A 113,804-nucleotide genomic window follows, 5' to 3' on the forward strand; every position below is an offset into this window, starting at 1 on the left:
TCGAACTCGACCTCGGCCGCAATCACCCGCCGGTCGAGATCGAACTCTCGCCCGAACGCGCCGCCGCCGGCGACCACAGCCGCATCGCCTTCCGCCCGACCAAATGGAAACTCTTCAGGGACGGAGAGCGACAGGCTGTAGCCGCGGCGGCGAAAAGCGAAAGCAGCCCTATCGAGATGCAGGAGCCAACATTGGTTGCCCAGGCTTCCTGAAGAACGACACTTGGCCGTCGGGCTCAAGGAATCTCCAATGGCCAGACCTCGACCACGCCATGTGCAACGGCACAGGGCGTGAGCGATACGATTTCGACCGCTTCTGCCAAGTCAGCCGCCTCGATCACCGCAAAGCCGGCCACAGGAAGCGACGACGACATGAACGGACCGTCTCGCTTCTCGAGATGTGCAGCATTGGCGTTGCGCACCTGGACAGGCGCTCCGGCGATCCCCATCAATACCCCTCTTGCGCGAAGTTCCGCATCATGCACGTGCGCCGCGTCGCGGACCGCCGCCGCCGTGCGGTCGTAGCCTGCACGGTCTCCATATCCAATCGTGACGAATTTCGGCATGAACCTCATCCTCCTGGCACTCTACTTCCGACGGGCTAATTGACAGTCTGGCCGACGAGGCCTCCCGTAAGGCAACGCGGATGCACAGGGAAAGTTGCGACGAAACCAACGCCCGTGCCACCACAGGGAGGATGCAATGCCGACCATCATCGCCCACCACAAGATCACGAAAAGTGCGGAACATTGGCTGAAATCGCCGAAGCGTAAAGAGTTCTTCGGCCCGCTGGGGGTGACGAGCATTCGAACCTTCGTCGATCCCCGGGACCAGACCCAAGTGGCAATTCTCATGGACGTCCCTGATCTGGACGCCCTGTCGAAAGCCATGCAAAGCCAAGCCGCGGCCGATGCCATGGCCTTTGATGGCGTGGTGCCGGAGTCAATCGTGATCCTGGTCGAGGCGTAGGCACAGTCGGCGACGTCAAAACGTAGTGGAGAGCCGTCCCAACGACGATCCCGACCGGATCACCGGCGACCGCGAAAAGCTCGAAGGCCGAATTCGGGAGCTTTACGGGATCGACCAAGGCCCGCGCCCCGCGCAAGGTCGCTGATTGGTATGGCTGCCAGGCCCTACCGAACACGTCCACCCGTCGTCACTGGCTTAATTCCATGAAGAGGTATAGATTGTCCGGCCGGTCGTCGACCCAGAGCTGACGGCCGCGAATGACTGCATGGGAGATCGAGCGGCGAGTGCCGGTCTCGATCAGGAAGGCCGCGGGTCGAAGCCAATTCAGCGACACTCCGCGCGAGACTGAGAGCGTCAACTGGAGGATGGGTCGGAATCGCGGCCGCCAGGGAGGTTTCAATGCAGTGGGCAGTCAATGATCTCAATGGCCAATGGAATGCAGCCGAGCTTGAAATGCTCCAGCGGACATTCGACCGGGTCTGCCTGTGGCAGAACATCCCGCCGAACAGTCTGCGTGCCGGGCGCCTGGTTCGCTACCTGACAGATCAGCTTCGCGGCGGCATTAGCGACGAGGGTACCTTGTTTGAAAACGCCATGTTGCTGGAACGCTCGCGTTCGGACGCGACGTCCTTTCCGCGACGCGGCTCTCCGATGCGGGTGCTCAACTAGTCTGCGTTGATGGATAGGTGCGCCTAGCCGGCAGGGATCATCCCAGACGAGGGCAAAGCGGTCCGCGCCCTGGCCACCAGGTCGGTGCGTAAGATGACTGTTGCCTCGATCAATGCCGCGTCGGCTCTCCGGGGTCTGAGCCCGCCGTCGTCGCAACACGCCGATGCGAGGCGGGAACAAATCAAGCGCGCAGACGATTTCGCGGTCATGAAGACCGTGACACTGTCCACTGTGCTGTTGTTGCTCTTGCCCGCCGGTTTGGCCACGGCCCAGACGCTTCAGCCAGATTTGATCAACAGCGCGTCGATCACGCCCAGTTTATTGAAGCGGATAGCCGCCATCTCGGACAGGCCGGACCCGGCTATCGTTCGGCTTCAAGTTCTTCTCGACCGCGCGGGCGCATCGCCCGGGGTGATCGATGGCTACGGCGGCGAGAACGTTGCCAAAGCGGTCGCTGCCTTCCAGACCATGCAGGATCTGCCCGCAGAGGGCAGATTGGATCCCGACCTCCTCGAACGGCTTTCAAAGCAGACGCTGGTGGTGCACCCCTATGTCGTATCCGAGGACGACTCCAAAGGGCTGGTCGCCAAGATACCCAACGACTATTCCGAACAGGCGAAAATGGATCATCTCGGATACACAAGCGTCGAGGAGAGGCTGGCCGAGCGCTTTCACATGGATATCGATCTTCTCAAGGCGCTCAATGCGACTTCGACGTTCTCCGTCGGCGAGACCGTTTCCGTTGTGATCCCTGGCGCGCCAAGGCAGGGGATGGTCAAACGCATCGAAGCGCACCGACGCACCGGCCAACTGATGGCCTTCGGCGCCGACGGAACGCTGATCGCCGCCTACCCAGCCACGATCGGGAGCCAGGAGACGCCGTCCCCTTCGGGGACCCATAAAGTAAAAGGAGTGGCGCGAATGCCGCCCTATATCTACAATCCCAAGATCAACTTCCAGCAGGGCGACAACAGAGAGGTGTTGACCTTGCCTGGCGGTCCGAACAGCCCGGCCGGTAGCGTCTGGATCGACCTCTCGAAGCCCACCTACGGAATCCACGGCACGCCGGAACCATCACTGATTGACAAGGTCGGATCACACGGCTGCGTTCGTTTGACCAATTGGGATGCGGAGGAACTGGCGGCGATGATTGAACCTGGCGTGATCGTCGAGTTCGTCGACTAAACCTCTTTGACGCTAAGAAACGCGAAAAGGGCGACTGAAGTCAAAACGCGCCGCCTGCCGCGCGAATGGGTCGGTCCCGTCGCGATGGACCGTAATACCTCGATGTCGGGTGTTCAGCGGATGCGCGTATGGGCGCGCACGATATTCATCTGAAGTTCGTGGCTGGTTGCGTATCTGCCGAGCACCTTGATCAAACGCCGCTCCTCGGCCTTGTGGATACCGGTGCGCCGGCAATAATCCGCTACATCCCAGATATGTTTGGCCTGGGAATTGTCGACTGTTCGAACATCCGTGTGTTTCATTCTGTGCCTCCCCTTGCGAGCGCATAACGCTGGGAGGCTGGTTTGGTTCCGTGAGGGTCCTGAAATCAAAAAGCACCGGCGACAATTGTTCCTCAATGGAACGTAGCTTCCGTCTGCGGGTTTGGAGCGCGAAATGCCACTGAAACCAGGAGACGATGCAATGTCCAATAGACTTCTGATTGCGGCCATCATGGCCGTCTCTTTCACCGGCGGCGCCATGGCCCAGGCCGATATGACGTGCGATGAGGCGGGCATGACAAAACTGGAAACGGACGTGAACTCCATCACGGACGCAACCAAGAAGGAGGCGGCGACCAAGGAACTGGCCATGGCCAAGGAAGCGATGGCGGCGAAAGATACGGCGAAATGCAAGACGCACATGGAGAATGCCATGAAGGGCAAGGATGCCATGTGATTTCGCGAATACTGCCGGCCAGGGTGCCTTGCCGCTTCCCGCGTCGAATGCAGCCAGGCCGGCGGCCTGTCTTTTCCTGTGGCATTGTGGCATCCACCTTGATGCCCCATTCCCGGGTTCGCCGGTAGCACCGCATCGGCGGAACTTTGGGGCGACAGTCGACGGGCGCGCCTCAGAGATTTCGGCTAATCGATCTTCTGTAAGATGCGGCGGGCACGCTCGATGATCGGCGCGTCCACCATCCTGTCGCCGACCAAAAAGGCGCCTCTGCCTTCCGCCGCGGCACCTGTCGCAGCGTCCAGCACGGAGCGCGCCCAGGCGATTTTTTCTTCGCTGGGCGAGAATGCGGTATTCATGATCGGCACTACCGAGGGATGAACACAGGTCGCGCCATCGAAGCCATGGCGGCTTGCTTCTCGGGCAGCGGCCACAAGGGCATCGCGCTGCTGATAGTCTGCAACGGTCGCCAGAGTTCCGAACGACAACTTGCCCTCCGCCTTGGCGGCGAGATGCACGAGCAACTTGGGCAGACGTAACACCTCAGGAACCGGTTCGGCCCCTATGCTGGTGGCGATATCTTCCCCGCCGGCTACGAGGCCCAACACGCGCTGACAGGCCGCAATCGGCCTTGCGTCCAGCACGGCGCTGGCGTCTTCCAACAGCGCGACGAAGCAGAGCGGTTCACGCCCGAGTTCTCGCTCCGTCACTGCCAGGCGTTCGGCAAGGCTGCGCAACTGCTCCGGCGAGTTTGCCTTTGCGATGAAGAGACCGAAGGCCCCGGCGCGGCAAGCAGCCTCCGCATCCGCCTGCTGCATCTCCGGCTCGGCATTGACGCGCACGAAGACCTTTGCGCCACTTCGGCCCGCCATGGGGACTGCTTGCACAAGTCCGGCGCGTGCCGCTTGCTTTTCACCGTAGGCAACGGAATCCTCGAGATCGAGGATGATTGCATCGGCGCCTCGCTCGTGCGCCTTGGCGATAAAGCGCTCGGACGAGGCGGGGACATAGAGAAGGGACCGCAGCCTCATGGTGCATCGCCCTCCAAAATGAGGTTGATGGCTTCCATATCCAACCCGACCTCGGTCAGGACTTCAGCCGTGTGCTCTCCAAGCGCTGGCGCAGGTCTGCGCCACACACCCGGCGTTTTTGAAAGCCGCGGCACGATGTTGTGCATCGGCAGGCTGCCGAACTCCGCATCCTCCACGTCGACGATAATTTCGCGTTCGGCGAAATGCGGGTCGGCGATGGCATCGGCGATGTTATAGATCGGTCCGACCGTCGCGCCGGCGTCGCGCATGATCTTCAGCGCTTCGTCGTGGTCGTGCCGGGCGAACCAGCCGCCAACCGCTTCGTCGACTAGGTCACGATTCTTGACGCGCTCTGAATTGGTGGCAAAGCGCGGATCCTCGTTCATGTCGGCGCGACCGATGATCTCGAAAATTCGCCTTGCGACCTGCGGCGTGGAACCGGAAAGCGCCACGTATTTGCCGTCACGACATCTGTAGACGTTGCGCGGCGCGGCCGTGTTGGAAGCGCTGCCCACACGCTCCTTGATCTTGCCGGTCGTCTGGTAGATCGCGGCTTCCGGTCCGAGCACGGAAAACATCGGCTCGAGCAGCGACAGGTCGATCACCTGTCCTTTCGCGTAACCGCGATCGCGCGCAAGCAGCGCCGTCACGGTAGCCGAACTGCCATAGACACCCGCGATCATATCGGCGAGCGCCAGCGGCGGCAGCACCGGTTCACGGTCCGAAAAGCCCGTTCGGTAGGCAAAGCCGCTCATGCCTTCGACGATCGTGCCGAAGCCGGGAAATTGGGCATAGGGGCCGGTCTGGCCGAACCCTGAGATGCGCACGATGATCAGGTTGGGATTGCGCGCGTGCAGCGCTTCCGGCGAAAGCCCCATGCGCTCCAGCGTTCCCGGCCGAAAATTCTCGATGAAGACGTCGGCCGTATCGATCAGCGCCCAGAGCGCCGCCTTGGCCGCCTCCTGCCTGAGATTTAACACGACGGAGCGCTTGTTGCGACTATAGGTCTTCCAGTAGAGCGAGTGGCCGTCGTCCTTCCAGTCCCGAAGCGGATCGCCGGCCGGCGGCTCTATCTTGATCACGTCTGCGCCGGCATCGGCAAGCTGCAGCGACAACATGTTGCCGGCGACGAGACGTGAGAGATCAAGGACCCGGGTGCCGGCAAGCGGTCCCTTGGCAGTTGGATCGAACTGGCGCTTGGCAAATCCGCTCATCGAATTCGCTCCCCGGTTTCCTTGTCGAAGAGCAGCACCTTGTCGGCATCGATCGTGAGCCTCACGTCCTGGCCCGCCGAAAGTGGCCGACCGCCGTGGACGACCACCGAGATATCCTGGCCGCCCATATCGACGACGATCTCCTGATCCTCCCCGGTCGGCTCGACCAGGCTGATGCGGCCCGGCACGCCCATCGTTCCAAGCGTGATGTGCTGCGGGCGAATACCGCAAACGATACGCGTGCCGGGTTGCACCTTCCCTCCGAGGGGCAGCGAAACGCCGTCGCGGGTCGATGCCGTCTCGCCGTCTGCGATCGCCTCGATGAGGTTGATCTCCGGTGAACCTATGAAGCCGGCAACGAAGAGATTGGCGGGATCGTTGTAGAGTTCGAGCGGCGCGCCCGCCTGCTCGATCTTCCCGCCGTTCATGACCACGATCTTGTCGGCCATGGTCATGGCCTCTGTCTGGTCATGCGTGACATAGACCATCGTCCGGCGCAATCGCTGGTGCAGCTTCTTGATCTCGCTGCGCATCTTCACGCGCAGCTTGGCGTCGAGATTCGACAGCGGCTCGTCGAAGAGGAAGGCGCGCGGGTCGCGCACGATCGCGCGCCCCATGGCGACACGCTGGCGCTGGCCGCCAGAGAGTTCTCGCGGCAGGCGGTCGAGCAACTTTTCCAGGCCGAGGATTTCGGCTGCCTCCGTGACGCGCTTCTGGATCTCAGCCTTCGGCGCGCCGGCAAGCTTCAGCGCGAAGCTCATGTTCTCCGCGACCTTCATGTGTGGATAGAGCGCGTAGGACTGGAAGACCATGGCGATGTCGCGCTCCTTCGCCGGCATGTCGTTGACGACCTTGCCGCCGATGGTGATTTCGCCCGCTGAAATATCCTCCAGCCCGGCGATCATGCGCAACAATGTGGACTTGCCGCAGCCGGAAGGGCCGACGAGCACGACGAATTCGCCATCGGCCATTTCCAGCGAGATGTTGTTGAGCACGGCGACGCTGCCGTAGCTCTTGCCGACGCTTCTGAACTCTATCTCGGACATGTTTCCTCCCTTCTTTTCCTCTACGCGCAATCAGCGATCGGCAACCTCGAGCCGGCCGATCGACATGCGTCCGGCCGACGCCATGCGCAGGCCTGCCATGCCGTAGCGGAGCGTCGTATCGTCCGCCTGAAGCACCCGCTCGCCATCAACGGAAAGCGTCAGCTTGCCGCCTTCGACCGTGAGGTCGACCGCGTAGCTTCGGCCGTGTTCGATCCGGAAGGGCTTACGGGCAAGGATCGTGGTGCCGTGGTTTTCCAGCAGAATCACGGCCTCGCCATTCTCGAAGCCCGCCGCATAGAAGCGGCTGGTCCCTTGAGCACGCGCCATCACCAGATGCGAAGCGCCGGAGAGCGGCTGAAGCTCTGCAGTGACGCTGACGTCGCGCAGATACGCGTTACCGGTCCAGGCATCCGCATCGGTGGCCGTATGGGCATGGATGCGGCCCTGCTGCAGGCTCCAGTGGCCGCGGTTCCAGGTAAACCGGGTGATGCCGCCCCATTCCTGCGCCTCCTTTGCCGGGTCGATCACGACGCGGCCCTTGCCGGACACGGAGAAGTCCGCAAGGAACAATCGGCCGAGGAACTTCAGGCGGCCGAAATATTCGACCAGAATGCCGATCTCGTCGATCGCCTCGCCATTGCCATCGGGGATGGTGAACTCGTAGTCCTGCCAGCCGCTCGCCGAGGGTACGTGCCAGGCGCTCGTTTCCTGAATGGTACCGCTCATGGCGCGACGAACGTAGGACGCCACGCGCAGGTTGCCGTCGCCGTTCCACGGGTCGAGCCAGAGTTTGAACTTCACCCGCTGGCCGTCATCGGCAAGCGGCGTGAACATCGGGCGGTAGCGCTCGTCGTCGAAATCGGAGCGGCGGTAGAAGGGCTTCCAGAAGACGCGACCGCCCTGCCCGCGCTCCAGCCGGTCGAGGAGAATTTCCAGCGATCCCTTGGCATTCTCGGTGTGACGTTCCGCCGATGCCTTGACGGCAATCTGGTTGAACGGCTCGGTGCGGAAGCCATGGGTCGCGCCGGGAGCATCGAAATCGAAGCGCACGCCGCGACGCTCGAAGTCCTCGACCCAGAGCGCCGGTGCTTCCCGCCCCTCAAGCCGGAGCGCCAGCACGGTCAGCTCGCGGGCGAAGGAGGGAAGGTCGACGACGTTGATCGTTCCGGTAACGCCCGAAGCGACGACGAAATCGTTGATCGGCTTGCGGTATTTATCCCAGCCCGGCTGCACCTGCTGCAAGGTGCCGACGATCGCACCGGCATTGCCAGCGTTGCAGTCCGTGTCCCAGCCAGCCATCGTCGCGATTTCGACCGTACGTGGCAGGTCGCCCTGGCCATAAATCAGCGCCATGACGAGCACGCCGGCATTTGGAATGATGTGGCAGACGCCCGGATAGCGGTCGTAACCCCATTCCGCGGCCAGCATGTCGCGGCAGGCGCGCCAGTCGTTCCGGTTTCCATCGTGGAAATGGAGCACCGCGCGAGAGACCTTGGCGTAGAGGGAGTCGGCCGGGATGGTTGCAAGCCCCGTCTCAATGACCTCCTCGACATTCTTGGCAACAAAGGCCTGGGCGATCGCCGCCGCGCAGAAGCGCGCACCGTTCAGCCCCTCGCCGTCATGCGCGACGCTTGCCGCGCGCGCCGACGCTTCGGCCGCCTTCTTGGGATCGGCCGGATGCACCCAGCCCCAACTGTCGATGAAGATCTGGCCGCCGATCTGTTCGGCAACTGTGGTGCCGTTCTGGGCGATCGAGCCGGATTGCGGCGCCGGGATGCCGGCGCGAAGGTTCTGATAGGCGGTATGCTCGGTCGAATTGCCGAAGCCGCCCCACCAATACATGCCGTGTTCCTCGGCCGCATAGTTCAGCCAGGTCTTGCCGACCTCCTCGGCGGTCGCACCGAGACCGTAATCGCGCAGCGCCCGGATGAAATAGACCGGACCGTTGGTGTCGTCATCCGCCGCGAAATTCTTGAAATCGCGCAGATATTCCGTCACCTCGCCATAGGTGTCCCGGATGCGTTCGTAGCTCCAGATCGTCGGTTCGACGGGCGCGCCAAGACGGACGCCGATCGCCTTGCCGATGAAGCCGGAATAGATACGCTCGAAGATTTCTGTGGTGCTGAGCATCGGATACTTTCAAGGTCTAGAGACTGAAAACCTGGGTGAGTTCGAGGGCGGCAAAGAGCCCCGCGCGCGCCTGCATGCGCGCCGTTTCTCGCTTGCGGTCCGCCATCTGGATGACGGTCACCGTTTCGGCGAAAGCATCGGCGGATCGGAAGAGATCGAGCTTGTTGACGCGGTCGAGCTGGGAGGCCATCGCCCGGTCAATGATGCTTTCGCCATGCATGGCGCCGAGGATCGCCCCGGCCATGACGCCGATCGAATCCGTGTCGCGGCCTGAATTGATGCCGTCGACGATCGTCCTGTAGAAGTCCCCGTCATTGACGACGGCGAAGCCGAGCGCCAGCGGCAACTCCTCGATCGCGTGGAGGCGCGACGGCTGGTAGGCGTCCGTGGCAAGGCCCGCCTTCTGCGGCGTGTGCTGGACGTTGTCGCCCATCGGCGAATAGCGGGCGATGATGCGGTGAAACTCGGTGACGACCGTCTGATGGTCCTCGCCCATCAACGAGCGTGCGGCACCCACAATATCGGCGATCGCATCGTGCGTACCGTCCTTGGCAACGGCAAGCGCTTCGTCGATGACGGTGTCGAGCGTGGTCCCCGGCACGAAGGCGGCCGCAACGGCTGCGGCAAGCACGCCGGCGGCCTCGAGGCCGAAACTCTGCTGATGGCCGCAGGCAAAGGCGATCGCCTCGTCATAGGCTGCCTTCGGATCGCAGGCATTGGCGACGCCGACAGGCGCGATGTACATGGCTGCGCCGCAATTCACCATGTTGCCGACGCCGCCCTGACGCGGGTCGCAGCCGGAGAGCTGGTGGCGCTGGAAGATCCACTTTTCCGGATAGAACAGGCGCTCGATCAGCATCGTTTCGCGCTGCAATTCCGGCACCCAGCGCGGCGTCCAGGCGATCTCGCGCACCATGCCGGAGGCCATGTCCCAGGCATCGAGGTGACGCTTGACGTCGTTGTAGATCGACATGACGCAGAGTGTCATCAGCGTATCGTCGGTGACGATGCCGCCACCGCGCACGCGGCCGTTGCGGGCTGCTTCGCTCTGCTTCATGCGGTGCCACTCGGTATCGAGTGACGTCACCCGGCCATAGCGCTCGCGAATTTCCGCGGCGGAGAGTTTTTCGACCGGCGCCCCGATGGCGTCGCCGTAGGCGACGCCAAAGAGAAGCGCCCGAACTCGTCCCTTGAAGGAGAGCCCAGCAGCATCATTTGTCATTGAGAACCGTCCTTGCATATTCGGTCATTTTCTCGCCGCCGGCAGCGTTCCATTCGGAAACGAACTGGTCCCACTGGTCCATCTTGGCTTCGCCGGAGACGAACTTGTACACCCAGGCCCGGTAGACATTTTCCGTGGCATCGATGTCGGTGGCGTATTCGGCAGGCCAGACGAAGGCGTTGTCCGGCTTGAAGTCGGCTGAGATCGTCTTCAGCGATTGCTGCGCGGCCTCGCTCAGCCATTGCACCGGCGGCTGCCAGTTTGCGGCCACGAGGAAGCGGGCATACCAGGTGGCGAGCTTGTCGGTCGGCTTGATGGTCTCGCCGTCCTTGGTGTACTGCTCGCCCTCGAAGCCGAGCCGTTCGATCGCCTGGCCCTCGGGGCTGGCGATGAAATCGAGCAGCTTGACCACCTCTTCCTTGTGTTCCGAGGTTGTCGCGATCGCGAGGCCGCGGGATTCCTTGGAGACGTCGAGCGCCATCAGGCCCTGGCCGGCCGGCCCCGTGGGCGGCGAAAGCAGGCTCAGCGTCACGTCGGGATGAGCCTGGCGCATCTTGCCGCCATAGATGTCGATAACCTCTGCGGAGGAACCGAAGATCACGCCGGCGCGGCCGGAATAGAACTTGTCTTCCTTCACGTCCCACTTGGTGGTGATGAACTCCGGATCATAGAGCCCCTGCTCCCGAAGCAAGGCATAGAAGGCGATCTTCGCCTTTTCCGCTGCCGAAACGCGCGCGTGGATCCATTCGCCGGCCTCGTTCTTCATCCAGGTGCCGGTCACGCCGAAGGCCTGGTTGAAGATCGCGTCGAGCTCCTGGGTGTTGTCGGCGGTGGTGACGCCGTAGGTGTCGGCCTTGCCGTTGCCGTCGAGGTCACCATCCTTGATCGCCTTGAAGAGGGCGACGTAGTCGTCGGTCGTCTTGGGCGCCGCAACGCCCGATTTCTCGAGCCAATCCGTGCGGATGACCGGCTGTGGCATGCGCGGCGGGTAGACATAGAGCAGATAGGGATAGTTCTTCAGCCGCTCGACATTGTGCGGGAAGAGCGCTTCCTTGAGATAGGTCGTCTTTGGCAGCCAGTTGTTCCAGTCTTCGAGAACACCCTGTTCGGCCATCTTGGCGTCGCCGCCCTGGAAATAGATGAGATCCGGGATGTCGCCGGAGAGCAGCATGGCGCTGAGCTTGTCGGCATAGCCCGAAGACGGTAGGTCGATGATCTGAATGTGGATGTCGGTTCCCTTGGCCTTCAGCGCCTCCTCATAGGCCTTCATCAGCTTCACATCGTCAGGATTGCTGGTCACCAGGTCTTTCGAGACGACACGGATCGTCACCGGGTCGGCGAAAGCAGGCATCGCCACGCTCGCCATCAGCGCCACGGCGGTCGTTGCGCCCAGGATCAGTTTTCCAAGCATGTTTGTTCCTCCCAATATGCTTTGGCTTTCATGTTTCGGTTCTGCATCGTCAGCCCTTCAGCGCACCGCTCATGGTGCCCTTGGTGAAGAACTTCAGGATCAGCGGATAGATCGCGAGGATCGGCGCGATGGTGAGCAGGATCATGCCGGCCTTCAGCGCTCGAATATTGATCTGGCTCGCGCCCGTGTAGTTGTTGCTATCGACCACACCGACCATGGCGAGTTTGTCGCCCTCGACCACGAACTGGCGCAGCACGACCTGCAGCGGCCATTTCGACTGGTCGTTGAGGTAGATCATCGCCCGGAAAAACTCGTTCCAGTGGAAGACGAAATAGAAGAGCGCGATGGTTGCGAGCGCCGATTTGGCGAGCGGCAGCGCCACGTACCAGAAGATCTGGAAAGGATTGGCCCCATCGAGTTCGGAAGCCTCGATCAGTTCCTTCGGCACTTCCTCGAAGAAGCGCACCAGGATGATCAGGTACCAGGCGTTGACGACCTTGAAGAGGATCAGCGACCAATAGCTGTCGAGCAGGCCGAGGCGCTTGTTGATGAAATAGTCCGGGATGATGCCGGGTTCGAAGACGATGGTGACCAGTACGAAGACGAAGATGATGCGTCGGCCGGGCAGACCGGGACGCGAAAGCGCCCAGGCCATCAGCGCCGTGAGAACCACGCCAAGAGCGGTGCTGACCAGCGTAATGAAGATCGAGTTGAAGAGACCACGCTGAACGGCGGAATTGTTGACCAGCAGGTTCCAGACCTCGGTCGAAAACCCGTTGGGGATGACCGTCAGGCCGCTCATGCCCGCGACCTTGCCCGGGTCGGAGAACGATATTGCGAGCAGGTTGAGGAGCGGCTGGACCGTCAGCACGACGAGGAAGAGCAGCGTCGAGACGATGATCGCATATTCGAGCCGCTCGAGCGGTGTTCTGCGGACGTTGTGGGCGGCCATCACCATACCCCCTTGCCGGTAAGACGTTTGGAGAGAAGGTGCGCGGCGACGATCATCAGCATGCCGAGCACAGCCTTGAACAGGCCGGCAGCCGTTGCCAGCGAGTATTCGCCGGTCTGCAGGCCGATGCGGTAGACATAGGTGTCGATAATATCGATCTTGCTGCGCACGACGTCGTTGGAGAAGTTGATCACCTGATTGAGGTCGGCATTCAGGAACATGCCGGCGTTCAGGATGAAGAGCGTCGCGATCGTCGGCACGATGCCGGGGATGGTGACATAGCGGATCTTCTGCCAGCGGTTCGCGCCATCTATCTCGGCCGCGTCATAGAGTTCCTGGTCGATGGCGATGATGGCGGCGAGATAAAGCAGGCTGTCCCAGCCGGCGGAGCGCCAGATCTCCGAGAAAACCAGCACCCAGCGGATCGAGCCGTTGTCGGTCATGAAGGACACCGGCTGCACGCCGAAGAAACCAAGCACATCGTTGACTGCGCCGTCGCTCGGCGAAAGCACCGCGATGAAGACGCCGGCGATGACCACCCAGGAAAGGAAGTGGGGCAGATAGATCGCCGACTGGATGAATTTGCGGAATGCCCCTCCCCGGATTTCGTTGAGCAGGAGCGCGACGATGATCGGGACCGGGAAGAAGAAGACGATCTTCATCGTCGAGATGATCAGCGTGTTCGCCAGCACCTGCCAGAAGATCGGCGACGAGAACAGCGTCTGGAAATGCTTGACGCCGACCCAGATGTTCGGCGGGATGATGCGCAGCTGCTCGAAGGCGATCTTGGCTTCCCAGATCGGAAAATAGTGAAAGATCACGAAGAAGATCAGCCCTGGCGCCATCATTAGGTAATAGGGCCACCATTGCCGCACGCTTTTCGAGAAGCTTTGGCGTCGAACTCTGGGAACGTTCCCATTTTCTGACAAAGTTGCGTTCGCCACAAACTCGTTGCTGACCGCCATTCCCTACCTCCCTGCCGCCACGCGCACGGTGGCCGCCTCCGAAACATCGGCAAGCGAGCCGCGTTCCACCAGCCGGCACGGCAGATATATCCGTTCGCGCTGGTGACGGCCGGCGATCTGGTCGAGCAGACATTCGACCGCGCGAACGCCGATCTGCCGGCCGGGTTTTTCGATGGTCGTAAGCCCCGGCCAGGAAAAGGCCCCTGCCGGGATGCCGTCGAAGCCCAGGATCGAGATATCCTCCGGGCATCTCAACCCAGCTTCACGAACGGCCATCATGGCCCCAAGCGCCATGAGGTCGTTCGCCACGAACACGGCGCGACTGCCCCTCCATTGCCTCGTAAGCAACCGGGCCATCGCACTGCGGCCGCCCTCGACGGTGTAATCGGACTCTTCGACGAGCAGGACTTCGGGATCGACATCGCGGGCGATGCAGTGCTCATGGACGGCGCGCAAGAACCGGGCGCGCGCGAGACGCGACCGCGGCCCGAGCATCAGCGCCGGCGCCGGGTGTCCGCGCTCGACGAGAATGTCCATGCCGAGCCGAACCGCCTGCGCAATATCGGAACCGACGCTCAACGTATCGGGGAAACGCTCGGCGCTGGAACCGATGAAAACGAAGGGCATGCCGAAACGGTCGAGGTCGTCGAAATTGTCGGCAACCGGATTGATGATCGCGCCGTCGACACGGGCCCGGCGAAGCGCACGCAGGTGGGTCGCCTCCTTGTGCGCATCCCAATCGGACGAGAAAATCAGAAGCGAAATGTCATCCTTCGCCGCACGATCCTGTGCGCCACGGGCAACCTCGGCCCAGAACGGGTTGGTGATATCAGGAATGACGATGCCGAGCAGGCCGCTTCGGCCGGAGCGCATACCGACAGCAAGCTGATTGGGCTCATAGCCCGTGGCGGCGACAGCCTTCAGCACGCGATCGCGCGCTTCCTCGGAAATATTGGCGGAGCCGCCGAGAACACGCGCGACGGTGCTCTTCGAAACGCCTGCGCGTTTGGCAACGTCGATAATGGTCGCCCTTCGGCCCGTCGGGTTGTTCATAAGGCTTCCTCCCAAAGTTCCGGCAATGCCTCTCCATGCACCGCCACGAACTTCATGGGAACGTTACCACGACGAAAAATACTTTGGCAATATGCAGGAGAAAATATCCTGAACTTTGCTGCCAGCCCGCCGACGACGCGGCGGCTTTTCCACCAGGCATATACGGGCGGCAAGCGCCCTTTGCCGCCGAACGCCAGGCTCGGCGGCAAAATAGTGGTAGCGGCAATCTACGCGGCCAGATGCTCGAACAGTCGGGCGACAGCCTCGGCGCCGGGGTCGACATGACCCTCAAGCTGCTTCGCATTGATATAGGCCGCGCGTCCGGCCTTGGCGCGCGTCAGGGTGGAGGTGAAGTTCGCCCCCGTTCGTGCGGCAGCCGCCGCCGCAACGACGCTGTCCTCTAGGGCATCGAGCGCCGGAGCCAGAGCATCGATCATCGTTCTGTCGCCGATCTTCGCGCCGCCGATCTCCTGCATGCGTGCAAGCCCGGCTCGAAGCGCCTCGCGCATCGGCAGCCCGCTCGATGCCCCATCGCCGGCGGCTGCAAAGAAGATGGCAAGCAGCACGCCGGAGGAACCGCCCATGGTCTGACTCAGTTCCTGGCCGATCGCCCGCAAAAGCTGGGTGTGATCGGAAAGTGGCAGTCGATCGATGGCATTGATCAGCGCCCGGGCAGCACTTGCCAGTGTCGAGCCCGTGTCACCATCGCCGGATTTTGCATCAAGTGCATTGAGATCCTGCTCGGCAGCGATCAAAACCTTGCAGCAATCGATCAGGAACGCGCGCGTCGCCCGATGGTCGGATGCCATCGGCGTGATCGGCGTCAGCCCATCTGGCAAGGCTTTGACGGCGATCGGCCGGACCTCGGATACGCCCGGCCAGGCGGCGATCGATACCGGCGTCTTCAAGAGTTCAAGTTCGGCCTGGTCGGCGGCAAAGACCGAGACCGAGAAGCCTTGCATATCGAGCGATGTCATCAGCGGCGCCGGACCGATCGTGTGGGTGATCCTTCTGCCGACGGGCAAATGGACGAGGTCGTGAGCGAGCACCGACATTTCGAGCACAGAGGTGCCGCCCAAATTGTTGATCAGCGCGACGTGGGGACCTTCACCCATGACGGACGCCAGCCGTTCCGCCATGGTCGCCACCGACGAGCGGGCGCCTGCAAAGTCGATCTGCTCGACACCGGCTTCGCCATGAATGCCGAGACCGAGCTCCGCCTTGCCCTCCGGTATCCGCTCTTCCTTTGGGGAACCCGGAACCCTGCAGGTGTCCAGCGACATGCCGATGCTGCGCGTGCCGGCAATGACCTTCTTGGCGGCGGCGGTTACCGTGTCGAGATCCGCGCCGCGTTCGGCGAGTGCGCCGGCGATCTTGTGCACGAACAGCGTACCGGCAACGCCGCGCGCCTGCGGCAGGTCGGGCAGCGCTATGTCGTCGCCAACGATCACCATGCTCACCTTCAGCCCGAAGGCGCGGGCACGCTCGGCGGCGAGGCCGAAATTGAGCCGGTCGCCGGTATAGTTCTTGACCACGAGCAGGCATCCGGCCGGACCGGTCACGGCGAGAATGCCGGCGAGCACGGCGTCCACGCTCGGCGAGGCGAAGACATCGCCGCAGACGGCGGCCGTCAGCATGCCGCGACCGACGAAACCCACATGGGCGGGTTCATGACCGGAACCGCCGCCTGAGACGATCGCGACCTTCGATTTATCCCAGTCGCTGCGCAACACGACCCGGATATGCGGATAGCCGTCAAGACGGGCAAGCGCGCCGCCGGACAGGGCCAGAACGCCGTCGATCGCTTCGGTGACGACATCTTCCCGCTTGTTGATGAATTGCGCCATTTCGAGCTCCTTAAGCCAAACGCATGCCTGCCGCATCGAAGTAGAGCGGCTTCGAAGGTTGAATCTTGATTGTTTCACCGCCCCGGAGCGGCGTATGGGCGTCCGTGACGGTAATGAGGTCGTGTTTCCTGAAGGTCAGGTGCAGACGCGTCTGGTCGCCGAGGTGCTCGACGCGCTTGACCAGCGCGTCCTCCCCCTCACCCTGTTGGATATGCTCCGGCCTGAGGCCAATGCTTGCAGCGCCCAAGGGAGCGCCGGCAAAAATATTGGCCGGAAGCACATTGATCCGTGGTTGTCCCAGGCGCGTCGCCGCGTAGACACTGACCGGCTGCTCATACACCTCGCGCGGCGAGCCGAACTGAACGAGCTTGCCCTCGTTCAGCACGCCGACATGGGTGGCCATCGTCATCGCCTCGATCTGGTCGTGGGTAACGTAGAGCAGGGTTGCGCCGGACCTTGCCTGAATGCGCTTGAGCTCGATACGAAGATCGGCCCTCAGCTTGGCGTCGAGCGAGCTCAACGGCTCGTCCATGAGGAAAATCTGCGGGTCTCGGACAAGGGCGCGACCGATGGAAACGCGCTGCATCTCCCCACCCGACAGCGCCGTCGCCTTGTTGTCGAGCTTGTGCGCGATCTGCAGAACCTCGGCAACCTCGCTCACTTTCCGGTCGATCTCCTCCCTCGGGGTCTTCAACAAGGGTGATTTCAGCGGAAACTCAAGATTCTGACGAACGGTGAGATGCGGATAGAGCGAATATTGCTGGAAGACCATGGCAACGTTGCGTTCGGCAGGCGCCAACCCTCTCATCGGTCGTCCATCGATAAAGACCTCGCCGCGATCGGGCGTGTCGAGGCCGGAAACCATTCTGAGCGTCGTCGTCTTTCCAGCACCAGTCGGCCCGAGCAGCACAACGAAAGAACCATCCGGAACCGTCAACGAGACATTATCGAGAGCGATGGTGCCGGCAAATGTCTTCGAAACGTTTTCCAAGACGACTTCAGCCATGTCCCAGCACTCCTTCATTGCCCTCGGATAACAGCACCTTGCCGGTTTCGGCGTCGAAAATCGAAAGCGTCCTCGCGTCGAATTCGAGGCCGACCTGCTCGCCCTCATGAACCCGGTGGCTAGACGGGATGCGCGCCTTCAGTTCGCCGTGGCCTGTTACGAGCGTCACGATCTGGGTGGTCCCGAGATATTCGACGGCGCTTACGCGCCCCCGGTAGGCGCCGTCACTCACGAACGTCACGTGTTCCGGCCGGACGCCGAGCGTCAGCCTACCGGCACGACCTTCCCGCGACGTCGGCACCTTGACCATTATGCCGCCGAGATCGATCAAGCCGCCGCCGACGCCGATCATGCCCTCAAACTCCAGGAAGTTCATTGGCGGTGAACCGATAAACTGAGCCACGAACTTCGTCGCGGGCCAGTCGTAGATCTGCTGCGGCTTGCCGAACTGTTCGACCACCCCATGATTCATCACCACGATCTTGTCGCCCATCTGCATCGCTTCGAGCTGGTCATGGGTCACATAGACGGTGGTTGCGCCCATCCGGTCGTGCAGCGCCCGCAATTCCTCGGCCATGTGCTCACGAAACTCGGCATCGAGTGCGCCGAGCGGCTCATCCATGAGGAAGGCCTTGGGGCGACGCACGATCGCACGGCCGAGCGCGACGCGCTGGCGGTCTCCGCCCGAAAGGCCGCCGACGGGCTTGTCGAGAATGTTCTCGATCTTGAGAATACGGGCGACTTCCGCGACGCGTGATTTCACCTCCTCGCCGCGCAGGCCCTGGCTGAGCAGCGGATAGGAGATGTTCTTGCGCACGTTCATATGCGGATAGAGCGCGAACATCTGGAAGACGAAGGCGATGTCGCGCTTGCTCGCGGGCTTCATCCCGACTTCTTCGCCGTCGATGAAGATCTCGCCACTCGTCGGCAGTTCGAGGCCCGCCATCATGCGCAATGTCGTCGTCTTGCCGCAGCCGGACGGGCCGAGCAGCATGAAGAACTCGCCATCCTCGATCGTGAAGCTCGAAGAGCGCACCGCGGTAAAGGCGCCGAACTCCTTGCGCACATTCTGGATTCTGATCTGCGCCATCGGCTTACTCCGGAAAATGGCTGACGATGATGAACATCACCGTGCCCAGCAAGGTTATGACGAAGGACCAGGAATAGAGCACGAGAACGAAGGGCTGCATCAGCATGAAGACGCCCGCCGCGATCAGCGCCGATGCCAGCATTTCCCAGGCACCGCGACGCAAATGCAGCAATCCGTTGAAAAATCTTGTCATTTGCGTACGGCTCCGAAGGTGATGCCGCGCAGCAGGTGTTTGCGCAGGAGAATGGTGAAGACCATAACCGGCACGAGGAACAGGGTCGCGCCCGCAGCAACCGCCGGCCAGTCCTGGCCGCTGACGCCGATGATGGTTGGAATGAAGGGTGGCGCCGTCTGAGCGTTGCCCGAGGTCAGAAGCACGGCGAACGCGTATTCGTTCCAGGCAAAGATCAGGCAGAAGATGGCGGTGGAGGCGATGCCCGTCGCCGCCTGCGGCAGCACCACCTTATAGAAGGCCTGGAACCGGGTGTAGCCGTCGATGAGAGCCGCTTCCTCATACTCGACCGGAATTTCGTCGATGAAACCCTTGAGCAGCCAGACCGACAGCGACAGGTTGACGGCCGTATAGAGCAGGATCATGCCCGCATGGGTGTCGTTCAGGCCCAACGAGCGGAACATCAGAAAGATCGGGATGGCGACGGCGATCGGCGGCATCATCCGCGTCGAAAGAATGAAGAACAGCAGATCGTCCCTCAGCGGAACCTTGAAGCGCGAGAAGGCGTAGGCGGCGGCCGTGCCGAGCACGATGCAGAGCACCGTCGAACCGAAGCCGATGATCACCGAATTGGTGAAGCGTTCGGCAAAACGCGACGGGCCGGAGATGACGAGACCATCCTTGCGAACCAGCTTGTCATACCAGGTCTGCGGCTCGCCGACCGCCTGCAACTGCTCCTCGGAAAGCCGGGTACGCGTCGTGAAGACGTTGACATAGCCTTCCACAGTCGGTTCGAAGAAGGTCTTCGGCGGATAGGCGATCGCGTCGGATGGCGACTTGAAGCTCGTCGCGATGATCCAGACAAGCGGAAGGATCGTGATCAGCGCGTAGCCAACGACCAGGATCCCGGCGAACCACTTTTGCCGTTGGGACGGCTCGGTTACGGAATAGCTGCTCATCGCTGTTTGACCTTGTTCAGGGCTTTGACGTAGATCGACGCAAGGCCGAAGACGGTGACGAAGAGAATGACGGCATAGGCAGAGGCGTAGCCCGTGCGCCACTTCTCAAAAGCCTCGCGCTTCAGGTTGATCGAGGTGAGTTCGGTGATCGATCCCGGTCCGCCGCCGGTCAACTGCACAACCAGGTCGAACATCTTGAAATTCTCGATGCCGCGAAAGAGCACGGCGAGCATCAGGAAGGGCAGCACCAGCGGGATGGTAATCGTCCAGAACTGCCGCCATTTGCTGGCGCGATCGCATTCGGCCGCCTCGTAGATGCTGCTGGGAATGGAGCGCAGGCCGGCAAGGCAGATCAGCATCACAAAGGGCGTCCACATCCAGGTGTCGACGATGATAATTGCCCAGGGTGCCAGCGACACATCGCCGATCATCGAGAAACTCGACGGATCAGCCCCGGTCAGAAACCCGACCGCGTAGTTGAAGAGACCGATCTGCGGCTGGTAGAGGAAGGTCCAAAAATTGCCGACCACCGCCGGGCTCAGCATCATCGGCAGCACGATGATCGTCGTCCACAAATCATTGCCGCGGAACTTCTTGTTGATCAGGTAGGCAAGCGAGAAGCCGATCAGCACTTGAAGGACGATCGTCCAGATCAGAAAATGCGCCGTCGCTTGCATCGTCAACCAGATGTCCTTGTCGGACAGAATGCTCAGGTAGTTCTTGAGCCCGATGAACTGGACCTCGGCATTGGGGCGGTTGACACGAAAGTTCGTAAAGCTCAGCCGGACCGTCCAGATCAGCGGAAAGATATTGACGGCAAGCAGCAGGACGATCGACGGGGCGACGAACAACCAGGCAAGCGCGCGATCCGACAATCTTCGAACCCGCTTGGCAATGGCATGCGGCGTCGCTCCGGCGACCCGGTCCACTGTTGATTTCAGCATGGGTAGTCCCTCATGTGATTAGGCGGCGACAGAGCCGGGGAATGCCTCCGGCTCCATGTCGCGCCATGGCGCGCTGGGAGGTGCGCCGCCACGGTCATGATGGCGATCAGTATTTGCCTTCGTCGTCGAAGATCTGCGTCCAGTCCTTGACGAGACCATCGAACGCATCCTGGGCAGAGCCCTGGCCGGCGACCACATAGTCGTGGAAGCGCTTCTGTGCGGCCTGGAGCAGGGAGGCATAGGAGGGCTCGGCCCAGAAGTCCTTCACGATAGCCATGGAATCGAGGAAGGTCTGGGCATAGGGCTGACTGGTCGCAAAGCCGGGATCTTCGACCACTTTGCGCAGCGCCGAATAGCCGCCCATCTGCCACCATTTCTGCTGGATATCGGGCTGGGCGAACCACTTGATATAGGCGAGCGCATCGTCCTGCTTCTCGGACGCCGCGACGACCGAGATCCCCTGGCCGCCAAGTTGTGCGAATGCGACGCCATCAGGTCCGGCCGGATTTGGGAAATAGCCCGATTTTTCGCCGCCCACATTGGCATCGGCATTGATACCAGGCCAGGTGAAGGCGAAGTTCATGTGCAGCGCGACCTGACCCGATTTGTAAGCGTCGATATCCTCGGACATGTAGGCGTCGGAATGGCCGGGCGGCGTGCAGCAGTCGTAGAGCGCCTTGTAGAATTCCAGCCCCTGCACGGCTTTGGCGGAGTTCACGTATCCTTCGAGCTCGTATGGCTTGTCCGGGTTTTGATATTCGAAGCCAAAGCTGTAGAGCACGTCCATCGCACCCATGGTGATGCCTTCGGATCCGCGCTCAGTGTAGATCGCAGCACCGTAGACGGTCTTTCCATCGATCTCCCGCTTCTGGAAGAATTCGGCGATGTCCTTCAATTCGGCAAAGGTCTTCGGCACGGCGAGGTCACGACCGTACTTGCTCTTGAATTCGGCCTGCAGTTCCGGGCGGGCGAACCAGTCCTTGCGGTAGCTCCAGCCGACGACGTCGCCGAATGCCGGCAGAGCCCAGTAGTTCGGCGAGTTCTTCGGCCATTCGGCATACCCGACGACGGTCGCCGGGATGAAATCGCTCATCTTGATGCCTTCCTTGTCGAAGAAATCATTGAGCTTGACGTACTGGCCGTTTTCAGCGGCGCCGCCGATCCATTGGCTGTCGCCGATCATCAGGTCGCACAGCTTGCCGCCGGAGTTCAGCTCGTTCAGCATGCGGTCGGCGAAATTCGGCCACGGCACGAACTCATACTTCATCTTGATGCCGCTCTTGGCTTCGAAATCCTTACTGAGCTCGACAAGAGCGTTCGCCGGATCCCAGGCCGCCCAGCAAAGTGTCAGCTCGGTCGCGCTTGCTTGACCGGTATTTGCGACGCCGGCCGCCAGCAGGGCACCCGATGCGGCCAATGATTTGAAATGACGAAGTTCCATAGCTGGGGGCCTCCTCCCCTCTCCTTCCGACCTCCATCGGAAGCTGAAAACGCCTACGGCGAATTTTGGACGCAAAGCGACGTCCCTGCGTAGGCCCGACTTCTTCGCATCGCTTCGTGACCCCACGCACTCCTCTGAACGGCCACAGATAGAATGATATTGAGGTGCGCACCTCAATGCAAGCAAATTTTGAGGTGCGCACATCAATTCTTGCTTTTCGATTGCTTTTGTTGGAGGAATCACCCTGAAGGATCGAGAGCAAAGAGAAGCGATAGAATGCGTCCTACCGCGAAAGACCTGGCAGAAGCGGCCGGCGTAAGCCTGGCTACCGTCGACCGCGTACTGAACGACCGGCCGAATGTCAGCAAGAAGGCTTTCCGCAAGGTCAACGACGCCATCGAGCGTATCGGTTTCGTCCGGAACCCGGCGGCGGTCGCGCTCGCGCGCAACAAGACCTACCGGTTTCGCTTCGTCCTTCCCCTCTCGGGCGACCAGTATCTGAGCGAGCTGATCGGGTGCGTCACCGAAGCCCGGAACGCGCTGCGCGCCGATTCCACCGAGGTGGAGGCCGTGCAAATCCCGATGGCAGATCCGCACCACGTCGCCAAATATCTGAGCCTCATCGATCACGAGACCGTCGATGGCGTCGCGGTGATGGCACCGGAGTCCCCACAGGTGCGCGATGCGCTGGTACGGCTCGTGGAACGGGGGGTAAGAGTGGTGCAGTTCCTGTCGGGCCAGGAACGACTGGAAAGCGCTGACTATGTCGGTATCGACAACGTCGCGGCCGGCGCCACGGCCGGCAAGATCGCAGGCCGTTTCATCGGCAACCGGGCCGGCAAAATCATGGTCGTGGCAGAAACCATGATGGCACTCGACAGCATCGAGCGCCGCCTCGGCTTCGACGGCATCATCAACGCGCAGTTTCCACAACTCCAATGTCTGCCGTCGCTCGAGACCTATGCCGACGAGAAACGCGCCGAACTGATCATTCACCGGACGCTGCAACACAACCCGGACACGCTGGCCGTCTACGTGTTGAGTTCCGAGGCGCGAGCGCCGTTGACGGCGGTCTGGAATGCGCAGGGCTCGCGCCAGCTCACGGTTATCGCCCACGAGCGCACGCCCTTCAGCGAGCGGGCGCTGATGGAGGAACGCATCGATGCCCTGATCGCCCAGGACCCGGGCCATGCGGTTCGAAGCGCACTACGCATATTGCGCGCCCGCGCCGACCATCGCGAACCCCTGGCCTCGCAGGAGAGGATCCGCATCGAGATCCTGCTCAAGGAGAACCTTCAGCTGCAAAGCGGTTGAGATGACAGTCGAATAGTGGGCAGCGATAGACGGTCCACGGGGGGGGGCCACACGGATCAGCGCCTTGGAAAGACGGACCTATGCAAGGCGCGCACCCGCCGCGCTGCCCGCCACCCGGTGGCGATGAGCCGGTCTACGGGCGGAGCAACCGGCACCTGCTGTTTCTCGATGAGATCCACGAGCGCCTCGGCCGTCATATCGCTGGTGACGACGATGCGCGAAAGCGCGAAGAGGTTTTCCGTCTCGTCGCTCAGCGCGTGACGCACCCGGCAGGCGGCGAGATACCCGGCCTCCTCTGCGATGCGGCGGGTGGCGCGCGAAGCGTAGCCGTGGGGATAGGCAAAAGTCGTCACGGCGCGCCCCAGGCCGTCTTCCAGCGCCTTCTTGCTGTCACGAAGCTCACGCGTCGCCTTCGCCCATGACAGCGTGTCGAGCTCCGGATGGCTGACCGAATGCGCGCCGATCTCCACGCCCGCCTTCTGTAGATTGTGCAAGGCAGCCCAGTCGAGCATTGGTCGGCTGCCTTCGCCAAGATCGGCAAGCCATCGAGCCGTGGCGCCGACCAGGCCGGAGACGACATAGAGCGTTGCGGAAAAGCGGCGGGCCATCAAGACCGGCATCGCCCCCTCGGCGAAGTCGCTCAGCCCATCGTCGAAGGTGATCAGGCAGGTCAGAGGTGGCACCGGCTGAGCGCTACGCCGCAGGAGGGCGAGATCGCCCACCGTGATCGCGCGGTAGCCCCGGTCCGACAAAGCGTGGAGGTGGGAGTCGAGCTCCCGTTGCGTCACCAACCAGCGCCGATAGGCCGAGGCGCAACTCGAACCAACGCTATGGTAGACCAGAATGGGGATGGATTGCATGCTCAGACCTCCCCTTTTGCCGGCTGCCTCGCGGCAAGGCCGTCATGCGGGCGATCATCGTGTCGGCGCTTCGCCAGGCTGCGTAGGTAGCCCGGCACGCCTGCAAGGATACCGAGACGCTCCATCCATACGAGTCGGCGCAGATAGTCGGACGGCAGCCGCGCGGTCTTCTCCGAAGTTGGTCCGGCCATATGCAGAATGCCCGCGGGAAATGCCACCGCAAGGCGCAGAGCCCGGCGCGGATCGTCGATCACGAGCTTCGTCAGGTAGGCGCCAAGGCCCATCCCGTAACAATAGGCCTGCCGACGCATCCCCTCCTCGCTCCGGCGATGGTAGTGCCAGATGATACCCTGCGGCTGATAGACGAGCTGGAAACCGGCGTTGACGATGGCGAAGAATGCAGCAAGGTCGTCACCCCCGCGCGCCAGCGTTCCTGCCCCAAGCGCGGCATCGAAACCGCCCACCCGGCGCAAGGCGCTGGCGCGAAAGGCCATGTTTGCCCCGGACCCGAACTGGCCGGCGGTGAACGGAAAGAGCACGCCTTTCGGCCGGTTCGCCTTGAGATCGTAGGCCCGGCGCTGCAGGCCCTTGCCGAAACCGCCGTGCCGTTCCGTCCAAACCTGGGCCCGCGTTTCCAGTTCGGCAGGGAGGATCAGGCCGGTTACGCAGCCAACCGTCCCATCCTCCTCCATCGGCGCCGCCATCGCCTCCACCCAGTGCCGGTCGAGCACAACGTCGTCATCCGTGAAGAGGACAATATCGCTCGATACATGGCGCAAGCCCGCGTTGTGGGCCCGTCCGAGTCCAGGCGTTGGCTCGAGCACATAGTGCACGCGACCGCGATAACGGGCAGAAAGCAGATCCGCGGTTGCAGTCGAGGCCGGCGCATTGTCGACGACGACCACCTCGTCCGGCGCACGCGTCTGGTCGAAGAGCGAAGTGAGGCAGCGGTCAAGGCTGTCTGCCCGATCGCGCGTCGCAATCACGACCGCGACCCGCTCTTTCGGACGCATCCGGTGCGCCGCGGTTGATGCCACCGACCTCAGAGACCCGATTTTTGCGACCAGATCGGCCGGCTGCACGAGCAGACCTTCATGTTCGAGTTCAACGATCGCGAGCGGCTGGGGTCCGGAACGGACAAGACAGAATATGCCGCCATAGGGAACGCCGTCCGGCCGCGAGAGATCGATCGCAGGAAGCGGTTTTTCCTGGTCGATGCAGACGACCTTGATCGGGCGGAAGGTGGTTGCAGCCCTAGAGGACTTTGCCATGAGATAACCCGCCGTTGTTAAGGCAAGGCCCGCGACAATGGCACCGGCGCGCATCAGCCCTCCGGCATCCAGCCGCGTCACCGCGTCGGCCACGCCGCGAACGACGCCTGCCGGTAGCGTTCGGGTCACATAGGCACGTTCAGCGCCAAGGGTTTCACCAGCTCCGACGGCCCTGACCACAGCGCTCTTCGATCGTCCCTCAGCCAGGCAGCGCCTGCGGAAGTAAGCCCAACGTGATCGTTCTGCCGTAACGTGATGATGAACCACGGCACCCGGGTCGTAGAGGATCACCGAATTGGGATATTGCCTATGCACGCGAATACATAGCTCCGTTTCCTCGCACCCAGCCGCGTCCTGGCCACTTCGGCCCATACCTTCGCGAAAGCCACCGACGACTTCGAATACCGATCGACGGAAAGACATGTTGCAACCGATGGGATTGCGAACGGGCCGCAATCCCACGGGGAGACCCCGGTAACTGCAACCGACGACCCATTGGAATTCTTCGGGAAACCACGACGGTCGGTCGCTTTGCCAGATCGGCAGGACCCCACCGCCAACGCCGACCACCGCCGGGTCGGCGTAGTGACTTGCCAGCCGCTCGAGCCAATCAGGTTCGGCAACCGCATCGTCGTCGAGAAAGGCAACGACATCCGTGGAGGCGCACGCCCGCACGCCGGTATTGCGCGCCCCGGATAAGCCTTGCGTCCCTTCGTTCGCCACCGCCTCGACTTCTGGAAAGGAGGCTCGGATCGCGCGCAGCAGCCGTTCGTTGTGATCGATAACGACGACCACCCGTTCGGGCCGCAGCCTCTGGTTCAGGACGGAACCGATGGCAGCACCAAGCTGCTCGCGGCGCTCGTCGGAATAAGCGCAGATGACAACCTCAATGGGGCACATGGTGGGCCTCAACCGGTTCGCTGGGTGCGGTTCCTGACAGCGGTGGCCGCCCCGCAAGCTGACACCAAGCCGCGTGATTGTCTTGAGCACGCGCCAGCCATCGGGAATCGTCCGAAGATTGCTGACACCATGAATGCGGGCATATTCTCGGCTCGGCAGTTCGGCGATGGTGAGGCCGGCCTGGAGGGCGCGGATGTTCATCTGTGTCTCGATTTCGAATCCAGTGGCGGACTCGACGCGCAGATGCGGCAACACATCACGCCAGAAGGCATTGTAGCCGTAGCAAAGGTCGCTGTAGCGTCCGCCGAAACGCAGACGGACCAACTGAAGCAATCCCCAGTTTCCGAGCCGCCGATACCACTCCATGTCATGCGTATCGCCACCCTGCAGGAAGCGCGACCCCTTGACGAAATCCGCACCGGCAAGCAGCGCGCCCACGAAACCGGCCATCTCCGCCGGATCGGCGGAGCCGTCAGCGTCGAGCGTGACGAGAATGTCGCCGCGTGCTGCGGCAAAGCCGACGGCAAGAGCAGCCCCTTTTCCGAGGCGGGGCTGCTCGATGACGACAATGTCCGGCATCAGGTCTCGCGCCGTGGCCACGGTGCCGTCGGAGGAATTTCCATCAACGAGGATCACCTCGTCGATCCATGCGGGGATGCGCGGCAGGACATGCGGGAGGTTCTTCGCCTCGTTCACCGTCGGCACGATAACACTGACACGCGGAACGGAAATGGCGCGGCCTATAGCCGCCGAGCGAAGCGCCGCTCTTAATGGTTTCTGAAATGGCTCACCCATTTGTTCAAATTCCTCGACCTAATGCTCAAATTCCTCAACCCAAAATATTGAAAGCAATAAACCCTTTCCCCCTGGCCAAATTTTTGACCATGGATGAACGGAAGCCTGTATTACTTGTGCGCATTCGCTTTTATTACAATATTCTAACTTTGTAAAATACCAACACTCCCCTCATAGATCAACATATTAGAGAATAGGACTCCAGTTGTTTTGAATTAATTCAATGGATAGGATCGCGCGTGACTTTATGACAGAAAAATGACAATGTATAGACCGTGATATTTGGACGACCCTAAGGGATTTGTCGAAATAGCTTCTTGGATATGTGCGATTTTATGGCGGAACTCTGGATATCGAGACAGTATCCAATCTTTGAGACGCGAGCTAAAGACTCTGCACATAAGCATCGCCTTACTGCTTGCCGAGGCAGAGGACGAGAAGTGCCACTCTCGCTCCAGTCGAGCCAAGAATCTGCACTTCGACCCAAGCCCAGTCGGCACAGACGACCAGCATCTCATCGGTCAACGAACCCGAAGAACCGCGCTCAAGTCGTGCTTACGCCATGACTTCCTCACCGAAAGAGCAGATCACAGCAAGAGTTAAACAAGTAAATAAGCGGACTTAACTGGCTGAATTTCTCGATTTCGAAATGAATGGCAGTTTATATTATTCGCAGACGAGACGAGATGCGATGGCATGAAGGTCCGGAATCGCGTATCATACATTATCCGAACGGATTATATTGTAGTTCAAACGTTAGCGAGACCGATGCAGCCGAAAGAACAGATCGCGAAGGCGCCGTCCGCAGACCCGGTGAAGCGGTGGATGGAGTTGATGGCTGAGTGGGAGGTTCTCTCGGCCGAACTTAGCGACGCTCGACGTGCCGTTGAACAATCACCTGCCGCAGAGAACGCCGCATTGGTAGAAGCCGAGGCGGCGTTGCTCGCCAAAGCCGCTGCGCTCAAGGAACAGATCGATCAGGTTCTGGCCGAGGCGGCCAGTCGGCGACAACCGATAAACGGCCCGCTCGTGGTCGGCACGCTGATTACACCGAACAAAGGCAAGTGACTCGGCCGGCGCTGGATCGTTCCAGCCAAGAGCAGCCTGCATTCCGGATACCGGCTTCGCGTTGCTGACGCGACGAAGTGGCGGGTACGCCGGCGGGGCTACCGCAGCAGCTGCGCCAGCCCGGTGCGCAGATCCGTCCCGCATTGATAGCCGAGGATCGCCTGAAGCGATTGTACGCATCCTTTGGAGCGCCGGACTTCCCCGAGTAGGCCGTCAACATGCTCGATCCGGCACCGAGAGTTCGTTTCCTCGATCATGATCCGCGCCAGATCATTGATCGCCGTCTCGACACCGCTGCAAACATTGATGACCGTCGCCCCCGGCCTGTCGCTGCCGATCGCGCGGATCAATGCCTCCACCACGTCGTCGACATACACGAAATCGCGGGTCTGCATGCCGTCGCCGTAGATAATGATGTTTTCGTTGTTCTTCAGTCGCTGTGCGAACTTGGTGATCACTCCGGAATAGGGTGACGATGGATCCTGGCCCGGACCAAACACGTTGAAGAATCGCAAGCCGGTCGTGGAAAGACCATAGACTTCGTATGCGGCGCGAGCGTGCAGTTCGCAGGAGAGCTTATCCGCTCCATAGGGCGAGAGAGGGACGCATTTGCCGTTTTCGGAAAGCGGCAGGTCCTGGCTTGCTCCATAAACGGCGGCGGAAGACGCGTAAACCAGCGGAAGCTTGGTGCCCGCGCGGGCGAGTTCCTCCACGATTGTCAGCAAGCCGGTAATGTTGATGGCGTGCGACGAGGTTAGTTGCCGATTGCAGCGCTCGACCGAAGCGACTGCCGCCAGATGGACGCAGGCGTCGACGCCGGCAAGTGCGCGGTGAACGGCTTCCCGGTCCAGAATAGAGCCCTCGACGAAAGTGACCCCGCTCGGGATGTTCTCAGGTTTCCCCGAACTCAAGTCGTCAAGAACCACGATATCGTGGCCGGTTTGCAGCAAGCGCCGCGCGAGATTTGCGCCTATGAAGCCGGCTCCACCAGTCACCAGGATCGTTTTCAAGTCGCTGCCCTCGCGCTGCTCTATGCCTCCTTAAACCGACCTCGACTTAAGGAAAAAGACATGCAGAAAATCAAAGTGCTAAAGCGATCTTTGCGCGTCTCATGAGGTGCGCTGCGCTGTAGCCCGTCCCGGATATTCGAACCCATTGCCTGGCCGGCGCAGGCACCGATCATCCAGACCATCCGGCGCGATGACCTTGCCCCGCAACTGACGCTCGCTTTTCTCGCAATATCAATCCTCCATTGTCACTAAGGCGCCGTCAAGGCTCTAGAACCAGCCCATTCGGCGTGGAGCGCTCGGTTAATATTATTGATTGCTTGCAAAGCTCCTCATGATACAAATGCAGCGTTTTAAGAAGCTGACCGAATGAAGATTGCAAGGGTTCGGACTGGTTCGACAGCCAGCTGACATCCATCACGTTTACTAGATATTTCCGCGCCAAGTCATTGTTATTGCGAAATTGCCGAGGCTTCTCCTGATGCCTGAGATTCGCCCCTTGCAGGCCCATGATCTCCCAGTTGTCGCCGACATGTTCCAGCGCGAACTGCGCAGGCAACGCACCCCGGCGCCGCCATCTCTTGCCGGCTACCTCAAACGCCTCTATTTGGACGCCACCAATAGTGACGTTGGGTCACCATCGCTCGTACACATCGGAGACAACGGCAATGTCTCTGGCTTTGTCGGCGTGACATCCATGCCTATGCGCTTCGCGGACATCAGGCTAAGCGCCTCGATCTGCGGGTCACTGATGGTCAACGCCGATCAGCGCAACGATCTCGCCGGCGCAAGGCTTCTCAAGGCCTTCCTGGCCGGCCCCCAGGACATCTCGTTCAGCGAGACGGCAAGCGATGTCACGGCACACATGTGGATGACGTTGCGCGGCTCGATCCTGATGAAATACAGCCTCGACTGGGTTAAGATCATCCGGCCAGCGAGCTTTGTCGTTGCGGCGGCCAAAGCGAAAGTTCCGCTCGCTGGCCTGGCAACTCCACTTGCGCGCCTCGCCGATGCGGGCCTCGGGCTCTATCGCAACGGAGATTTCTCGCGCTGGTTCGGCGCCAATGCGGCTACGTCGCAAACGGGTCGCTACACGCTGGCAGACATTGATGAGGAGGGTTTCTCGAGCCTCATCGGCCAGTTTACGTCGAAGTTCCCGGTGCATCCGGCATGGGACGATGCCTTGCTTCGGCGCATCATGTCGGATGCATCGACCAAGCAGGATTTCGGCGGAACGGTACGATGCACTGTATCCGCCCGGACGGGCACGATTATCGGAGCCTTCATGTATTTCGGGGGCGCTGGCGACATTGGTCACGTCCTCCAAGTGCTGGCCCTGCCCGGCGAAGCGGGAGCCGTGATCGACTGCCTGATCGCGCATGCGGCCGCAGCCGGCCTCGCCGGCATCAGGGGGCGAACTCAACCTGCGCTGCTGGAGGCGATGCTTGGCCGGCGGATATTCTTCTTCAACGTCAATTCGACGGTGGTGCACGCCCGAGATCCGGAACTCGTCCGGCAGTTTCAGGCCGGCAATGGTTTCTTCAACGGGCTCGTCGGCGAGCATTGGAGCCGCATATTCGGCGACCGGTTCGATTAGCGGCTCAAGGCAACGACGAGCGACACCAAACGCTGCGCACTCCGCATAGCCAGATCACATTCGCCCCGTCAGCGCGGTAGTGGCGGGATTTAGAACGCATAGGCGAGCATATCCCCAACCTGGCTGCTCATCGGTCCGAAACGACAGGCGTTTCGCATTGATTTCGACGCGCAATAGCGGTTGACGGCGCGCGTCGTGCGGCCCGTGAGCGTTCCGTTCAGCGGGCCGCTGTAGAAGCCGACCTCCTTGAGCCGGTATTGTGCGAGATAGATGTAAGCGTTCGGATGCGTGGTCCGCATCATGCGAATGAGAGATTGTCGCTGCTCCGCCGACAGTTCCTGCATACGGACCGCGACCGACTTAAGGTCACGCTGCGAAGTCGCTGCCGAAAACAGCATTTCCTCCACAATCCGGTCGCCTCGCGACAGCCGCGAGGAAACCTCGGCGAACAATTGCCGGGCTCGTTCCATATCGGCCTTGAAGAAGGTTGCGCGTCCATAGCGGCGGCCATCGCGGTAGTAGCTGATTAGGTGGCGTGCGGCGGCAATGTTGCCGTCGCTGGCGGCGCGCTCGAGGAGTGCCGCCGCACCCTTGGCGTCGCGCTTCGTGCCCATGCCGTAGATCATGGCGTCAGCGAGAGGAATGACCGCGTCCTTCAGGCCCATGGTTTCGGCCTCGCGTAGGGCGACAATGCCTTCGGGCGCTCTGCCGGCATTGCGCAAAAGACTTTGCGACAGCGCGGTCCCCAATATGAGAAGCCCGTAGGGATCACCGGCCCTTGCCGCCTGCCGATAATAGTCCGCCGCACGCCGACCATTGCTGGGCTGCAGCTTCTCTTCGCGGTAGAGATCGCCGAGCCTTATCAGGCCTTGCGTCCAGCCGAGCGACGCGGCCTCGGCATATTCCTGCATCGCCGCGTGCAAATCGGGTGATCCGGCATCGCCTCGCGCCAACAGGTCCCCCATCACGACATGGGCTTCGCCTTCGCCGCTCTCCGTGGCCTCCTTGACGATCGCGCGACCAGCAACGACATCCTGCGCGGTGCCCTGCCCACGCGCGATCATGGCTCCCGCTCGGACCGCACCGATAATGCTGCCGCGCGCGGCCGCCTGGCGATAATAGTCGAGCGCCTTCGGCAGGTTCACGGCGACCGTTTTTCCGTCACTGTAGAAATCGCCGAGACGCACCAGCGCGTCCGCTTCGTCGAGATCGGCAGCGCGCTCGTATGCTGCCACCGCGCCAGCCCCATCGACATCACCGGATTCCGGTTCGCGCAGGAGATCGCCGAGGCTGATCAGCGCCGCTGCGTTGCCGGCGTCCGCGATCCGTCGAACCATATTGCGCCCCGTTTCGACGTCGCGGGGCGTGCCAGAACCGTGCGCCGTCATCTCGCCCAGCCGCAGCAGCGCGTGGGTATTGCCGGCGTCTGCGGCGCGCTTGTAGTAACCGAATGCCAACCCCACATCGGGCGGAAAGGGGGGGGCCGGGTTCGTTCCGCTGTAGATGTCACCGAGCAAAGTGAGCGCCTCTACATCTCCCGTGTCGGCCATCGACCTGATCGTGGTCAGTGCATGTTCGACATCCTGCTCAGTCCCAAGCCCGCGTAAGGTCAATTCGGCGACACGCAGCTGTCCGAGCGGAAGCCCCACCTCGGCGGCCCTTTCGTAGAACTCGAAAGCCTTGTCGAAGTCAGGTTTGCCGCCACGACCGCCCCCGACCAGATCTCCCAGGCTCAGCAGCGCGTCCGAGCGTCCAAGCGCCGCCGCCCTGGCATAGGCCGCCTTGGCACCCTCGATATCGACAGGCCCCGCATCATCCCCGCTCAGCAGATCGCCAAGCGAAGCGAGCGCATAAACATTGCCCTTGTCGGCGAGGGAGCGCACCAGTGCGCGTCCAGCCGCCACGTCCTTCGCAGTTCCTTCGCCACGCGCCAGCATTTCGCCACTGCGCAAGATGCCGGTTGCGTTGCCCACCGCCGCGGCGCGCCGGTAATATGCGTAGGCGCGCGGCAGATCGATCGGCACGGCCGTTGCGTTCGCATGGCTGTAGAACCCTCCCAGCAGAGCAAGCGCCGTGCCGTCGCCTCCGGCAGCAACTTCCTCGATGAGCGAGAGCCCCTCCGTGACATCGGGCTGCGTACCTTGACCAAGAATGCGCATCTCGCCCACACGGAGCTTGGCCGCCACGCTGCCGGCATTGGCCGCCCGCTGGTAATATTCCAAAGCCTTGGCAGGGTCGCGGTCGGCATTGTCCTCATCGCTGTAAAGATCGCCTAGCCTCAACAGCGCTTCGGCATTGCCGGCGCGTTCGGCGATGCCGGGATTACCGGACGCTGGAGTACTATCCCCATCAGCGGCCGTTTCCGCCGACCAGGCAGCACCCGCCAGGTTCAGAACGACCACCGACAACACGAGATGAGATATCCGCCACAACGCCAAACTCCCTTACGAGTTACTCAATGCTGAGCGCCGTCATCCAGCGCCACAGCTGAAAGGCCCCCAGCCTCAACCGCCCTCAGATAATATTCAGCCGCCTTCTTACCGTCCGCGGGAACGCCCCTGCCGTCGCGATAGAGATCTCCAAGCCGGAGCAAGGCGTCGACCCTTCCCAGCTTGGCCGCACTCTCATAAGCCGCAACCGCGGCCCGACCATCAACCGGCCCAACGGCGCCCGACAGATGAAGATCGCCGAGCACCACATAGGCATAGGGGTCCCCCCCAACGCCAACTTGCGTGAGCATGGCAAGGCCTGCCGCAATGTCTTGTGCCGTGCCTTCGCCGCGGGCGGTCATCTCGCCCTGCCGCAACCTGCCGGTCGCGTCACCGGCAAGCCCGGCCCTGCGGTAATAATCGAATGCCTTGCCGGGATCGGCAGGAACCGGTCCACCCTGGCGATAGATGTCGCCAATACGCACCAAGGCGTCGTAACGCCCATGCTCGGCCGCTTTCTCATAGGCACGCACGGCTTCCGGCACATTGGCGGCCCCCACGGAACCATCGGCCATCAGATCTCCCAGCGAGACGAGTGCATTGCTGTCGCTGGCATCGGCCGCCGCACGCACCAGCGCCAAGCCGGCGGCGACATCCCTGGCGGTGCCCTGGCCACGCACCATCATCATGCCAGCCATCACCTTGCCATCCAGGCTTCCGGCGTCAGCCGCCTTCCTAAAATAGCCGTAGGCCCGGGTGGGATCGGCCAGCAATATCCCGTCGATGCCACGCTGATAGGTCGCGCCCAGCAGGTTGAGCGCATTGGTGTCCCCGAGATCGGCAAGCGCGTTCATCTGTGCGAGACCCCTGGCGACATCGCGATCGGTACCCTGCCCGAGCAAGGTCATTTCACCGACACGGAGTTTGCCTGCCGAATTTCCCGCCGTCGAAGCCCTGCCGTAGTAGGCGAACGCCTTGGGCAGATCCTGCTTCACCGCACCGCTGCGGCTGTAGAGATCACCGAGCCGGATCAGCGCATCGGAATGGCCGAAGGTCGCGGCCTTTTCGTATGCGGCGACTGCGCCCGGCACGTCCACCGAAGCCACGGTCGCATCGCTCAAGAGGTCACCCAGCGCAATCAGCGCGAAGGCGTCGCCATGATCGGCGAGACCCGCCAGCATTGCGCGCCCGGCCTCATAGGATTGGTCCACACCGCGGCCGCGCGCCAGCATCTCGCCGGCGCGCAAGATGCCGGTCTCATCCCCGCTGTCGGCTGCTCGGCGGAAATAGCCGTAGGCTCTGGCAAAATCGACCGAGATAACGCCACCGTCCGAGCGACTGTAGAGAGAGCCGAGCAAGACGAGCCCAGCGGGATTTCGCGTGCGCGAAACCACGTCTTCGATCATCGCCAGCCCGCCATCGACATCCTGTGTGACGCCTTGGCCCAAGGCGGTCATTTCGCCAATGCGCAGTTTCGCCGGCTCATAGTCCAAGCTCGCGGCCTTTCGGTAAAGGGCCATCGCACGCGCCGGATCCAGGGCCACCATACCTTGGCCGGCCGGACGATAAAGGTCGCCCAACAGCACCAGCGCTTCGGGATTGCCGGCGTTGGCAAGTGCCTCAATCATTGCGAGCCCCCTGCCGACGTCACGGGCAACACCTTGACCGCGCACCAGCATTTCGCCCACGCGCAGCTTGCCATCGTCACTTCCGGCCTTGGCCGCCTGATCATAGAAGCGAAACGCCCGGCGCGGATCGGCTGCAACCACCCTGCCCTGGCTGTAGAGATCCCCCAGCCGCAACAGCGCATCAGCGCTCCCCATCACCGCCGCTTCCATGTAGAGTTTGGTGGCGGCGAAGGGGTCGGCCGTGGCGTCTTTGACAGGGCCGACCAGATCAGAGGGTGGAATGATTGCGTAGAGAGCACCCGGCCGATCCGGGTTGCCGAGCCTGCGATAAAAGGCGAGGGCCGCATCCGCTGCTGCAGCGGTTGTCTTGCCGTCACGGTAGAGATCGCCGAGCGCCACGTAGGATCCGGCCAAGGCCCTGACGAAGCCATCCGGCTGTTTCGGTTGCCCGGTATTCTCGCTCTCAAAGACCAGTGGCGGTACCGTCGGGAGGTTCTCCCCGATGCTGGCTTGCGCCGACATTGCCGACAACACGGCGCTGGCCAACCAAAACCATCCGATACGCATGCGCCCAAGCTCCCGACACGCGCGCTGCATCAAAAACGCAGCACAGCCAAAAACGGCAACATAAAAAACAAGCACTGCATTTCCCGGCAGGAACAACTTGATGTGCTCCGCACTTCAGCCGCTTTAGCCTGTCGCCGGGCCTCTGAACTGCCGATCTATTTGACCCATTCTCCCATTTTGATCCCCGCGCCATCCGGCGCGAAGACCTTGGCGTCCGACGTCGCCTTCACCAGCCGGAACCGCGCCGAAGTGAGCAACGCACTCTCGATCGAATCGAGCGAACCTTTCGGCATGACACGAAGATCGTCGACGTAGGCCTTCTGGCTTCGCGTGATGTAAATGAACGCCGTCCCCGGCGGTCGGCCTTGCAACCAGCGTGACAGTTCTCCGGCCGGATCAGCAAGCACGGCGGCAATGGACTGCTTGCTCTCCATCGAAATAGGCACATAGGCGAAGTGCTCATAGTTCATGAACTGCTCGGGGTAGTTGGGAGCCCCTTCGATCAGCATCGACCCCGCCGGCGCATTTGCGTAGAGCCATTGCGAAACCTCTACTTCATCATGCGTGAAGGTGTACTGCCGGTCCTTGCCGTTGTTGGCGAGCACGAACGCCACCGAAAGCAGCGTGCCCAGCGTGCCCAAAAGATAGCGGGCAACAGCGTCCCGCTCCGTGCTTGGCGAAGGAAAGAACAGGGCGGCGGCGAAGAAGGCCAGAAATGGGAGGGCGAAGAGATAGACGCGGAAGGCGATCTCGCCCCCATAAGAGGTCGCAATCAGGAGGAACGCCGGGGCGAGCGTCAACATCACCGCGGGACCGTCACGGTAACCTGCCGCAAGCCGCCGCAAGCCACCAAGCAGCGCCGCCAACGCGATGACGCCCGTGAGCGCACGCGATGCCCAGGACACGACCACCTGCCCAGGACTGACGATCGACGTATCGACCAAGCGGTCGCCGATCTCGGCCGAAGTGTCACCAAATCGGTGAACCAGTTCCGGCAGGACCGACGCCAGATAGCCGTCCGCGTAATACAGGAGCCAACCGGCCTCGACCAGCAATGCGAAGGCGAAGTAACCGAGGCTGATCTGCCCCAGAAGCCACAGGCCGCAGAGGGCGGCAAGCATGATCATCGGCGTGAGCGGGTGCGTGGTCACGATGGCGACGATCAGCACCATGGCCAGGATTGATGCTGCCAGCCTTGCACGCGGCGTGAGCCCCGGCATCGACGGCGGCTGCCCGCGCGAGGCGAAGGCAAGGTAACGACCGAGGACGCCTGCCCAACCGCGACGGCCGGGATCGGCCCAGATATGCTCGACCCGAAGTGGTCCTACGCAAAGCGCGATGAGCATCAGGTAGAAGAGCAAGGCTATTCCCTGCGGCGAGTAATAGTCCTGGCCGATCCAGTTTCCGACCGCGAAGAACCAGACGCCCCCCCATATCAGTCTCAGATCCGTGGTGAAGCGGCGAAAGATGAGGGGGAGCACCAGCACGTAAAACAGGTTGAGAGCCGGTGGCGAAAACCGAACGATGTTGGCAAGCTCGATCGGCTTGATGTCGAACAACGCGGCGAGCTCGGCGCTGGCGACAAAGAAGCCAGGCCAGTTTCTGTAAGCCGCCAGGAACGGCGCGGTCGCGTCTATCTGACCGTGCCGCTGCACATAGTCTACGATGCCGACGTGTTTCCAGGCCCAGGCATAGCGCAGTTCATCGTAAACGATCGCGGGCGTGCCATGCAGCAGCAACACCAGCATGACAATTTGCAACATCGGAATGCGGGTCTCGCGCACGTCGAGCTTCAGGCTGAACGCAAAACCAAGCCCCACCACCGCATAGGCCATCCAAATCGTGGGAGGCAGGACGGAGAACAGGCCGTAGTCGTCCACCTTCGCCGGATCGATGCGGTAGAGGCTCACGATCCAGAGCGCGAACGCAAGCCCCAGGCAGCCAAGTGACAACGTGGCCGAACGAGTCGACGCATCGGCGACCTTCTTCGGCGCCGGCTGTTCAGCGGTCGGCACAATGGTAAGGGCGTCGGTCGCTGCCACATTCACAGCGCACCTCCTTCCCAAGGCACGGCGCGCAGCACGCGATCGACATTGGCCGCGATCCACAGCCGACCGACCCCCTCTGGGCGCCGTATCTGCTCGCTGACTTGGTGCAGCCACACCAGGCCGACCAATGCCCGTGTCGCGCCGGCGTCGTCGCTCCAGCCTCGGCCGTCGCTCGTGCTGGCGGCGAGCCAGGCCTTTTCATCGGGCCTCCACTCCGGCAACCAAAACAGATCGGCAACCACAGCGCCGAGAGGCTCCCCCGATGAAATTGCGCGCAGAGCGATCGCCAGCCCGCAGGCGTCATAACCGTCAGGCGCATTTGACCGTGCCCTGCCCCATTCCAGGATGCCGGCAAGCTTGACCGGATCACTCCCGGTTCCGGCAAAACGGAGGTTGCGAGGCTGGAGGTCGCCGTGGCACCAGCCCAAGCCAAGTTCGCGGCCGGACCAATAGCCGCGCTGCCTCTCGACGAACAGATCGAGCACCTGCTCCCGCCGGGCCCGCGACATCAATGAACCGTCCAGGTTCCGCAACTGAGCGGCCGGCCATTCGACCCACTCCCGCAACCAATCCTCATCGATCTTGTGCGGCAACGATGTTCGGCCGTGCAGCAGCGCAATCGCGCCGGCAGTCGCCGCCAGGCCCGACTGCAATTGCGCGGGATGTCGCGTAAAGTCGTCCCAGCCCTCGCCCACAATTGCCGTCTCGATGCAATCGAGGGTACCCTTCGTGCGCCGAACCGCCAACCGGGACGGCAGCAGCGGCAGGAATGCCATCAGCCGCGGCTCCGCCTGCATCAGATCGAGTTTGTCGATCTGCCGCTCGATATAGGTAATGGCATTCAGATCGCGCGCACGGCGAAGAATGGCGCGAGCTTCGCCCCGATGTCCGCAGACATCGGCTACGTGCTCTCCGAGCTGCACAGTGACGGTTCCATCAGGGCCTGGCTCCGCCTCGAACGGTCGCCAGCCGAGCGCATCGGGCCTGGCGATCAAAAGCAGCAACGGCGCCAGATCGGCTTCGGCAGGTAGTTGCGTTCGAGCACGCGGCCCCCAAGGAAAAAGCTGTGACGAGAGCCTCTTCGATGCGGCCGCCAGAGCCAGAGCCCAGTCGTAAGCACTGCCGCGACGGCCGGTGGCAAGAGCCAACACACCGACGCCGAAGGTCACGGTCAGCATCGCCAGAAGCCAGGCCTCGGCCATGCCGATCGGCCCCTCACGGCGCACCAGGAAGGCGCCTAAGACGAGGGCCAGGGCCATCACCGAAAACTCGGCCGCAGCGACCGACCGAATCCACCCCTTGGTGCGGGCAATCGACAGATATATCGACAGCACTGCGGAAACGAGGCTGGCGAGCGCGAGTATCCGCAGAATGGACGCGCCTGCATCCGCGTAGGCCGCACCGAAGACGGACATGATCGGGTGCGCGAACATGACCATGAGCGTAACGAGACCGAGCAGCGGAACCACCGACAATACCGCCGCATCTGCAGCGAGCGAACGGAGGCGGCCGCCGTTGCTCGCCCCCTCGGCAAGCAGCGAAAGCCCCATCGAACTGCCGACGTAATAGAGTGACGTGAAGATCGTCCAGGCAACGAAGAAACTGGCGCTCTCGGCGGCACCGACCAGATTGAGCACCACCAAAGGCGCCGCGGTCCACGCCGCCATCATCGACACGGCTCCGATATAGTCCCAACCGAAATACCGGGCCATGCTCTGCCAATGGATCCGTTGCTCATAACCCGGCGTATCCTCTGTTGCCGGCACAAGACGCTTGAAGATCAACAGATTGACGGCAAGCACGAAGAGAGCGACCGGCGCCGTCCAGGACAGCGCGATCGCCTCCCAGCCGAGGCCGAAAAGCGTGAGCGGAACGAGCAGCAAGATCTTGACGAACTGGTAAGTGGTCTTGGAGAGCGGAACCCAAATGGACTGACGCAGCCCCGATAGGGCGCTGTCCTGAAGCGCGAACACCGACCATATGGCGACGGTCACGACGAACCATGCCATGACGCCGGCGCTCTCGGTCAAAACGTCGAGTTTCGGCATGAATGCGCCGACCACAAGAAGGAAGATGCCGGCCACCAGGATGGAGGCAGCCACGGAAACCGAGTAGGCAAACAGGATCAGGCGACCGGCACGCTTGCCGATGGTCGGAACAAAACGAACGAGGAAATTGCCGAAATTGAGCTGGGCGGCATTGGAGAGGTTGACGATGGTCGCAGTGATCGCGCCGCCGAGCCCGATCGCCTCCGGGGTGCTGTAACGAGCTGCCAGAAACCAGAACGCCAGGCCAAGCATGGCGGTGAGCCCACTGTTGGCGATAAGGGCGTAGCCGTTGCGCAAGAGTGACGAAGCCATCAGGCCCGATGGCAGCAGCAGTTTCCACCCTCTCCCACGCCCGCGGGCCTGCATCTCTACCGACCCCGAATGCTGCAGGATTGGTGGGTTCGCGTTCATGAGCCCACGCGCCGCCAGACACGCACATAGTCAACCAGGAAATCGGCTGGGAACTTGGTCTTGGCATTCGGCGAGCCTGGCCAGTTGCCACCCACCGCAAGATTGATCAGCAGATACATGGGCTCCTGGGAAATGCCTTCAACCTTTGCGTAGCGCCACATCTCCTTGCCATCGAGATACCAGACGACGACATCCTTGCGCCATTCTAGGCCATAGACACGCCAGCCGTCGGCGAGATCGGCCGTCTTTGCGCTCTTCCCATCGCTCTGCCAGCTCTTCTGCTGGTCGAGGTAATGCAAATGCATCTCATAGGTGTCGGTTGCGTGACCGAGCACCTCGAGGATGTCGATCTCCGGACGCGGCTCCTGCGTCGACGGCAATAGCCAGATGGCCGGCCACAACCCTTTGCCGCGCGGTACCCTCGCCCGGATCTCGAAGTAGCCGTACTTGGTGGCAAACCGATCGGGCTTCGCCCGCTCCGCATAGTTGCGGCCGGTCGTCACCATGCCGGACGTATAATTGAAGGTACGGCCCTCATGGCCGACGACCTGTTCAGGCTTCGCGGTCAGGTGCAGATGACCGTTGGCGACACTGACATTGTCGGGCACGTACCACTGCAGTTCATTGTTTGCGAGGTTCGTGCAGCCGTTCTTGTCCCACCAGTAGCATCGGGTCCACTTTCCGCGGTCAAGCCGGCTCCCGTTGAATTCCTCGGTGAATATACGTTCCCACTGCCCGTTTCCCGGCGGTCCGAAGTCTCGAGCCAGAGCGCTGGAGTTTGCGACCCACAATGCGCAGGCCAGTCCCGACAGCGCCGCTATCCAATACCCCATAACCATGCAACAACCCGTCCGGTTCAACCACATTGGCCTGCCGCAAGACGTACCAGCCTGCAGTTACCTGCGAGCTTTGGCAAAAGGCGGTTTCGCGCATCTGCCCTGATATCCGGCGGCCTGTCGCTTACGAATAATTCGACGTCATGATCGAGCTTCGCGTCGTCAAGGACGATTTCCTGCCCGGGTACAGCAGCCTACTGTTTCGAAAAAGAATTCTCCGGGAAAGAAAGCAATCATTTCAGTTTGAACTAGAACATTATTCTATGTTCTTGAAATATATTTGACACTTCAGCACCATCTCAAATATAGATAGCATATTACTTTTTGCAGTAGAAGATAACGATATGTAGCTACGAATTACCGGCCGGATAGGCCAAAAGCGTTAAGAGAACTTGCATTGCGAATTCCCATAAGTCGATTGCACGTCTCGCAGAAAGGCAACGGGATCATCCGCAAGGTTCAAAGCATGACCCCGCCGGTAACCATTCGCACGTGATGGCACGGCTTTTCGCGAAGCGCGGCGCCCAACGTCGAATTCTTCGCTGATGTTTTGCGTGAATGGGATGGTCACGCCGAGCGCGACGAAAGCCGTCAGACGGAGGCAGCCATGAGCAACAATCGCTGGGCGCCGAATAAGAGCGAGGTGCCGAGCACAACCATCGTCATGGCATCGAGCCACCAGGGCCAACGCGACCGCAATGGTGGCATGGTGGCAAGCGACATCTGGCGGATCGCGAGCACCGCGATGGCGGACAACATGGCAATCAGGCCATATCGATAGCCATTGCCGGTATCGACGATGCCGAGCTGTTTCTCCTCGACCTCCGCCTTGAGCTGGACCTCGCCTTTGCTGTCGACCTGATCGGAGACGACGACGCGAACGTTTCGTACCAAAGGGTGAGTAGCCAGTACCTGGCGAAAACGATCGAGATCCGACGGATCATAGGCATCGCCCTGCTTGAACGGCTGCAGTCGCGCCAATTCCTCCGCCTTCAGGCGGACGAGCCCATTGTAGGTAACCGTACCGAAATTCGCCGTAACGCCGGGATTGATGACCACGCGAACCTTTGCAAGCGCCGTGCCCGGCATTCGCGACAGATCACGCCCGGTCACGGTCGCCTGTGGATACGAGGCGCTCCGAACGCGCCAGAGCACCTCGTCTTCCAAGCTCGCCAGAGCTTCGCCGCTGACAGGTTTGCCGGCGGCGACGGCCATCTGCCGCGTGATGTCGTCGCGAGACGCTTGAGGGAGACCGCCAAGGCCGTCAACTTCAACCAGACCCACGCGATAAAGCGCTTCAGGTCGGGGCGTAAACACGATTTCCGCCGGCGTGGCAATTTCGGCATAGTCCGGAACGTCGATATGCGCGTCGAGATACCCCATCCCGCGCATCATTTCTTCCAGACGACGCCGCTGAGCTTCGACAACAGACTTTGCTGATACTCCAGTTTCGGCGCCAGCGTGCGAACGTTTCAGCTCTGTCGCATTCAGGGCCGCACGCAAGGTACTGTCGAGAACGGCATCCGAGGTCGGCTCAAGCATGATGATCGGAACGTCTGCGGCAAAGCCTGTTCCGATAAGACAGGACAATATCGCAGCGGATGCCATTGTCAGAACAACAGCGGTCAGGACCTTGCGCATGGTGCCTCTCGCGTTACGACGCATGACCAAGGAACCGCGTCCTTGCGGTTCGCGAACGCATAGAAATGATTACCGCCGCCAATGCCAATCCGGCCAATAAATTAGCATGCTGTTAAATCGTCGTCATGCAACTTTTACACGACGTCCATACCTCTGAGCATCCGGCCTTCGTCTCAGGTCCCGATCTGAAGGGGCAAATCTCCCGCTCCAAAGCCGGGAGTAAGCCGCAGTGCTCATTCATCGAACGAAACAGTAGAGTATCCGTTGTTGAACGGAGTTGCCTCGAGCCTTTATGCCAGCAAGCCCTGAGCGCAAGGCGAGACCGGGCGCGCTTCAGGGGGCGGCAGATCGATGCTTCCATGCAGCAACCCGGCACCGGAATCAGAATGCGCAATGCCAATGTCCGCAAGTGGCATGCGGCGCTGCGCTCCGGATCTGCGCATCGGATTTCGCTCTTCACATTCGAGGCAATCGACCCTTGTCGCTGCAACGCAGCGAAAGTCGACTCCTCAACCTCTTGAGCAGATTCGAACCAGGGTTTCGTGTTCAGCGGTTTCGTTGGTGAACAATGGAACCAGCTATTGCCTCGATACCTTGAGAAGGCCGGTCTCCCACTTATATGATGCGTGATGATTGATGCAGAATGAGATAGATATGAGAACGACGTTGGCAATCGACGACGATGTGCTGATCGCCGCGAAGGCTGTAGCGGCTCAACAGCACCGAAGCATCGGCGAGGTGATTTCTGAACTGGCGAGACGGTCTCTGCGCCGGCCGCGCAGTGGCGGTGAACGCAACGGTATCCCTCTCCTGCCACCCCAGCCGGACGCACCGCCAATGACGCTCGAAATCGTTAATGCATTGCGTGACGAACTGCCGTGACTTTCCTGCCCGACGTCAATGTTTTGATCGCCTTGATCCGGGCCATGTAGCCCATGGCGATGCGAATGGTTTGCGACGATTGGTCAATTCGCCTGGGCGACCTGCCCCATTACTGAAAATGGTGTCATCCGGATTGTCGGCAACTCCAAATATCCCAATTCTCCCGGTTCTCCGTCCCTCGTAATGGAGATTGTGGGAAAACTGCGGTCACTCCCCCGCCATAATTTTTGGCCCGACGTCGTAAGCCTTGTTGTGGCGGGTGATATCAACCCCAGAAAAACTCTGACTGCTGGCCAAATCACTGATACCTACCTCCCTACGCTGGCCAAAGCGCAGGGGGGCCAATTGGCAACATTCGATCGCAAGCTATCAACTGCGGCGGTCAATGGTGGCAATTCGGCCTTGCACCTAATCACTTCAAAGAAGACGTGAACACGGGTTCCCATTGATACATCCGGTCATTCAGGGCACCGAGCGAGAACGCGTCGGCTTGCCTCTCTACTGTCACAGCGAACGCGGTCCGGGTTGCGAGCACATTACGGATCGCAAAGCTTGAATGTATTCGTGAGACTCCAGGAAGAGCCGAAAGGATTTCCTTGTGAATACGTTCGAACTCGCTGGCATTGGCGACCTCGACGCGCAAAAGATAGTCCGATCCGCCGGTCATCAGGAAGCACTCCTTTATTTCGGGGTGCTGGTGCTTACGTATCGCGGCCTCGAAACGTAAGCGCGGAATTCCCCGCACCTGTTCATAGACGTGGCAGTGAGGGAGTCTGTGTCCACAACGGAGACTGTGGACACAATGACATTGGATGGCGCGGGAGGATCAGGGCCGCTTCGAGCTCGAAACGGTCGAGATAGTCCTCAGTCTGACGATCGAGGGTGATGTTGATGATCACCGCAATGGTGGCTTCGACGTTGGATGTATCTACCAGCGCGGTGTAGCCCCGGATGACGCCGGCCTGCTCCATCAGCTTTATGCGCCTGAGACAGGCCGATGGCGACAAGCCAACTTCGGCAGCGAGGCTCGCATCGTGATAGACCCAGTCCGCGACCATGCCCTTCGACGTAAGTTTGTCGTTTGTCGCGGACAAATTCGCGCACCAACGAGATGATCGAAATGTTCTCCGCCCGGGTCCGTTCTTCTGTTCTTCTGGCAGCGCGATGGTCAGTTCGCGTGCAAGCTGCGTGTTGGCCCGACCGCAGAAGCTCTGTGAATTTCCTAGACGAACGAGACGTTGCGCGACACCCGCAATCAGCATTGTAGCTTTTCAGCGCTCATTGCCGCTTATGGCCCATCTTCCGAACCGACCGCGCGTTTTTACCGATTGACCATCAGGGCCTTCGGTCAAACCACACAAGCAGCCTGCCATTCTGCGGTAGGTGCAGAGACTTCACTACGCGCGCTCTTGCTTTCACCGCTGTGAGGAACTCCGCCTCGGTGTAGTCGAGAAAAATGTCCTCGCGGAGCGCAAGCATCCGCTGGACCATCGCGTCACTCTTCGACGGGAATTCAATGACGCCAACCGGAGCCAGGCCGATCAACCAATCAGCTACGTGCGCCAATGGTACATTGCGGCCGACTGCGAGATGGTGGACAAAAGCCAGCGCAACCAGAGCATCGGCACGAGCGCGCTCGCCGAAACCCTTTCGTTCTGCTTGCGCCCATCCTTGTGAAGGGCTCGGATTGGCAGCGTCCATCCAGAGCGGCAGAAATGGACGGTCGCCGCGGTTGAAGCGATCATAAGCACGATCCAGCGTTGCGTGGTCGAAATCGAATCCGACAACATAGGCGGCCCCCGCATCGAGGGCAGCTTCTGAATAATCCCCCGTGTTGCATCCGAGGTCGAACAGCACGCTCGGCTTCGTCGATCGGACCATGTCTTCCACGAATCCGCGCTTTGTCGCCCTCTCAGACTCACTGTAGCTTGTTGCCCCTGCGTACTCTGCCCATACGGTCTCCTGGCTAGCCGGACGCATGGCTGCGATGAACCTGCGTAGCCCCAACAACATGCCAACGAGCGCGTGTTTCGGAAGCCGGACTGCCTTCAGGCGAGCGTTCGCGTAGCCGTCCTTTCCGACATGACGCCGCTGTAAATTTGCCTGTGCGATTACGTGAGCTATGACTGTCCACGACAGCTTGTCACGGAACGAAAGCAGCGGGGCAAGTTCCTCCGGGGCTATCCCCTCCAGGCTGCCGCGGAACCAATGGTTCGGTGTCAACCGCAGTCGACTCCAGAACAGGAGTGGATTGAGAAACTGCGAGCAGAACTGACGGTGGCCCGCCCAAATCTCGCCCTCGCGATACCATCGCAGCGACATGTGATCAATGAAAACAGGTCTGGTGCCTCGAAACTGAACGTTGTAGGCAGTTGCGTCTGCGAGCGTAAACCCCTTCTTCAGGGCCTCTATGTGTAGGTCCAGGTGAAGCAGCGCTGCAGCTCTGTGCGTCGCAAAACTCCACTCATACGGGTAAGAAACGAAAGGGATGGCTGGGTGTTCAAGTGTGAATACAGCCCCATCGATATTCGCTGCGACTTCGCGTGCGGGCAACAGTAAGCCCTTCTCAGCCAAGCTTTCATACAGCCCCGCGTCCTTGGCGGCGAGATAGGCAGACGCACCTTGTTTCGTGATTGCCCGGTAAATCGCCCCGTCGCGCATATAGACGCGGGCGCCGGGATCGCGGAACGATCCAGGATCAGGAGTAGCAGTCATTTGGACGGTGGCTCGTTATTTTCCGACCTTTGCCCCAGGCCCAGCCAGACCTTGACACGTTGGACATAGCCTCGGCCAACAAATAGCGCTGCTGCGGCGCCGCCTACGATCGCCTGTAGGATGATACTTCCTGTCCCCGGGTCGAGATAAGCATAAGCAGGTGCGGTCATTGTGAACATGATGAAAGGTATTAGCGCCGCGAAGCGCACTATATTAGCCATCCGCACGTTTCCCCCTTACAAAAGCAATTTACGAACTATAGGTTGTTTAAGGAATTTTGCAAATATGCTTTTCAAGAAGCAGTAGGGGGCAAAATGGCAATAAGGAAGAGACTCGCCGAAGCCGCAACTCCGACTTTGGCCGGATTGTCCGTGCTGTTTGCCTCATTCAGCAATTTCCTCAGTCACAATAACTATTCGTCACTCACACTCGAAGCAGGTCTCATTGCGGTCACAATCATTGGCGTCGCTGCCTTGATGGGGCTGTTGTACGCCGGTGCGGAGAAGGTTTCCCGGGGGATACTCCAGGTTCTCTTGGTTTGGCTGGCCATCGACCTCAATTTTGATGGCTTCGTCGTGCCGGTCGCGACTGCGGCAATCGCCATTGTTTTCAATCGAAAGATGGTGCAGTTCGTCGGCGTAGCCTCATTAGTAGCACTGTTGACCGGGCTAGTGGGTGCAGCCATTCCGTCGCAAAGAACCATAAATAAGGAGAGCAAGCCTGTGGCTCAGGCGGGTCTAGCGCCGCCCATTCTCGTCCATATCATTCTGGACGAGCATATTGGAATAGAGGGCATTCTGGGCGACGCGCCTGCTGCGGCCACGATGAGAAGCGATCTAAAGGCTTTCTATCTCGGCAATGGATTCCGCCTCTATGGCCGGGCGTACAGTCAGTACCTGCACACGGTCAATGCCATCCCGCAAGTTCTGAATTTCGGTGAAAAGCAAGTGCGAGCGCCCCACGAGCGCAAGGGATCTTCCGTGAAGAGGAATGCCTACTTCCAGACGCTCAGAGCTTTGGGCTACAGCATTCACGTCTTCCAGACCGATTACCTTGATTATTGTGCGTATGACACTGTGACGTCCTGCCGGACCAGGCCTGCTTCGAAGCTGGGCATCGTCGCAAGGGCCTTACCATTCGAGGATAGGGTTCGCCTTTTGGTCAAGGAGTTTGCGAAGCTCGCGCATGTTCCACGTGTCGGCGCCGCTGTTTACGATCGCGGCGCACGTCAAGCTAGAAGATACGGAGTTCCAGTACCGTTGATCAATCTGGAAACCAGTTTTGCTCCTGTCGCGATGGGCGCCATAGATACTTTCGACCGCCTTTCGAAAGAGTTGACCAAGGCCAGCGCCGGTGAAGCCTACTTCGTACATGAACTCCTTCCTCATTACCCGTACCTTTTGGATGATGACTGTCGCCCCAAGGGAATAACTGAGTGGCGAAATCGGCAGCTCGACTACAGTTCGAAGGAGGAGCGCTACCGCGCCTATTTCGCGCAAGTCCACTGCGCCATGACCCAAATCGGATCGGTCCTTCAGTCTTTGGCGGACAAGGATGCCATCGTTGTCATTCATGGCGATCACGGCTCCCGCATTACTGACGTCGACGCAACATCCGACGCAGTTGGCGCATTCACTGATGAAGACCTTTTAACAGGCCATTCCACCCTCTTTGCAGTGCGTGCAGCGCGCATCACAGCGGGCTACGATACAAGCAGCGCGCCGATCTCTAAACTTATTGAATCGCTTGCCACCTCGGCATTTTTGTCGGCTAGCTTGGCGGCGCCACATGTTCCGGAAGTGGAGCTCGAAGACCGCCAGTGGATGCCAGTGCAGAAATATCCACTGCCGGCATGGTGGCTGGTGGCCCACTGATCCGACATTCTTGACGCGGAGGATACGCGCTATGGCAGCAAACCCTGCGAACTGGCGGACAGCTTGTCGATATCTTCATCGCAGGCCAGGAAGGGCAAGCGATTTCGATCTCCCGCACAGCAACGGCATCACCACCATCGTCAACTGCGCGGTCAACCTGAATTTCAAAAGTTCGACCATCGCCGCTCCTCTCGGATCATCGAAGCAGCATCCAACGTCCAGGCGCGATCCGATAAGAGATCGCGACGGGATGGAAACCCGGACACGCAGATGCTTGCCGAGCCCTACATCTTGCGGGCTGTTGGCTCTACTGTCGCATCGAACGCTTCGTCCCGGTCCGGGTTGCGAGCACATTACGGATCGCAAAGCTTGAATGTATCCGTGAGACTCCAGGAAGAGCCGAAAGGATTTCCTTGTGAATACGTTCGAACTCGCCGGCATTGGCGACTTCGACGCGCAAAAGATAGTCCGATCCGCCGGTCATCAGGAAGCACTCCTTTATTTCGGGGTGCTTGCGTATCGCGGCCTCGAAACGGTCGAGATAGTCTTCAGTCTGACGATCGAGCGTGATGTTGATGATCACCGCAATGGTGGCTTCGACGTTGGATGTATCTACCAGCGCGGTGTAGCCCCGGATGACGCCGGCCTGCTCCATCAGCTTTATGCGCCTGAGACAGGCCGATGGCGACAAGCCAACTTCGGCGGCTAGGCTCGCATTGCTCCGTCGCGCATCGAGTCGAAGCAGCCGAAGGATATTCCGGTCTATCGCGTCAAGCGCAGCCATAGCAGATCATTCCAATTCGCCTTCGTTTCTTTCACTGATCATGGTTTCACGCAACGATCAATCACTGTTTCCTCGGAAATTTCACGATCGTTTCACTAGTCTCCCGCCAACGTGGGGAGGCTGGGATGGACGGGACGATACAGGCAAAAAGACAGGTTGGGACAACCGCCACGGGCGGCGCGTCGGGCTACTTGACAATCGATCTTGCGGCCCTTGCTCGCAACTATGAACGGTTGGCGGCCGAGGTAGCGCCTGCGCGCGTAGCGGCGGTCGTCAAGGCGGATGCTTACGGCCTCGGCGCCGACCGCGTCGCCGCCAGGCTCTACGAGCATGGTTGCCGCCACTTCTTCGTCGCACAATTCGTCGAAGCCCTGCGTCTGCAGCCAATGCTCGCCACCGATGCCAAGGTCTATGTGTTGAATGGCCTCCAGCCCGGCAATGAGCCTGCCTGTGCTGAGCACGGCATCGTGCCGGTGATCAATTCGCTGGAGCAGTTGCGGCGCTGGAGCGAGGCTGCGAAGGCGCTCGGGCGCAAGCTGACGGCGGCACTGCAATTCGATACCGGCATGTCGCGTCTCGGTGTTCCTCCGGCAGAGCGCGCAGCCATTGCCAGCACGCTGAAGGCGGACGCTAACATCGATGTCCAGTTCATCATGAGCCACCTCGCCTCCGCCGACGAGCCGGAGAGCGATCAGAATGGAAGCCAGCTTGCCGAGATGAACCGCATCACGGCTGAATTCCCCGAGTATGACCTCTGCTTTGCCAATTCGGGCGGCATCTTCCTCGGCAAGCCCTATCACGGGGTGCTTGCCCGCCCCGGCATTGCTCTTTACGGGGGCGCACCGGCGGCCGCCAGACCGAACCCGATGGAAGCGGTCGTGCGCCTCGACGTTGCGGTGGTACAGACGCGCACCGTGCCTGCCGGCGCGCGCGTCGGCTACAGCGGCACCCATATTGCCGCGGCAGAAACCCGCCTGGCCACCATTGCTGCCGGCTACGCCGACGGCCTGCCGCGAAGCCTGAGCGACCGGGGCGCGGTCTATTGCGACGGCATTCGCCTGCCGATCGTCGGCCGCGTTTCGATGGACAGCATCACCATCGACATCTCCGCCCTGCCGCAAGATCGCCTGCACCTCAGCGGCCTCGTGGAAGTGCTCGGCCCCAGCCAGACGCTTGAAGACATTGCCCGCGACGCGGGCACCATCGCCTATGAAATCCTGACCGGCCTCAGCCAACGTTACGAGCGGCAATACCGCTGACCCCTTCTCTTCTCCCATGAGGACATCATGAAAGTTATCGTTCTCGGCTCCGGCATCATCGGCGTGACGTCGGCCTACCAGCTTGCCAAGGCAGGACATGAGGTGACGGTCATCGACCGTCAGGCTGGCCCCGCCCTGGAGACGAGCTTCGCCAACGCCGGCGAAGTCTCTTTCGGCTACTGCTCGCCCTGGGCTGCGCCCGGGATTCCGGTGAAGGCTATGAAGTGGCTGTTCATGGAGCATGCGCCACTGATCCTACGCCCGAAGGTCGATGCCGCGATGTTGTGCTGGATGGTGAAGATGCTCTCCAACTGCACCTCCAAGCGCTATGCGATCAACAAGAGCCGCATGTTGCGCCTGGCGGATTACAGCCGCACCTCGCTCGCCACACTGCGCGCTGAAACCGGCATCGCCTACGACGAGCGTATGCAGGGAACGCTGCAATTGTTCCGCACGCAGCAGCAGCTCGATGCTTCCGGCAAGGACGTCACGGCGCTCGCCGCCGATGGCATTCCCTACGAAGTTCTCGACCGCGACGGCTGCATCCGCGTCGAGCCGGCGTTGAAGCATGTGCGCGACAAAATCGTCGGCGGCCTGCTGACGCCGAAGGACGAGACTGGCGACTGCTTCAAGTTCACAAACGCGCTCGCGAAGAAGGCGGAGGAGCTCGGCGTTCGCTTCAACTATGGCAGCATCATCCGCGGCCTCGACGTCGAGGGTGGCCACGTATGTGGCGTCGTCACCGCGCACGGCACGCTGCAGGCCGAGGCCGTTGTCGTGGCACTTGGCAGCTTCTCGCCGCTCCTCGTCAGACCGCACGGTATCCGTCTGCCGGTCTATCCAGTCAAAGGCTATTCGCTGACGATCCCGATCACCGACGCCTCGCGCGCGCCGGAATCAACCGTCATGGACGAGACCTTCAAGATCGCCATTACCCGGCTCGGAGATCGCATCCGCGTCGGCGGCATGGCCGAAATCTCCGGCTACACCAACGATCTCGGCGAGCCTCGCCGCCTCACGCTCCAACATTCCGTCACCGACCTCTTCCCGGGCGGCGACGTGTCGAAGGCCAGCTTCTGGTCGGGTCTTCGCCCGATGACGCCGGATGGCACGCCCGTCATCGGTGCGACGAAGGTCGCGGGTCTCTATCTCAACACCGGTCACGGTACGCTCGGCTGGACGATGAGCTCCGGTTCGGCCCGGGTAATCGCCGATCTCGTCAGTGGCCGCAAGCCCGAGATCGACGCAACCGATCTCGCAATCGCCCGCTACGCTTAAGCGGCGCCGTTCAACCACTTTCGAGGAACCAGATCATGATCCAGGAAATCCACACGAACGACGCGCCGGGCGCCGTCGGCCCCTTCTCGCAGGCGATCAAGGTCGGCGACCTGCTGTTCGTTTCCGGCCAGCTGCCGATCGATCCGGCGACCGGAGAATTCAACTCCGACGACGCGATCGCGCAGGCCGAACAATGCCTCAAGAACCTTGCAGCAATTGCGGCCGCCGCTGGCACGAGCCTCGCCAACACCGTCAAGACGACAGTCCTTTTGACCGATCTCGGCCATTTCGCCGAAATCAACAAGGTCTACACCGGCTTCTTCTCCAAGCCGTTCCCCGCACGGGCCTGCTACGAAGTCAGCGCGCTTCCTAAGGGTGCAAAGGTCGAGATCGAGGCGGTCATTGCGCTTTAAGCGCCTCGAGCAAGAGAGGCGGTCAAACAAATGGGCGGCCAACACCGCCCAACCTCTCCGAGCATTACGCGACGCGATACCGCGTCGCCGCCGATCATCATCCGTAGCGCCGTTGAGCCATTCGCGGATGGCGGTGCCGAGCCGCTGCGGCGCCTCCATGGGGACCATGTGCCCTGTATTCTCGATAATTTCGAAACTTGAACCGACGATGCCCTGGTGAAGCTCGAGCGCCTCGGTTCGTGACCTCAATCGGTCCTGCTCTCCCGCGATGACGAGACTTGGACACCGGACCGCCTTCAGATTATCCCGTTCGTCTCGTCGATCGATCAGCGATTGTCTGTGGAAGACGTCGCCGCCCAATCGCTGCCCTGCGGCTAGGATGCGCGCGATGATGTCGGTCCGTTCTGCATTGCGGGATGCAGTGACGACGCCACGGCCGCCCTGCTCAGCCCCCTGAAGACGGCACCGCCTGTGTGTCCAGCGATTGCGGCCTTCCGCTGAAGCTCAACGTTGCTATCGCCGCGTGCGGAGGTGGCGATAAGGACGAGGGCGGTGACCCGATCGCCAGCCTGCCGGACGATTTCGCGAGCGACGTATCCTCCCATAGAAAAGCCCACGAGCACGAACTCCGGCGGTGCTTCCGAGAGCGCCCGGCGGGCCATCGCCGCTATCGAGCTGTCCTGCGAAAGATCGGCATATGTCGCCGGGCCGTATTCGGCCAACTCAGGCACCACGTCGCGCCAGAGATCGGCATCGAGCATGAAACCCGGAACCAGAAGCATTGCCATGTTTCGCCACCTCGCCGTGCTCGTCGAGTGACGGTATCGGAAGAAGGAGGACATGTCGTCAAGAAAGGCGCTCGCTTCCAATCAAGGGCCGAAATGGGGATCAGACCCTCGATCCCAACTGTTCCGCCCGATCGTGCGATATACCGCGGTCGGCTGGGCTCATTGCCCAGCACAAAACGCCAACACACTTCCGGTATTGTCTTGATTGAAAACCAATTATGTCTTCTCTTGAGAGGCGAACCTGCCCCGACTTGACCGCAACAAGCCCATCCTGCCCGGAAGGATCCCCGAGCAGTCTGCGTTCGCCCAAAGCGCCGCTGAACCAGGGCTAGCTGGCAGTCCCCGGCGCGCCGCCCTTAGGCTCATCCATACCTAAGTTCATCCCTCTCGCGAAGACAACTGATGATGAATCTGGAGGTCCCACTGCCTGGGATAGCGGTTCGGGCGCACCCAGAACGACGTGCGGCCTCCGCGTACGGGATTGGAGCCCCGATGCAATCCCGAACCAGATCATTAGTGTTGCCGCATAGGAGACGTAAGCATCGACAGCATAGTGCCAGCCCAGGTGTATCGACCCCAAAAATATCAGAACAAAATGGATCCTCAGCAGCCATTGTAAGGCGGGGTGAAAGCCTCTTGAGGCCAGGACCATCAAGAGCGCCGTGGCGTTGTGAAGGCTAGGCATGGCAGAAATGCCCATCTCGGTGCCTGAACCTGCGTACCCCTTCCAAAGCAGATCTTGGACGTCAAGAGCAAGGATCGGCGCCCTCTGGTCAGCGGCCTTGAGATAGGACATCAGATCAGCATACGGGTTGTCCCCAAGCCCGAGGTTGCCGAAAAAACAGGGACCGGCTGATGCGAACGCGGTCGCCAGAACGCTACCGAGAAGTATCCACAGCAACGCAAAAGTGATGAGAAACTGAGTGCGTTGGGGCCGCTCGCTGAATGCAAGGGTCATCCAAAAGGTCCACATCACCATGAACCAAATACTGTAATTCATGCTGAGCAGGAATGTCACCGGCCAATAGCCCAAGACCGGGTGAAGCCACTGCCACGGGAGCCAACCAAAGTGAAGTGTTCGATCAAGATCGCTCAGCGTCACGTCCCAGGAGAACGCAGGCAAACGAGTTTTCCACTGCCAGAATACGCTTGTAAGGATCACTTGAGCAACGGCAACAGGAACATAGGACGTAGCCGTTGCGAATGATACGCCGCGGATGTCGCGGATGATCGCGGTAATCGGCCGGTCCACGCGATTGACCAGAACATGGTAGGCCCCCCTCACGCCTGCAGCGAATAAGGCAGTTATCGAGACCAGGCCCATCAAGGAAGCGAAGAAATACCCAATCCAGGTGCTAGGCGCCATTTCAAGAATGACGAATGCTAGAAGTAAATAAGCAATCGACAAAAATACGACCGCAGCATCTCGGCGTGCGCCAGCAATCAACGCGCTCACAAATGCCCGAGGATTAAACATCGTCGTTTAAGTAAATCCCACTCTATTCAAACAATCACTCCCACTCCTATAGTGGATTCGCATAATTAGCGCAACTTAAGCAAGAAAATTCTAATGTTAAGAGCAGCCTATTAGCTGGTCTGTGTGTTAATGCCCTAGTGAGCGTCACGATCCATTGAGCTGGGCAGCATCGACCAGAATAACCTGCTCTTGATCGCTTGCGCGCCGTTGCTGTCTTAGTTTTGGTAGCATTTCATTGCCGTGTCCCGTTCGCGGCAGGCGCGGTTGATCCTCTTGAGGCTGAAACCCCTCAGACCGCTTCGGCGGGCTCGAGGCGTCGAGACAGAGACCACTCCGTCAGATACGCAGACGCTTTCCAAAACAGGAGCGCTATGCCACCCCCAACGATTCCGTCGGTTGCATAGTGCCAGCCGAGCTGGATCGAGCCTATATAGATCGTGACGGCATAGGCCAAGCCAATCTCGCGACTCACGCCACCTCGCTGCCAGGCCACACATGCGATGATCACAGCAACCGCGACGTGAAGGCTGGGCATTGCTGATATACCGGAGATCGCTCCGATATCGCGCGTGTAGGCCTCCCAAAGAATATCTTGCGCGATCAGCGCCCACACCATCCCGGTGTCCGCATCGACGTTTTTGAGCAGCGCCATCAAAGGCGCGTATGTGTCGTCACCGTAAAGAAGTTCCACAAAGCAAGGCCCGGATGACGATAACAGGAGTGCCAAGATATTACCGCCTACGAACCAGGTCAGTAGGGTCGTCAAGATGTACCGCAACCGTAGCTCATGATTACCGATCCACGGAACCACGATCATCGATATGGTAAAAATTACCATCCAAAGATTATAGACGAAATTCAAGGCGACAAGCGCATATGCATTCCCGAACACCTTGCTGGTCAGGACATACGGATCAACGCCACCGAACAACGCCCGATCCAGCCGGATCAAGCTCTCGTCCCACGAGAATGGAACGATCGCCGGAATCGTCGACTTGACGGTACTGAACACAAAGATCATCGCGACAAAGATTGCGGTCGAATGCGTCGCGTGTGCCAGCCTGTCATTCCCGAGCAGAACTTTTTCCATGTGCGCCTTCAGCGCCGCCATTGGGTGCTCTTCTCTTCTTGCGAGCATCTTGAGCACCGTCCACAGCATGTAGACCGACGCCATGGTCGTTACCGCCGAAAAGGACCAGTCCACATAGAGCGATGCTGTTTGATAGTGCGGATCCACACCAAGATACCAAACCAGGCTCGCCATAGCCGCAGTGTGTGCCAATAGGATTAGATAGGCCAGCCGATAGTCAGCGGCAGTCCTGCTGAACGAGGAAAGAAGCATCGTCATTGAGCACAACCGTTACGGATTTCCCCTACCACCATTCAATCGCAGTTTCTAATTTAGTCAATCGCCGATTGCTGTAGTAGAGGCTCAGAACCTTCCAACGACGCCCCTCACGTAGACCGGTTGCCGCGCGTATAATCCGAGCGCTGATACGACTGGGGTATGCAACGTTCAAAAACGGGCGCCCCTCCAAGGCGCCGCAGAGCGCTCTCCATGTCTAGACGATCTTGCGAACTTCAGTCGCACTCGAGACTCGACTGATCCATCCGCATTTGCCGCAGCATGTTTCGCCCGGCGATGAGCATTTCAAACAGGAATGCCACAAGCGAACCAATGAGCGAGACGATCGCACCGCCGAAGAACCAGAACAGATTTTCTTCGCGGAACCCGAATTCTAGGGCACCTGCAAGCAGGTTCAGGATTGCACAGCCGGTGCAGATCGCGGCCAACGTTCCCAAGGCGACCGCAATCTCAAGAGCAAGCGTTCGCCGGCGCAGGTAGTCTAGTTGTATGCGCCGTGCTTCACCCTCCCCGTCTTTCTCCCCCACCTCGTTAACCCGATCCGAGACCCTGCCGAGGCGAGTCGCATAGACACTGACAAATCCGGCCGTGCCGGCAAGAAGAAAAACCGGCGCCAGAGACGTCTGGATGATCGAGGCAAAGTCGTTGATGATTGATGGTGAGTCCATGCGTGCTCTTAATAGGTCTTGCGCAAATATGCCGGCTGAAGTCAGGCGAGATTTAATCAACCTACAGCAGCTGTAAAAATAGACAATTTTCCGGCCGGCAGATCAGATGACGCACCGAGGCCCCTTGCCGAGAACCGCCTGCTTGATTGGACCAAGCGAGATCCTCAATGCAGAATGGGAAGCCCGCGAGCTCTCTTTAAAGAAGGACCATCCTCGATGGTTCGCCACTTCACTTGGCGTAATGACGAGCGAAGCGAATGCTCTTGATGATCGCCACATGAGTACTGACGCATGCCAGCAATATCAGGACGAATAGGGCGAGCGCCGCAGATGGACCATCGACAAGCGACCAAACCACCGGCGGAAGTTGAGCAAACGAAATACTGGCGAGGCCCGCGCTGTTTTGTGAGATCTGGTGCAGCGCGAATCCCGAGGTTATGAGCGCAACGTGCGCATGAATGAAGCGCAGCCGCAGGTATCGTTCTGGCCGAACCGCCAGATAACCGCCAGCCGCGGCGGCGACAAACAGCACCACGGTCGCGCCCCAGAAGACTATATCGGAAGCGGTCACGAGCGTGAGTATGAGCATGCGCGTCATTGGCAGCATAGCTGTGTACACAGCCCACGCGAATGGGCTGGACGGAGTGCTGCATAGTAGCGCGACACTGAGAAGGGAGACGGCGGCCGCCATGTAGGCTCCGCAGGGCCCAAGGCGAATGACGGTCAAAACTAAGGCGCGCATGATCTATTCCTTCAGCCCCGGCCCCATCTGCAGACGACAATATAAGATGATGCTTAATCGAGGCTTACGCGATTCGCCGACCGAATCGGAACATCGTGCTGCTCGACGGGCCCTTCCTCGCCGGTGTCTCTCAGTTCCACCGCTTGAATATCTTGGCGGCAAGGCGGATTTTCGGGGGGCCGATGCCGCCAGCCGGCCGGCATGTGTCTCTTTATTGCGACTCCCAAATTCAATTCTATCTTTATTAGTTATTTTTCTGGAAGATTTCCGGTGAGCTCATTTCTAGGCGAGGTTAGGATGCCCGCAATTGGGGGAATGTAATGGAAATGTCTCGGAGCCAAATAGGCCGCGTTACGCTGCTCGCAGGAGTGCTGTTGCTGGCAGGATGCCAAACGGATGCACTCGACGATGTTGCCGCCTACGGCGATAGCGCGAAAACTCTCAACGATGATTCGGCGGTTGCCTTCTACAAGGACGACGAACTGGTGACCACGGGCAAGCTCCAGTTCCAGGAGAAGAACTACGGAAAGTCCTACGCGATCTACAAACGGGCGGTCGAGGTCTTTCCGCGAGACCCTGCGGCATGGCTGGGCTTTGCGGCCTCGTCCGACATGATCGGCCGGTTTGATACTTCCGATCGCGCCTATGCGCAGCTGTCCAAGATGATCGGCGGCACAGCCGTCTACTACAACAATATCGGCTATTCCCACCTGCTGCGCGGTGACCTGCCCGGGGCTCGAACCTACTTCCTGAAAGCATATGAGATCGACCCCTCGAATGAGACGACGGCGAGGAATCTCGAATTGATGAAGAACAGCGTCAAATACGCACAGCGGTAACTGGCTGTCGCCACTTGCTCAGACCCGTCGGTGCCCGCCTGGGAGCGAGCGCACTTACTGAGATTCTACTGAGAACGTGCTGGCAATTCTTCTGCGTGTGAAGGTTGTCGAGCGTCGAGACAACCATTACTTCTCGATGGCTCACCGAATTAGTTACAAGTGAGACCCCGCATTAAGGGGAGCGAGCTAGCGCACCTTTCTTAGAACGAGCTTGCCATCCGCCGAGACAGTTCGCTCGTAGCGCGGCAAGTTGGCGATGGAGCCGCCCTGGGGATCGGCTGCGGCCAGGACATCGTCAACAGCGGATTGCGGAGCGGAAACCGAATAGGATGACGGTGACAGGCGCTGGGGCACTTCTTTCCCGGGCGCGCTGATGATCATGCTGCCGCCGGATGCGAACATGCTCGGGGTCACACGGCCATCGAGGTCGGCGAGATCCTTCTGCAACTCCTCGACGGATTTGCGAACGGCCGCCATATCATCGGCCTTGGCCCCACTGGCGATGTTCACGGCCTGTCTGCTGATCTGCTGCTTCAGGCCGTCGACCGAGCGCTTGAGAGCAGAAAGCGTTTCTCGGCTTTCGCGCACATCCGCGGCATTCTTTGCGGTGTAAAGCAAGATGCCGGCGTTGAGCGGCAGCAACATCAGGCCCAGCGCGATGATCGGCATGCTTCTCGAACGGCTTGGCTCCTTCGCACCGTGCTCCCTGCGCCGCAACTCGGCGTCAGGCTCGATTTCGATATCGACATTCGAAATATGCGTCATCGTTTTCCTCCGTCAGCAATCTGGGCCGCGGCCCTGACTTACCTATCCCCTAGACCCCACGTGGTCGCGCTGGACCGCACTCGCTTTAGATGGTCCGCGCTTTGCGCCGATGGCCGGCCTGCACGAATATTTCACACATTCCTTAAAAAGGCGGCGCCCTGCCGATAGCGACTCAGTCTCCCGCCTCAATCCAAAGTGAACACCCCTCCCCAAGCCCGTTCAAGCATCTCCAGCGACGCGACCTTGGGCAGGTCGTTAAACTCGCAATAGGAGGAGATAAAATCCAGGAGGTATTTAGGATGGTAACAGGACGCCAGCGTATCCCCTCGGTAATTCCGTTCATAGAAAACGTGCAAATCATCGCGCGCCAAATCTACCGCGACCGCGCGGGCATAGGACTCGAAGATGCGAACATATTCATCCCGCGATGGGTTATTCACATATATCTTATATTTGAGGCGTCGCAGACCGGCTTCGTCGGAAAGCTCCCGGGGTGGAATGTTGGTCGAAAAGACGACGAGCTCGTCGAAGGGCACCTTGAACTTCTTGCCGGTATGCAATGTCAGAAAGTCGTAGCCACGTTCGAGCGGCACGATCCAGCGGTTGATGAGCGCTTGCGGCCGGTCCTGCTGGCGCCCGAAATCATCGATGATGAAGACCCCACCCGAGGCCTTCAGGTGCACCGGCGCTTCGTAGACGTTGGATCCCGGGTTGTGGGTCAGGTCAAGCAACTCGAGCGTGAGTTCGCCACCGGTCTTGATGACCGGCCGCCGGCATTCCACCCACCGCTGATCGGCCTTCGGATGCGGTCTGGCCGTCGGCTCCCGCACGGCCTGATGCGTCGCCTCGTCATAGAAACTGATGACGTAGCCACCGACCTCGATAGCGTAGGGCACCCAGATCGTCTGGATGAAAAGCTCGGAGGTCCGCTCCGCAATGCTAGTCTTGCCGTTGCCCGGCGGACCGTAGAAAAGGATGGAACGGCCCGAATTGACCGCCGGTCCCAGCTTCTCGACCAATGTCGGCGACAACACCAACCCGTCCAGGCTTCGGACAAGCCGCTCGGAAGTGACACGTTCGTGATGGATCGACTGTACGCCGATCTGGCGGCAGAAGGCGTCGAGGGACACGGGAGCCGGACCGACATACTCCGACTGCCGCTGGGCCGCCTGCGCATATTCCAAGCCCTTTGCCGAAAGGGCATAGCGGATGTCGGACTTGACGTCGTCCCCTGCCAATCCCCGCGCTTCGAGATAGGACAGCTTCACCAATTCCTTGATGAGAAGGTTCGTCAGCACCTTCGAAAGCTTCATTCGGTCGGAAAGATGCGAAGCGGTAACCGTGTCCTGCTCGGTTGCGCATTTCGCGGCAAGCCGCAACAGGAAGGACAGTTCCAGTCCGGTCTCTTCGATGCTCAACGGCACCACCGGCATTCGTGGATCGAGCGCGAGTGCAAAGTCGTCACGATCCTGGATGGGCGAATATTGCATGGAGTCTCACTCCTACCTATCCACCGGCGCGGAGCCCGGAGAGAAGGTTGATGACGCGAATGACGATGGGGACGAGTACGATGATGAGACTGACGGGAAAGAGGAAGGCGCCGAGCGGTAACAGCATCTTGATCGGCAGGGCATTGGCCTTCTCTTCTGCCCGCACGATCCTGAGGTCACGCATTTCCTTGCTGTAGACACGCAACGCCTGGGTAACGCTCGTTCCAAGCTCCTCCGATTGGCGGAAGAGCACGGCGAGCGCGCGCGCCTCGTCAATCCGCAAACGCGTCGCGAGATTCGCCAGAGCTTCGCGCAAGCGTCGGCCGCCGCGGACCTCCAGCATCATGATTGAAAGGTGCAGACCAAAATCCTGCCGCTTCTGGACGAACTCCCGCGCGACGCGGTTCGCTGCCGCCTCCAGGCTCATGCCTGCGTCCAGACAGACGATCAACATGTCCATGAAGTCGGGGAACATCCGCCGGTATTCCCGCTCCTTGGCGTCACCGCGCCGGTCGATGTAGATGTTCACCAGCACGAAGGCGGCGCCGGTCGCGATCATCGCGATCAGCAGAATTGCCGGCCTGGACATCTGTGGGAGGAAGCGGTCTAGGGACCAGGCCGCAGCGACCATGACCGCGCCGCAAACAACCGCGCGCACGACCTGAAACACGGTGACGGCGTTTGCGCCGAAATATCCGGCTCGGATCAGCCGGTTCTGGGTGGAGTTGGCATTCTGATCCCGCCGCGTGATTTCGAAGTAGCGGCGGATCAGTCGGTTCTCCGCCTCGCCGAGATCAACAAGCGTACCATCGCCGAGTTGAAGATCGTCGGCGCTTGGCTTTGCGGTCGTCTCCGACAACCGGACACCAACCTCGCGTCTGCGAAACATCAGCTCCGACGTAACGGCGGAAAAAATCAGAACCGCGAAAAAGACGACGATATAGATTCCGTACTCGCCCATGGCGACCTCAGTATTCGAAATTGACCATCTTGTAGAGAATGATATTGCCGACTGCCATGACCGAGATGAGCACGATGACAATGGTCGTGCCGTGACCGCTCGCCCAGACCGTGTCGAAGTAAGTCGGCGAAAGCGCTTTGATCATCGCGTAGAGAAGAAACGGATAAACCGACATGAAAATCGCGGTGATACGCCCTTCCGACGAAATCGCTTTGACCTTGGCTTTCAGCATCGCGCGATCACGCAGGGTCTTCGAGAGATTTTGAAGGATTTCGACCAGGTTCCCCCCCGTGCCCGCCTGCACGCTCAACGCAATTGCCAGCAGGTTCAGGTCTTCCGCCCCGACACGGTGACTGAGATTGACGAGGGCATCGTCCAAGGTGGTGCCATAAGTCAACTCATCCGAGAGAAGACCAAATTCCGTTCCGACCGGATCGGGCATTTCACGCGCGACAAGAGAAATTGCGGCCGGTAGCGGATGTCCTGCAGAAAGGCTGCGATTGGCAACGTCGAGCGCCTCCGGAAGCTTGAGGATAAACTTGCGAATCCGGTTGGCCCGAATGCGCCAGACGGCGATGATGGGGACGAGCAGGCAGGTGAGCACGAAGACGGGAATCCGGACCAGGATGCTCGGAATGAGGAATTGAGCGGCCAACCAGACCAATACCGCGCCGACGATTCCGTAGAGCGCAAAACGCCGCGCGTCGAACTTGATACCAGACTGAGCATAGAATTGCCGGGCACGCTGAATCAGCGGCGTGGATCGCCAATCTTCGTCGGCGCCGCGCTCCTTCAGCATCGCGCGGTAGGTTTTGAGGCGGTCCTCGCTCGCATCGAGCAGGCTTAGCCGATGATTGACGGCGCGTTGCCGCTCGGACTTCCGGAAGTAGCTGCGCATCAGCGCCTCGACGGAAACCAGTGCAGCGACGAAGACCGCAGCGTAGAGGAGCAGCAAGGTCATGGTTCAATCGCCCCCGTTTGCAATGGTTTCCCCGGATCGAAGATCGCCGCGGGGATCACGATCCCAAGCTCCGCGAACTCCTCGACGAAGCGGGGTCGAAGACCGGTCGCCCGAAATTCGCCGTGGATGCGGCCGTTATCGTCGGTAGCCGTTCGCCTGAACCGCATGATTTCCTGCATCTGCACGACTTCGCCCTCCATGCCGGTGATCTCGGAAATCGACACCACTTTGCGGCTGCCGTCGCTCAGGCGCTGGACCTGAACAATGATGGTGATCGCCGAGGCGATCTGCGAGCGGATGCTGAGCTGTGACATGGGCATGCCCGCCATGCCGACCATCTGCTCCAGTCGGCCGACTGCGTCGCGCGGTGTGTTGGCGTGAATGGTCGTCATCGAGCCTTCGTGGCCCGTGTTCATCGCCTGCAGCATGTCGAAGGCCTCTTCGCCGCGCACTTCGCCGACGATGATGCGATCGGGCCGCATGCGCAGGGCATTCTTGAGGAGCTCACGCTGACGCACTTCGTTACGGCCATCGAGCGTCGGCGGTCTCGTCTCCAGCCGTCCGACATGCGGTTGCTGCAGCTGCAGTTCGGCCGCGTCTTCGATGGTGATCAGGCGCTCCTTGGCCGAGATCTGTGACGACAAGGCGTTGAGCAGAGTCGTCTTGCCCGAGCCGGTGCCGCCGGAGACGACCATCGACACCCGGCCCTTGACGGCAGCGCTCAACAGAATGCGCATCGCGTTCGCCATGGCGCCATTCTCGACCAGGCGCTCCAGCGTCAGCGGCTTGCGCGTGAACTTGCGGATCGAGACGAGCGGCCCGTCGACCGAGATCGGCCTGATGGCGACGTTGACGCGTGATCCGTCCTTCAACCGCGCATCGACCAGCGGCGTCGATTCATCGACACGTCGCCCAACCGCGGAGACGATCTTGTTGATCACCCGCAGCAGGTGATCTTCGTCCTTGAAACGCACCGCCGTGCTTTCGAGCTTGCCACGCCTTTCGACATAAACGCTGTTGTAACCGTTGATCAGGATATCGGCGATCGAGTCATCGGCAAGCAGCGGCTCGATCGGTCCCAGCCCTAGCATCTCGTCGGTGATATCGCGGATCAGGTCGTTGATTTCCTTGGCATTAAGCGGGAAATTGTTGCGCCGGATGTAGTCCTTGACGAGCGGCCTGATCTCGGTGGCGATTTCCTCATCGTCCATCGTGTCGAGAATGCCGAGGTTGATACGATCGAGAAGATGCCGGTGCAGATTGACCCGCTCCGCAACCATGTCGAGCCCGAGCGATTCCTCCAGGCTGGCGCTTGCCGCGGCGCCGGCAGCCGCGGGATCGGGCACGACGGCAGCTTTGGCAACCGGCATCTCAGAGGGTTCAGCGGCTTCCTTCAGCTCCCCATCCCGCTGCTTGTAGAAACGTCCAATGAACCCGGTTGCCATTGTTTCCTACCTTCTTCAACTATTTGACGATCACCGTTGCTCCGACCGTCACCCGCTCGTAGAGATCGATGATGTCGGCATTGCTCATGCGGAAACAGCCTGAGGACGCGAACTGCCCGACGGTGGACTGCTCGTTCGTTCCGTGAATGCGATAAAGCGTGTCGGCGCTCCCCCGGTAGAGATAGATGCCGCGGGCGCCCAATGGGTTGAACGGACCAGGAGGCACGAGCGCCGGCAGTTCCGGTGCGCGCGCCTTCATCTCGGCCGGCGGCCGCCAATCGGGCCATTCGGCTTTTCGCCCCACCTTCACCACGCCGCGCCAACGGAAGCCGTCGCGGCCGACGCCGATCCGATAGCGGATCGCGCGATTGCCTGAAATGACCAGATCGAGCGTCCGCTCCTGACTGCCGACCACGATCGTGCCAGTAGGATATTTGTTCTCGATCGTTACGATCGTGCTCGTTTTCGGCCCGAGACTGCGCGGCACCGTCCCGCCTGCCGATGCTCCGGTCGCAGCCGCCGCAAGCGCCAGCGCACTCATGAGCAATACCGCCCGCGTCGACCGGTCGCGACCGAAGCCGGCGCTGCTTGGATCCACCGATCCGCTGCTGTCGTGGAGGAGTTCCCTCATCTGACGAGAGCTCCGAGCTTGCCGACGGCACCGCAGAAGGGCGAGCGCGAATTGACCTCGTTGGGAAGAACGCCGCGGTTCACTGCCTCGCTCAGCGTGTCCCAGTCATAGGGGATGATCTGCGCATGCGTGTCCTTGAACACCTTGTCCACCTGCTCGCGACGCACCCCGAGGCTGAAGAGCCTGGTATGATACTTGTTGATGACCACCTGGATCGAGTCGGCACTGCTGCGCTGCCGCACGAGGTCGACGAACAGATCCTTGGCCTGATGAAGCGCCGGGATCGTCATTTCGGTGACAATGGAAACGCTGTTGACCGAGGCCAGCACATCGCTCTTCCAGGGCGTTTCGTAGTAGGGCACATCGATCACCAGATGATCGCTCTCGAAGGCTGCAACATCCAGCATGCGCAGCACCAGCTCGGTCCCTTTCGCCTCCAACAGCACCGATGGCTGCTTGAACGACAGCAGTGTGAACCCGCCGGCGTGGCGCTTGCGCACGAGATCGATGAATTCGAGATCGACACGCGCCGGATTGGCGATGACGGCCTTCAAATCGTAGTCGTTGAGAAGGTTGAGGTAGTAGCCGAGCGATCCGGACGAGAAATCCAGATCGAACAGACCGACACGCGGCGTGACGCCTTTCGTTGGCTGCGCCAACAGATGGGCAAGCGACGAGGAGATGACGCTCGCCCCGGCACCGCCCACCGCAGCAACGACGGCATGAACGCGGCTCTCATTTCCGCCGACGCCTGGCGCATGAGTCGAGATCATCTCGATCAGAGCACGGCGCTCGAGCGGCTTCTTCAGCCAGTCGTCGCCGTTCAGCCGAAACAGCGGCCGCATCAATTCATCCGACAGAAGCTCGGAAACGATCACCATCGGAATGTTGCGATGGCTGGCACGAAAGGCAAAAATCTCCGGGCGGCAGAGCATGTCGCCATTGTCGACGTCGAGCACGATCAGGTTGAACTGCGTCGGATCTATTCTTCCTGCCTCGCCAAGCGCGCTCAGCGCCATGTGGCGCGCTTCGTAACGCGACAACGACCCGAACGTATCGAGCATGAGACTCGCCGCGGCCGCATCGTCGGAAAGAACGAGGATCTTGGTAGTCGTTGCAAAGTTCATATGTGCGGTCATCTCGCACCCCCACGCAATATTGAAGGGCTCAGCAGCTTGAACATGTCTCGAGGTCTTCCGTCGTCAGTGTCACCGGATGAGCGGGTACTTCGATCTGATCCAATCCCAGCAGAGCGCCAAGAAGCGGCAGGTCGAACGTGACATCGCGCACTTCCAGGCGCATGGTCAGCACCGGCCCGTTCGGCCGCCCCCAGTAACCGAGCCCCGAACGCTGATAGGTCACCACGAGGTTTGCCGGCTGGATGCGCCAGTTGAGATCGCAGATGCCCGGATTCGGGTCTCCCGCCACCCCGCAGACGCCATCGCTTCCCATGACAATCCGGGTCAACGTGTCGCTGCAATTGGCAAGGTTCGGGCCGCAAGTGGATGATATCGTCGCGTCGTTCGGGGTCGCGTCACCGTTGTCCAGCGGATTGACTGCGTCGGTCGGGAAAACATCGGCGAAGTCACTGGTCAGAGGATCGGAGACTGCGGCCAGTCGGGCGCCAAGTTGCAGCGCCTTGACCGTCTGGTTCCATTGCGACATGGCGTAGCCAAACTCGACGAAGGCCGCGAACACCAAAAGGACGAGCGGCAGCGTTATCAACCCTTCGGTGAGCGTCACGCCGCGCTGGTCCTGCCAGAAGGAAACGGGTGATCGAAGGCTTACCATCCGATGTACCTCTCTTCGTGAGAGGAACTGATGGTGATCGCATCGATACCAAGCCACGAAAAGATTGGCGAACTCCGATAGAGATGCGAGGTCTGCACCGTGATTGTGCCATTCGCATCGACGGGAACGATAGTGATATCGGTCAGGTTGTCGCCCCAGCCGGGAACACGCAAGGCGGCGCCTGAAGCCTGCGTTCCGTAAAACGCGATCCGCTTCGCCGTTTCCTCCGTACAGGTGGGGTCATAGCTTCCCGTACCTGCCGGCCGGCAACGCGCCATGTAGCGACCGGCATCTCGCAGGCCAGCATCGATCTGCATCCGCTGCCAGAAAATGTTGCCGAACTCGAGGATGCCGGCGGCAAACAGGGTGACGAAGGGCACTGCGACCAACGCTTCGGTCAGCACTGCTCCGTCCTCCCCCGACCGGAAGTGATGGAACGGGCCGCGGACAAGATTTCGCAGCGCGATGATCATCTGACCAACTCCGCTTCCTCGCGCAGGAACTCGTCGAGCGTACCTCGGCCCCCCCTGCCGGTGATGTCGATCATCTCAAGCGAAAGATAGCGCTCGCTGCTTGCCTTGATCGCCGGCTTCGTCAGAAACATGCGCGCGAAGGCAACCGCCTGCGTGGCCTTATGGCCGTTCAGATGGCCGACCGACGCCTCGTAGCCGCAGTTGACGATCGCGGAAAAGATCTCGCGGCGATCGCCCTCCTCCACCGTGGGATATGAGCCGGCATAGCATCCCTTGCCGGTCGTGGGCGTGCCGACTTCGCCGTTGGGCGAGGCGTCACTGATCCGCGAAGGGTTGGCAAGTTCGTGACGATAGACGTCGTAGGCGGAGGGTTGGCTGGGCGCGGAGGCGCCGTTGCCCGGATAACTCGAAGGGACGTCCGTGACAGACGGCCTGCTTATCCCGGGGTGTGCGACGTTCCAGTAGCTTACGTAGTCCCAGTTGTTACTGCCGCTGATCTTGCCGCCACCCATCGCGGTCATGGCCGCGCCGTAACCCAGTGGGACCGCCTTAGCGGGATCCCCCACCTGGGTTCCGTCACTACTCATGACTGGGGTATAGGCGCTGCAGCTTTTGTTGCCACCGCCCTTGCCGGAAATCTCTTGCGCAGAACGAACGTTTCTAGCCGGCCGGTAATTCGGATCGGTTGGGCTCCCGATCGACCCGTAAAAGCCAAACCGCGTGTTGACACCGTCTTCGACCGGACCCGCCTTTGCGCCTGTTTCGGTATCAAGGTTGTCCTGGGTGTAGCAGGTGCCCGGATTGCCTGTAGCGAGCGCCTCCGCCAACACGTTTGCACCATTGCCCAGGGGTGTCCTGAGAAAACCGAAATTGCCCGGCCCGGGATTGGACGAAGACGTACTGTGAAGCTCAATCTGCACGCCATAGAGGTCACCGGCCGCAAACCTGTCGTGCAATTCCTCCGCCGCCTGTTCGCTTACGGTCGCACTGGTGTTGCCGGCAGGCTCGTAAGGGTTGCAGATGAAAATCGGCGTCACGTCGCACGCGCTGACCCTATAGGCTGCCACCGCGTCAGCGGACACATTAATGGTATCGCGATTGAGGCCAACAGGCAGCGGGAAGATGGTCTGCATCGCCTGGTCCTTGGCCCTTACCCATGCATAGCCGGCCTCGTTCGGGTCTGTGGTTATCATCGCCGCAGTAATCGGGTCGTCATCGTCCCCCGCGAAAGTTCCATCGCCGGGAATGCCCTTTAGGAATTGGACCGTTACCGTACTGGCTGCTTCGTTCCCTGCATCGTAGGAGACGGTGATGTACGACCCCATCGACATCCCGGTGCCGCCGTCACCGAAGGCTGCGGTGTTGGCAAGCTTTTCGATCGCCGCCTCGGCGCGCGTAATCGCATCGTCGCGGCCGTCGAGCTCGCGCGCTCCTGTCAGCGCCATGGCATCGACTGCATTCTGAAGGTCGGTATGAAGATTGGCGCTGCGGCCGACATCAATCACGAAAAGAGAGACACCAAGCAGCAGCGGCATGGCAATAAGCGTCAACGCGATGACGTAGCCTCGATGATCATTCCAGAAGCGTTTGATACCCCTGTTCAACATTGGCATGCCCCTCTGATCGCGGCGGCTTACCGTCGTGACGCGTTGTTTCTATTGCATTCCTTTCAGGGGCCCTCGCCGCCTACCTGCTGCCAAGATCACGTTCACTTTCCAGCGCTGCTATTTCCGTTCGCCCCCATGGGCGGCGTCGCGGTCGGCAGGATCACCGCAGTCGGCATCGCTGCACTAGCGCTCGGGCCGGAGCCGTTATAGCTCCGCATGACCTTGTTGATCGTCTTGCCGTCCGTGGCGATGTGCGTGTTCTGCGCCACTCGCGGGAAGGGATCCTGGGTGTGGATCCCTTTATTGGCTTCAACGGCATTGCCGAGCCCAAAGGTGATCGTGTCCCTGTGGTTCAAATAGTCGGCGCAGCCGGAAATGAGGCTCGTTGCGGCAAGAGCCAAGAATACGCGCTTACTTCTTCGCAACTGCAAGTGCGCCTCCCGTATCGAGGTCAAGCCTGTGGCCATAGGGCCCGGTGATGCCTTCGCCATTGCGGAAGCGACGGAGCATGTCCTTGTCCACCTCCATGACGCCGAGCGCGAAAAGCTCGACATCATTGGATGAACGCGTCTGGTCCAGCGGGCTATAGAGCGCCTCACCGGGCGCCGCCGGCCGCACGATGTGCGGCGTCACGACAATGACAAGATCGGATTCGCGCTTCAGGAAGCTGGTCGAGCGGAAGAGAGCACCGATCACCGGAAGCTTCCCCAACCCGGGCAGTTGCTGGATATCTTTGGAATTGACCGACTGCAGCAAGCCGGCCATAGCGAAGCTCTGACCATCGCGCAGCGCCACAGTTGTCTTTGCCGCGCGCGAGATGAAGCCGGGGTTGCCGTTGACGTTGATCGAGGTATCGAGCTCGGAGACCTCTGGCTCGACTCTCAAGCTTATAAGCCCACCGTCAAGGACGACGGGTGTAAACGTCAACCGGACGCCGAAAGGACGATAGTCGGTCTGTGTCGCTACCGTCGCGCCGTTGGCCACCGTCGTCTGGATCGGCACTTCACCACCAGCATGGAAGCTGGCGGTTTCGCCGCTCATGGCAATCAGGTTCGGCTGGGCGAGCCGGCGCACGAGTCCCTTCTGCTCCAGCGCGTTGATGACGACGTCGATCTGCCCCCCGGAGATTTCGAGGACTTTGGCGATTAGCTGACCGAAGGGTTGCATTCCGGTTGCCGCACCGGCCGCGTCTTCCAGAGTACGAACCAGTGAGCCATCCTTGACGCTGATGCCCTGGCTGGTCGTCGCCTTGCCGATGCCGTTCCTGCCCTGGCCTGACCAACCGATACCGAGGTCACGTCCGGTTTGACGGGAGGCCTCTATCACCCGAACTTCCAGCATAACCTGCTGCGAGTCGTTGACGCGCAACTGGTTGAGAACGGGCTCATCCGAATAAGACTGGGCAATTTCGAGCACTCGCTGCAACTCGGTAGCGTCGCGCACCATGCCCGTCAGGCGGATACGATCATTGGAATTGATCACCCGGACCTGTGACCCCGGCGAGGCGGAGCGGATCGCCGATGCTACCTCGCTGAAATCGCTGGCAACACGAATGTCGATGACACCGAGAAGCTTCTTGTCGTCACCATAGACAGAGATGTTAGTCGCCCCGGTCTTCTTGCCGCGGATAAAAAGCGACTTGTCGGAGAGTGGCACCACATCGATGAGTTCCGCGCTGCCAATCACGAGGTCTCCAAAAGGCTTGCCCGTCGCGATCGTTACCGTGTCGTTCGGCGGCAACACGACCTGCTGAACCGACCCGCCGAGATTGATGAACTTCTCCTGCGCGTCTGCCGGCCCGACCAGGCCAGGTCCCCAAAGTGCGCAGGCCGAAAAAATCGCGACCGACGCCACCAGGGCTCTGCGCCTTGCAGCGCGTCTTATGCTTCCCCTCATTCCTGCCAAAGCCCCTCTCCTCGAAGCCGGCCCTGCTCCGAAACGGAACAGGTTAAATCCCATATCACTGGATCTGCCCCACCCGGTATTCTTCCCGTTTGATCGCGCTCCAGACGCCGACCGTCGCCCACTTCGGCTCCGCCGGCAAGACCGGCGCGACATCCCGCTCGACAATTTGCACCTGTTTTTCATGTACAGGTGCATTCATCTTGCTTTCGACCGAGTTCAGCCGGCCACCGAGGTCCTCGCCGACCTTGCGAACCATGCGCTCGATCGACTCGAATCGCCCAGCGTCAGAACCTTGTACGAGTTCAGTGGCTACGGGGCCACCCCCCAGATCTGCGACGGTCACCGGTCGCGTCTGTTCGACAGAGGCCGAAGCGATATTCCTAAGGGCGAGCGAGAGTGTCCCGATATGGGCGCCGAGCGTCAGACGCTGCGCCTCGTCGGTCGTCACCTCGAAGGTGACGGTCTTCACGACCGAGGGTTCGTCCTTGCGTTCGTCGGCCGTCTGGTCGACGGCGAGCACCTTCACCCCCTGCAAAAGGACGTCCACAGATGTCTGCTCGTTGCCGCTCTTCGGATTGCGGATAACACGGGTTAGGAGTACGTCGACCCGATCCGAAGGACGCACGAAACCGGCGACGCCGAGCACATCGTTGACGCGGATGGAAACGGCCTTCATCCCTTGGTCGAGAGCGGCCGAGAGGGTGGCGCGTTCACCTGCGCCGGTGATCTTCGAGGCCAACACAGGCTCGCCTGGATCGATCGCCTCCATGGCATAACGCGCTTCGTCCTTGTCTCCAAGAACCGTTTGGATCGCGTCAAAGGAGCCTTCCGGTCTCTCATCTGACGGCCAGGGAATGGTCTTCAAATTCTCTGCCCGGACCCGGTCGCCAAAGCGCATGGGCTTCGCCGCGACGACGAGAGTTTTTTCCGTTTGTTTGACGCCTCCACTCGCCGCAAGGCGGGCGCGCTCACCAGCGAGATAGGTGCGGGTAGCATAGACCGCTGCGAAAGCAAGGAAGAGGGCAACTACAAGGCTGATGATCGTTGAAGAGCGCATCGCCAATGCTCGCAAAGTTGAAAAGTACAACTATTCTGAAATTGTAATTTAGGGGGAGAGGAGTTAACAAACTCCCCTCCTCCTCGATAATTATGTCAAGTAGCTCAAGCCGGAGGAGACAGGCTCGAGGTCCACCAGGTGCCCCAGGCTTCCCAGGCGTTACTAAGATTCGAGCCGGCTGCAGTTACTGCGGTAATCACTCCGCCGACCAGCAGCGCGAGCAGAATAAGGTATTCAGTCAGCGCTACGCCGTCTTCTTCCCGCGAGAAAGCGCGGACTTTTGTCAAAAATGCTTTCATCGAGAATTACCTCCAACGCAATATTACTCTTGCGTGGCCGCCAACTTCCCCGGCCCTCGCACGTCATTGAGACCACCTCTCCGACTGACGTTATTAATAATCCCTTAATTATTATATCGTCAACTTCTAATACGAAGCAGTACGGAGCATTCCTGCCTTATGGTTAAAATCAGAACCCATTGTTTTTTGGGGGTGAATACAGGCGTAGCCCACCAAACTGTGAAATCATGTAATATTTCTTGAGATCTTCCGTCGCCAAGATTGTTGCGAAGTCTTTGGAAGAACTGGACAATCAAAACGCAAAGAGCATCTGTCGTGCGAACCGGGCAAAACATGATGGAAACAATCAACATAATTACTTTGGTAGCAGCCCTACTCCTTCTCTATGCCGCTTGGAGCGACTTCCAACGCTGGCGCATTCCGAACGGTGTCGTGCTAGCGCTCGTCGCCGTCTATGCGCTCGCCGCCACGGCCCGGCTCGCGACAACACAGGATATCGGAGCCGCGCTCTTCTCGCTCGACGGAGTAGGCGGTCATATCGGGGCGGGCCTTCTGCTCTTTACGCTTGGCGTCGTACTTTGGGCTTTCCGGCTGTTTGGCGCCGGTGACGCCAAGCTTTTCCTGCCGATCGGCCTCTTCGTCGGCTGGTTCGGCATGCTCCCCTTCGCTCTTTTCCTGCTGCTGGGCGGCATCGTGACCATGCTGGCCCTCAGGTTGCCCATACCATTGGCATTCGCGCACTATGCTGTCGCCATGCGCATCGAGGAAATCCGCGCAAGCCGCAAGATCCCCTACGGCGTCATCATGGTCTTCGCCACGCTCATCACTATGGCACTCGGTCACCGCCAGGCTTAGACACGCATGCCCGTCATCGCCATTCGGGGGCAATTCGATCTGGTATCGTCGCAACGTAAGATCACGGTTGCGGCGGCACCCCCCGCAGGAACAGAAGGCACCGCACCAGTTGGGAGGCAGCGTCCTGGGCGAAGACAAGGATATTTTCGTCCTTTTCGCGCGCCATGAGATCGAGATAACAGTCAAGCACGATGCCGCAAAGGACGGCCGGACGTTCGAACGCTGCCGGAGAAAACCCGTCGATATTGGGCCTGCAGACCACGCCAAGCTCGTAGCATCTCGCAAGACGCTCTCTCGCGTCATGCGCGAAGCGGGATAGTTCCCCCGAGTCCGCAATATCTCCCAGGCCCAGTAACTGTCGATGAAGACGCCGTTCGAGATCTTCAAGCGTCAGGCCGGCAGCCGGCGAAGCAGCCTGGCGCGCACGATGAAAGGCCAACCGCCGTTCGCGCCGCAAGGTTGCGATGTGGCCCAATTCCTCCCGGGCCATCCTTTCGGCTGCCTGCCGGATCTCTGGCGAGGGAGCTCTCCCGGCAACGTAGCTCCAGAACTCGAAAGCGCGCTCTTCGTTTCTGACGGCGATCGAAAAAGCGCGGTAAGCGCTTAAGGCCTCAGCCGGGATCAAATCGGCACCTTCAGGGTCGAAGAGATCAGGCGGCGAAGAAACCAAGGCCGCAGTTCCGTTAGCTTCGATTCCGCTTGCCCTGGACCAGTGTGCGACCTCGGACAAATGCGATTTTTCATCGGCGATCAGCCGTTCGAAGACCGAGACCAGCTCAGGTCGTCCCTCGGCGCTCATCCTGTCTCGCAGCGCCTCATACCCTTTGATTGCCTCCTGCTCCATACGCGCGGCCGTTTGCATCAGGCCCTCCATGGTGTGCAGAACGGGCGGCTCTTCGGTCAGTTTGGGCATGAAGTCTCTCCGAAAATAACGCCCGCATTCTACGGTGTTAAAAAAACTGTTGGTTGATCTGGCTCAACGACCAGGCCGTCCATGGCGCTAACTTCCGCTCGAATTTCCTGGGTCGAAGATCGCGGCGCGGCGCAGGATCGGTGTGAGAACGGCCGCGGCGCCAGATGGAATGCGAATGCTGAAGAACGTCCCCATCCGAAAACACGGTCTGGCCGTTTTTCTCGCGTTTTTCATCGCGCTCCTTGCCGTTGGGGGCCAGGCGTTCGCCGCCGGCGGCCTTTCCGAATACATTGCCAAGGTTCAGCCGGCGGAGCTTTTTGCCGGCGCCGACCGCTTCGGTGACCCCATTGGCGAACCCGCAATCGCACCCGTCTACAAGGGTGCCGACATTGCCGGCTACGCCTATCTCAATTCCGATTTCACCAACTCGACCGGCTATTCGGGCAAGCCAATCCATATCGTCGTCGGGATCGACAAGACCGGTGTTGTGCGGGGGCTGAAATTGGTGGACCACAAGGAGCCGATCGTGTTGATCGGCATACCGGAAGCCCGCGTCGTCCAAGCGCTGAACTCGATCATCGGCCGCGATCTCTCGCGCGTCGCCTCGGGCGCCGAGCGGCCGCCGCACGTGGACATCGTCAGCGGCGCGACCGTTACCGTTCTGGTGATAGGCGATAGCGTGGTGCGCTCCGCCGTCAAGCTGGTGCGGAGCGGCAGGCTCGGCGACAAGGCCGCAGCAACAGTTGCCAGCGCTGCACCGGTTCGAAAGCTCGATCCCTCGCAGCAGGAGGTCCGTGACTGGCAAACCCTTCTCGGCGACGGCTCGATCCGCAGCCTTCGGCTCGATGTCGGTGAAGTATCGGAAGCTTTCCTTCGGGCTAATCACAAGGATGCGGCCGAGAAGCCCGAAACGGCTGACCCCAAGGACCGCTTCATCGATCTCTATCTTGCACCCGTCAGCGTGCCCGCGATCGGCAAGAGCCTGCTTGGCGAAGAGGGTTATGCACGCCTCGCCAAGCGGCTGAAGCCCAGCCAGGCGGCCATTCTGGTGGCCGGCGACGGCGCCTATTCGTTCAAGGGCTCAGGCTACGTGCGCGGCGGCATCTTCGACCGCATCGAGCTGCTGCAGGATGGACAAGGTTTGCGCTTTCGCGACCGCGATCACACGCGGCTGACACAGATCGCCGCCCAAGGCGCGCCTCGCTTGCGCGAAATCGCCCTTTACATCATTCCCGACAGCTTCACCTTCGACGTCACGGAGCCGTGGGAACTGCAACTTCTGGTCCAGCGCAGCACCGGCGCGCGCGACAAGGCCACCCTGCCCTACGACCTCGGATACACGCTGCCGGAACGCTACATGATCGTCGAGGCGGCACCGGCCCCGGCGGTGCCCCAGCCCGCCGCCACCGCCCCCGTGGAAACCGCAACGGAGGCGGGTCAGCTTGATGACGAGCAGGCGCCGCTGTGGGTCGGCATCTGGGACATGAACCGTATCTCGATCGTCATCACCTTCGCCGGATTGCTGGTTCTGACCGCCATCTTCTTCTTCCAGAACTGGCTGGTCAGCAGGCCGAAACTCTTCGGCTGGATACGACGCGGCTATCTGCTCTTCGCCCTGGTTTGGCTCGGCTGGTATGCCAATGCACAGCTTTCCGTGGTCAATGTCCTGACCTTCGTCAATTCGCTGATCACCGGCTTTCATTGGGAGTTTTTCCTCTCTGCGCCGCTGATCTTCATTCTCTGGGCGGCGGTGGCGGCAGCGCTGCTCTTCTGGGGGCGCGGCCCGTTTTGCGGCTGGCTCTGCCCGTTTGGCGCCCTGCAAGAACTTACCAACGGCATAGCCAAATGGTTGAAGGTGCCGCAGGTGAAGCTGCCTTGGGGACTGCACGAGCGCCTCTGGCCGGTGAAATACATCATCTTCCTCGGATTGTTTGGGCTGTCGCTCTATTCGGTGGCGCTGGCAGAGACCTTTGCCGAGATCGAGCCCTTCAAGACGGCGATCATCCTGAAGTTCGCGCGCGAATGGCCCTTCGTCCTCTTCGCTTTGACGCTGCTGGCTGCGGGTCTCTTCATCGAGCGCTTCTACTGCCGCTATCTTTGCCCGCTCGGCGCCGCACTCGCCATTCCCGGACGCATCCGCATGTTCGAATGGCTGAAGCGCTGGCCTGAATGCGGCTCGCCCTGCCAGCGCTGCGCCAAGGAATGTCCGGTGCAGTCGATCCACCCGGAGGGGCAGATCAACGTCAACGAATGCATCTACTGCATGCACTGCCAGGAACTCTACCAGGACGACCAACGCTGCCCGCACATGATCCAGGTGCGGCTGAAGCGAGAGAAATTCATGGCGCTTTCAACCCCTGCATCACGGGGACAGGCGCCGGCGAAAACCGTGGTTACCCACAAGGGAAAACCGATCGGCGGCAATGAAGAAGCCAAAGGCGAGCTGGCCTGAAGCCATCATCAAAGGAGCGAAGACATGTCAGATCCCAATACCCCAACCGCCCTCAGCAGGCGCCAGCTTCTCGGCTCCACCGCCGCGGCAGCCGTTGCCGGCGCCGCAGCAGTCGGCGGCGCGGTTTCCATTTCCACCGTGACTGCAGCGCCGGCGCTTGCCGCCGGTGGCCAGTCCACCGAAGTGAAGCCCGGCGAACTCGATGAATACTACGTCTTCTTCTCCGGCGGCCACAGCGGCGAGGTCCGCATCCTCGGCCTGCCGTCGATGCGCGAGTTGATGCGAATTCCGGTTTTCAACCGCGACAGCGCGACCGGCTGGGGCCAGACGAACGAGAGCCGCAAGATTCTGACGGAGGGGCTGCTGCCGGAAACCAAGGAATATCTGAAGGACAAAGGCGGCATCTATCTCAACGGCGACCTGCACCACCCGCACCCGTCCTTCACGGAAGGCACCTATGACGGGCGCTACCTGTTCGCAAACGACAAGGCGAACACCCGCGTCTGCCGCATCCGCCTCGACGTGATGAAGTGCGACAAGATCATTCAGCTGCCCAACCAGCACACCGTTCACGGTCTGCGCGTGCAGAAATACCCACGTACCGGCTACGTCTTCGCCAATGGCGAAGACCGCGTGCCGATCCCGAACGACGGCTCGGTTCTCGACGACCACAAGCAGTATCACGCGATCTTCTCGGCGATCGACGGCGATACGATGAAGGTCGCATGGCAGGTCATGGTCGACGGCAACCTCGACAACGTCGACGCCGATTATCAGGGCAAATACGCCTTTGCCACCTGCTACAACTCCGAAGAGGGCGTGAACCTCGCGGAGATGATGGCGAAGGACCAGGACTGGATCGTCGTTTTCAACCTCAAGCGCATCGAGGAAGCGGTCGCGAAGGGCGACTTCAAGGAAATGGGCGGCGTTCCGGTTCTGGACGGCCGCAAGGGTTCCCCCTACACCCGCTATATCCCGGTTTCCAACGGCCCGCACGGCATGAATACGGCGCCGGACGGCATTCATATCGTCGCCAACGGCAAGCTGTCGCCAACCGTCACCGTCATGGACGTGCGTCTGTTCGACGACCTGTTCGACGACAAGATCAAGCCGCGTGACACGGTCGTCGCGGAACCGGAACTCGGGCTCGGACCGCTGCACACCGCCTATGACGGCCGGGGCAATTGCTACACGACGCTCTTCATCGACAGCCAGATCTGCAAGTGGAACCTTGAGGATGCAAGGCGCGCCTACAAGGGGGAAAAGGTCAATCCGATCCGCCAGAAGCTCGATGTGCAGTATCAGCCCGGTCACAACCACACGTCAATGGGGCAAACGAAGGAAGCCGATGGCAAGTGGCTGATTTCTCTGAATAAGTTCTCGAAGGACCGCTACCTGAACGTCGGCCCGCTGAAGCCCGAAAACGATCAGCTCATCGATATCTCAGGCGATGAAATGGTGCTGGTTCACGACAACCCGACCTTTGCCGAGCCACATGACGCGACGATCGTTCACAACTCGAAGATCAACCCGGTCAGCGTCTGGAGCCGTGACGACAGCTTCTTTGCCGATGCGGTCGCCCAGGCAAAGGCCGACAACATCGACCTGCTCGTCGATTCCGAGGTGATCCGCGACGGCAACAAGGTTCGCGTCTACATGACGTCCGCCGCGCCTGCCTTCGGGCTCGAGAGCTTCACAGTGAAGCAGGGCGACGAGGTAACCGTCTACGTCACCAATATCGACGAGGTGGAAGACCTCACGCACGGCTTCTCGATCATCAACTACGGCATCAACATGGAAGTCGCGCCGCAGGCGACGGCCTCTGTGACCTTTACCGCCGATAAGCCCGGCGTGTGGTGGTACTATTGCTCCTGGTTCTGCCACGCCATGCACATGGAGATGAAGGGCCGGATGTTCGTGGAGCCGAAGAAGGCATGATGCGTCTCCACGAGACGGCAATGCTCGGGATGGTGGCGGCAATGGCCGCCATCCCGGCAACGGCTGAGGCGGAAACGATCCGCCTCTCGCCTGCCGCCGTATCGTCCCTCCAGCGAGCGATTGATGCTGCCAAGCCCGGCGATGAACTGGTGCTGGAGAGCGGAGAGTTTTACGGCCCGATCACGATCGCAACACCTGTGACGCTCAGCGGCGAGCCCGGCGCTGCAATCACAGGCAACGGCAAGGGTAGCGTCGTCACCATCACCGCCGAAGACGTGGTCTTCAGCGGCATTACCGTCTCGGGATCGGGCAGCTCTCTCGAAGACATGAATTCGGGCGTGTTCGTTGCGCAAACCGCCAAGCGGGCAATCGTCGAGAAGAGCAGGATCGAGGGCAATCTCTACGGTATCTACCTGCACGGCGCCGAGAACTCCATTGCCCGTGACAACGTCATCATCGGCACGGGCGAAGGCCGGTTGAGCGAAACCGGAAACGGCGTGACGCTGTGGAATGCGCCGGGCGCACGGGTGACCGGAAACGATATCAGCTTCGGGCGCGATGGCATCGCCACCAATGCCAGCAAGCGCAACGTCTTCAGCGGCAATCGCTTCAGCAACCTGCGTTTTGCTATCCATTACATGTATACCAACGACAGCGAGATCAGCGACAATATCTCCACCGGCAACTCGGTCGGCTATGCCATCATGTTCTCCAGCCGGCTGAAAATCACCGGCAACATCTCCGACGGCGACCGCGACCACGGTTTGCTTCTGAACTATGCCAACAGTTCAACCATCACCGGCAATATCGTCAAAGGACGCCTGCAGCCGGTCTCGCGCTGGGACGAGCGCGGCGTCCGATCTCAGGAGCACGGCATGCCGGCAGCCGACGGCGATGCCGTCGAAGACCGGACGGGCATGCGCCCCGGTCCGGACAAGTGCGTCTTCATCTACAACGCCAACAAGAATCGCCTGCGGGACAACCTGTTCGAGGGCTGCGCGATCGGTATCCATTTCACCGCCGGTTCTGAGAGCAACAAACTGAGCGGCAACGCCTTCGTCGGCAACCGCAACCAGGTGAAGTATGTCGGCGCCCGCTATCTCGACTGGTCCGAGGACGGACGTGGCAATTATTGGAGCGACAACCCGGCCTTCGATCTTGATGGCGACGGCATCTCCGACAACGCCTACCGGCCCAACGATCTGATCGATCGGGTGCTCTGGACGGCACCGCAGGCGCGCGTGCTGACCAGCAGCCCTGCCGTTCAGGTCGTGCGTTGGGCCCAGGCGCGGTTTCCCGCACTTCTGCCCGGCGGCGTCACCGACAACCATCCGTTGATGGCGATGCCACCACGAAAGGAACAATGACCATGCCCTCTACCGTTAGCGTCAAAGGGGTTTCGAAAAGATACGGCGGCAAGGTAGATGCCCTGCGTGCGCTTTCCTTCACCCTCGACGAAGGCGAGACCGTTGCGCTCGTCGGCCACAATGGCGCCGGTAAGACGACGCTGATCAAGCTGCTGCTCGGGCTCATCCGACCGACATCCGGTGAGGTGCGTGTCCTCGGCGAAGATCCGGCAAAGGGCGATTTCGCCGTCCGCCGGGCGCTTGGCTATCTTCCGGAAAGCGTATCCTTCCATATGGCGCTGACGGGGCGCGAAACGCTCTCCTTCTACGCGCGCCTGAAACGGGTGGATATCCGATGCGCAGACGAACTCTTCGAGCGTGTCGGGCTCGCGATCAGCGCCGCCGACCGCCCCATCCGCACCTATTCCAAGGGCATGCGGCAAAGGCTTGGCCTTGCGCAGGCGCTGTTGGGCGCACCAAAGGCACTGTTCCTCGACGAGCCGACGAGCGGTCTCGATCCGGCGCTGCGGCGCAATTTCTATAGCCTCATCGATGAGTTGCGCTCAGGAGGAACGACGATCCTCCTGTCCTCGCATGCTCTTGGGGAACTTGAGGATCGCGCCGGACGAGTGATCATCTTCAATCGCGGCTCGCAGATCGCGGATGGAACGATCGACGACCTCAGGCGGATCGCCAGCCTGCCGTCCCGGATCCGGGTCCGACCGATCTCCGGCGAAACGCCCGGCCTTCTCAAAGAGCCCGGCGTTCGATGGACGGAAGCAGGCGACGGCAGCCTGGAGGCCGAAGTGGCCCATTCTGAAAGACTTCCTTTGTTGCACCGCCTCAGCAATGCGGCCTCCGGGATCGACACGCTGACGATGATAGAGCCAACACTCGACGACCTCTACGCGCATTTCCTGAACAGCCAGGAGGCGGCGTAATGCGCAACATCCTGATTATCGCGACCAAGGAAGTTCGCGAGGGCATGCGCAATCGTTGGGTGCTTGCGACGACACTGGTCCTCGCCGCCCTTGCGCTGACCCTGACCTTCCTTGGAAGTGCGCCCACCGGCAATGTCGGCGCAAGCCGCCTCGACGTGGTGATCGTCAGTCTTTCGAGCCTCACGATCTTCCTGGTGCCACTGATCGCCCTTCTGATCTCGCACGATGCCATCGTCGGCGAAATCGAACGCGGCACCATGCTGCTGCTGCTCGGCTATCCCATTGGACGCGGCCAGATCGTGTTCGGCAAATTCCTCGGCCATATCGCCATACTGTGCTTCGCAACCATTTGCGGCTATGGCGCCGCCGCCATTGCGCTGGCCTTGATGGGCGGGGCAACGGACGTACAAAGCTGGCTCGCTTTCGTTTCCATGACCGGATCGTCCGTCCTGCTGGGCGCTGTCTTCGTCGCAATCGGATATTTCGTGAGTGCGAGTGCTGGCGAGCGCAGCACTGCGGGCGGCATCGCCATCGGCCTCTGGCTTTTCTTCGTGCTGATCTACGACATGGCGCTGCTCGGTGGCCTCGTGGCAGCGCAAGGCCGTTCACTGCCGAATGGCCTGCTCGACCTCTTACTGCTTGCCAATCCGACCGATGCCTATCGCCTTCTCAATCTCGGCAGTGGCGGCGCCGCCGCGCTCTCCGGCATGGGCGGTGTCGCGAAGAACTCGATCCTCACCGGCGAGGTCCTGCTTGCAGCACTCTGCGTCTGGACAGCCGCGCCGCTCGCTCTTGCCACCCTGCTTTTCTCCAGGAGGGACATTTGAAACCCGTCCGCTTCGCCCTCATCGTCGCAGCATCGCTGGTGCTCATTGCCTGCGAAAACAAGGAGCAGGCCGAGATGCCTGCACCCTATACCCTCACCCAGGATGCCATGGGCCGCTATTGTGGCATGAACGTCCTGGAACACGCCGGCCCCAAAGGCCAGATCATCCTTGAGAAGATACCGGAAGCGATATGGTTCTCGTCGGCGCGCGACACCGTCGCCTTCACCATGTTGCCGGACGAGCCCAAGGAAATCGCCGCCATCTATGTATCCGACATGGGCAAGGCGCCGAGATGGGAAGAACCCGGCGCCGATAACTGGGTCGACGCGCGCAAGGCGGTTTTTGTCATCGACAGCCGGCTTCGCGGTGGCATGGGCGCTGAAGAAGCGGTTCCTTTCTCCTCAGAGGAAGCTGCAAAGGCCTTCATTGCCAAGAATGGCGGGCGCATCGTCCGTTTCACCGATCTTCCCGAAAGCTACATCCTGGGCACGGGTGAAGAGAGCGACGACAATGCCGCAGCATCCGGAGAACACGACCATGGATAAGCCCGTCGGCCGCCGGCGTTTCATCACGATCATGGCCGCTTTCGCCGGCTTGCCGCTGCTGCAGGGAAAAGCGTGGGCGGCGCTGCCGGCAGAGCCCGTCATCTGGCACGGTCGGGCTCTGGGTGCGCCCGCCACACTGGTTCTCAATCATGAAGACCGAGCGCAGGCCCAGGCGCTGATCACCCGGGTGGTGGCAGAGGTTCGGCGCCTGGAGGAGATCTTCAGCCTTTACCGCGAGGACTCGGCCCTTTGCCAATTGAATCGCTTTGGCGTCCTTGCGGCCCCGCCGACCGAGCTTGTGGAACTCCTCGAGATATCCCGACGTTTTCACGATCTCACCGCCGGCCGCTTCGAGCCCGCGATACAGCCACTTTGGACGATTTACGCCCGGCACTTCGCGAAACCTGATGCCGATCCTGCCGGACCATCACATAGCGAGGTGTGCGAGGCACTGGCCTTGGCCGATTTTGCGCAGGTGCGCATCGACCGCAATCGCATCGCTTTCTCCCGACGCGGCATGGCGTTGACACTTAACGGCATCGCCCAGGGCTACGTCACCGATCGCGTGGTCGGTCTGTTGCGTGAGGCCGGCGTTACCAGCAGCCTCGTCGACATGGGCGAGAACCGCGCAATCGGCTCAAGGGCCGATGGGCAAGCTTGGCGCATCGGACTTGCCGAGTTTGAGGATGCGAATGATGTTGACGCGACTCTGGATATTACCGACCGCGCGGTCGCGACGTCCTCGGGGCGAGGGTTCCAATTCGACGCCGAAGCCCGTTTCAGCCACATTCTCGACCCGCGAAGCGGCGCCACCGCTCAGCGCTATGCGCGGGTTTCGGTCGTTGCGCCGGAGGCTTCGACCGCTGATGCCCTTTCGACGGCGTTTTCGCTGATGGCGCCCGATGAGATCGATGCAGTGGCAAAGCAGCAGGCCTCGGTCGATGCACATCTCAAAGCCGCTGATGCCGCCTCACCGACGGTCGGGAACTGACTGGAGCGAAGTCTCGTGCCGGAGCCCCACCTGATAGAGGATATCCGGCGCTTATCCGCCAACGATCGGCAGCTTGAATGGCCGGTCGTCGACCTGCGGCCTTGAGCTCTCCGCTCCGTTCCTTGCCATTGATCGCTGAGACATGCCATTTAGGTCCTATGCAGATCGGCCGGGAAGGACCGATTTGCCGCACAAGCAGCACTGCGGACCTCTCCGTCCGGCAGGCTCTCACATGTCAGGAGAACCCATGTTTGACCACGTCAAATTCGGCGTCAGGGACTTTGCAGTGAGCAAGGCCTTCTACCTTAGGGCACTCGAGCCGCTCGGTGTGTCTATCATTGCGGAAGGCGAACCTTCCTACGGTGTCGAGCTCAGTGCAAAGGGCAAGGCTTCGTTGTGCCTGCACCAGACCGAGGAGAAGCCGGCCCATCTTCACATCGCTTTCGCGGCCGACAGCCGGCAGCAAGTCGACGCCTTTTATCGCGCGGCTCTGGAAGCGGGTGGCAAGGACAACGGTGCGCCTGGTCTGCGGCCGCGCTACCACGCGAACTACTATGCGGCTTTCGTGCTTTGTCCGGACGGGCACAACATCGAAGCGGTTTGCCACGAACCCGAGGCCTGACGGAGGCGGTCGAAGGTCACTGCAGGTGCCAGGCCCTCCGTCGACGCGAAGGGCCGTCTGATCTACTGAACCGCAGTGCTTCCATAGACGAGGTTGGAAGCCACAGCGAGAGCTGCGGAAACATACTGGGCATGACGCGAAGGACCATCGTCATCGCGAGAACTCTTCTATCACCCGCGGAATGTGTAGTCCGCGATCGATTGCGGCTTCATCTCGATCGAGAAGCCGGGCCGTTGCGGCGGCATATAGGCCGCGTTCTCGATCACGCATGGATCGACGAAGTGTTCGTGGAGATGGTCGACATACTCGATGACGCGGCCTTCCTTCGTGCCGGAGACGGCAACGTAATCGATCATCGACAGATGCTGGACATATTCGCAGAGCCCAACTCCGCCGGCATGCGGCCAGACCGGCAGACCGTATTTGGCGGCGACCAGCAGTACCGCCAGAACCTCGTTCAACCCACCCATGCGGCAGGAGTCGATCTGGACGATATCGATCGCACCCTCGGCGATGAATTGCTTGAACATGATGCGGTTCTGGCACATCTCGCCGGTCGCGACCTTCACCGGACCGATCGCCTCGCGGATCTTACGATGACCGGCGACGTCGTCGGGGCTTGTCGGCTCCTCGATGAAGAACGGCTTGGCGAAGGCAAGCTGTTTCACCCAATCGATCGCCTCACCGACCTCCCAGACCTGGTTGGCATCGATCATCAGATAGCGGTCCGGGCCGATCACTTCGCGTGCGATCGTCAGCCGGCGGATATCGTCCGCAAGATCACGGCCGACCTTCATCTTGATATGGTTGAAACCCTGGTCGATTGCTTCCTGGGCGGACCGCCTGAGCTTGTCGTCACCATAACCAAGCCAGCCCGCCGAGGTCGTGTAGCAGGCGTAGCCTTCGCTCTCGAGCGTCGCGATGCGCTCAGCCTTGCCGGGCTCGGCCTTCTTGAGGATCCCGATCGCCTCGTCGCGGGTCAGCACATCGGTCATGTAGCGATAGTCGACGATATCGGCGATCTCTTCCGGCGACATGTCGGAAACCAGGCGCCAAACGGGCTTGCCAGCCTCCTTGGCAAGCAGGTCCCAGACGGCGTTGACCACCGCCCCGGTCGCGAGATGGATCGCCCCCTTTTCAGGACCGATCCAGCGCAACTGGCTGTCGCTCGTGAGGTGCCGCCAGAAGCGGCCCGGATTGGCGAGGATCTGCGCCGTGTCCTGGCCGACGATCAGGTGCTGCATAGCCTTGATTGCCATGCAGCAGATGTCGTTGCCCCGCCCGATCGTAAAGGTGAGACCATGGCCCGCAACGCCTTCCTTGTCGGTATCGAGGATGACATAGGCCGCGGAATAGTCCGGGTCCGGGTTCATCGCATCGGATCCGTCGAGGCCCTGCGAGGTTGGAAAGCGCAGGTCGAAGACACGCAGATTGGTGATGCGGGTCATTCTTGCTCCATTCGGTAGAACTTAATCGTCCGCGCGTACGGACTGCTTCTGGCTGCCGAGGCCCTCGATGCCGAGCTCGACGACATCACCGGCCTTGAGGTAGCGCGGCGGCTTCATGCCCATGCCGACGCCGGGCGGCGTGCCGGTCGAGATGATGTCGCCGGGCTGCAGCGACATGAACTGCGACAGGTAGGAGACCAGATAGGCGACGCCATAGACCATCGTCTTGGACGAGCCGTTCTGCATCGTCTCGCCGTTGACCCTCAGCCACATCGGCAGGTTCTGGGGATCGGGAACCTCGTCCTTGGTCACCAACCAGGGGCCGGTCGGACCGAAGGTGTCGCAGGACTTGCCCTTGGTCCATTGACCCTGGCGCTCGACCTGGAAGGCGCGTTCGGACACATCATGTACGATGCAGTAGCCGGCGACATAGTCGAGCGCTTCGGCTTCGCTCACGTATTTCGCCGTTCGACCGATGACGACGCCGAGTTCCACTTCCCAGTCGGTCTTGGTCGAACCGCGCGGGATCAGGAGATCGTCATCGGGCCCGACGATGGCCGACGTGGCCTTCATGAAGATGATCGGCTCCGAGGGAACCGTGGCGCCGGTCTCGGCGGCATGGTCGGAATAGTTGAGGCCGATGCAGATGAACTTGCCGGTGCCGGCAACACACGGGCCGAGCCGCTGCTTGCCGTCGACAACGGGCAGGCCGGCAAGATCGAGCGCCTTGAGTTCAGCAAGTTTATCCGGGTCAAGCGCCGCGCCGGAGAGATCGGCGATGTGGCCAGAGAGATCACGCAAGGTGCCGCTGGCATCGAGGATGCCCGGTTTTTCCTGACCCGGAAGGCCGTAACGAAGAAGTTTCATGTGTCTGCTTCCTGCTTGTGTGTTGTCAAATGGTCCAGCCGCCATCGATGGCATAGGCTTGGCCGGTCGTATAGGTCGCCCCAGCGAGATGAGCCGCAAGATCTGCAATTTCCTCGGGCGTGCCGAGGCGTCCCATCGGCTGGCGGGCGATGAAGGCAGCGCGCGCCGTCTCATAATCGCCCTGCGCCCGCATGCGATCCTGGAGCGACGGGCTCTCGACGGTACCGGGGCAAATGGCGTTGCAGCGAATGCCCTGAGAGACGTAATCGGCGGCGACGGCCTTGGTGAGGCCGATGACGGCTGCCTTGGTGACGCCGTAGGCGAAGCGGTTCGGTACGCCCTTGATGCTGGATGCAACCGAGGCCATGTTGATGATCGCGCCGTCCTTGCGCGCAAGCATGCCCGGAAGCACCGCACGGATGGTGCGAATCATCGCCTTGACGTTGAGGTCGAAAGCGAATTCGAGATCGGCATCCTTCATCTCCAGGATCGAGCCGGCATGCACGAAGCCGGCGCAGTTGAAGAGGACGTCGACAGGGCCGATCTCAGCGACGAGGGCATCGACCGCCTGCGTATCGAGCACGTCCAACCGATGCGGCTTGACATCCGCTTCCTTGGCGAGCGCGGCAAGCGCATCGGTGTTGATATCGGTCGCGTGCACCTTCGCGCCGGCCTTTGCAAAGGCCAAAGCCGACGCGCGGCCGATGCCTTGAGCTGCAGCCGTAATCAGGACGACCTTGCCTTGAAGATCCGCTGTCATTTCCGATCCCTCATGCTTTTTGCGTTCGACGACCAGGATATGGTCGGCGGCAAGGACGGCCTCGCCACGCTGGTTGATAGCTTCGCACCGTTCCACGACGCGCCCCGCCTTCGGTCGCTTCGGATCGTCCTCCTTGGCGGATATCGCCACGCGGGTGCGGATCGTATCGCCGATATGAACAGGACGCACGAAACGCAGACGATCATAGCCGTAGGAAAAGACAACCGGATTGATCAGCGATGCCGTGAGACCGACGCCGATCGGCCCACTCCTCCCTGGTTCACGCCCGCATTCCGCCGCGATGTTCTTAGTGGTGAGAACCCAATTCATATACAAACAACAAGCTTGTCCATCGTCAAGGGGAACTTTCCTTTGTCGGCACCTTTGTCTGCGTATATGGATATGAATATTCACCAAGGAGGGATCTTATGGACACCGAAGAGTCTGACCGCTATCGCGCGCCCGCCCTCGACAAGGGGCTCGACATTCTCGAGCTGCTGGCCAGCGTAGACGGCGGCCTCACACAGGCAGAGATTTCCAAGCGCCTGAACCGCAGCCCCAACGAGTTTTACCGGATGCTCGACCGGCTGGTGCGGCGCGGCTACGTCACCCGCATCGACGGCGACCGCTATTCCCTGACCTTGAAACTGTTCGGGCTTTCGCAACTGCATGCGCCGGTGCGCAGGCTCGCGTCCTATGCAACGCCGCTGATGCGGGATCTGGCGCAGCGCTCCAGGCAGGCGAACCACCTCGCCGTCTTCGACCGCGGCTCGGCCGTGGTGATTGCCCAGCAGGAGGCGCCTGATTACTGGGGCATCTCGATCCGGGTCGGCTCGCACATGAGCCTGTTCGACACCGGCTCCGGCCATATCCTGCTTGCCTTCCGCTCGACCGAAGAGCGCGAGATGATGATCGCCGAACACGCCAAGAGCAAAGACGAGGTCCCACGCGGACCGGAGTTCTACGCACGCCTCGATCAGATTCGCGAACGCGGCTACGAGATGATGGCAAGCGCGCAGACGGCGGGCGTCTATAACCTGTCGGCGCCGATCCTGGGCCCCGATGGCCGCGGCATCGCCGCACTGACAGTACCCTATATCGCTCTGGTCAATGCGCCTTCGGCTCCCGACATCACCGAAACGATCGCCTTGCTCCTGAAGGCCGCCGAACAATTGTCGACGCTTGCCGGTTCGGACGTGGTTCCGGCAGCCGATTGACGGCGACAGCCGACGGCTCTAATTCTTATTTGAATAGCTAATTCTTATGTAAGAGTTCTATCCGGAGGAGAAGCGCCTTGATCATCGACACCCATCTTCACCTCATCGACAGGTCGAAGCTCACCTATCCCTGGCTCTCCGGCGTGCCGGCGCTCGACCACGACTTCCTTTACGCGACCTATGAGCGCGAGGCGCGGCGGCTGGGCATCGAGGCAAGCCTGCACATGGAGGTCGATGTCGACCCTTCGGAAATCGAGAAGGAAACGACAGAAATCGAACGGCTCGCGCGAGAGCCGGAAAGTCTGCTCAAGGGCGCCATTGCCGCCTGCCGGCCCGAAGACGATGGGTTCGCGGCCTATCTCGAGCGGCAGGAGGCAAACGAATTCGTCAAGGGCTTCCGCCGGGTGCTGCACGTCATGCCGGATAACCTGTCCGAAGTGTCGCGCTTTCGCGATAACATCCGCAGGCTCGGCGGGCGCCGCTTCACCTTCGACCTCTGCGTCTTGCCGCACCAGATCCCAAAGGCCATCGCACTCGTCGATCTGGCGCCCGACGTTCAATTCATCCTCGACCATTGCGGCGTTCCCGACATTCGCGCCGGCGCCGAGCATCCCTGGCGCGATCAGATGAGCGAGATTGCGCGACGACCAAATGTCACGGCGAAGATCTCGGGCGTCGTCGCTTATGCGGACGAGGCTTGGCAGGTCGAGACGCTGCGCCCCTATGTCGAACATACGATCCGCGTCTTCGGTTGGGATCGGGTGGTGTGGGGAAGCGACTGGCCGGTCTGCACGCTCGGTGGCAACCTTTCAACCTGGGTCGGTGCGACCCACGCTCTCCTCGAAGGCTGCAGCGCGGATGAGAAACGCAAGCTGCTCGCCGGCAATGCACGCCGGATCTGGAGGCTCGCTGAGACCAATTCCAAGAAAGTGTGAACGGTTTCCGTCCGGAATTGCGCGGACGAAATTGACCACGGCAGATCATGGCAAGCTGCATCCAGGACTACATCATGGCGACCGACCTCGGTCGCATCACGCACAATCTGCAAGCCTATTTCATGGAGACGATCGCGTCCAGTTCGAACGCGCGATCGTTGGGTTTTCCCAGGCCGTCGACTGCATGCCCGCCGGCGTTTTCCCAGGCCGTCGACTGCATGCCCGCCGGCGAAGATCCGAATCTCATCGCGCTTGCTTGGAGCAGGATGCAAACATACCTGTGGTCGGTCTCGTCCTTCACAACTTCCTCGACCAGACCCGCCCGCGCGACATTCTCCTGCTTGGAGCTGCCGCCATCACAATCCTCCTCGTTTGGGGCTGACAGGAGGAAGTAGCTCGGGCGGGTGCGGCTCGGCGCAAGCAGAGGTCTATAACCGTTCCTCCAGCAGATCCTGCGTTATGTCCTGCCCGCGGTGAAAAACGCCAAGGATCACGACATCGCGGCCATGCACAACAAAGGCCACGCTGACGCTGCGTCGGTAACCGATGATCCGCAAACCCGGAATTCGCCCTTCGCGTACGGATCCCCGCTCCGGGAACGTCTCCAGATTCTCGATGAACGTGATAACCCCGTCGACGAAGTTGCCTGCGGTCAGGCTGCCTGCCACCAAGGCAATGTCGGCATAGAGTTTGTCGAGTTCGGCTTCGGCCTTGGGATGGTAGACAATGCGATAGTCCATGCCCTACTTGGCTGCCGCCGTATGAGCTTTGCGTTTTGCCTCAAAGCGGGCACGCACCGTCGACGCCGACACAGCCTGCGACGGGTCGGACAGGACTTCCTGGTAGCGGGTCGGAAGCTCTTCATTCAGCCACCGCTCACGGGCTTCTTCGTAGTCCTCAAGCATACGCAGGCCCGCTCGGACAACCTCGCTGGCGTTGTTGTAACGGCCAGATTCGAGCTGCTTGCGGACAAATTCCTCGTAGTGGGTGCCAAGTGCGACATTCGGCATGGGCTTCACCTTTCGTTGCCATCATTGTGGGGCATTCCCCGCTTTATGGCAATAGATGTCAGACTTTGCTGACCTGATGGACGGGAGTCGAAAATCGCATAAGATAGGCTATGGAGCTAAGTTATTGATATTGTTCTCATAATCGTGATCATGTTAAATTGCGCATTTTTACCCGGATAAAGTACGCCATTTCGATATCGGCACGTTGGTGGACGCCAAATCAAACCGTTTGGCAATCCGGGTACCGTATTTGTCCGTACCAAACCCGAAGGCGTTGGCTTCGTCGGAGTCAAACAAGTTTCCGAATATGACCTGCCTGTCGAGTAGGACCTGAACATAATGGTCGCCACTGCCCTTGGAGCTAATGACCTCGTCATGGCAGATCTCGGAAAGCAGGATCTGTGCCCCTTCTACGAGGCAAGGAATTTCAACCCGCTTGTAAGGGCTACCGCCGTACCATCCGCTTTCACCGAAGAAATTCACGGTGACGGTCGTGTCCGGGTGCCGGGGAAGCGGCAGAGGATGACGAAGGACCAGGTAGAACTCCTCTTCATATTTCTCCGCCGGGGCAAACCCAAACTTGGACCAGAACGCCAGCGATACATCGGAAATGCACTGGACATGGAGCATACAGACTTGGTTCGCGCGGGCCTGCTGCAGAACGTATCTCATGATCGCCGTACCAATGCCCTGCCCGCGAAAATCGGGGTGAACCTCGGTGATGCCCGGCGAAATAAAGCGCCCGAAGTGAACCGCTACGGCTGCGCCGCCAACGCGGACGACCTCGAGCTCTCGCCTCTCGAACGCCCCGCGTATCTGTTTCCAGTTACACCAGAACCCCTTGCCGAGGTTCCCGGAATACGGATCGGCTGCACGGCGGGCCTGATAGGCTTCGTCCTCGGACTGCAGCCACTTGGCGATAAAATCCAAGTCATTCTGCTCTGCTATTGCAAAGTCCATCTCGCGCCCTGACTTCAGACATTCTTTTGACTGCTAAGGGACTGAAGATGCCTGGCGGTTTTCGCGCGAAGGCGTAGCCCAGCTTCCAAGGCGTGCTCCGTCCGCGCCGACAGGTCGTGCTGCATTTTGCGGATTTGATTGGGACTATACCCACGATGGAGCAAAAGTGCGGTCAGGTAGAGTTCGATCGCGTGGATTGCCGACAATCTGAACGGGGCCCGAGTAAGCGGCTTGCCGGGTCGGCCGAGTTGAAGGAGCAGTGTTGCCGCCTTGCGATATTCTTCCGCCAGCTCGTGAAGCTGCCGTGGGGAAGCGAACTCTCCCGGGTATTTCCGTTCTTCGATTACCATCTAGGCAATATAAAATACTACCGGAAGATTTCGTAAAGGGGACACGATTGTATTCACTGACGCAACCGGCTGAGGGCCACATGCTCGACGGGTACGGCCACGGCGGTAGACATTCGGCGCTTGCGCGTAGCGTTGGGGGAAATTCACGGTGATCGTGCGGGTGCTGTAGTTTGCGGCATCGGTCACCGTGCCGACTTGGGTAAGCTTGTCACCTAAGTCAACGCAACCAGAGCCATTCCAGCTCTTCTTCTGGGCGCCACACGCAGCAATAGCGGCCAGCTTGGCATTGATGGCGCTCAGATCGGTGGTGGTCGCCACGCAGCTCGAGCCCTTCCAAAGCTTACCGGTTGCAGGCAAGCATATGGTTGACGGCCGCCACGCTTGCTTCAATGCACCCGTGAGCGTCTTTGCCGGAGGCGGCGGGCGCACAGACTTTGCCCTTGTTACCGCATATCGCAATCTGATCGACGCGGGTACTGATGCCCTGAGCCTTGCTGTCCACAGTGGAAATCTTGCTGGAGAGGGCGCTCCACGTCATCTGCGTGTCCAACGTGCTGCCTGCGGTACGTTCCTGCGCCGGGGCGGCGCTTGCGATGATGAAGGCAGCGATCAGGGCGAGGGCGGCGTCTTTCACATGGGGAGCTTTCCTTGGGTTTTGTCTTATAGGGGACGGCACTAGCTGCCCCTGCTGCCATCCGATAGCGGCGCCTCGGTGTTACGGTTCGCCGATGAAGACCGGCTTGATGAAGCCCAGCTAGAATTGCAAGAAACCGGCCTCGGCAAATGGGAGACGCCGTTAGAAGGGCACAGAGCTCGACGGGTACCATTTCGCCATGACGCTTAGCCTGAACCGATGGGTGGGAAGGGTTGGCAGGTGGCGGCTGAGAAGCGACCATCGTTTGCTTCGAGCGCCTGCGAAACGACTATGCTAATCAAGTGGCGAACGATTCTGAGTTTAGAGTGTGATGAGTCTGAAGACCCGCGGCTATCTGTTTGCCTTCCTCGCCATCTGCATCTTCGCGGGCCAGGACGCGATAACCAAATATCTGGGGGATCGTTATCCGGCGCTCTTCATAACGATGATCCGCTTCTGGGCGTTCGCGCTCTTCGTATTTGCTTTTGCCGCGTCGTCGCCGAAAGGCATTCGGGGATCCATTCAAACGCGACATCCCTGGCTGCAGCTTGTCCGCGGCCTTCTGCTGGTCGCGGAGATCGTCGTCATCGTTTTTTCCTATGTTCACGCCGGGCTCGCCATGAGCCAGTCGATCTTTCAGGCCACACCACTGATCATCACCATCCTATCGATACCTCTTCTCGGGGAGGTGGTCGGATGGCGGCGCGGAACTGCGGTGTTGGTTGGTCTGGTCGGCGTTCTGGTGATCATCAATCCGGTGGACGTTCACTTCGACATCTCTCTTCTGCTGCCGCTTGTCGCCTCCGTGCTGTTCGCGCTTTACAGCATCGCCACGCGCGCAGTCAGCCGGGAGGATTCCGCTGTAACGAGCCTTTTTTATGCGGGCGTCGTCGGAGCACTGGCGATCTCGCTGATCGGTCCGTTCTACTGGACCGAAGTCGTCCCCTCCGACTGGTTCGCGTTGGCAGCACTTTGCGTCTGCGGCACTCTCAGCCACTACTTCCTCATCCGGGCCTACGGGCTGCTGCCTGCGGCGGAAGTTCAGCCGGTCACCTATTTTCAGTTGGTTCTCAACGTGATGTTTGCCGTCCTGTTGTTTGGCGAAACGATCACGTACAACATGCTCGTCGGCGCCCTCATCGTGGTAGGTGCGGGCCTTTTCACGATCTGGCGCGAACACCAATTGGCAAAGCGGTCATAGGCTGACCCTACTCCCGAAACGCGCCCTGTTTGCGATCCCAGTCGGACGCGAGGTCCGGGAGTCACAGCCACGCCAACACTTTAAGCGCCAGGCGGCGGAACTATTTCCACCTTCCCGTGTTGTCGGAACAGCGCGAGCCGATACCAAAGGCGTCGCTGCGGATGGAGTATGCGATGAAGTGGCTTCTCCCAGTTCTGTGTATCGCGGCAGGGCCTGCCTACGCGCAGAGCCCCTCCCTCGAGTCGACTTGCATGGCTGTCGCCAAGAACTTCTTCATGGTCGAGGCACTCAATGTCGGGGTGGTGCAATCGTTTCCCGAGATTGAGCCGCCGGGCGCTCGCTTCAAATATTCCGAAAGAGCCGACACCAAGAAGGCAGATATGACGGACACCTTTGATTGCCAGTTCGACAACGCGAACGCGCCGAAGCGGATCCTGCGCTTCTGCGTTTCACGCATTTGCTACGCTGCCGATGAGGACGATCCCGAGCGCAAGAGACGATTTCAGGAGATGCAGATTCTCCTGCAAAGAGCGAACGCAGCAAAGTGAATTCCGTGCCTCAGGCTGGTAGACCTACCAGGCCTCGCGTTCCAACCCGACAGGCAGCCCGTTTTCTGCAGCGACCAGCATCAGCTCGCGAAGCTTTGGATGAAAGATTTCCCGGACCGCAGTTTCAAAGGGCGCCCACAGCAGTCTCCGGCTTTGCTTCTCTGGGAAGTCCGAAATAGTTTCGTGGACTTCGAGCAGGTGCACGCTGAGGTGGTAGCTCAGGTCGATACTATCCTTTGTGTAAAGGAACGAGCCAACGGCACCAATCGATACCATGCCTCGAACACCGGCCTCTTCCATCGCTTCGCGCGCCGCGGCGGCGCGCGACGTCTCTCCTGCCTCTATGCGGCCTTTTGGGATTCCCCAGCGGCCATTACGCCGACTCGCAACAAGCAGTACCTCCGGAAAGCTATCTGCAGAAGCTCGAAAACAAATCGCGCCCGCTTGCTGGACGCAGGTCATTGAGCGCGCAGCATTTGGTGACAACGCTTCGCATACGGGCGAGAATTGCTCGGACATATTTCTCGGTTCCGACGGATTGTAACCAGAAGTTTGCCTTCGTTTATGACAGATTTGCGACGGCCCGTCTCGCAAGGTGCGATTGAAAATGACCCCACGGCGCGTTCCTGTGCGCGAGTTTCCACCACGAAGCTGATCGCCAGCGACGAACCTCCTCGGAATTATCGTTGTAGTATTCCGTTAGTACCTGCTGGCACGCCTGCTCTGCTAAGCTCCTTTCGTCGGTTTTGGGAGGAACATATGACAGCTTCGAAAGTACTGATGATCACCGGTGACTTCACCGAGGATTATGAAACGATGGTTCCGTTTCAAACACTGCTGGCCTGCGGCTACACCGTTCATGCCGCCTGCCCCGGCAAGAAGGCCGGAGATACGGTCGCGACCGCGATCCATGATTTCGAAGGCGACCAGACCTATTCGGAAAAGCGAGGCCACAACTTCACGCTCAACGCCACCTTCTCCAACATTCGCGCCGAGGACTACGATGCGCTTGTCATCCCCGGCGGCCGCGCGCCGGAGTATCTGCGCCTCAACCCCGATGTCATAAAGGCCGTCCAGCATTTCTTCGAGGCCGGAAAGCCGGTGGCAGCCATCTGCCACGGGGCCCAGCTTCTCGCCGCAGCCGGCGTACTGGAGGGGCGCACATGCTCGGCCTATCCCGCTTGCCGTCCGGAAGTCGAACTCGCCGGCGGCATCTATGCCGATATCGCAATCGATGATGCGGTCTCAGACGGCAACCTCGTCACCGCACCGGCATGGCCGGCGCACCCGTCGTGGCTGCGGCAGTTCATGACTGTGCTGGACGCTTCGGCCCTGCTACAAACAGACGCCGCCTGAGGACGCGGCAAGGGAGGGTCGCGATGTGCGAGTTGTTCATCAAGGCGGACGCAAGGCTCTGGGAAAGTACGACCCGTTCGCTACGCATCGATGGCATGGTGACAAGCGTTCGGCTGGAGAATTTCTTCTGGTCGAAGCTCGAGGAGATCGCACACCGCGATCGCATGAACGTCACGCAGTTGATAACCAAGCTGCATCACGAGTCCATTGATGCCGGTCACGATCTGGGGAACTTTACCTCGTTCCTGAGGGTCTGCTGCGCGCGCTACCTCGATCTTCAACTGACCGGAGACATTCCGACGGATGTCAGCCAACCGATCGCCGGGCTGAACGCTCCGGCGATCCTCGTCCGCGAGCAGGAAAAATACCACTGAGCCAGCGGCCCGCGACGCGCGAAAGCTGGCGAACACCACCGCGCATTCGGCTGGTGCGCGATTAGAAGCGACTGACCAGCGTTCCCGCTGGGAATGCGAGGTTGCGGCAGCCACGAGTGTATCGCTGTATGCGGTGGCTTTTGCGACCTTTGCCTAGATCGGAGGAGACGACGACTTGCCCGCGCCGCGGTGACCGCCGGCGCAATCGGCCACCGCCGCGGCAGACCCGAAGCTACTTCGTAACTGTAAGCATCGTGTGCATGCCCGCCTCGAAGTGGCCCTTGATGTTGCAGAGTAGTACATAGGAGCCTGGCGTGAGCTTGGCCTTCATCTGGCCATCGGCACCTGGTTTCAAATCAGACACTTCGCCAAGGCTCTTCAACTGCTTTTCGTTGACACGATGCTTGGCCGCGACGACATCGATCTTCTGGTCGGGCGACTTCAGCTTGATCAGCACCATCTCGTGTTCTTCTGTCATTGCGTCGTTGTGAACCATAAAGGTCGTCTCGCCGGCCTTGATGGTCGATTGATCCAGTGTGAGGGTCATCGGTCCGCCGGCCTCGCCGCTCTCGACAACGTTGACGGTCGTCGCGGCAAATGCAGGCGACGTCATGCAGATGAAAGTAAGTACTGCTAGGTTGTTTCGGGTGAACCGCATTTTTTAGTTTCCCTTTTGCTGACGTTATTGGCGAAGTTCGCCATATCGAGAGACCGATTGGCCTTGCTGCCGGCGGGCTTTTCCCTGTGTCAGCAAAGTATCGCGCGCTCAGCCCCGCCTATCCGCGGGAACCAACTCCGCAAAGCCGTGCGGTCGCGAAGCCTTTCTAGGCGACGCACCCTGTCCATTAACTGTCCTGCGGCCTGCTTTATTGCGCCGCCAAGTTTTTGAGGAACAGGATCGACCCGCTGTCGCTTGGTCGCAAGCCACCCCATCGGCGCTTCTTCCAAGGGGTCGAAAGCGCTTGTGGCCAATCAATCGCGTGTCTACCGCCGGCCGCCACCACCACGCCCGCCGCCGCCACGGAAGGCTGCTCCACCGCCCCGACTGCCGCCACCATGATAGCCACCGCGGCTTCCGCCCTGGAAGCCGCCGCCGCGATAGCCGCCGCCACCGTCGAAGCTTTGGAAGTTGCGGCCAGACTCCTGATAGAGCCGCCCATAGTTGCGGCTCAGTTCATTCTGGTTGCCGAACTGTCGTCCGGCCCGGTCGAAGGAAAGATGATCCGGCGCCCGCTGACGAACCTGCTGACTGCGGCGTGGTGCCGGCCGCGTCTCCACCCTGTTCTGAATACGTTGCGTGGCTTCTGGCCTGCTGGACGCCGCACCCTGACCGACATTCCTGAGGCTCTCTCCTTCCGGGCGCTGAACGGGCTGCCAGCCATCCGGCGTGTGCTTCTGCCACTGCCCGTCCTGGCGGCGATAGACGCTGCCGTCACGGCCGGCATAGACGTCACCGCCTTTGCTGCCGACGATAAAGCCTTTGTTGCCTTCCGTATTGCGCCAGCGCAGACCGCCGGCACTGCCCGTCGTTCCGCCGCTGATGCGTGCGAATTCTCCACCGTGTTTGACGGCAATGCTGCCCCAGGAACCGTAGACATTCTGCCCGCCCCGCGCCACCATCGCGTTGCCGGTGCGTGGATTGTAGGCGGAGATGAAGCCTCTTTCGCCGGCCGGTCCTGCCACCGCGCCGCCGCGGAACCGGGTCCCTGTGACGGGATTATAGGCCGCACCGAATACCAGGCCTCTCTCGGGACCATAGGCGTAGCCATAGCGGCCAAAGGTGCCGTAGGCAGGATTATATGAGGCGCCAAAGCCGTAGCTGATCGGAGGCGGATAGTAGGGCCAATCGTCGTCGTAATAGTCCCAGTAGGGCGGATAGTACCATCCCGAACCCCAGACGACGGTATCCCAGGCGAGATAGGTATAGAGATAGCCGAGGGTGTAGCCGTACCAGACAGCATCGGGTTCGGTGTCGTAAACCCGAACATAGGTGGCGTTATAGACCGGAGACGATGATGGGATCGTGTAGATCTCATCGGCTACGGCACGCGCAACGGCGAAGGGGCCGGTCGGCGTATCGCCCACGAACCAGATGCCATCCTTGAGGACGAAATACTTGTCCGCCACCTTGATGACCTGCTCGTTCGCGTTGACGGCATAAAACAGGGACGTGCCTTCAATCGGCTCGAACTTCGGCTCGCCATTATAGTGCACGTCCACCTTCAACGATCCATCGGTGGAAACCCGTGCAAGCTTCGGGATGCTCGCCCTCAGACGCGCCATCGCGCTTTCGGACGTGCCGGGTATCGATGCGCGTACGGCGGAATATGGGGCGCCGTCGGGTAGATTCAGGAAATCTTCCGGCAGATCGGGCGTGGCAAAACGCCAGGGTCCTTCGAGCGAAGCGGATGAAAACCACCGTCCGGAAAGAAGGGTGTACCAGTTCTTGCTGGCCCGATGGAAAAAGACCGAACTGGTCGTATTGGAAACCCAATCGAGCCCTGTACCGGCTATCGGTTCCAGGGCCGGCTTTCCTTCAAATATCAAAAGTTCAGCCGGCTTCTCCGAATAGAAGACCTTCGGTACCTCGTTCTCGTTGAAGCGCGTTGGCGGCAGGGAGGCCTTTACGCCTTTCCAGTTCTCGATGTCCGGCAGCTTTGAAAACAGGTCCGGAACCGTTTCGGTCTCGGTCCAACCGGTCTCCAATGTCTTCGAGGTGAGCCAGCTCTTGTCGCTTCGGACATAGTAGTCGCCCGACTGTTCCACTTTGAACAGGTCCCAGTTCGTATTGACCACGAACGACAGGCCCTCGACGCCCTTGACCGGAGCCGTCACGGCCTTGCCGTCCGTCTGCAACAGGATCGCTGGCGTTTCACTGACGAAGATCGGTGGCGGATCAGCCTTGATATCTGGAACATCTGCAAGCCGCTCGAAATCCGCAAGGCTTGCTGCCAGACGTTGCTGCGACACCACGATCGGGTCGGTAGGAATGAGCTTGCCGATATCGAGTGCCAGATCGGCAAGCTGCTGACGATCCAGTGCGGAGAAATCGAGCCGCGTGGTTCGAACATCGGTCAGCGTGACGTTTTCGGATGCATCGTCGGCGACAGTTTTGGCCGAAAGCCCGATGATCCCATAGACCGGTTTCGCATCGGCGGACGATTTGAGTTCGGTGGCGACGAGCGCCTCGAGTTCCTTGAAATCCTTCCACGACGTTATCTGCGGCTGGAAGAGAGTGATCGTCGCGCCCTTGTCGGTGTTGAACACCCTTGGCCAGGCCGGCGCGGTGGCATCGGACTGGTTGAGATATTTGCCCGCGACGAACCCATTTGCGCCGGAATAGCTCACGGCACACCAGGAAGCCTCCGCATCACACTCCTTGATATCGACTTCCTCGCCCTGAGGGATAACGCGCATCGCGTCAAATCCGGTGCCCGGCCCCACCCGGAAATTCACATTTGCCGTCAGGACGGCGGGATCCGCAAAGGCAGAGGTCGAGACGAACGACGCGATCGTCAGATACGCAAGAATTCTACGCATGATCACAATCCCTCAGTCTAAGATGTTCGAAATCCCTGTGCGCTGGAAGTGTCCCCGGAACGGCTCGCTGCGACGAGCGCTCTCGCAGCCGATTAAAGTCGTTTAATTTCAACATCATTGCACATTCGATGACGAGTGCAACCGGCAACGCCGCCAACTTCTAATTAAACCGGGCGATGCCGCGCTTGATCCTTACGTGTTCGGCCACCTCGCCGACGGAATTCTCCATATCGTTCTCAATGCAGCCGACGGCGATGTTTCGGCCGAAAAGGCGAAAGCCGTCGAGACGATCCTGGACAGGCAATGAAGACGTCATAGCTGTCACAGTCACATGCCTGTCACCGAAGCCAGCAATATCTCGGTTCCAATTTGACAAGGATCGAGGACTTGATGCTGGGCGGACACTACCGTGCGCGTATCATTGGTGGCACCGGTCGAGTTCTAGCCGGACCGCCATGCTGCCTCGTTCTTCTGTTCGTAGTCGCTGAACGCCTTCTTGAGACCACCCAGGACCTCGGCCGCCGTTTCGAACATAGCCTTCAACTGCGGCTCGTCGACCTTCCCGATATCTTCGCGCAGATGATCCATGGTGTCCTGCAGGCGCATTTGCATCCTTTGCGTATGATGACGAAGCTCGCGATCGCTTTCACTGGCCATCAGAGGCTCTCCTTCGGTTTCGGCCTCAATCGACCGCCATCATTTGGCGGAATATATCCTAACCCATTGCCTCTGCTGTTGGTTCCGGTATCGAGGCAGAGAAGTGATGCCATGAAGACACCTGGCTCGCGGCATCGGAATTGGTCAACGAGATGACCCAGGAGTTGTTGGTGAAGTCATCGGCGAAAGCAATGCAGGAACAGGTAACTGGGGCCCATCAAGGCACTCCGGCTGAAGTCTTCGCGGCATTTTTGAAACTCGGTCTGACATCGTTCGGTGGACCGATCGCTCATCTCGGTTACTTCCGAGACGAACTGGTCGTGCGCCGGAAGTGGATCGATGAAGCCGGCTATGCCGATCTCGTCGCGCTTTGTCAGTTTCTGCCCGGTCCCGCCTCAAGCCAGGTCGGTTTTGCTCTGGGACTCCTGCGCGGTGGCCCGCTGGGCGCACTCGCCGCCTGGGCCGCATTCACGCTGCCGTCTGCCCTCCTGCTGATCATATTCGCAATGGCGGCGACGGCCTTCGACGGTCCGATCGGAACGGGCCTGCTGCACGGGCTGAAGATCGTTGCCGTAGCGGTCGTTGCGCAGGCTGTGTGGGGCATGGCGAAGAGCCTCACTCCGGATCGCGAGCGTGCCAGTATCGCCCTTGCTGCCGTATTGATCGTCGTGTTTGCGGCGGGCGCGATCGGGCAAATCGCAGCGATCACGTTTGGCGCCCTCGCCGGGTTCCTGCTGTGCCGCAACGGCCCGGTCGCGGGATCCACACATCTGACGTTCCGCGTCACGCGCCCCGTCGGCATCATCTGTCTCGCGGCCTTCTTCGTTCTGCTTGGCGTCCTGCCGATCGTTGCAGCCGTTTCCCATAGTTGGGCGCTATTCGACGCCTTCTATCGATCAGGTTCTCTCGTCTTTGGCGGCGGACACGTGGTCTTGCCGTTGCTCCAGGCCGAAGTGGTCGCTCCCGGTTGGGTTTCGAATGATGCCTTCCTCGCCGGTTATGGCGCGGCGCAGGCAGTACCGGGTCCCCTCTTCACCTTCGCCGCCTATCTCGGTGCGGTCATGGGACCGGCACCGATTAGCATCCTCGGTGCGGGCATCTGCCTCGTTGCGATTTTCCTGCCCGGGTTTCTGCTGCTCGTCGGCGCTCTGCCCTTCTGGGACAGTTTTCGTAAACGGCCCCTTGCTCAGGCTGCAATGCGCGGCGCGAACGCGGCCGTGGTCGGCATTTTGGGAGCGGCACTTTACAGTCCGGTCTGGACCAGCGCCGTATCGAATCCCAACGACTTCGCGCTCGCCCTGACGGCATTCATCCTGCTCGTCGTATGGAAAGCGCCGCCATGGATTGTGGTCGTGGCCAGCGCGATAGGCGGAGCGTCGCTCCAGCTTCTCTGAGTTCGTCGGAAGCGGCCGTGGGCATACTGTCCTGGCGTGGGGAGAATCGTGTCAGTTTCATCTCCTGGAGGAAAGAGAAAACTGTTTGCGGCTTTGCTCTTGACCTTGCCACCGTTGGAAGCCCCACATTCACACCGGTCAAATCGAACGGAGTTTCCAAATGCACCATCTCAACATCCCCGACATGACCTGTGGGCACTGCGCCGGAGCGGTCGAGAAAGCAGTCAAGTCGGTCGACCCCAACGCCAAGGTCGCTGTAGATCTCGATGCGAAGACCGCATCGATCGACTCGGAGATCCCCTCCGATGCCTTCGTTGCCGCGATCGCAGAAGCCGGCTATCAGGCCTCCTTCAAGAAATCCTGCTGCAGCCACGTCGGATGATCCTGGTTTTGCGACGCCCGCCTGCTGCCGTTGACTAGTTGTCTTTCGTGCGGAACTTGGCGTGGCAGGACGTGCAAACCTGCAGCATCAGGTGGAAAGCGTGCTCGGCGGGCATGGACATCGGGTCGGGCATTGCCGAGTTTCTCTTGGCGAGTGGCCCGCCCATCCGCGCATCGACACCCTTCATCCGCATGTCAGGCGCAAGAACATCAGGATTGCGGTCTGCCGCAACTGAAAGCACCTCGGCGTAAGCGCCAAGTTCGGTCGCCAGCTTGTCGAATGTCGGTCGCTCTGCCTCGATATTGGCGCTGGCCTTGGAGCCCTCGGCGACGACGGGCGCCTCGAACAGTTTCGACAGGCGTTTCCCCGAATACGCCCTGATGGTTTCGGCGGCCGATTTGAACGCCTTCGCATCGTAAGGGGACGTGCCTTTGAATACGGCGTCGATGCTCTTGGCGGCAGCCGCCACCGCCTTCATATCCCGCTGCCTCTCACGAACGACGTCATCGCCAGGCTGTGCGGTCGCAGCCGAGACCGACAAGACCGCAACCACAGCAAGAATGAGGCCGGACGATTTAACCGCATTCAAACACATTCGGGTGCCATCCTTTCATCGAGCGCCGTGCCATTGTCGCCTCTTGATCAAGGTCAAGGCGAAGCCGGCGAGCATCGCGCATTGTGGGTGAATACAACATGAGGTGTCGGACGAAAACATGATCGCCGCCAGCCAGACCGTCCGGAAACATGCAAGAGGATTGCTTGCCGCCTTGGTCGCCATCCTGTTTCTGGTCGCGCCGATTGCCGAGGCAGCCCCCATCGCATGCGAGCCACACGTTGCCGGCAGCGAACATGTCATTTCCTCACAGGGGAAAGCCGATCTCCGTGGCAAGACCGAAACAGGCGATCATAAAGCATGCTGCAAACGCATCTGCAGCCTGTGCAACACGCTTTTCCCGGCCCCTACCTTCGGTGCAATCACCCTGAAGTCGGGCGGGCACCGGGACCTCGCCCCCCAACCGCCCATCGACGGCATCATCTCCCGGCCGCCCATCGGCCCTCCTCGACCCACCGGATGAGCAGGCCAGCCGCCGTTGGGCGGTGGCCCTCCGCGGCCGCGCCCGCTTGGCGCGGCCTTCGCCGGCATTGCCCGGCATGGAACAAGAGGTCAATGAGCATGAAACGCCGTGAATTCCTGGGCGGGCTGATGTCGGGCGTCGCAGTCGCCGCATCGGCTGCCGCCCTACACCCAAGCAGAAGCTGGGCTGAGGCCAGCAAGGCAACATCTTCGGGCGCGGGCGCGCGCTCGCTTGCAATCACAAAACGCGTCATCGAGGTAAACGGCAGAGCCGCCGACGTCTTCGGGCTTCTCCAACCGGATGGCACCGTCGGACTGACGCTCGACGCCGACAGCCCGTTCGACGTCGCGCTTTCAAACCAAGGCGACGAAGCGACGCTCATCCATTGGCATGGGCTCGCCCCGCCATGGGACATGGACGGTGTACCGGACAATCCTGCAGCACTCCTGAAGGCAAAGGAGACCCGGCATTACGCGTTTCCGGTCGGTGCGGGCGGCACGCACTGGATGCATGCGCATACGCTTCAGGAACAGAACCTGCTCGCCGCGCCTCTGATCGTGCGAACCGCCGACGACAGGCAGCGCGACGAGCAGGAAGTCGTTATCCTGCTGCACGACTTCTCCTTCACGCCTGCCGAGGAACTGCTCGCCAAGCTGAAGGGATCGCCAGCCGGTCATGGGATGGGCCACGGCGCGATGATGAAGAACATGGCATCCAACATGCAGGGAGGCCACATGTCCGGGATGGCGATGCCGGGCATGGCCGCCATGGATCTGAACGACATCGAGTATGACGCCTACCTCGCGAACGACCGTACGCTCGATGACCCGGAAGTCGTCGCCGTCGAAAACGGAGGACGGATCCGCCTGCGCATCATCAATGGCGCAACGGCCACCGCCTTCACGGTCGACACCGGCGCCCTGACCGGACAATTGATCGCGGTCGACGGCCAGTCGGTGCAGCCGGTTTCCGGGAACCGTTTCCCGATTTCCATGGGCCAGCGGCTCGATATCCGGCTTGAGCTTCCGAAGTCAGCAGAAGCCCAACCCATCCTCGCGCTGCGGGAAGGCAGTGACCATCGTACAGGCATCATCCTGGCGCAGTCAGGGGCAAAGATCGCCAAGATTGCATCGCGTGGGAAGGAGCCAGGACCGGTGGTCGGGCTCGACCTCGAAGAGCGGTTGGCGGCCGTCGCGCCCCTTTCCGCTCGTCCTGCAGACCGTCGGTTCGAGTTGACCCTGACGGGCAGCATGAGCGGCTACGACTGGCGGATCGAGGTTGGCGACGGCCTTGGCCTCCGCGAAGGCGAAAGGATCGAGATCGCCATGCGCAACATGTCGATGATGTCCCACCCGATGCATCTCCACGGTCATCACTTCCAGGTCGTCGACATAGGTGGAAAGGTGCGCGGCGGTGCCGTGCGGGATACCGTTCTCCTGCCGCCGATGGGAAGCGTGAAGGTCGTGTTCGACGCCAACAATCCGGGCCGCTGGCCGCTCCACTGCCATCACCTCTATCACATGGCATCGGGAATGATGTCCTTCGTCGCCTACACGTAACGAGGGTGAGACGGCCCGGAAGGCGGGGAGGCGCCGGGCCCTATCCTTGATATCGGCGAGTACCGTTTACGGAGACGCTCCAATGGACGACCATAAGCATCACCACCGACATGAAGGTCACGACCATCATCATGCCGAAAAGAGGGCGGCACCTGCCAAAGCCGCAGACAAGCAAAGCTCGGAGCAAGAGGGGGTGATCTACACATGCCCCATGCATCCGCAGATACGGCAAAACGGCCCTGGCAACTGCCCGATCTGCGGCATGGCCCTCGAACCCGAAGTCGTCACCGCCGACGCGGGGCCCAGTCCAGAGCTTGTCGACATGCGCCGGCGGTTCTGGATAGGGTTGGTCCTGACGCTGCCTGTGCTGGCGCTCGAAATGGGCGGTCACCTTACAAACCTGCATATGCTGCTCGGTGTCCAGACTTCGAACTGGCTGCAGTTCATCCTGGCGACCCCGGTCGTCCTTTGGGCGGGCGCTCCTTTTTTCGAACGGGCCTGGCAATCGATCGTCACCCGGCACCTCAACATGTTCACGCTGATCGCGATGGGCACGGGCGTCGCTTGGATTTACAGCGTCGTCGCAACCGTCGCTCCCGGTCTGTTTCCGACTACGTTCCAATCCGGCGAAGGGGCCGTTGCGATCTATTTCGAGGCGGCCGCCGTCATCACCGTGCTGGTGCTCCTCGGGCAAGTGCTCGAACTGCAGGCGCGCGAGCAGACCGGCGGCGCGATCCGGGCGCTTCTCGACCTGGCGCCGAAAACCGCCCGCATCATCCGCAGCGATGGAACCGAAGAGGATGTGGAACTCGAGGCCGTCGCCGTCGGCGATAATCTGCGGGTGCGTCCGGGCGAAAAGGTCCCGGTCGACGGCACCCTCGTCGAAGGCCGCAGTTCAGTCGATGAATCGATGATCACCGGGGAGTCGATGCCCGTCACCAAGGAAGTCGGGGCAAAACTGATCGGTGGTACGATGAACCGGACGGGCGGCTTCGTCATGGAGGCCGGCAAGGTCGGCAGGGATACCATGCTGTCTCGGATCGTCCACATGGTCGCCGAGGCGCAACGCTCTCGCGCCCCGATCCAGCGGCTCGCCGACGAGGTCTCCGGCTGGTTCGTGCCTGTCGTCATCCTGATCGCCGCTGTCGCTTTCGCAACATGGATGCTGGTCGGCCCGGAGCCGCGCTTCGCCCATGGGCTGGTCGCGGCAGTCGCGGTGCTGATCATCGCCTGCCCCTGCGCTCTCGGCCTTGCAACACCGATGTCGATCATGGTCGGCGTCGGTAAGGGTGCCGGCGTCGGTGTGCTGATCAAAAACGCCGAAGCGCTCGAGCGCTTCGAGAAGGTCGATACGCTGGTGGTCGACAAGACCGGCACCCTGACCGAGGGCAAACCCAAGGTTACCGAAATCGTCGCCGTCAGCGGGGTATCCGAGGACGAATTGCTGCGGCTGGCCGCTACGCTGGAGCGCGCGAGCGAGCATCCTTTGGCAAGCGCCATCGTCGACATCGCCAGCGAGCGCAATGTGAAACTCGGATCTGCCGAGGACTTCGACAGTCCGGTCGGCAAGGGCGTGACCGGCGTCGTCGATGGCCGCAGGCTGATCATCGGCAGTCATCGGATCATGTCCGACGAAAAAGTCGATGTCTCCGCCCTCTCGCAGAAAGCAGAAGACCTGCGCAGCGAAGGAGCAACCGTCATCTTCGCCGCCATTGACGGTCGCCTGGGCGGACTGTTTGCAATTTCCGATCCGATCAAGTCGACGACACCTGCAGCGGTCGAAGCGCTGATCAAGGACGGCGTGCGCGTGGTGATGCTCACAGGGGACAACAAGACCACCGCCAGTGCGGTCGCCCGCAAGCTCGGCATCAAGGAGGTCGAGGCGGAAGTGCTCCCGGAACACAAGAGCGAGATCGTCGCTCGCCTGCGCAAGGAAGGCAGGATCGTCGCCATGGCGGGTGATGGCGTCAACGACGCCCCTGCCCTTGCCGCCGCCGACGTCGGCATCGCCATGGGAACCGGGACCGATGTGGCGATCGAAAGTGCTGGCGTGACGCTGCTCAAAGGCGATCTGCAAGGCATCGTCCGGGCGCGGCGGCTCAGTCACGCGACGATGGCGAACATCCGGCAGAACCTCTTCTTCGCCTTCATCTACAACGCCGCCGGCGTACCCGTTGCGGCGGGCATACTCTACCCTGCCTTCGGGCTTCTGCTGTCGCCGATCATCGCAGCCGCCGCCATGGCGCTTTCGTCCGTCAGCGTGATCGGCAACGCCCTTCGATTGAGGAGCGCGCGAATCTGAGGCCGTAGCTCGTCGACGGCCGCCCCGGTTGACTGCAGGACGGCATGCGGACGGGAGAACGTCCGCATGCCGTCTCCCGCAGGCAAGGAAACCGGCGCAAGCTTTGCAGGGACCGGCCAGCCTCCTTGCGCAGGCTACTATTTACTCGAACCGGCTTTCGGCAGGGTCGCCCACACAGCGAGGAACGCATCGCGGTTGCGAGCCGCCTCTTCCTCGTCAATCTTGACGACCTTGATCGAAGCGAGTTCCGGCAGCTTGACGTAATCGGAAACCTTGATGTCCATTCGGCTCGGGCGACGGAACGCCACCTTCAGCAACTCGATCTGCGCCTCCTTGGAAAGCAGCGCGTCAATCGCCTTCTTGGCCACTTCTCCGGCCGGCGCGCCTTTTATCAGCGCCGCATATTCCGGCGTCGTGAATGTGCCGGAAGACGGATAGACGATACTGATTTCCGTCTGGCCACCGTCGACATAACTGTAGCTGTTGGTCTCGAATGTAACCCCGGCTGCGTATTCACCCATGGCTACGCCCTTCGGCACGGCTGACGAGGAACTGCTGACGACGACGTTGCTGACCAGGCCCTTGTAAGTCACCTCGTCGAGCAGTTTCGACAGACCCCAGACGATCGTATAGCCGGTCGAGCTATTGGCCGGATCGGGAAGAATGATCCGTCCTTTCCAGACCGGATCGGCGAGATCCTTCCAGTCGGCAGGCGGCGCTGTTCCGTTCAACTGGTCAGTGTTGACCATTACCGTCACGACATGGACGTTGGCCGGCTGGAAATAGTCGTCAGCAACGCGCAGTTCCTTTGGCATGGCCGCAAGTTCCGGTGAGGCATAGGGTTCCAGCGCGCCTTTGAACGCCCCCATCGTATTGGCCGAAGAGGACCAGAAGACGTCGCCCTGGGGCGCGGCCTTCTCCGCCTCGACGCGGCGCAGCAGCACGCCGCTGCCGCCGGTAATGACACCGGTCGGCGTGCCCGCCTTCTCCTGGATGACGGCCTGTACGGCCTCAACGGCCGGCATGGGGTTGGTGGTATAGATCACCGGATCGGCCGCGCTGGCGCTCGTTGCCGCCAGGCAAGCGAAAAACATGGGCGTTGCAATTCTTATCGTCATGACAGTTCCTCTCTCTTGGTTGGCGCCCGACGCGTCCCTCGCGTGATCGGCTTTGGCTTGGCCTCACTTGGAGGCAAACAGGTCGACCTTGAACATCGTCGTGGCGATGATCACCGGCACCAGGATGACGGCGACCAGCACAAGGCCATAGGCGGAGGCGTAGGCCATCAATCCGGAGTCGATCAGCCGGAAGATCTGGATCGGCAAGGTCTCGCGACCGCCGGAATAGACCAGCAGCGAAGCCGACAGCTCGGATACGGTCGTTGTCCAGGTCAGGATCGCGGCGGAGGCGACAGCGGGCAGCATCATCGGCAGCACGACGCGCAGGAAGGTGCGCAACGGTGGCGAGCCAAGGCTGATGGATGCCTCTTCAATCGAGTTCGGTATGTTGTGCAGGATCGCCTGGCCGTTACGCATCCCGAAGGGCATGCGGCGGATGACGTAGGCGAGAACGATGATCGTCGACGTACCCGTCAGTGCCAGGAAACCGTCATTGAAGGAAGCAAGAAGCCCGACACCGAGAACCGTGCCTGAAAGCGCGAGCGGTATTGCCGAAACATAGTCGATGAATGGTGTCACCAGGTTCGACTTCTTGACGACGAGGTAGCTGACAAGCGTGCTGAACATGACAGAGATGAGCGTTGCGACACCGGCGTAGAGGATCGAATTGACCAGCGGTCCAGGAGCGGTGATGAAAACGCGCGCCATGTTGTCGAGCGTCCACTCTCCCCAGCGCAGAACCGGCCCGCGCGAGGCAGTGAAGGCACCAACCGCGATCGTGACGAGCGGCAGGAGGGAAACGGCGACAACGATGCCGCCCGAAGCACTGACGAGGACACCATGCATGCCCCGAAGCGGTTGTGGCTTGGCTCCTCGGCCTTGGACGATTTCGAAGCGCCCTTTGGCGATAATTCGCCGGTTCAAAAAAAGTACCGCCATGACGATCAGCACGGAGGTGCTGGCAAGCGTGCTTTGCATGGTGAGGTTCGTCGCCCCCTCCGCCACGGCCGCCTGGTAGATCGCGACCGAAAGCAGTGGCACGTTGTGGCCGAGGATCGTCGAGATCGCGAAATTGCCGACCACCATGGTGAAGACGAGCAGCGTCGAGGCCAGGATGGCTGGCCGGATAACCGGCAGCATCACATGGAGCCGGGAGCGAAGTGGCGCCGTTCCGAGACTCTGGGCGGCCTCTTCCAATTGCGCATCGAATTTGCCGATCGCCGCCACCGTGCCGATGTAGACATAGGTGTAGTAGATGAAGCTCATCGAGGTGATGAGACCGAACCAGCCGTAAAAGCTCGGCAAAAGAATGCCGTAGCCCTTCAGGAAACGGGTGACGACGCCGTTGTTGCCAAGGATCATCAACCAGGTCTGCGCCGTTACCACCTCCGGAATGACGAGGGTAATCAGGGGCAGAAGCGTGATCAGCAGCTTGCCACGAAAACGATAGCGCGCCGAGACATAGGCGAGCGGCACGCCGATCAGTGTCGAAAACAGCGTGACGATGCAGGCGAGCACAAGCGTGTTGCCGATAGCGGCGAGGCTGTGTCCGTCCCCGACGAGCTGGAGCCATCCGGAGCGCCCCTCGCCGAGAAAACTCGCGGTGAAGACATAGAGCAGCGGGTAAAGGACGAAGACCCCGAGAAGACCGAGGGCAAGGGCGGAAAGCCAGGGCCAGGGAGAGCGAAGAGCAGAAGCGTTCATGACCGGATCACCCGAGCGGCGGCCGGATCGAAGCCGAGGTGCACACTGGCGCCCGGTTGAAATGCATCGTGCCCCGCACCATGCATTTCGGCGTTGAAGACGAGGCCGCCGGCGCATTCGACGCTGTAGCTCGTTCGGGAGCCGAGATATTGGCGGCCGCGCACGACGGCCGGAAGCGATTGCAGACCAGAAACGGCCGTGGCCGAAATCTTGAGGTCTTCGGGCCGCAAGACGAGGAGGCCGCGTTCGGCCGGGCCGTTCAGCGAATCCGTCGCGAGCAGCCGGCTGCCGGCGACATCAACCTCGACGCGTCCCGAGGCAGCAGCGCGGACGGGCACCTCGGTCCGGTTTGCCGCGCCAACGAAATCCGCCACATAGCCAGTGCGCGGTGTCGCATAGATCTCGTGTGGCGTACCAAGCTGTTCGACCTTGCCTCTGTTCATGACGCCAATCAGGTCGGACATCGACAGCGCTTCCTCCTGGTCGTGCGTCACGAAAACCGTGGTGATGTTGGCCTCTCGCTGCAATTCGATGATGGTCTCGCGGATCTGGACCCTGAGCTTGGCATCGAGGTTGGAAAGCGGCTCGTCCATCAACAGCACCTGAGGCTTGATGACGAGCGCGCGGGCAAGCGCCACGCGCTGGCGCTGACCACCAGAAAGAGCGGCAGGATGCCGGGAAAGAACATGCCCGAGACCGACGCGATCAAGCGCAGCCTTGACCTTGCGCGCCGCGCCTTCGCCCTTCTCGCCGCGAGCGCGCAGACCGTATGCGACATTCTCGGCCACGGTTTTGTCCGGGAAGAGCGCATAGTCCTGGAAGACCATCCCGATCGCCCGCTTGTGTGGTGGCAGCTCGGTGACATTCCGTCCACCGAAACGAATTTGGCCTCCGCTTGCCGGCGCAAAGCCCGCGATGGTGCGCAAGAGCGTGGTCTTGCCGCAGCCGGACGGGCCGAGCAGCGTAAAGAAGCAGCCCTCCGGAATATCCAGGGAAAGTCCGGATATGACGGTCTCAGCCCCATACCGAACCGAGAGGTTGGAAATTGCTATACCCATAGGTTCCCCCTTCTTTTTTATGATCGCGTCGCCTCAGTCCCGCGGGCCGGCCAACAGGTCTGCGGCGGGTCTGAGATCTGCGATGATTTCGAGCGCCTGCCGGTGAATGCGCGCGTCACCCGCCCCCAATAGTTGCCCCGAGCTTTCGAGTGTCAGCGGTTCGCCGAACCAGTCGGTGACGATGCCGCCCGCCCCCTCGACAATCGGCCGGAATGGCGCAAAATCGAAAACCTTCTGGCCACCATCGAGTGCAAGATCGGTCCTCCCGTCGGCGAGCAGACCGTAGTTCAGGCTCGCCCCCCCGTAGACGCGGGCGCTGGTGACGGAACGCAGTCGGTCGAGAGCAGGGCGCTCATGCGCAGCCAGATAGTCCTGGTTGCTGTTCGTCATGATTGCCTGGGCCAGCGACGGACAGTTCCGCACGCTGACAGGCGCGCCGTTGCGCGTCGTCTGCCGGCCGTCGGCGCCGATCCAGCGCGAATCGATCGCCGGAATATCGATGATGCCGATGCGCGGTATACCGGCGACGGCGAGCGCGATCAGGGTGCCATAGACGGGCATTCCGGCAATGAAGGCCGTCGTACCGTCGATCGGATCGAGCACCCATACGTACTCGCTGCCCGGGCGGACCCACTCCCGCTCCTCGCCGATTATGCCATGCGCGGGGTAGCGCGTGGTAATCATGCTGCGAAGCCGATCCTCGATCAGCATGTCCATCGCTGTCACCAGGCTGCGATCCGGCTTCACCGAGGCATCGAAGCGAACCGCGCCATTTTCCCTGAGCACGGCACGGGCGACATCCGCCAATTCGGCAGCGAATGCCACATACTGGCCTTCTATGAGGGGGGTGCTGCTCATTCTCGCATCGACACTTTCCCGGTTCTTGGCAGCCGACATCGCTCCCGCAGCATGTGCGAGCTCGTTGCCGGACAATGCTTCCGACCGATTGAAGGGTTTTCTCCAGCCGTTTCTGGCCTTTGTTTCTCCTACCTACATGCGATCGGCGCTTGTGGCAATATGTGTTTTTAGTGGCATTATGTGTTTTTGTGCGACAACCTGCATGGCGCTTGTGGCAATACGAGGCATCGCGTATCTAGCTTGCGCAAAGGGAGATAGGACGATGTGGCAAGAAGAGCGCCAACAGAAAATCCGTTCACTGCTTGCGGCCTACGGCCAGGTGTCGATCGATCGCATCGTCGAGGATTTCGGCGTGTCGCGCGAAACGATCCGCCGTGACTTCATGGAAATGGAACTGGCCGGGGAGTTGCGCAGGGTGCGCGGCGGGGCTGTACCTGTTGCGCGCGAGGACACGACCTTTGGCGTCCGCATAACCCAGCGGCTCCAGGAGAAACGGGCAATTTGCGCGGCGGCGTTGAGCTTCCTCGAAAGCGGCCTGACGGTCTTCATGGATGCCGGCTCGACAAGCTCGACGATGGCCGAGGCGCTTGCCGGGCCGACCGGGCTTACCAATCTCACCATCCTCACCAATTCCATTGACGTCGCAAGCCAACTGACCGAGCGGTCGGGCGAACTTTCACGTGGCACGCGCGTCATCCTGCTTGCCGGCAACGTGAAGCAGGATCCGTTGGAAACCTACGGCGAGGCGACGATCAACGACATCCAAAGGTATCGGGCGGATGTCGCACTGCTCGCCCCTTGGGGCGTCGATGCCACGATGGGCGCGATGAACTACTTCCTGCATGGCGCGGAGATTGCGCGTGCGATGGTCCGCAACGCCGGCCGGACGATCATCCTTGCCGACCACTCCAAGATCGGGGTGGTCAGCCGTTCGGTCTTCTGCGAGACGCGCGAGATGGCCCACCTCATCACCGACGCAAAAGCGCGGCAAAAGGCTGGTTTCGAGGCACTTTGGACCGCAGTGCCCGGCCTTATCGTTGCAGGCGAGTAATTCGCCTTGAACGTGGGTTTTCGCCGAGCCGGCTAGGTGGCGAAAAACTGATGTAGCTTTCGTACATTTCGAATATCGAGATTGCCAAGAAGGCCGGCGCACGTATAGTTTCCATCTTCCCTGGCGGCTTCGTCGTCGCCTCCCTCGCCGATGGAAACATCAATCTCAACGCCTGCCACGCGCCGACCCATCCCTCATCATGCCGACGCCCCCGATGTCTGTGATGCTCGACGTGCTCTTTGTCCTGCTCGCACGCAAATGCGAGGCAGACGCTTCATGAAACCGATGCTAGGATATGGACATGGAAACGATCCTTTCTCCAATGCTGACCGTTTGCGGTATCGAGGAACTACCGGGTCAGAGCAGCCGAAACGTGACCCATGTTCTGTCGATCGTCGACCCGGAACTCCCGGAGCTGGAAGCTTTCGACGCCTACGGTGAGCATTACCGCACGATCTTGCGCTTCCACGATATCATTGAGGCGGCGCCAAACCGGGTGATGCCTCGCCCGGACCATGTGGAAGCCATCCTTCGCTTCGGTACAGATTTCCTGATGCGTGAAGATCGGGAAGCCGCCAGCCATGTGCTGGTTCATTGCCACATGGGCGTATCACGCTCGACGGCAGCCATGCTGACCCTGATGGCGCAGGCAAATCCGGAGGAGTCCGGTGAAAAGCTCTTTGCCCGCCTCGCCGCAATCCGCCCCCAGGCCTGGCCGAACTCCCAGATGATCGTCTTTGCCGATGAACTGCTCGGGCGCGCGGGCGAGCTCACCACTGCACTCGGCCGCCATTACGGCCGCCAGATCAAGAGCCGCCCGGAGTTCAGCGATTGGATGACGTCCCTCGGCCGTCAGGCCGAACTGCAGATGGCCATCCACGACTGACGGCTGAAGGCGCACCCCTCGTCCGGCATCACCCGCAAGGGCAGCTAACGCGGACCCGCTTCCGTCGACGGGTCCGCCGATGGACGGCACCTGCAAGGACCAGTAGGTGCGCTTCCGTCCTCATGTCTCGACGGCAAGCACGCTGACGCAATCGCCGGCCTTGACGAGCCCGGGGAAGTGACGGGCCGCGAGGATGCCATCCATCTTCGCCTCGACGTCCAGTGGTCGAACGCCCGTGCGGCCGATGGGATAGATACGGGCGACAACCTCCCCCTTCTTCACCTGATTGCCGAGATCGAAGAGCGGTTCGATGAGGCCGGCGTCCTCGGCGAAGGAAAAGCAGTTTTCATCCGGCATGTCGAGCCAGGTGGTCCTTGCACTTTCGACAGCCCCCTTGAGGATACCGGCCGCCCTCAACACGTTCGAAACGCCTGTCTTGGCGATGCGAGCGCTTTTGGCCGTGGCCGTCCCCCCTCCGCCAAGCTCTGTGGTGACGAAGATCTTGCCCATCTCCTCCGCTGCCGTGTCGTACATGCCGACGGCGTCGATCTCCAGCATCTTCATCGACCACGGGGCGCCGAAGGCGCTGACGAGGTCGAAGGCTTTTGCCTCTTGCGCCTTGTCGGGCAGGATATGGGCGGCGCAGAAGGGCAGGAAATCGAGCGTCTTGCCGCCCGAATGGAAGTCGAGCACGATGTCGGCGAGCGGCAGCAGGGTGCGCTGGAAATAGTCGGCAATCTTCTGGGTGACTGTGCCGTCCGGCGCACCCGGAAAGCTGCGGTTCATATTGCCCTTGTCGATCGGCGAGGTGCGCGTGCCGGCGAGAAAGGCCGGATAGTTCATCGCCGGCACGATGATGACCCGGCCTGTCACGTCCTCGGCCTTCAATGTGCGGGCGAGATCGAAAAGCGCGATCGGCCCCTCATATTCGTCGCCATGGTTGCCGCCGGTGAGAAGGGCCGTTGGGCCCTTCCCATTCTTGACGACCGTGACCGGGATCATCACCGAGCCCCAAGCGGAATCGTCGTGACTGTACGGCAGACGCAGAAAACCGTGCTGTACGCCTTCGGCCAAAAAATCGACCGTGGAGCTGATCGGCGAAGGACGAAGTGTGAGGTCCCGCATGGCTCAATCCTTCACGAGAAGCTTGCGCGGCACATTGGCGAGGCACTCGACGCCGGTCCCGGTAATCAAGATGCTTTCCGTCGTCTCGAAACCCATGTCCTCGAGCCAGAGCCCCGTCATGAAGTGGAAGGTCATGCCCGGCTTCAGTTCGCTCCGGTCGCCGGGACGCAGGCTCATCGTGCGCTCGCCCCAATCCGGCGGATAGGAAACGCCGATACCGTACCCCGTGCGGTTATCCTTCACGATGCCGTATTTCTTGAGCACGGCGAAGAAGGCGTTGGCGATATCCTCGCAGGTATTGCCGGGCCGCGCCTTCTCGAGGCCCGCTTCCATGCCTTCGAGCGTTGCCTTTTCGGCGTCGAGGAAAGCTTGTGTCGGCTTGCCTAGGAAGACGGTGCGTGAGAGCGGCACATGGTAACGGTGGTAACAGCCGGCGATCTCGAAAAAGGTGCCCTCGCCGGATTTCATCGGTCGATCGTCCCAGGTCAGGTGCGGCGCGGAGGCCTCTACGCCCGAGGGCAAGAGCGGCACGATCGCCGGATAGTCGCCGCCGATGCCGTCCACGCCACGCGTCCCGGCATCGTAGATTTCCGCGACGAGGTCGCACTTGCGCATGCCGACCTCGATCTTGTCGAAGATGCGCTCATGCATTTTCTCGACGATCTTCGCGGCATTGCGCATGTAGCGGATTTCCGCCTCGCTCTTGACCGCGCGCTGCCAGTTGACAAGCGCGGTCGCGTCGACGAAGCGGGCATTCGGCAGGTGTTTCGTGAGCGAGGCGAAGGCGGCGGCGGAAAACCAGTAATTGTCCATCTCCACGCCGATCGTCAGCTTGTCGAGGCCACGCTCGGCGAGTTTGGCCGAGAGATAGTCCATCGGATGGCGCTCGGTGGACTGCACGTAGTGGTCCGGATAACCGATGATGTTCTCGTGCTTCAGATAGGCGGTGAATTTGGCGCCGTTGGCATCCTGCCCGCGGCCGTACCAGATCGGTTCGCCCGTCGGCGGAACGACGACGCATTGGTGCACGTAGAAGGACCAGCCGTCATAGCCGGTCAGCCAGTTCATGTTCGACGGATCGCTGACGATCAACAC

Annotated in this window: 105 protein-coding genes and 4 pseudogenes (1 of these 109 running past the window's edge); 38 read left to right on the forward strand and 71 right to left on the reverse strand. The window is 60.7% G+C overall.

The window, feature by feature from the left end:
• A pseudogene (locus AC0C6X_RS05205) lies at positions 1-212 on the forward strand (hypothetical protein); the annotation flags it as partial.
• A 23-nt stretch (positions 213-235) separates the two neighbouring features.
• On the opposite strand, the gene AC0C6X_RS05210 reads toward AC0C6X_RS05205, so the two are convergent.
• Complete coding sequence (locus AC0C6X_RS05210; RefSeq protein WP_472952117.1) at positions 236-565, reverse strand: YciI family protein; 330 nt, start codon at positions 563-565, stop codon at positions 236-238.
• A gap of 136 nt (positions 566-701) precedes the next feature.
• Between AC0C6X_RS05210 and AC0C6X_RS05215 the strand changes: the two genes are divergently transcribed.
• The 3 genes from AC0C6X_RS05215 to AC0C6X_RS05225 all read left to right on the forward strand — a co-directional run bounded on the left by AC0C6X_RS05215 (position 702) and on the right by AC0C6X_RS05225 (position 2,822).
• Entirely contained in the window at positions 702-968 is a 267-nt protein-coding gene (locus AC0C6X_RS05215) for a hypothetical protein (protein WP_173518407.1), read from the forward strand.
• 399 nt (positions 969-1,367) lie between these two features.
• Positions 1,368-1,637 carry a hypothetical protein gene (locus tag AC0C6X_RS05220; protein WP_247961006.1) on the forward strand — a complete coding sequence of 90 codons (270 nt, stop codon included), beginning with the start codon at positions 1,368-1,370 and terminating at the stop codon, positions 1,635-1,637.
• A gap of 207 nt (positions 1,638-1,844) precedes the next feature.
• Positions 1,845-2,822, forward strand: a complete 978-nt coding sequence (locus AC0C6X_RS05225; RefSeq protein ID WP_247961009.1) for a L,D-transpeptidase family protein — start codon at positions 1,845-1,847, stop codon at positions 2,820-2,822.
• Between the two features lie 113 nt (positions 2,823-2,935).
• Here the strand turns inward: AC0C6X_RS05225 and AC0C6X_RS05230 are convergent, their stop codons facing one another.
• Positions 2,936-3,124 carry a hypothetical protein gene (locus tag AC0C6X_RS05230; RefSeq protein ID WP_334198366.1) on the reverse strand — a complete coding sequence of 63 codons (189 nt, stop codon included), beginning with the start codon at positions 3,122-3,124 and terminating at the stop codon, positions 2,936-2,938.
• 160 nt (positions 3,125-3,284) lie between these two features.
• On the opposite strand from AC0C6X_RS05230, the gene AC0C6X_RS05235 reads away from it, so the two are divergent.
• Positions 3,285-3,539, forward strand: a complete 255-nt coding sequence (locus AC0C6X_RS05235) for a hypothetical protein (protein WP_247961005.1) — start codon at positions 3,285-3,287, stop codon at positions 3,537-3,539.
• Positions 3,540-3,724: 185 nt separating this feature from the next.
• Here the strand turns inward: AC0C6X_RS05235 and AC0C6X_RS05240 are convergent, their stop codons facing one another.
• The 16 genes from AC0C6X_RS05240 to AC0C6X_RS05315 all read right to left on the reverse strand — a co-directional run bounded on the left by AC0C6X_RS05240 (position 3,725) and on the right by AC0C6X_RS05315 (position 22,019).
• Positions 3,725-4,567, reverse strand: coding sequence for an HpcH/HpaI aldolase/citrate lyase family protein (locus AC0C6X_RS05240; protein WP_247961004.1), 843 nt, complete (start codon positions 4,565-4,567; stop codon positions 3,725-3,727).
• On the reverse strand, positions 4,564-5,781 hold the full coding sequence (locus tag AC0C6X_RS05245; RefSeq protein WP_247961003.1) for a CaiB/BaiF CoA transferase family protein: 1,218 nt from the start codon (positions 5,779-5,781) through the stop codon (positions 4,564-4,566). The genes AC0C6X_RS05240 and AC0C6X_RS05245 overlap by 4 nt, the downstream gene beginning before the upstream one ends.
• Positions 5,778-6,827: an ABC transporter ATP-binding protein gene (locus tag AC0C6X_RS05250; RefSeq protein ID WP_247961002.1), complete on the reverse strand. Its 1,050-nt coding sequence runs from the start codon at positions 6,825-6,827 to the stop codon at positions 5,778-5,780. Before AC0C6X_RS05250 ends, AC0C6X_RS05245 begins: the two co-directional genes overlap by 4 nt.
• 30 nt (positions 6,828-6,857) lie before the next feature.
• Complete coding sequence (locus tag AC0C6X_RS05255; RefSeq protein WP_472952119.1) at positions 6,858-8,957, reverse strand: ADP-ribosylglycohydrolase family protein; 2,100 nt, start codon at positions 8,955-8,957, stop codon at positions 6,858-6,860.
• 16 nt (positions 8,958-8,973) lie between these two features.
• Positions 8,974-10,179 (reverse strand): ADP-ribosylglycohydrolase family protein, encoded by a 1,206-nt coding sequence (locus tag AC0C6X_RS05260; protein ID WP_173518416.1) that lies wholly within the window; start codon positions 10,177-10,179, stop codon positions 8,974-8,976.
• On the reverse strand, positions 10,169-11,590 hold the full coding sequence (locus tag AC0C6X_RS05265; RefSeq protein WP_247960999.1) for an extracellular solute-binding protein: 1,422 nt from the start codon (positions 11,588-11,590) through the stop codon (positions 10,169-10,171). The genes AC0C6X_RS05260 and AC0C6X_RS05265 overlap by 11 nt, the downstream gene beginning before the upstream one ends.
• 49 nt (positions 11,591-11,639) lie before the next feature.
• The gene (locus tag AC0C6X_RS05270; RefSeq protein ID WP_173518418.1) at positions 11,640-12,542 is read right to left on the reverse strand and encodes a carbohydrate ABC transporter permease; all 903 of its coding nucleotides are present in this window, start codon (positions 12,540-12,542) and stop codon (positions 11,640-11,642) included.
• Complete coding sequence (locus AC0C6X_RS05275; protein ID WP_312033052.1) at positions 12,542-13,417, reverse strand: ABC transporter permease; 876 nt, start codon at positions 13,415-13,417, stop codon at positions 12,542-12,544. Before AC0C6X_RS05275 ends, AC0C6X_RS05270 begins: the two co-directional genes overlap by 1 nt.
• A 93-nt stretch (positions 13,418-13,510) precedes the next feature.
• Positions 13,511-14,560 carry a LacI family DNA-binding transcriptional regulator gene (locus AC0C6X_RS05280; RefSeq protein ID WP_472952122.1) on the reverse strand — a complete coding sequence of 350 codons (1,050 nt, stop codon included), beginning with the start codon at positions 14,558-14,560 and terminating at the stop codon, positions 13,511-13,513.
• Between the two features lie 227 nt (positions 14,561-14,787).
• Positions 14,788-16,407 (reverse strand): dihydroxyacetone kinase subunit DhaK, encoded by a 1,620-nt coding sequence (locus AC0C6X_RS05285; RefSeq protein ID WP_173518421.1) that lies wholly within the window; start codon positions 16,405-16,407, stop codon positions 14,788-14,790.
• Between the two features lie 10 nt (positions 16,408-16,417).
• Positions 16,418-17,413, reverse strand: a complete 996-nt coding sequence (locus tag AC0C6X_RS05290) for an ABC transporter ATP-binding protein (RefSeq protein WP_173518422.1) — start codon at positions 17,411-17,413, stop codon at positions 16,418-16,420.
• Complete coding sequence (locus AC0C6X_RS05295; protein ID WP_173518423.1) at positions 17,406-18,503, reverse strand: ABC transporter ATP-binding protein; 1,098 nt, start codon at positions 18,501-18,503, stop codon at positions 17,406-17,408. Before AC0C6X_RS05295 ends, AC0C6X_RS05290 begins: the two co-directional genes overlap by 8 nt.
• A gap of 4 nt (positions 18,504-18,507) precedes the next feature.
• The gene (locus AC0C6X_RS05300) at positions 18,508-18,696 is read right to left on the reverse strand and encodes a hypothetical protein (RefSeq protein ID WP_058321421.1); all 189 of its coding nucleotides are present in this window, start codon (positions 18,694-18,696) and stop codon (positions 18,508-18,510) included.
• Complete coding sequence (locus AC0C6X_RS05305; protein ID WP_173518424.1) at positions 18,693-19,634, reverse strand: carbohydrate ABC transporter permease; 942 nt, start codon at positions 19,632-19,634, stop codon at positions 18,693-18,695. The genes AC0C6X_RS05300 and AC0C6X_RS05305 overlap by 4 nt, the downstream gene beginning before the upstream one ends.
• A complete protein-coding gene (locus AC0C6X_RS05310) occupies positions 19,631-20,578 on the reverse strand; it encodes a carbohydrate ABC transporter permease (RefSeq protein WP_173518425.1) in 948 nt (315 codons plus the stop codon). Before AC0C6X_RS05310 ends, AC0C6X_RS05305 begins: the two co-directional genes overlap by 4 nt.
• Before the next feature lie 106 nt (positions 20,579-20,684).
• Entirely contained in the window at positions 20,685-22,019 is a 1,335-nt protein-coding gene (locus AC0C6X_RS05315; RefSeq protein WP_173518426.1) for an ABC transporter substrate-binding protein, read from the reverse strand.
• Positions 22,020-22,295: 276 nt separating this feature from the next.
• On the opposite strand from AC0C6X_RS05315, the gene AC0C6X_RS05320 reads away from it, so the two are divergent.
• Entirely contained in the window at positions 22,296-23,333 is a 1,038-nt protein-coding gene (locus AC0C6X_RS05320) for a LacI family DNA-binding transcriptional regulator (RefSeq protein ID WP_173518427.1), read from the forward strand.
• A gap of 56 nt (positions 23,334-23,389) precedes the next feature.
• Here AC0C6X_RS05320 and AC0C6X_RS05325 read toward each other — a convergent pair whose 3' ends face one another.
• Both AC0C6X_RS05325 and AC0C6X_RS05330 read right to left on the reverse strand, forming a co-directional pair.
• Positions 23,390-24,193, reverse strand: coding sequence for a polysaccharide deacetylase family protein (locus AC0C6X_RS05325; RefSeq protein ID WP_472952125.1), 804 nt, complete (start codon positions 24,191-24,193; stop codon positions 23,390-23,392).
• A gap of 2 nt (positions 24,194-24,195) precedes the next feature.
• Positions 24,196-27,159 carry a glycosyltransferase gene (locus AC0C6X_RS05330; protein WP_472952126.1) on the reverse strand — a complete coding sequence of 988 codons (2,964 nt, stop codon included), beginning with the start codon at positions 27,157-27,159 and terminating at the stop codon, positions 24,196-24,198.
• Positions 27,160-27,927: 768 nt separating this feature from the next.
• Between AC0C6X_RS05330 and AC0C6X_RS05335 the strand changes: the two genes are divergently transcribed.
• Positions 27,928-28,227 (forward strand): hypothetical protein, encoded by a 300-nt coding sequence (locus tag AC0C6X_RS05335; RefSeq protein ID WP_173518431.1) that lies wholly within the window; start codon positions 27,928-27,930, stop codon positions 28,225-28,227.
• Between the two features lie 98 nt (positions 28,228-28,325).
• Here the strand turns inward: AC0C6X_RS05335 and AC0C6X_RS05340 are convergent, their stop codons facing one another.
• Entirely contained in the window at positions 28,326-29,222 is an 897-nt protein-coding gene (locus tag AC0C6X_RS05340) for an NAD-dependent epimerase/dehydratase family protein (RefSeq protein ID WP_472952324.1), read from the reverse strand.
• Positions 29,223-29,715: 493 nt separating this feature from the next.
• Here AC0C6X_RS05340 and AC0C6X_RS05345 point away from each other — a divergent pair, with 493 nt between their 5' ends.
• Positions 29,716-30,831 carry a hypothetical protein gene (locus AC0C6X_RS05345; RefSeq protein ID WP_472952128.1) on the forward strand — a complete coding sequence of 372 codons (1,116 nt, stop codon included), beginning with the start codon at positions 29,716-29,718 and terminating at the stop codon, positions 30,829-30,831.
• An 89-nt stretch (positions 30,832-30,920) separates the two neighbouring features.
• Here the strand turns inward: AC0C6X_RS05345 and AC0C6X_RS05350 are convergent, their stop codons facing one another.
• Complete coding sequence (locus AC0C6X_RS05350) at positions 30,921-32,855, reverse strand: tetratricopeptide repeat protein (RefSeq protein WP_472952326.1); 1,935 nt, start codon at positions 32,853-32,855, stop codon at positions 30,921-30,923.
• A gap of 15 nt (positions 32,856-32,870) precedes the next feature.
• Between AC0C6X_RS05350 and AC0C6X_RS05355 the strand changes: the two genes are divergently transcribed.
• Positions 32,871-33,107: a hypothetical protein gene (locus AC0C6X_RS05355; RefSeq protein ID WP_472952342.1), complete on the forward strand. Its 237-nt coding sequence runs from the start codon at positions 32,871-32,873 to the stop codon at positions 33,105-33,107.
• Here AC0C6X_RS05355 and AC0C6X_RS05360 read toward each other — a convergent pair.
• From AC0C6X_RS05360 to AC0C6X_RS05385, 6 genes and pseudogenes are all read right to left on the reverse strand, one after another.
• Positions 33,069-33,242 (reverse strand): annotated as a pseudogene (locus AC0C6X_RS05360) (hypothetical protein); the annotation flags it as partial. The gene AC0C6X_RS05355 and the pseudogene AC0C6X_RS05360 overlap by 39 nt on opposite strands.
• Before the next feature lie 44 nt (positions 33,243-33,286).
• Positions 33,287-35,434 (reverse strand): tetratricopeptide repeat protein, encoded by a 2,148-nt coding sequence (locus AC0C6X_RS05365; RefSeq protein WP_472952129.1) that lies wholly within the window; start codon positions 35,432-35,434, stop codon positions 33,287-33,289.
• A 176-nt stretch (positions 35,435-35,610) separates the two neighbouring features.
• A complete protein-coding gene (locus AC0C6X_RS05370) occupies positions 35,611-37,503 on the reverse strand; it encodes a hypothetical protein (RefSeq protein WP_472952130.1) in 1,893 nt (630 codons plus the stop codon).
• Positions 37,500-39,962, reverse strand: coding sequence for a lipopolysaccharide biosynthesis protein (locus AC0C6X_RS05375; RefSeq protein WP_472952132.1), 2,463 nt, complete (start codon positions 39,960-39,962; stop codon positions 37,500-37,502). Before AC0C6X_RS05375 ends, AC0C6X_RS05370 begins: the two co-directional genes overlap by 4 nt.
• Positions 39,959-40,801 (reverse strand): glycoside hydrolase family 16 protein, encoded by an 843-nt coding sequence (locus tag AC0C6X_RS05380; RefSeq protein ID WP_472952133.1) that lies wholly within the window; start codon positions 40,799-40,801, stop codon positions 39,959-39,961. Before AC0C6X_RS05380 ends, AC0C6X_RS05375 begins: the two co-directional genes overlap by 4 nt.
• Positions 40,802-41,389: 588 nt before the next feature.
• Complete coding sequence (locus tag AC0C6X_RS05385; RefSeq protein ID WP_472952134.1) at positions 41,390-42,439, reverse strand: POTRA domain-containing protein; 1,050 nt, start codon at positions 42,437-42,439, stop codon at positions 41,390-41,392.
• 654 nt (positions 42,440-43,093) lie between these two features.
• On the opposite strand from AC0C6X_RS05385, the gene AC0C6X_RS05390 reads away from it, so the two are divergent.
• Together AC0C6X_RS05390 and AC0C6X_RS05395 are read left to right on the forward strand one after the other, a co-directional pair.
• On the forward strand, positions 43,094-43,321 hold the full coding sequence (locus tag AC0C6X_RS05390; protein WP_472952136.1) for a CopG family transcriptional regulator: 228 nt from the start codon (positions 43,094-43,096) through the stop codon (positions 43,319-43,321).
• Positions 43,318-43,753: pseudogene (locus AC0C6X_RS05395) on the forward strand (PIN domain-containing protein). Before AC0C6X_RS05390 ends, AC0C6X_RS05395 begins: the two are co-directional and overlap by 4 nt.
• 85 nt (positions 43,754-43,838) lie before the next feature.
• Here AC0C6X_RS05395 and AC0C6X_RS05400 read toward each other — a convergent pair.
• Both AC0C6X_RS05400 and AC0C6X_RS05405 read right to left on the reverse strand, forming a co-directional pair.
• A pseudogene (locus tag AC0C6X_RS05400) lies at positions 43,839-44,379 on the reverse strand (Lrp/AsnC family transcriptional regulator); the annotation flags it as partial.
• A gap of 277 nt (positions 44,380-44,656) precedes the next feature.
• The gene (locus AC0C6X_RS05405) at positions 44,657-46,036 is read right to left on the reverse strand and encodes a class I SAM-dependent methyltransferase (RefSeq protein ID WP_472952137.1); all 1,380 of its coding nucleotides are present in this window, start codon (positions 46,034-46,036) and stop codon (positions 44,657-44,659) included.
• A gap of 314 nt (positions 46,037-46,350) precedes the next feature.
• Here AC0C6X_RS05405 and AC0C6X_RS05410 point away from each other — a divergent pair, with 314 nt between their 5' ends.
• Positions 46,351-47,910, forward strand: a complete 1,560-nt coding sequence (locus tag AC0C6X_RS05410; RefSeq protein WP_472952138.1) for a hypothetical protein — start codon at positions 46,351-46,353, stop codon at positions 47,908-47,910.
• 307 nt (positions 47,911-48,217) lie between these two features.
• On the opposite strand, the gene AC0C6X_RS05415 is transcribed toward AC0C6X_RS05410, so the two are convergent.
• The gene (locus AC0C6X_RS05415) at positions 48,218-48,694 is read right to left on the reverse strand and encodes an Lrp/AsnC family transcriptional regulator (RefSeq protein ID WP_472952139.1); all 477 of its coding nucleotides are present in this window, start codon (positions 48,692-48,694) and stop codon (positions 48,218-48,220) included.
• A 125-nt stretch (positions 48,695-48,819) separates the two neighbouring features.
• Here AC0C6X_RS05415 and alr point away from each other — a divergent pair, with 125 nt between their 5' ends.
• Genes alr through AC0C6X_RS05430 form a run of 3 tightly spaced genes read left to right on the forward strand, consistent with a single transcriptional unit; the run spans position 48,820 to position 51,644 of the window.
• Positions 48,820-49,953, forward strand: a complete 1,134-nt coding sequence (gene alr / locus AC0C6X_RS05420; RefSeq protein ID WP_472952140.1) for an alanine racemase — start codon at positions 48,820-48,822, stop codon at positions 49,951-49,953.
• A gap of 27 nt (positions 49,954-49,980) precedes the next feature.
• Positions 49,981-51,231 carry a D-amino acid dehydrogenase gene (locus AC0C6X_RS05425; protein WP_472952141.1) on the forward strand — a complete coding sequence of 417 codons (1,251 nt, stop codon included), beginning with the start codon at positions 49,981-49,983 and terminating at the stop codon, positions 51,229-51,231.
• Positions 51,232-51,266: 35 nt separating this feature from the next.
• Complete coding sequence (locus tag AC0C6X_RS05430) at positions 51,267-51,644, forward strand: RidA family protein (protein ID WP_472952143.1); 378 nt, start codon at positions 51,267-51,269, stop codon at positions 51,642-51,644.
• Between the two features lie 374 nt (positions 51,645-52,018).
• Here AC0C6X_RS05430 and AC0C6X_RS05435 read toward each other — a convergent pair whose 3' ends face one another.
• The 5 genes from AC0C6X_RS05435 to AC0C6X_RS05455 form a co-directional block, all read right to left on the reverse strand.
• On the reverse strand, positions 52,019-52,432 hold the full coding sequence (locus AC0C6X_RS05435) for an alpha/beta fold hydrolase (RefSeq protein ID WP_472952145.1): 414 nt from the start codon (positions 52,430-52,432) through the stop codon (positions 52,019-52,021).
• Between the two features lie 328 nt (positions 52,433-52,760).
• Entirely contained in the window at positions 52,761-53,909 is a 1,149-nt protein-coding gene (locus tag AC0C6X_RS05440; protein WP_472952146.1) for a phosphatase PAP2 family protein, read from the reverse strand.
• Positions 53,910-54,198: 289 nt separating this feature from the next.
• Positions 54,199-55,257 (reverse strand): phosphatase PAP2 family protein, encoded by a 1,059-nt coding sequence (locus AC0C6X_RS05445; protein ID WP_472952147.1) that lies wholly within the window; start codon positions 55,255-55,257, stop codon positions 54,199-54,201.
• A gap of 233 nt (positions 55,258-55,490) precedes the next feature.
• A complete protein-coding gene (locus AC0C6X_RS05450; RefSeq protein WP_472952149.1) occupies positions 55,491-55,943 on the reverse strand; it encodes a DUF2721 domain-containing protein in 453 nt (150 codons plus the stop codon).
• A gap of 229 nt (positions 55,944-56,172) precedes the next feature.
• Positions 56,173-56,685 carry a hypothetical protein gene (locus AC0C6X_RS05455; RefSeq protein ID WP_472952150.1) on the reverse strand — a complete coding sequence of 171 codons (513 nt, stop codon included), beginning with the start codon at positions 56,683-56,685 and terminating at the stop codon, positions 56,173-56,175.
• 326 nt (positions 56,686-57,011) lie between these two features.
• Here AC0C6X_RS05455 and AC0C6X_RS05460 point away from each other — a divergent pair, with 326 nt between their 5' ends.
• A complete protein-coding gene (locus AC0C6X_RS05460; protein ID WP_246304480.1) occupies positions 57,012-57,524 on the forward strand; it encodes a tetratricopeptide repeat protein in 513 nt (170 codons plus the stop codon).
• Positions 57,525-57,710: 186 nt separating this feature from the next.
• On the opposite strand, the gene AC0C6X_RS05465 is transcribed toward AC0C6X_RS05460, so the two are convergent.
• The 14 genes from AC0C6X_RS05465 to AC0C6X_RS05530 form a co-directional block, all read right to left on the reverse strand.
• Complete coding sequence (locus AC0C6X_RS05465; protein WP_472952152.1) at positions 57,711-58,193, reverse strand: hypothetical protein; 483 nt, start codon at positions 58,191-58,193, stop codon at positions 57,711-57,713.
• Between the two features lie 281 nt (positions 58,194-58,474).
• Positions 58,475-59,779, reverse strand: a complete 1,305-nt coding sequence (locus AC0C6X_RS05470) for an ATP-binding protein (protein ID WP_472952154.1) — start codon at positions 59,777-59,779, stop codon at positions 58,475-58,477.
• Between the two features lie 16 nt (positions 59,780-59,795).
• Positions 59,796-60,740 (reverse strand): type II secretion system F family protein, encoded by a 945-nt coding sequence (locus tag AC0C6X_RS05475; protein WP_173518454.1) that lies wholly within the window; start codon positions 60,738-60,740, stop codon positions 59,796-59,798.
• Between the two features lie 7 nt (positions 60,741-60,747).
• Positions 60,748-61,701 carry a type II secretion system F family protein gene (locus AC0C6X_RS05480; RefSeq protein ID WP_472952155.1) on the reverse strand — a complete coding sequence of 318 codons (954 nt, stop codon included), beginning with the start codon at positions 61,699-61,701 and terminating at the stop codon, positions 60,748-60,750.
• Positions 61,698-63,146: a CpaF family protein gene (locus tag AC0C6X_RS05485; RefSeq protein WP_472952156.1), complete on the reverse strand. Its 1,449-nt coding sequence runs from the start codon at positions 63,144-63,146 to the stop codon at positions 61,698-61,700. Before AC0C6X_RS05485 ends, AC0C6X_RS05480 begins: the two co-directional genes overlap by 4 nt.
• Before the next feature lie 19 nt (positions 63,147-63,165).
• Entirely contained in the window at positions 63,166-63,687 is a 522-nt protein-coding gene (locus tag AC0C6X_RS05490; protein WP_472952327.1) for a L,D-transpeptidase, read from the reverse strand.
• An 86-nt stretch (positions 63,688-63,773) separates the two neighbouring features.
• Positions 63,774-64,916, reverse strand: a complete 1,143-nt coding sequence (locus tag AC0C6X_RS05495) for a pilus assembly protein (protein ID WP_472952158.1) — start codon at positions 64,914-64,916, stop codon at positions 63,774-63,776.
• 28 nt (positions 64,917-64,944) lie between these two features.
• Positions 64,945-65,568 carry a TadE/TadG family type IV pilus assembly protein gene (locus AC0C6X_RS05500; protein ID WP_173518459.1) on the reverse strand — a complete coding sequence of 208 codons (624 nt, stop codon included), beginning with the start codon at positions 65,566-65,568 and terminating at the stop codon, positions 64,945-64,947.
• Positions 65,562-66,038: a TadE/TadG family type IV pilus assembly protein gene (locus AC0C6X_RS05505; RefSeq protein ID WP_376741710.1), complete on the reverse strand. Its 477-nt coding sequence runs from the start codon at positions 66,036-66,038 to the stop codon at positions 65,562-65,564. The genes AC0C6X_RS05500 and AC0C6X_RS05505 overlap by 7 nt, the downstream gene beginning before the upstream one ends.
• Positions 66,038-67,648 (reverse strand): TadE/TadG family type IV pilus assembly protein, encoded by a 1,611-nt coding sequence (locus AC0C6X_RS05510; RefSeq protein ID WP_173518461.1) that lies wholly within the window; start codon positions 67,646-67,648, stop codon positions 66,038-66,040. Before AC0C6X_RS05510 ends, AC0C6X_RS05505 begins: the two co-directional genes overlap by 1 nt.
• Positions 67,649-67,749: 101 nt before the next feature.
• Complete coding sequence (locus AC0C6X_RS05515) at positions 67,750-68,079, reverse strand: pilus assembly protein (protein ID WP_173518462.1); 330 nt, start codon at positions 68,077-68,079, stop codon at positions 67,750-67,752.
• A complete protein-coding gene (locus AC0C6X_RS05520) occupies positions 68,060-69,544 on the reverse strand; it encodes a type II and III secretion system protein family protein (RefSeq protein WP_472952328.1) in 1,485 nt (494 codons plus the stop codon). The genes AC0C6X_RS05515 and AC0C6X_RS05520 overlap by 20 nt, the downstream gene beginning before the upstream one ends.
• Before the next feature lie 64 nt (positions 69,545-69,608).
• Entirely contained in the window at positions 69,609-70,610 is a 1,002-nt protein-coding gene (cpaB, locus tag AC0C6X_RS05525; protein WP_472952159.1) for a Flp pilus assembly protein CpaB, read from the reverse strand.
• 104 nt (positions 70,611-70,714) lie between these two features.
• Positions 70,715-70,909 (reverse strand): Flp family type IVb pilin, encoded by a 195-nt coding sequence (locus AC0C6X_RS05530; protein WP_472952160.1) that lies wholly within the window; start codon positions 70,907-70,909, stop codon positions 70,715-70,717.
• A 333-nt stretch (positions 70,910-71,242) separates the two neighbouring features.
• Here AC0C6X_RS05530 and AC0C6X_RS05535 point away from each other — a divergent pair, with 333 nt between their 5' ends.
• On the forward strand, positions 71,243-71,764 hold the full coding sequence (locus AC0C6X_RS05535) for a prepilin peptidase (protein WP_472952161.1): 522 nt from the start codon (positions 71,243-71,245) through the stop codon (positions 71,762-71,764).
• A 61-nt stretch (positions 71,765-71,825) separates the two neighbouring features.
• Here AC0C6X_RS05535 and AC0C6X_RS05540 read toward each other — a convergent pair whose 3' ends face one another.
• Positions 71,826-72,677 (reverse strand): ferritin-like domain-containing protein, encoded by an 852-nt coding sequence (locus AC0C6X_RS05540; protein ID WP_472952163.1) that lies wholly within the window; start codon positions 72,675-72,677, stop codon positions 71,826-71,828.
• Positions 72,678-72,852: 175 nt separating this feature from the next.
• On the opposite strand from AC0C6X_RS05540, the gene AC0C6X_RS05545 reads away from it, so the two are divergent.
• The 8 genes from AC0C6X_RS05545 (at position 72,853) to AC0C6X_RS05580 (ending at position 82,339) form a co-directional block, all read left to right on the forward strand.
• Positions 72,853-75,129 (forward strand): 4Fe-4S binding protein, encoded by a 2,277-nt coding sequence (locus tag AC0C6X_RS05545; protein ID WP_472952165.1) that lies wholly within the window; start codon positions 72,853-72,855, stop codon positions 75,127-75,129.
• 24 nt (positions 75,130-75,153) lie between these two features.
• Positions 75,154-77,067, forward strand: a complete 1,914-nt coding sequence (gene nosZ, locus AC0C6X_RS05550) for a TAT-dependent nitrous-oxide reductase (RefSeq protein WP_472952166.1) — start codon at positions 75,154-75,156, stop codon at positions 77,065-77,067.
• Entirely contained in the window at positions 77,067-78,434 is a 1,368-nt protein-coding gene (locus tag AC0C6X_RS05555) for a nitrous oxide reductase family maturation protein NosD (RefSeq protein WP_472952329.1), read from the forward strand. The genes nosZ and AC0C6X_RS05555 overlap by 1 nt, the downstream gene beginning before the upstream one ends.
• 2 nt (positions 78,435-78,436) lie before the next feature.
• A complete protein-coding gene (locus AC0C6X_RS05560; RefSeq protein WP_472952167.1) occupies positions 78,437-79,354 on the forward strand; it encodes an ABC transporter ATP-binding protein in 918 nt (305 codons plus the stop codon).
• Positions 79,354-80,181: an ABC transporter permease gene (locus AC0C6X_RS05565; protein WP_472952168.1), complete on the forward strand. Its 828-nt coding sequence runs from the start codon at positions 79,354-79,356 to the stop codon at positions 80,179-80,181. Before AC0C6X_RS05560 ends, AC0C6X_RS05565 begins: the two co-directional genes overlap by 1 nt.
• Complete coding sequence (locus AC0C6X_RS05570; RefSeq protein ID WP_472952169.1) at positions 80,178-80,726, forward strand: nitrous oxide reductase accessory protein NosL; 549 nt, start codon at positions 80,178-80,180, stop codon at positions 80,724-80,726. The genes AC0C6X_RS05565 and AC0C6X_RS05570 overlap by 4 nt, the downstream gene beginning before the upstream one ends.
• Positions 80,719-81,717 (forward strand): FAD:protein FMN transferase, encoded by a 999-nt coding sequence (locus AC0C6X_RS05575; RefSeq protein ID WP_472952170.1) that lies wholly within the window; start codon positions 80,719-80,721, stop codon positions 81,715-81,717. Before AC0C6X_RS05570 ends, AC0C6X_RS05575 begins: the two co-directional genes overlap by 8 nt.
• 247 nt (positions 81,718-81,964) lie before the next feature.
• Positions 81,965-82,339 (forward strand): VOC family protein, encoded by a 375-nt coding sequence (locus tag AC0C6X_RS05580; RefSeq protein ID WP_472952171.1) that lies wholly within the window; start codon positions 81,965-81,967, stop codon positions 82,337-82,339.
• A gap of 170 nt (positions 82,340-82,509) precedes the next feature.
• Here the strand turns inward: AC0C6X_RS05580 and AC0C6X_RS05585 are convergent, their stop codons facing one another.
• Genes AC0C6X_RS05585 through AC0C6X_RS05595 form a run of 3 tightly spaced genes read right to left on the reverse strand, consistent with a single transcriptional unit; the run spans position 82,510 to position 85,414 of the window.
• On the reverse strand, positions 82,510-83,787 hold the full coding sequence (locus tag AC0C6X_RS05585; RefSeq protein ID WP_472952172.1) for an L-fuconate dehydratase: 1,278 nt from the start codon (positions 83,785-83,787) through the stop codon (positions 82,510-82,512).
• Between the two features lie 21 nt (positions 83,788-83,808).
• Positions 83,809-84,654: a fumarylacetoacetate hydrolase family protein gene (locus tag AC0C6X_RS05590; protein ID WP_472952173.1), complete on the reverse strand. Its 846-nt coding sequence runs from the start codon at positions 84,652-84,654 to the stop codon at positions 83,809-83,811.
• 25 nt (positions 84,655-84,679) lie between these two features.
• Positions 84,680-85,414 carry an SDR family oxidoreductase gene (locus AC0C6X_RS05595; RefSeq protein WP_472952330.1) on the reverse strand — a complete coding sequence of 245 codons (735 nt, stop codon included), beginning with the start codon at positions 85,412-85,414 and terminating at the stop codon, positions 84,680-84,682.
• 428 nt (positions 85,415-85,842) lie between these two features.
• On the opposite strand from AC0C6X_RS05595, the gene AC0C6X_RS05600 reads away from it, so the two are divergent.
• Both AC0C6X_RS05600 and AC0C6X_RS05605 read left to right on the forward strand, forming a co-directional pair.
• Positions 85,843-86,631, forward strand: coding sequence for an IclR family transcriptional regulator (locus AC0C6X_RS05600; RefSeq protein ID WP_173518476.1), 789 nt, complete (start codon positions 85,843-85,845; stop codon positions 86,629-86,631).
• A gap of 77 nt (positions 86,632-86,708) precedes the next feature.
• Positions 86,709-87,566, forward strand: coding sequence for an amidohydrolase family protein (locus AC0C6X_RS05605; protein ID WP_173518477.1), 858 nt, complete (start codon positions 86,709-86,711; stop codon positions 87,564-87,566).
• A gap of 115 nt (positions 87,567-87,681) precedes the next feature.
• On the opposite strand, the gene AC0C6X_RS05610 is transcribed toward AC0C6X_RS05605, so the two are convergent.
• The 6 genes from AC0C6X_RS05610 to AC0C6X_RS05635 form a co-directional block, all read right to left on the reverse strand.
• Positions 87,682-87,867 (reverse strand): hypothetical protein, encoded by a 186-nt coding sequence (locus AC0C6X_RS05610; protein ID WP_472952174.1) that lies wholly within the window; start codon positions 87,865-87,867, stop codon positions 87,682-87,684.
• Between the two features lie 127 nt (positions 87,868-87,994).
• On the reverse strand, positions 87,995-88,306 hold the full coding sequence (locus AC0C6X_RS05615) for a type II toxin-antitoxin system RelE/ParE family toxin (RefSeq protein ID WP_173518478.1): 312 nt from the start codon (positions 88,304-88,306) through the stop codon (positions 87,995-87,997).
• Between the two features lie 3 nt (positions 88,307-88,309).
• Positions 88,310-88,576, reverse strand: coding sequence for a type II toxin-antitoxin system ParD family antitoxin (locus tag AC0C6X_RS05620; RefSeq protein WP_173518479.1), 267 nt, complete (start codon positions 88,574-88,576; stop codon positions 88,310-88,312).
• A gap of 168 nt (positions 88,577-88,744) precedes the next feature.
• Positions 88,745-89,536, reverse strand: coding sequence for a GNAT family N-acetyltransferase (locus AC0C6X_RS05625; RefSeq protein ID WP_472952175.1), 792 nt, complete (start codon positions 89,534-89,536; stop codon positions 88,745-88,747).
• Positions 89,537-89,886: 350 nt separating this feature from the next.
• Complete coding sequence (locus tag AC0C6X_RS05630) at positions 89,887-90,204, reverse strand: hypothetical protein (protein WP_472952176.1); 318 nt, start codon at positions 90,202-90,204, stop codon at positions 89,887-89,889.
• Between the two features lie 22 nt (positions 90,205-90,226).
• Entirely contained in the window at positions 90,227-90,520 is a 294-nt protein-coding gene (locus AC0C6X_RS05635; protein WP_472952177.1) for a hypothetical protein, read from the reverse strand.
• A gap of 331 nt (positions 90,521-90,851) precedes the next feature.
• Here AC0C6X_RS05635 and AC0C6X_RS05640 point away from each other — a divergent pair, with 331 nt between their 5' ends.
• A complete protein-coding gene (locus AC0C6X_RS05640; protein ID WP_173518482.1) occupies positions 90,852-91,721 on the forward strand; it encodes a DMT family transporter in 870 nt (289 codons plus the stop codon).
• A gap of 251 nt (positions 91,722-91,972) precedes the next feature.
• Entirely contained in the window at positions 91,973-92,269 is a 297-nt protein-coding gene (locus AC0C6X_RS05645; RefSeq protein ID WP_312033053.1) for a hypothetical protein, read from the forward strand.
• A 24-nt stretch (positions 92,270-92,293) separates the two neighbouring features.
• On the opposite strand, the gene AC0C6X_RS05650 is transcribed toward AC0C6X_RS05645, so the two are convergent.
• Positions 92,294-92,788 carry an NUDIX hydrolase gene (locus AC0C6X_RS05650; protein ID WP_472952178.1) on the reverse strand — a complete coding sequence of 165 codons (495 nt, stop codon included), beginning with the start codon at positions 92,786-92,788 and terminating at the stop codon, positions 92,294-92,296.
• Between the two features lie 240 nt (positions 92,789-93,028).
• Between AC0C6X_RS05650 and AC0C6X_RS05655 the strand changes: the two genes are divergently transcribed.
• Positions 93,029-93,625, forward strand: coding sequence for a DJ-1/PfpI family protein (locus tag AC0C6X_RS05655; RefSeq protein ID WP_472952179.1), 597 nt, complete (start codon positions 93,029-93,031; stop codon positions 93,623-93,625).
• Between the two features lie 23 nt (positions 93,626-93,648).
• On the forward strand, positions 93,649-93,999 hold the full coding sequence (locus tag AC0C6X_RS05660) for a ribbon-helix-helix domain-containing protein (protein ID WP_173518485.1): 351 nt from the start codon (positions 93,649-93,651) through the stop codon (positions 93,997-93,999).
• A 232-nt stretch (positions 94,000-94,231) separates the two neighbouring features.
• Here AC0C6X_RS05660 and AC0C6X_RS05665 read toward each other — a convergent pair whose 3' ends face one another.
• The 3 genes from AC0C6X_RS05665 to AC0C6X_RS05675 form a co-directional block, all read right to left on the reverse strand.
• Complete coding sequence (locus AC0C6X_RS05665; RefSeq protein WP_472952180.1) at positions 94,232-94,657, reverse strand: plastocyanin/azurin family copper-binding protein; 426 nt, start codon at positions 94,655-94,657, stop codon at positions 94,232-94,234.
• A 326-nt stretch (positions 94,658-94,983) separates the two neighbouring features.
• Positions 94,984-97,539 carry an SH3 domain-containing protein gene (locus AC0C6X_RS05670; protein WP_472952181.1) on the reverse strand — a complete coding sequence of 852 codons (2,556 nt, stop codon included), beginning with the start codon at positions 97,537-97,539 and terminating at the stop codon, positions 94,984-94,986.
• 441 nt (positions 97,540-97,980) lie between these two features.
• Positions 97,981-98,196 carry a hypothetical protein gene (locus AC0C6X_RS05675; protein WP_472952182.1) on the reverse strand — a complete coding sequence of 72 codons (216 nt, stop codon included), beginning with the start codon at positions 98,194-98,196 and terminating at the stop codon, positions 97,981-97,983.
• A 191-nt stretch (positions 98,197-98,387) separates the two neighbouring features.
• On the opposite strand from AC0C6X_RS05675, the gene chrA reads away from it, so the two are divergent.
• Positions 98,388-99,590, forward strand: a complete 1,203-nt coding sequence (chrA, locus tag AC0C6X_RS05680) for a chromate efflux transporter (RefSeq protein WP_472952332.1) — start codon at positions 98,388-98,390, stop codon at positions 99,588-99,590.
• Positions 99,591-99,750: 160 nt separating this feature from the next.
• Positions 99,751-99,972 (forward strand): heavy-metal-associated domain-containing protein, encoded by a 222-nt coding sequence (locus AC0C6X_RS05685; RefSeq protein ID WP_173518488.1) that lies wholly within the window; start codon positions 99,751-99,753, stop codon positions 99,970-99,972.
• A 34-nt stretch (positions 99,973-100,006) separates the two neighbouring features.
• On the opposite strand, the gene AC0C6X_RS05690 is transcribed toward AC0C6X_RS05685, so the two are convergent.
• On the reverse strand, positions 100,007-100,567 hold the full coding sequence (locus AC0C6X_RS05690) for a c-type cytochrome (protein ID WP_173518489.1): 561 nt from the start codon (positions 100,565-100,567) through the stop codon (positions 100,007-100,009).
• A 118-nt stretch (positions 100,568-100,685) separates the two neighbouring features.
• Between AC0C6X_RS05690 and AC0C6X_RS05695 the strand changes: the two genes are divergently transcribed.
• From AC0C6X_RS05695 to AC0C6X_RS05705, 3 genes are all read left to right on the forward strand, one after another.
• Positions 100,686-101,048 (forward strand): hypothetical protein, encoded by a 363-nt coding sequence (locus AC0C6X_RS05695; RefSeq protein WP_472952183.1) that lies wholly within the window; start codon positions 100,686-100,688, stop codon positions 101,046-101,048.
• Between the two features lie 98 nt (positions 101,049-101,146).
• Positions 101,147-102,607 (forward strand): multicopper oxidase family protein, encoded by a 1,461-nt coding sequence (locus AC0C6X_RS05700; RefSeq protein WP_472952184.1) that lies wholly within the window; start codon positions 101,147-101,149, stop codon positions 102,605-102,607.
• 82 nt (positions 102,608-102,689) lie between these two features.
• Positions 102,690-104,909 carry a copper-transporting P-type ATPase gene (locus tag AC0C6X_RS05705; RefSeq protein WP_472952186.1) on the forward strand — a complete coding sequence of 740 codons (2,220 nt, stop codon included), beginning with the start codon at positions 102,690-102,692 and terminating at the stop codon, positions 104,907-104,909.
• A 137-nt stretch (positions 104,910-105,046) separates the two neighbouring features.
• On the opposite strand, the gene AC0C6X_RS05710 is transcribed toward AC0C6X_RS05705, so the two are convergent.
• From AC0C6X_RS05710 to AC0C6X_RS05725, 4 genes are all read right to left on the reverse strand, one after another.
• Complete coding sequence (locus AC0C6X_RS05710) at positions 105,047-106,027, reverse strand: extracellular solute-binding protein (protein WP_472952187.1); 981 nt, start codon at positions 106,025-106,027, stop codon at positions 105,047-105,049.
• Between the two features lie 63 nt (positions 106,028-106,090).
• Positions 106,091-107,731, reverse strand: coding sequence for an ABC transporter permease (locus AC0C6X_RS05715; RefSeq protein WP_472952188.1), 1,641 nt, complete (start codon positions 107,729-107,731; stop codon positions 106,091-106,093).
• Positions 107,728-108,789 (reverse strand): ABC transporter ATP-binding protein, encoded by a 1,062-nt coding sequence (locus AC0C6X_RS05720; protein WP_472952189.1) that lies wholly within the window; start codon positions 108,787-108,789, stop codon positions 107,728-107,730. Before AC0C6X_RS05720 ends, AC0C6X_RS05715 begins: the two co-directional genes overlap by 4 nt.
• A gap of 33 nt (positions 108,790-108,822) precedes the next feature.
• On the reverse strand, positions 108,823-109,647 hold the full coding sequence (locus AC0C6X_RS05725) for an inositol monophosphatase family protein (protein ID WP_210266611.1): 825 nt from the start codon (positions 109,645-109,647) through the stop codon (positions 108,823-108,825).
• Positions 109,648-109,909: 262 nt separating this feature from the next.
• Between AC0C6X_RS05725 and AC0C6X_RS05730 the strand changes: the two genes are divergently transcribed.
• Together AC0C6X_RS05730 and AC0C6X_RS05735 are read left to right on the forward strand one after the other, a co-directional pair.
• A complete protein-coding gene (locus tag AC0C6X_RS05730; RefSeq protein WP_173518497.1) occupies positions 109,910-110,698 on the forward strand; it encodes a DeoR/GlpR family DNA-binding transcription regulator in 789 nt (262 codons plus the stop codon).
• A gap of 301 nt (positions 110,699-110,999) precedes the next feature.
• A complete protein-coding gene (locus AC0C6X_RS05735) occupies positions 111,000-111,584 on the forward strand; it encodes a tyrosine phosphatase family protein (RefSeq protein WP_173518498.1) in 585 nt (194 codons plus the stop codon).
• A 120-nt stretch (positions 111,585-111,704) separates the two neighbouring features.
• On the opposite strand, the gene doeB is transcribed toward AC0C6X_RS05735, so the two are convergent.
• Positions 111,705-112,709 carry a N(2)-acetyl-L-2,4-diaminobutanoate deacetylase DoeB gene (doeB, locus tag AC0C6X_RS05740; protein ID WP_472952190.1) on the reverse strand — a complete coding sequence of 335 codons (1,005 nt, stop codon included), beginning with the start codon at positions 112,707-112,709 and terminating at the stop codon, positions 111,705-111,707.
• A gap of 3 nt (positions 112,710-112,712) precedes the next feature.
• Positions 112,713-113,804, reverse strand: the 3' portion of a protein-coding gene (doeA, locus tag AC0C6X_RS05745) for an ectoine hydrolase DoeA (RefSeq protein ID WP_173518500.1). It continues 90 nt past the right edge of the window; only the last 1,092 of its 1,182 coding nucleotides appear in the window; its start codon lies beyond the right edge, outside the window; it ends in the stop codon at positions 112,713-112,715.

The sequence above is a fragment of the Ensifer sp. VA4 genome (assembly GCF_055710065.1).

Coding starts and splice junctions, on each gene's coding strand:
- AC0C6X_RS05210 (WP_472952117.1), bottom strand. CDS start 565: ATGCCGAAATTCGTCACGATTGGATATGGAGACCGTGCAGGCTACGAC.
- AC0C6X_RS05215 (WP_173518407.1), top strand. CDS start 702: ATGCCGACCATCATCGCCCACCACAAGATCACGAAAAGTGCGGAACAT.
- AC0C6X_RS05220 (WP_247961006.1), top strand. CDS start 1,368: ATGCAGTGGGCAGTCAATGATCTCAATGGCCAATGGAATGCAGCCGAG.
- AC0C6X_RS05225 (WP_247961009.1), top strand. CDS start 1,845: ATGAAGACCGTGACACTGTCCACTGTGCTGTTGTTGCTCTTGCCCGCC.
- AC0C6X_RS05230 (WP_334198366.1), bottom strand. CDS start 3,124: ATGAAACACACGGATGTTCGAACAGTCGACAATTCCCAGGCCAAACAT.
- AC0C6X_RS05235 (WP_247961005.1), top strand. CDS start 3,285: ATGTCCAATAGACTTCTGATTGCGGCCATCATGGCCGTCTCTTTCACC.
- AC0C6X_RS05240 (WP_247961004.1), bottom strand. CDS start 4,567: ATGAGGCTGCGGTCCCTTCTCTATGTCCCCGCCTCGTCCGAGCGCTTT.
- AC0C6X_RS05245 (WP_247961003.1), bottom strand. CDS start 5,781: ATGAGCGGATTTGCCAAGCGCCAGTTCGATCCAACTGCCAAGGGACCG.
- AC0C6X_RS05250 (WP_247961002.1), bottom strand. CDS start 6,827: ATGTCCGAGATAGAGTTCAGAAGCGTCGGCAAGAGCTACGGCAGCGTC.
- AC0C6X_RS05255 (WP_472952119.1), bottom strand. CDS start 8,957: ATGCTCAGCACCACAGAAATCTTCGAGCGTATCTATTCCGGCTTCATC.
- AC0C6X_RS05260 (WP_173518416.1), bottom strand. CDS start 10,179: ATGACAAATGATGCTGCTGGGCTCTCCTTCAAGGGACGAGTTCGGGCG.
- AC0C6X_RS05265 (WP_247960999.1), bottom strand. CDS start 11,590: ATGCTTGGAAAACTGATCCTGGGCGCAACGACCGCCGTGGCGCTGATG.
- AC0C6X_RS05270 (WP_173518418.1), bottom strand. CDS start 12,542: ATGGCCGCCCACAACGTCCGCAGAACACCGCTCGAGCGGCTCGAATAT.
- AC0C6X_RS05280 (WP_472952122.1), bottom strand. CDS start 14,560: ATGAACAACCCGACGGGCCGAAGGGCGACCATTATCGACGTTGCCAAA.
- AC0C6X_RS05285 (WP_173518421.1), bottom strand. CDS start 16,407: ATGGCGCAATTCATCAACAAGCGGGAAGATGTCGTCACCGAAGCGATC.
- AC0C6X_RS05290 (WP_173518422.1), bottom strand. CDS start 17,413: ATGGCTGAAGTCGTCTTGGAAAACGTTTCGAAGACATTTGCCGGCACC.
- AC0C6X_RS05295 (WP_173518423.1), bottom strand. CDS start 18,503: ATGGCGCAGATCAGAATCCAGAATGTGCGCAAGGAGTTCGGCGCCTTT.
- AC0C6X_RS05300 (WP_058321421.1), bottom strand. CDS start 18,696: ATGACAAGATTTTTCAACGGATTGCTGCATTTGCGTCGCGGTGCCTGG.
- AC0C6X_RS05305 (WP_173518424.1), bottom strand. CDS start 19,634: ATGAGCAGCTATTCCGTAACCGAGCCGTCCCAACGGCAAAAGTGGTTC.
- AC0C6X_RS05310 (WP_173518425.1), bottom strand. CDS start 20,578: ATGCTGAAATCAACAGTGGACCGGGTCGCCGGAGCGACGCCGCATGCC.
- AC0C6X_RS05315 (WP_173518426.1), bottom strand. CDS start 22,019: ATGGAACTTCGTCATTTCAAATCATTGGCCGCATCGGGTGCCCTGCTG.
- AC0C6X_RS05320 (WP_173518427.1), top strand. CDS start 22,296: ATGCGTCCTACCGCGAAAGACCTGGCAGAAGCGGCCGGCGTAAGCCTG.
- AC0C6X_RS05325 (WP_472952125.1), bottom strand. CDS start 24,193: ATGCAATCCATCCCCATTCTGGTCTACCATAGCGTTGGTTCGAGTTGC.
- AC0C6X_RS05330 (WP_472952126.1), bottom strand. CDS start 27,159: ATGGGTGAGCCATTTCAGAAACCATTAAGAGCGGCGCTTCGCTCGGCG.
- AC0C6X_RS05335 (WP_173518431.1), top strand. CDS start 27,928: ATGCAGCCGAAAGAACAGATCGCGAAGGCGCCGTCCGCAGACCCGGTG.
- AC0C6X_RS05345 (WP_472952128.1), top strand. CDS start 29,716: ATGCCTGAGATTCGCCCCTTGCAGGCCCATGATCTCCCAGTTGTCGCC.
- AC0C6X_RS05355 (WP_472952342.1), top strand. CDS start 32,871: ATGGCTGTAGAACCCTCCCAGCAGAGCAAGCGCCGTGCCGTCGCCTCC.
- AC0C6X_RS05375 (WP_472952132.1), bottom strand. CDS start 39,962: ATGAACGCGAACCCACCAATCCTGCAGCATTCGGGGTCGGTAGAGATG.
- AC0C6X_RS05380 (WP_472952133.1), bottom strand. CDS start 40,801: ATGGTTATGGGGTATTGGATAGCGGCGCTGTCGGGACTGGCCTGCGCA.
- AC0C6X_RS05385 (WP_472952134.1), bottom strand. CDS start 42,439: ATGCGCAAGGTCCTGACCGCTGTTGTTCTGACAATGGCATCCGCTGCG.
- AC0C6X_RS05390 (WP_472952136.1), top strand. CDS start 43,094: ATGAGAACGACGTTGGCAATCGACGACGATGTGCTGATCGCCGCGAAG.
- AC0C6X_RS05405 (WP_472952137.1), bottom strand. CDS start 46,036: ATGACTGCTACTCCTGATCCTGGATCGTTCCGCGATCCCGGCGCCCGC.
- AC0C6X_RS05410 (WP_472952138.1), top strand. CDS start 46,351: ATGGCAATAAGGAAGAGACTCGCCGAAGCCGCAACTCCGACTTTGGCC.
- AC0C6X_RS05415 (WP_472952139.1), bottom strand. CDS start 48,694: ATGGCTGCGCTTGACGCGATAGACCGGAATATCCTTCGGCTGCTTCGA.
- alr (WP_472952140.1), top strand. CDS start 48,820: ATGGACGGGACGATACAGGCAAAAAGACAGGTTGGGACAACCGCCACG.
- AC0C6X_RS05425 (WP_472952141.1), top strand. CDS start 49,981: ATGAAAGTTATCGTTCTCGGCTCCGGCATCATCGGCGTGACGTCGGCC.
- AC0C6X_RS05430 (WP_472952143.1), top strand. CDS start 51,267: ATGATCCAGGAAATCCACACGAACGACGCGCCGGGCGCCGTCGGCCCC.
- AC0C6X_RS05435 (WP_472952145.1), bottom strand. CDS start 52,432: ATGGCAATGCTTCTGGTTCCGGGTTTCATGCTCGATGCCGATCTCTGG.
- AC0C6X_RS05440 (WP_472952146.1), bottom strand. CDS start 53,909: ATGTTTAATCCTCGGGCATTTGTGAGCGCGTTGATTGCTGGCGCACGC.
- AC0C6X_RS05445 (WP_472952147.1), bottom strand. CDS start 55,257: ATGACGATGCTTCTTTCCTCGTTCAGCAGGACTGCCGCTGACTATCGG.
- AC0C6X_RS05450 (WP_472952149.1), bottom strand. CDS start 55,943: ATGGACTCACCATCAATCATCAACGACTTTGCCTCGATCATCCAGACG.
- AC0C6X_RS05455 (WP_472952150.1), bottom strand. CDS start 56,685: ATGCGCGCCTTAGTTTTGACCGTCATTCGCCTTGGGCCCTGCGGAGCC.
- AC0C6X_RS05460 (WP_246304480.1), top strand. CDS start 57,012: ATGTCTCGGAGCCAAATAGGCCGCGTTACGCTGCTCGCAGGAGTGCTG.
- AC0C6X_RS05465 (WP_472952152.1), bottom strand. CDS start 58,193: ATGCCGATCATCGCGCTGGGCCTGATGTTGCTGCCGCTCAACGCCGGC.
- AC0C6X_RS05470 (WP_472952154.1), bottom strand. CDS start 59,779: ATGCAATATTCGCCCATCCAGGATCGTGACGACTTTGCACTCGCGCTC.
- AC0C6X_RS05475 (WP_173518454.1), bottom strand. CDS start 60,740: ATGGGCGAGTACGGAATCTATATCGTCGTCTTTTTCGCGGTTCTGATT.
- AC0C6X_RS05480 (WP_472952155.1), bottom strand. CDS start 61,701: ATGACCTTGCTGCTCCTCTACGCTGCGGTCTTCGTCGCTGCACTGGTT.
- AC0C6X_RS05485 (WP_472952156.1), bottom strand. CDS start 63,146: ATGGCAACCGGGTTCATTGGACGTTTCTACAAGCAGCGGGATGGGGAG.
- AC0C6X_RS05490 (WP_472952327.1), bottom strand. CDS start 63,687: ATGAGTGCGCTGGCGCTTGCGGCGGCTGCGACCGGAGCATCGGCAGGC.
- AC0C6X_RS05495 (WP_472952158.1), bottom strand. CDS start 64,916: ATGACCGCACATATGAACTTTGCAACGACTACCAAGATCCTCGTTCTT.
- AC0C6X_RS05500 (WP_173518459.1), bottom strand. CDS start 65,568: ATGGTAAGCCTTCGATCACCCGTTTCCTTCTGGCAGGACCAGCGCGGC.
- AC0C6X_RS05510 (WP_173518461.1), bottom strand. CDS start 67,648: ATGTTGAACAGGGGTATCAAACGCTTCTGGAATGATCATCGAGGCTAC.
- AC0C6X_RS05520 (WP_472952328.1), bottom strand. CDS start 69,544: ATGAGGGGAAGCATAAGACGCGCTGCAAGGCGCAGAGCCCTGGTGGCG.
- cpaB (WP_472952159.1), bottom strand. CDS start 70,610: ATGCGCTCTTCAACGATCATCAGCCTTGTAGTTGCCCTCTTCCTTGCT.
- AC0C6X_RS05530 (WP_472952160.1), bottom strand. CDS start 70,909: ATGAAAGCATTTTTGACAAAAGTCCGCGCTTTCTCGCGGGAAGAAGAC.
- AC0C6X_RS05535 (WP_472952161.1), top strand. CDS start 71,243: ATGATGGAAACAATCAACATAATTACTTTGGTAGCAGCCCTACTCCTT.
- AC0C6X_RS05540 (WP_472952163.1), bottom strand. CDS start 72,677: ATGCCCAAACTGACCGAAGAGCCGCCCGTTCTGCACACCATGGAGGGC.
- AC0C6X_RS05545 (WP_472952165.1), top strand. CDS start 72,853: ATGCTGAAGAACGTCCCCATCCGAAAACACGGTCTGGCCGTTTTTCTC.
- nosZ (WP_472952166.1), top strand. CDS start 75,154: ATGTCAGATCCCAATACCCCAACCGCCCTCAGCAGGCGCCAGCTTCTC.
- AC0C6X_RS05555 (WP_472952329.1), top strand. CDS start 77,067: ATGCGTCTCCACGAGACGGCAATGCTCGGGATGGTGGCGGCAATGGCC.
- AC0C6X_RS05560 (WP_472952167.1), top strand. CDS start 78,437: ATGCCCTCTACCGTTAGCGTCAAAGGGGTTTCGAAAAGATACGGCGGC.
- AC0C6X_RS05565 (WP_472952168.1), top strand. CDS start 79,354: ATGCGCAACATCCTGATTATCGCGACCAAGGAAGTTCGCGAGGGCATG.
- AC0C6X_RS05575 (WP_472952170.1), top strand. CDS start 80,719: ATGGATAAGCCCGTCGGCCGCCGGCGTTTCATCACGATCATGGCCGCT.
- AC0C6X_RS05580 (WP_472952171.1), top strand. CDS start 81,965: ATGTTTGACCACGTCAAATTCGGCGTCAGGGACTTTGCAGTGAGCAAG.
- AC0C6X_RS05585 (WP_472952172.1), bottom strand. CDS start 83,787: ATGACCCGCATCACCAATCTGCGTGTCTTCGACCTGCGCTTTCCAACC.
- AC0C6X_RS05590 (WP_472952173.1), bottom strand. CDS start 84,654: ATGAAACTTCTTCGTTACGGCCTTCCGGGTCAGGAAAAACCGGGCATC.
- AC0C6X_RS05595 (WP_472952330.1), bottom strand. CDS start 85,414: ATGACAGCGGATCTTCAAGGCAAGGTCGTCCTGATTACGGCTGCAGCT.
- AC0C6X_RS05600 (WP_173518476.1), top strand. CDS start 85,843: ATGGACACCGAAGAGTCTGACCGCTATCGCGCGCCCGCCCTCGACAAG.
- AC0C6X_RS05615 (WP_173518478.1), bottom strand. CDS start 88,306: ATGGACTATCGCATTGTCTACCATCCCAAGGCCGAAGCCGAACTCGAC.
- AC0C6X_RS05620 (WP_173518479.1), bottom strand. CDS start 88,576: ATGCCGAATGTCGCACTTGGCACCCACTACGAGGAATTTGTCCGCAAG.
- AC0C6X_RS05625 (WP_472952175.1), bottom strand. CDS start 89,536: ATGGACTTTGCAATAGCAGAGCAGAATGACTTGGATTTTATCGCCAAG.
- AC0C6X_RS05640 (WP_173518482.1), top strand. CDS start 90,852: ATGAGTCTGAAGACCCGCGGCTATCTGTTTGCCTTCCTCGCCATCTGC.
- AC0C6X_RS05645 (WP_312033053.1), top strand. CDS start 91,973: ATGGCTGTCGCCAAGAACTTCTTCATGGTCGAGGCACTCAATGTCGGG.
- AC0C6X_RS05650 (WP_472952178.1), bottom strand. CDS start 92,788: ATGTCCGAGCAATTCTCGCCCGTATGCGAAGCGTTGTCACCAAATGCT.
- AC0C6X_RS05655 (WP_472952179.1), top strand. CDS start 93,029: ATGACAGCTTCGAAAGTACTGATGATCACCGGTGACTTCACCGAGGAT.
- AC0C6X_RS05660 (WP_173518485.1), top strand. CDS start 93,649: ATGTGCGAGTTGTTCATCAAGGCGGACGCAAGGCTCTGGGAAAGTACG.
- AC0C6X_RS05665 (WP_472952180.1), bottom strand. CDS start 94,657: ATGCGGTTCACCCGAAACAACCTAGCAGTACTTACTTTCATCTGCATG.
- AC0C6X_RS05670 (WP_472952181.1), bottom strand. CDS start 97,539: ATGCGTAGAATTCTTGCGTATCTGACGATCGCGTCGTTCGTCTCGACC.
- AC0C6X_RS05675 (WP_472952182.1), bottom strand. CDS start 98,196: ATGGCCAGTGAAAGCGATCGCGAGCTTCGTCATCATACGCAAAGGATG.
- chrA (WP_472952332.1), top strand. CDS start 98,388: ATGCAGGAACAGGTAACTGGGGCCCATCAAGGCACTCCGGCTGAAGTC.
- AC0C6X_RS05685 (WP_173518488.1), top strand. CDS start 99,751: ATGCACCATCTCAACATCCCCGACATGACCTGTGGGCACTGCGCCGGA.
- AC0C6X_RS05690 (WP_173518489.1), bottom strand. CDS start 100,567: ATGTGTTTGAATGCGGTTAAATCGTCCGGCCTCATTCTTGCTGTGGTT.
- AC0C6X_RS05695 (WP_472952183.1), top strand. CDS start 100,686: ATGATCGCCGCCAGCCAGACCGTCCGGAAACATGCAAGAGGATTGCTT.
- AC0C6X_RS05700 (WP_472952184.1), top strand. CDS start 101,147: ATGAAACGCCGTGAATTCCTGGGCGGGCTGATGTCGGGCGTCGCAGTC.
- AC0C6X_RS05705 (WP_472952186.1), top strand. CDS start 102,690: ATGGACGACCATAAGCATCACCACCGACATGAAGGTCACGACCATCAT.
- AC0C6X_RS05710 (WP_472952187.1), bottom strand. CDS start 106,027: ATGACGATAAGAATTGCAACGCCCATGTTTTTCGCTTGCCTGGCGGCA.
- AC0C6X_RS05715 (WP_472952188.1), bottom strand. CDS start 107,731: ATGAACGCTTCTGCTCTTCGCTCTCCCTGGCCCTGGCTTTCCGCCCTT.
- AC0C6X_RS05720 (WP_472952189.1), bottom strand. CDS start 108,789: ATGGGTATAGCAATTTCCAACCTCTCGGTTCGGTATGGGGCTGAGACC.
- AC0C6X_RS05725 (WP_210266611.1), bottom strand. CDS start 109,647: ATGAGCAGCACCCCCCTCATAGAAGGCCAGTATGTGGCATTCGCTGCC.
- AC0C6X_RS05730 (WP_173518497.1), top strand. CDS start 109,910: ATGTGGCAAGAAGAGCGCCAACAGAAAATCCGTTCACTGCTTGCGGCC.
- AC0C6X_RS05735 (WP_173518498.1), top strand. CDS start 111,000: ATGGAAACGATCCTTTCTCCAATGCTGACCGTTTGCGGTATCGAGGAA.
- doeB (WP_472952190.1), bottom strand. CDS start 112,709: ATGCGGGACCTCACACTTCGTCCTTCGCCGATCAGCTCCACGGTCGAT.